Raw genomic sequence first — 115343 nt, 5'->3', positions numbered from 1 at the left:
CCGGAAGCGCAGCCCCTCCCCGGTGTCGTGCAGCAGCCCCGCCCGGTGAGCCGCGGTCAGCGCCGTGCGGACCGCCGCCCGGTCCTGGCCGAGCGCGGCGGCGAGGACGCGCTGGTCCGGCACCAGGCCCAGCACGGACGCCGCGCCGAGCACCTCCCGGGTGGCCTCGTCGAGCGGGCGCAGCCGCCAGAGCAGCACGTCACGCAGCACGAACGGGACGCTCTCGTCGGCCAGTGGGTCACCGCCCCGCTCGGCGAGCGTGCGCAGCACCTCCTCCACCACGAACGGGATGCCGGCTGTCCGCTCGAGCAGGGTGGCGGTCAGTTCCGGCGGCGGATCGTCCAGCCGCAGCGTCCGCGCGGCCAGCCGACGGACGTCCTCGGCGGCGAGCGCGCCCAGCGGCACGCGGGTGACCGCCCACGGCGGGGTACGCGCCAGCGCCTCGTGGATCGGCGTGCTGCCACCGGGCGCCGGGGTACGGGCGGTCAGCACCACGGCCAAGCCGTCCACCGGGTGGCTGCCCAGGTATGCGAGGAGGTCGCAGGTCGCCGGGTCGGCCCAGTGCAGGTCCTCCAGCACCAGCACGGCGGGGGCCAGCGCGGCGAGCACCGCGGCGACGGCCCGCAGCAGCCGGTGTCGTTCGGCCGCCGGGTCGGTCAGCGGGGCGGGCGCGGGGGGCAGTGCCTCGGCCAGCTCGGGCAGCAGCGGCGCGAGGGCGCCGGCCACCGGGTTGAGCGGGCCGAGGTGATCCGCGCCGGCCCGGACGGCGTCCAGCAGCACGCCGAGCGGGAAGGGCTCCGGCACGTCGTCGCACTCGCCGACCAGGTGGCGCCCGGGCAGACCGGCGAGCAGTTCGGCGACCAGCCGGCTCTTGCCGATGCCGGGCTCGCCCTCCAGCAGCACCAGGCACGGTGGGGCCTCGACGAGCCGGCGCAGCAGCGCCAGCTCCGCCGCCCGTCCGACGAACTCGACGGGTCCGCGCAGGCGTGCGGGGCGGATCGGGGTTGGAACCCCGCCGCCCCGCACGTTGTCCTCGCCGCTGTCGATCACCGTGGGGCGAGCAGATCACCCCGACGGCGTCCGATGGCCGGCCGGCGGACCGCCGGTGACCTGGGTCACACGGCCGGTCCGGCTCGGCGGCACCGTCAGGACTGGACGGTGATCGGCACGGTCTTCAGTGGACCGTTGCCGTTGCCGAACTCCACGTACCCGATGTAGCGGCGCCCCGGGGTGAGCCCGGACCAGCGCAACGTCAGGTTCGCCGTCGCACCCGCCTGCACGCTGCGTTGCTTCGGGTCGATGGTGAGTTTGCCGCTGGCGGTGCCCGGCGCGCCCGGCAGGTAGGTGGTGATGGTGTACGTGTCGCCGTCCTGCCCCGCCGGCAGGTTCTCGACGAACTCCTGCTCGACGACGAGGATGTAGTCCCCGGCGCCTTCGGGCAGCGTCACGGTGGCACCGGCGCGGCCGCTGACCGTGGCGGTCACGAACTTACCGGCCGGGTCGTAGACGTTCACGCTGAACTCCGTGCACGCCATCACCCCCTCCTCGTCCTCCCAGTCGATGTGGGAGCAGACGGGCAGCTGCGAGGTCACCCGCACCTGCGGGGTGCGGGTGCCCGCCGGCACGTGCACCGTGCTCTTGTGGATCGACGCGGGCAGCGGCACCGGCAGGTTGTTCGACGAACTCCAGTCCCAGGAGGGCCCGTCGCCGTGCAGGGCGACGGTGCTGCTGGCGCCCGCGGTCAGGCCGATGAGCCCGGAGACCAACCGGCCCCGGTAGCCGACCTCGGCGGCGATCCGGACGCTGCCGGAGGTGCCGGCACCGGTGATCGCGTCGGGAACGATCAGCCCGGCGTTGCGTACGACCAGCGGGATCCGCACCCGGTGCTGGAACTGGTCGCGCCAGGTCAGCGCGCCGTCGACCCAGGTGTCGAACGCGCCACCGGTGTTGGTGACCTGCACCGAGAAGCGGGCGGTCTGGCCGGGGCGGATCTTTAGCTTGGCCGGGGTGACCTTCACGGTGTAACCCGGCGGGGCCTGCACCGAGGAGGTGTAGGTGCTGGTCTTGTCGCTGACGTTGGTGACGGTCCGGCTGACCGTCTGCTTGCCCACCATCCGACCCAGCGAGATGGACGGGTAGTTCAACTGGGCGGTGTCGAGCACGCCGATCTGGTCGCAGCCGTCGAGCTCCACGTTGTACTCGGTGCCGCGCTCGGCGACTCCGCACAGGTAGCGCAGCCAGTCCTGCGGACCGGAGTCGTAGACCAGGCCCGGGTCGAACGCGCTGCCCGGGCGGACCTGGCCGGCGCCGTAGTTGAGCGGGGTGGCGTCGTAGCTGCCGATCTTGATCGGATTGCCCTTGTCGGTGGTGTCGACCGCGCTGGTCATCAGCGCCGAGCGCACCGTCGCGGGGGACCAGTCGGGGTGCTTGGCCAGCAGCAGGGCGGCGATGCCGGCGATGTGCGGAGCCGCCATCGAGGTGCCCGACTCCAGGGCGAAGTCGTTACCGCCGGCGGACGGCGAGTACGCCGCGGCGATGTCCTGTCCGGGGGCGCTGATGTCCGGCTTGAGCAGGTCACCGGCGTTCAGATTGGACGGACCCGCCGAGGAGAAGGCAGCGACCCCGGGTGCCTCCACCGTCTCCAACGTGGCGGCCGAGATGCTCGCCGTGGCGTTGCCGGTGGCGACGTACGCGCTGACCGTGGCCAGGTCGACCTCGTTGATGTGCACCGTCGGCACGGTGTGCACGTCGGCGTTGAGCGAGTTCAGCGAGTCGTTGTACAGCACCATTCCGACCCCGCCGGCCCGGGCGACCTCGGCGCTCTTGTCCGTACGCGGGAACTCGCCGCGCAGACACAGCACGATGGCGCCCTTGACCTTGGCCGGGTCCAGCGAGTCGTCGGCGCAGAGTTCGGCGGCGTAGGTGTCGCTCGGGTTGGGGCCGTTCTCCTTGGAGAAGACCAGCGGCGCCGGTCCGACGCCGCTGGCACCCATGCCCGACCCGGTGATGGTGGTGCCGTTGCCGAGCTTCAGCGTCCGGGTGTGCTGCCGGTCGGTGGTGCTCGCCGCCACCGTGGTCACCCACGGGGTCGAGTTGTCGACGGTGCTGGCCGTCGGGCCGGCGTTGCCGGCGGCGGCGGCGACGAAGACCCCGGCGGCGGCGGCGTTGAAGAACGTCGCGTCGATCGCGCCGAACCGCTCGCTGTCGTCGCCGATCGAGTAGTTGATCACGTCGACACCGTCGGCGACCGCGTCGTCGATGGCGTGCACGATGTCGATCTCCGACCCGCTCGCCGAGCCGGCGCCGGTGTCGTAGAGCGCCTTGTAGACCGCGAGCCGGGCGGCCGGCGCCATGCCGGAGATCATGCCGAGGTCCTGGGTGCCCGACTTCGCCGGTACGCCGTGGTTGCCGGCGGCGGTGCTGGCGGTGTGGGTGCCGTGGCCGTTGCGGTCGCGGGGGGAGGAGAACTCGTCGGGGAACGCCTCGGCGATCCCGCTGTCGTTGTACCAACGTGCCCCGATCACCTTGTTGTTGCAGGTGACCGGCGCCTCGGTGCCGACGTCGCAGGTGCCCTTCCACTTGGCGTCGATGACCGCCTGGTCCGGCCGCGGGCTGGGCAGTGGGGCGAAGCTCGCGCTCTCCGGCCAGAAGCCGCTGTCGATGACCCCGACGATCATGCCCTCGCCCGCGTGGGCGACGTCGCCGAACTGCTGCCGCCAGGCTCCGCGCGGGCCGGTCAGGCCGAGGAAGTCCGGGGTGTGCGAGGTGGCGGCGTGCACAGTGCGGTTCTCGTACACCGCCCGCACGCCCCGGGTGGCCCGCAGCCGGGCCGCCTGCGGCCCGGTGAGGTCCACCGCGAAGCCGTTGAACGCGGTCTCCAGGGTGACCCGGGGTTGACCGGCCGGCACGCCCACGGACTTCAGCACGTCGGCGCGCTGCTGGCGCAGGTGCTCCCGGTACGCCTGGGCGCTACCGGAGTTGCGGTTCAGCTTGGCGCCGCGGGTCGGCCTGGTCGCCGCGATCCCGGCGACGCCGCCGGTGTAGGTGGCCAGCGGCTCGTCGTCGAGCTGGACGAGGTAGCGAACGGTCGGCCCGCTTCCGGCCGGCGTGGCGGCGACGGCGGCGCCCCCGCCCAGGCTGGTCAGGCCGGCCGCGACCAGGGTTGCGGCGGCCAGCATGCTGACCCCGCGCCTGGTCCGTCCGGGGCGTTGCGTATTCGGTATTGGCACGTGTAGCCCTCCACGTTCGGTGCCGGCCGCCCCGACTGGTGACGGTGGCCGAAAACGTAGGATCGGCATCGATCATCGAGAAGCGCTCGTAACCCAACCGTCATCTCGGAAACAAGCTCGTAACGTCAGCGGTACTTTGCGCGTCATTTCGCCGGCCTACCGGGGCGGGCGTACGCCGGCGTCGGGGCGCCCCGGCACGCGGCGGAGGCGTCCCGCCACCCATCCGGTCGCGGCGCGGCTCCGAATCCCTGCCAAGGCTCAGGATCATGGAGGGGACGCAGTGGGAGATGCTGACGGCGGGCGGGCCCGCCGGTGGGATCCGGTCGTCGTCGGCAGCCGCCCGTTGGACGTCGACGACCTGCTCGGCCGGGTGGCCAGGGGCGACGACGCCGCCTTCGCCGCCCTCTATGACGCGGTGGTCGGCAAGGTGCTCGGTCTGGCCCGGCGGGTGCTGCGCGATCCCGGCATGGCCGAGGAAGTGACCCAGGAGGTCCTCGTGGAGGTGTGGCGGACGGCCGCCCGGTTCGACCCGACGCGCGGCACCGCGACGGCCTGGGTCCTGACGATGGCGCACCGCCGGGCGGTGGACCGGGTCCGGTCGGAGCAGGCGCGTACCGAGCGGACGCAGCGGGCCGCGGCGCGCGACGGCAGTGTGCCCTACGACGAGGTGGCGGAGGGGGTGGCGGCCCGGCTGGACCGGGAACAGGTCCGCCGCTGCCTGGACGGGCTGACCCCGCTGCAACGGGAGGCGGTGACCCTCGCCTACTACGGCGGGTACACCTACCGGGAGGTGGCGGAGCAGTTGGCCGCGCCGTTACCGACGATCAAGACGCGGCTGCGCGACGGGCTGATCCGGCTGCGCGACTGCCTCGGCGTTCAGGTGGGGGAGCGGGCATGAGCGCCGACATCCACACCCTCGCCGGCGCGTACGCCCTCGACGCGGTCGACGACCTCGAACGGGCGGCGTTCGAACGGCACCTCGCCGGCTGCGGCACCTGCCGTCAGGAGGTGGCCGAGCTGCGGGAGACCGCCGCCCGCCTCGCCGACGACACGATTGCCGAGCCCGTCCCGGTCGCCCTGCGCGACCGTACCCTGGCCGCCGCCCGACGTACCCCGCAGGAACGCGTCGTCTCAGAACCCGGCCGCCCGTCACCGGCCGACCGGCGCTGGCCGCGCTGGCTGACCAGCGTCGCCGCCGCCATCGTCGCGGCCGCCGGCGCGAGCGCGGTGACCTGGACCGTCGCCGACAACGGGACCGAACAGCAGCAGGTCGTCGACGAGAACGCCCGCCGGGTCGCCGAGGTCCTCACCGCACGTGACGCCCGGGTCCACCAGATCGCGGTCGAGGGCGGCGGTCGCACGGTGCTGGTGGTGTCCCAGGAACGCGACCGCGGCGTCGCGGTGCTCCACGATCTGCCGGCGCCCGGTGCGGGCCGGGCCTATCAGCTGTGGCTCATCCGCGGTGACGAGGATCCTCGGTCGGTCGGGGTGCTTTCCGCCGACGCGACGACCGCCACCAGCGTCGTCGGCCCGATCGACGGCGCGTCGACGTTCGGGCTGTCGAACGAACCCGTCGGCGGGTCGGCCACGCCCACGCGGGTCGTCGCGCTCCTGCCGCTGCGCTGACCGGGTGCGGCGTCCGGGCGTCCGACGCTGCACCCGCTCAGGCTCGTCGCCGGGCCCCGCCCGCGCCGGGCCGTTTGCGCCGGGACGGACGCCGCCCGCGCTGGGCCGGGCCGTCGCCGCCACTCGACGGTCCACACGCTCCGTCCGGAAATTCGGCATTCGCACCCATCCGGCAACCGGGTCGCTCCGAATCCTCGGTGAAAGCACCAACCCCCGATCTGAGGAGCACCTATGTACCGGCGAATGTTCGCCGCCGTTGGCGCGACCGCCATCCTGGCCCTGTCCGCCTGCGGCGCCGACACCGACAGTGCCGCCGACGACGCCACCACCGCGCCGAGCACGTCGGCCGGCGCACCGATGGCCTCGGCGTCGCCGTCGATGATGTCCGCGCAGTTCGGCCCGGGCTGCTCCGCGGTCCCGGTCGACGCCGCGAACCCGGGCAGCTTCGAGGCGATGGCGAAGGTCCCGGTCGCGACCGCCGCGTCCGGCAACCCGGTGCTGTCCACCCTGGTCACCGCGGTCAAGAAGGCCAACCTGGTCGACTCGCTCAACACCGCGCAGGGCGTGACGGTGTTCGCGCCGACCAACGACGCGTTCGGCAAGATCCCGAAGGCGGACCTCGACAAGGTGCTCGCCGACGACGCCATGCTGAAGAAGGTGCTGACCTACCACGTCGTACCGGGTCAGCTCTCCCCGGAGACCCTCGCCGGCACGCACGAGACCCTGCAGGGTGCCGACCTGACCGTGACCGGCAGCGGCTCGTCGTTCACCGTCAACGGCACGTCCATGGTGGTCTGCGGCAATGTCTCGACCGCCAACGCCACGGTGTACCTCGTCGACACCGTGCTGATGCCCAAGAGCTGATCATGACCACCGAGATCGGACCCCGGCCGGCCCACGGCCGGCCGGGGCCGCCCCCCTCCATCGGTCCGCGGGCGGTCGTCGTCGGCCTGCTCACCGCCGGCGCCGCGGTCGCGGTCGCCCACCTGGTCGCCGGGGTGCTCAACCCCGCCGCCGATCCGGTGCTCGCCGTCGGCGCCGCTGCCATCGACCTCGCCCCGCAACCGGTCAAGGCGTTCGCCATCCGCACGTTCGGCACCGCCGACAAGCTCGTCCTGGTGGCGGCCGTCCACGCTGTTCTCGCCGCCGCCAGCGTCATCATCGGCACGGCGGCGCTGCGCCGTCGCCGCTACGGCGTCATCGGACTCGCCGCGTTCACCGTCATCGGCATCGTCGCCGTCCTGACCCGTCCCACCGCCGTCGCCGTGGACGCCACCCCGACGATCGCCGGCGCGGTCGCCGGCGCGCTCGCCATGCTGGCGCTGGTCCGCTCCGCCGGCACCGTCGCCGTCTCCTCGACGGGCCGGCCGCGGCTGCTCAACCGACGGCAGTTCCTGACCACCTCCGCCGCGACCGCGCTGAGCGCGGCCGCGGCCGCCACCGCCGGGCGGGCCCTCGGCGTCAACCGCGGCGTCGGCACCAGGTCCCGCGCCACGGTACGTATCCCCGCACCCGCCAGCCCCGCCCCGCCACTACCGGCGAGCGTCCGGACGGACGTCGACGGTGTCTCCCCGTTCCACACGACCAACCGGGACTTCTACCGGGTGGACACCGCCCTCACCGTCCCGCAGGTGGACGTCGACCGGTGGCGGCTGACCCTGGGCGGCGCGGTGCGGCGGCCCCGCAGCTGGCGGTTCGAGGAACTCCTCGCCCGCGAGCTGATCGAGCGCGACATCACCCTGAACTGCGTCTCCAACGAGGTCGGCGGGCCCTACATCGGGACCGCGCGCTGGACCGGCGTACCGCTCGCCCCGCTGCTGCGCGAGGCCGGCCTCGAGGTCGGACCGGACCAGCTGGTCAGCCGATCCGTCGACGGGATGACCATCGGTACCCCACTGCGGGCCGTGCTCGACGGCCGTGACGCCATGCTCGTGGTCGCCATGAACGGCGAACCCCTTCCCCTCGAACACGGCTTTCCCGTCCGCATGCTGGTGCCCGGTCTCTACGGCTACGTGGGCGCGTGCAAGTGGCTCACCGAGCTGGAGATCACCACCTTCGCCGCCTACGACGCGTACTGGGTGCGCCGAGGCTGGGCGGCGGATGCGCCCGTCAAGACCGCGTCCCGCGTCGACACCCCAAGACCCTTTGCCCGCCGGCTGGCCGGCCCGGTCATGATCGCCGGTGTCGCCTGGGCCCAGCGGCGCGGCATCAGCGCCGTCGAGATCCAGGTCGACGATGAGCCGTGGCGTCAGGCGCGGCTCGCCGGCGGCCCCTCACCGGACCTGTGGCGGCAGTGGTCCTACCGGTGGGACGCCACGCCCGGCAGCCACACCATCCGGGTTCGGGCCACCGACGCCGCCGGAGCCACCCAGACCGAGGAGCGCGCGGCACCCTTTCCGAGCGGCGCGACCGGCTGGCACAACGTGACCGTGACGATCACCTGACCCGTACGTGCATCCCACTGCGCGAGTCGGGCAATTCATCTAGTGTCAGACTGTTCATGTTTTCCGCGTTTTCGTCGGAAAGGCGGAGCGATGGGGGTGCGCACCTGGATCGAGGGCTGGCCGGTCTACCGCCAGCTCACCGGCACCGACCCGCTGGGTCGGGGCGCCGCGGCCAAGTCCGCCCAGTCCACGTCGCTCACCGCGCGCACCGAAACCGCCGACAGCATGGCCCGGTCGATCTGCCCCTACTGCGCCGTGGGTTGCGGCCAGCGGGTGTACGCCGAGGACGGGCAGGTCACTCAGATCGAGGGGGATCCGGACAGTCCGATCTCCCGTGGTCGGCTCTGTCCGAAGGGCGCCGCGAGCAAGAGTCTGGTGACCAGCCCGTTGCGTCAGACGACGGTGCGCTACCGGCGGCCGTACGCGACCGAGTGGGAAGACCTGGACCTCGACACGGCGATGAACATGATCGCCGATCGGGTCCTGGCGGCCCGGGACGAGACGTGGGAGGACGTCGACGGCGAGGGTCGTCCGCTGAACCGGACGCTGGGGATCTCCAGTCTGGGCGGCGCGACGTTGGACAACGAGGAGAACTACCTCATCAAGAAGCTGTTCACGGCGATGGGGGCGTTGCAGATCGAGAATCAGGCGCGTATTTGACACTCCGCCACCGTTCCCGGTCTGGGAACCAGCTTCGGTCGTGGCGGCGCGACGCAGTTCCAGCAGGACCTCGCCAATTCCGACGTCATCGTGATTCAGGGTTCGAACATGGCCGAGGCGCATCCGGTCGGGTTCCAGTGGGTGATGGAGGCCAAGCGGCGCGGCGCGAAGGTGTTCCATGTCGATCCCCGGTTCACCCGGACCAGCGCGCTGGCCGACAGCTACCTGCCGATCCGGGCCGGCACCGACATCGCGCTTCTCGGTGGGGTGGTGCGCTACATCCTGGAGAACGAACTCGACTTCCGCGAGTATGTGGTCTCCTACACCAACGCCGCGACCATCGTCAATGACGACTACCGCGACGCCGAGGACCTGCATGGGCTCTTCTCCGGGTTCAAGGAGAAGAACGCCAGCTACGACCAGACCAGCTGGCAGTACCACGGGCACGAGCAGAACGGCGCGACCCGCGACACCGAGACCCAACGGGAAACCGCGGCGGGGTTGGAGCACGAGTCGCACGGGGCGCCGGTCAACGGTCAGACCGAGCGGGACGAGACATTGCAGCATCCGCGCTGCGTCTACCAGATCCTCAAGCGGCACTTCGCCCGCTACACCCCGCAGATGGTGGAGCGGATCTGCGGCATTCCGCAGGAGAAGTTCCTCGAACTGGCCCAGGCCTGGACGGAGAACTCCGGCCGGAACCGGACCGGCATGCTCGTCTACTCGGTGGGTTGGACCCAGCACACCGTCGGCGTGCAGTACATCCGCACCGGGGCGATCATCCAACTGCTGTTGGGCAACATGGGGCGCCCGGGCGGCGGGGTCATGGCCCTGCGGGGACACGCCAGCATCCAGGGCTCCACCGACATCCCGACACTGTTCAACCTGCTGCCGGGCTACCTGCCGATGCCGCACCACGCCGACCACCCGACCTTCGACCAGTGGGTCGACAGCATCCGGCACCCGGGCCAGAAGGGCTTCTGGGGCAACGCCCGCGCCTACGGGGTGAACCTGCTCAAGGCGTACTGGGGGGACGCGGCGACCGCCGAGAACGACTACTGCTACGGCTACATGCCCCGCATGACCGGTGATCACGGCACCTACCAGCAGGTGCTCGACATGATCGACGGAAAGATCAAGGGCTACTTCCTGCTCGGTCAGAACCCGGCCGTCGGTTCGGCGCACGGCCGTGCGCAGCGGCTGGGCATGGCGAACCTGGACTGGTTGGTGGTCCGCGACCTGTTCATGATCGAGAGCGCGACGTTCTGGCAGAACGGCCCCGAGGTGGCCACCGGTGAGATCGTGCCCGAGCAGTGCCGCACCGAGGTGTTCTTCCTGCCCGCGGCCTCGCACGTGGAGAAGGAGGGCACCTTCACGCAGACCCAGCGGCTGCTGCAGTGGCGGGAGAAGGCCGTCGAGCCACCGGGTGACGCCCGCTCCGAGCTGTGGTTCTTCTACCACCTCGGCCGCATCATCCGGGACCGGCTGGCCACGTCGACCCTGCCCCGCGACCGGGCGCTGCTGGAGCTGAACTGGAACTACCCGACGCACGGCCCGCTCGCCGAGCCGAGCGCCGAGTCGGTGCTCTACGAGATCAACGGGTACGACGTGGCCAGCGGTCGACCGCTCGCCTCCTTCACCGAGATGAAGGACGACGGCACCACCGCCGGCGGATGCTGGATCTACACCGGGGTCTACGCCGACGGCGTCAACCAGGCCGCCCGCCGCAAGCCCGGCTCGGAGCAGGACTGGGTGGCCGCCGAGTGGGGTTGGGCCTGGCCGGCGAACCGGCGGATCCTCTACAACCGTGCCTCCGCCGACCCGGACGGCAGGCCGTGGAGCGAGCGCAAGAAGTACGTCTGGTGGGATCCGGAGAAGGGCGAGTGGACCGGCTACGACGTGCCGGACTTCGAGAAGACGAAGGCGCCCTCGTTCCGGCCTCCCGCGGGGGCGGCGGGCGTGGCAGCGATCGCCGGGGACGATCCGTTCGTTCTCCAGGGCGACGGCAAGGGTTGGTTGTACGCCCCCACCGGCGTCCTCGACGGGCCACTGCCGACGCACTACGAGCCGGCCGAGTCGCCGGTGCGCAACCCGCTCTACCGGCAGCAGGCCAACCCGACCCGCAAGGTCTACACCCATCCCATCAACACGCTCAATCCGAGCCCGCCCGAGGCGCACAGCGACGTCTTCCCGTACGTCTTCACGGTCAGCCGGCTCACCGAGCACCACACGGCCGGCGGGATGAGCCGCACGGTCCGGCCGCTGGCGGAGTTGCAGCCGGAGATGTTCGTGGAGGTGTCGCCGGAGCTGGCGGTCGAACGGGGACTGAATCATCTGTGCTGGGCGCACCTCATCACCACCCGGGCGGCGATCGAGGCCAAGGTGCTGGTCACCGACCGGCTCACCCCGCTGCGGGTGGAGGGCCGGATCATCCACCAGATCTGGCTGCCCTACCACTTCGGCTACCAGGGCCTGGTCACCGGCGACTCCGCCAACGACCTGTTCGGCATCACCCTGGACCCGAACGTGCTGATCCAGGAGAGCAAGGTCGGCACCTGCGACATCCGGCCGGGCCGACGGCCCAGGGGACGGGAGTTGCTGGACGTCGTCGTGGACTACCGGCGGCGGTCGGGGAACCTCAACCCGCACTACCCGCCGATGGTCACGACCGACGACCCGGCCAGCGACAGCGACCCGGAGGCCTGACCGATGGTCCACGCGAACAGCCTGTACGGGCCACTGGACCCGGCACCGGATGCCGGCTACGAGGATCCCCCGGCGCGCATGGGGTTCTTCACCGACACGAGTGTCTGCATCGGTTGCAAGGCCTGTGAGGTGGCCTGCAAGGAGTGGAACGACGTGCCGGAGAGCGGGCTGGATCTGCTGGGGATGTCGTATGACAACACGGGGGCGTTGACCGCGAACTCGTGGCGGCACGTCGCCTTTGTCGAACAGCCCCGCCCGTCCGGCTGGGCCACTCCCGCGTTCGAGGACACCCCGGCCGGTCCGCCGGTCAGCGCGGCCACCGCGACCTTCGGCGCCGAGACCGCCACCCATACCGGTACCGATCCCGGTATCCCATCGGGTTCGCCGGGGGCCGCGGCGCGGATGGTGGGTGGCTCGGAGTTCCTGGGGATGCCGGGGGCGCAGCCGCCGGGTCGGGGTACCGGTATGGAGGGGCGTAGCGATTTTCGCTGGTTGATGATGTCGGATGTGTGTAAGCACTGCACGCATGCGGCTTGTTTGGATGTGTGTCCGACGGGTTCGTTGTTCCGGACGGAGTTCGGGACGGTGGTGGTGCAGGAGGACATCTGTAATGGGTGTGGTTACTGCATTTCGGCTTGTCCGTACGGGGTGATTGATCAGCGTAAGGATGATGGTCGGGCGTGGAAGTGCACGCTGTGCTACGACCGGCTCGGCGCGGGCATGACGCCGGCGTGTGCGCAGGCGTGTCCGACGGAGTCGATTCAGTACGGGCCGTTGGAGGAGTTGCGGGGGCGGGCGGCGGCGCGGGTGGCGACGTTGCATGGGCGGGGGGTGTCGCAGGCGCGCCTGTATGGTCATGATCCGAATGATGGTGTGGGTGGTGACGGGGCGTTCTTCCTGTTGTTGGATGAGCCGGAGGTGTACGGCCTGCCCCCGGATCCGGTTGTGACCACCCGTGATCTGCCGAAAATGTGGAAACGCGCCGGCCTGGCAGCGGTGACGATGGCCGCCGCCGCAGCCGTCGCGTTCATCGGCGGTCGGCCATGACGGGCCCGACCCCAGCCGACCCGAACAACCCGTCCGGCGCCCGGCTCCCCGAGTTCCGGATCGACCGGCCCGCCGACGGGCAGCGCCGGCGCGGAACCGGTCGCGGCTGGCGAGGGCGCGGTGCGGGCGACGAACAGGTCACCGTCCCGCCGGTCGACTTCACCTCCTACTACGGCCGGCCGGTCCTCAAACCACCGGTGTGGAGGAAACGCGACATCGCCGGCTACCTGTTCACCGGCGGCCTCGCCGCCGGAAGCGCGTTGATCGCCGCCGGGGCCCAGCTGACCGCGCGGCCCGGGCTGCGCCAGGTGAGCCGGGGGACCGCCCTCGGCGGCATCGCCGCCAGCACGTACCTGCTGATCCACGACCTCGGGCGGCCGGACCGGTTCCACCACATGCTCCGGGTGGCCAAACTGACCTCGCCGATGTCGGTCGGCACCTGGGTCCTCACCGCCTTCGGGCCGCTGGCCGGCGTCGCGGCAGTCGCCGAACTGGCGCCGCTGCTCCCGCGGCACGGCGCGCTCGGGCTGGCGCGCCGGCTGGCCCCGCCGATCGGCGACGTCGCCGGCCTGGCCACCGCGGCCACCGCACCGGCGCTGGCCACCTACACCGGGGTGCTCCTGGCCGACACCGCCGTACCGTCCTGGCACGACGCCTACCCGGCGTTGCCGTTCGTCTTCGCCGGCAGCGCGCTCGCCGCCGCCTGCGGGGTCGCGCTGATCGCGGCGCCCGCCGCGGAGACCGCCCCGGTGCGCCGGCTCGCCCTGGCGGCCGCGGCCATCGAGCTGGCCGGTGGCCACCGGCTGGAGCGGATGGGGCTGACCAGCGAGCCCTACCGACAGGGGCGCAGCGGCCGCCTGATGCGGGCGGGACGGGCGCTGCTCGCCGTCGGCGCCACCGCGGCGTTGCTGAGCGGGCGCAGCCGTGTCCTCTCCGCGATCTCCGGCGCCGCCCTGCTGGCCTCGTCGCTCGCCACCCGGGTCGGCGTCTTCGAGGCGGGCGTGGCGTCGGCGCGCGATCCGAAGTACACGGTCGTGCCGCAACGGGAACGGCGCGACCAGGAAGGGGACCGGTCGCCGGCCGAGAAACGGACGTAGCTCATCCGCAGGCGCCAGCCCGTGAGCCGACGAACGGGGGACTCAGCTCATGGCCCACACCGCAAGCGATCAGGGAAGTTCCACACCGACGCGAGGCCGATGGGGTCTCGTCGTCGCCGCCGTGCTCGTCCAGCTCGCGCTCGGCGCCGTCTACGCCTGGAGCGTGTTCAACATGCCGCTGCAGCAGGAGTTCGGCTGGAGCAAGGCGCAGGCGGTGCTGCCCTTCGAGGTGGCGATCGGCACCATCTTCATCGGCAGCCTGATCGGTGGCCGGATCCAGGACCGACGTGGACCACGACCGGTCGCCCTGGGCGGTGGGGTGCTCTACGCGGTCGGCAACATGCTGGCGTCGCTCACGTCGTCGAGCGACGACCTCTGGCTGCTGGTGCTGACCTACGGCGTGCTGGGCGGGATCGGCCTGGGAGCCGTCTACATCACCCCGATCGCGATGCTCGCCAAGTGGTTTCCCGACCGGCGCGGCCTGATCACCGGGATCGCGGTCGCCGGGTTCGGCTTCGGCGCGGTGATCGTCGCACCGGTCGCGAAGTCCCTGCTCAACCGGACCAGTGACCCCACCAGCGTGTTCCTGCCGCTGGGCATCGCCTACCTGATCGCGATCCTGCTCGGGGCGTCCTTCTTCCGTAACCCGCCGCCGGCGTACCAGGTGCCCGGCTTCACCCCGAAGGCCGAGGGTCGCGCCGTCGCCGGCACCCGTGTCTACACGTTGCGCGAGGCGCTGCGGACCCGGCAGTGGTACCTGCTCACCGGGATCCTCACCATCAACGTCGCCTGCGGGATCGCGCTGATCTCCCAGGCGTCCGACGCCACCCAGGACATCACCGGGGCGACCGCGGCGACCGCCGCCACCCTGGTCGGTGTCCTCGGCCTGTTCAACGGCGCCGGCCGGGTGGCCTGGGCATGGCTCTCCGACCGCACCGGTCGGATGCCCGCGTTTCTCGGGATGCTCCTGTTGCAGGCGATCTGCTTCTTCATCCTGCCGCACGCGGCGGCCTTCGCGGTCTTCGCGGTCCTCGCCGCGCTGGTCTACCTCGCGTACGGGGGCGGCTTCGGCACGATGCCCGCCACCGCCGCCGACTACTTCGGCACGCCCAACGCCGGCGCGGTCTACGGCGCGATGATCGTGGCCTGGAGCATCGGCGGCGTGGTCGGCCCGCTGGTCACCTCGCTGCTCTTCGAGGCGAGCGGCGAGAGCTACACGTTGCCGTTCACCGTCATCGCGATCGTCGCCCTCGTCGGCCTGATCCTGCCGCCGATCACCCGGCTGCCGACCGCGCCGGGCCGACCGCGACCACACAACGAGGTCACCGGCCCCTGAGCCGACCGGACCGGACGATCTCCGGACCGCGCTCTTACCCGCCTCGAACGTTGATGCCCTAGCGTCGAGCGACATGACAGAGCGCGAAGCGGTGGCGCACCTGCTGCGTCGGGCGACGTTCGGGCCGACCGCCGACGAGGTCGACGCGGCCGAGCGCGCGGGGCTCGCCCGTACCCTCGACCGGCTGCTCACGCCCGACGGCCCGGACGCCGGTGCCGGGACGACTCCCACCCCGTCGCTCGGCCCGGATCCGGCCGCGCAGCTCGGCAAGGAGTCCAGCCGCGAAGATCGCCAACGGGCCAACCAACAGCGCCGCGAACAGCTCACCAGGCTGACCGACTGGTGGTTCACCCGGATGGTCGCCGCCGACCACCAGCTGACCGAGAAGCTGCTCTTCTTCTGGCACGGCCACTGGGCGACCAGCGCGCAGAAGGTCCGCTCCGCGCCGCTCATGCTGCGCCAGCTCGAGACGATGCGCCGGCTCGGGCGGGGGCCGCTCGCACCGTTGGTCGACGCGATGGTCCGGGATCCGGCCCTGATCCTCTGGCTGGACGGGCAGAAGAACACCCGCAAGGCACCCAACGAGAATCTGGCCCGCGAGCTGATGGAGCTCTTCACCCTCGGCATCGAGGGCGGCTACACCGAGGCGGACGTCAAGGAGGGCGCCCGCGCCCTCACCGGCTGGGTGGTCGACCGCCGCGCCGGGGCGGCCCGGTTCGAGCGGCGCCGACACGACGTTGGGATCAAGACGATCCTCGGTCAGCGGGCCGCCTTCGACGCCGCCGCGTACGCCCGTCTGCTGGCCGGCCGGCCCGAGGCGGCACGCTACGTCGCGGGCCGGCTCTGGTTCCGCTTCGCCGGCCCGCAGGTGCCCACGCCCGCGGAGCTCGCCGGGCCGGACACGGTCACCACGCTGCGCCGGATCTTCACCGCGCCGGCCTTCGCGCAGACCCGGGACACCCTGGTCAAACAGCCCGTCGAGTGGCTGGTGGGCGCGGCGCGTCAGCTCGGCGTCCGGCCGTCGGCCCTACCGGAGCAGCGCCGACGACGGCTGCTCGCCGGCCTGACGGCGATGGACCAGGTTCCCTTGCGGCCGCCGAGTGTCAGCGGCTGGCCGGCCGGCACCGCCTGGCTGACCACCTCGTCGCTGCAGGCTCAGCTGCGCACGGCCGACGCCCTGGCGAGCGTCGCGGCGCCCGCCGCGCTGGCCCGGCTCAGCGCCGCGCCACCCGAGGGTCGCCCCGAGGCTCTGGCCCGGTTGCTCGTGGTCGACCGCTGGAGCGAGCGCACCCGGGCGGCGCTGACGCCGTTGGCCGGCGAACCGCGCCGGCTGATCGTGGCCGGCCTGGTCAGTCCCGAGTACGCGGTCAGCTGAGGAGGAGCGATGGACGCCCTGACCCGACGGCGGTTCCTGGTGGCGAGCGGAGTGGTCGGCGCGACCGCCCTGGCGGCGGGCGCGGCCGCCTACCGGTGGGAGGACCTGCTCGCCACCGCGGGTGACCGCGACCCGGAGGCCCGCACGCTGGTGCTGGTCACGTTGTACGGCGGCAACGACGGCCTGAACACCGTCATCCCGTACGCCGACCCGGCCTACCACGACGCGCGCCCCGAGCTGGCCTACCCGGCGGAGCAGGTGAAACGGCTGGACGACGAGGTCGGCCTCAACCCGGCGCTGGCCGGGCTGCACCGGCTGCACGGCCAGGGACAGCTGGCGGTGGTCCGCGGCGTCGGCTACCCGAAGCCGGACCGCAGCCATTTCCGGTCGATGGACATCTGGCACAGCGCCGAGCCGGAACGCCCCGGCACGACCGGGTGGCTCGGCAGGTGGCTCGACCAGGCCGGCGGCGACCCCCGGCTGGCGGTCTCCTTCGAGCCGGCGCTTCCGCCGCTGCTGGCCGGTGCGAGTGGCGCGGGAGCCTCGGTGCCGCTGACCGAGCGGAAGGCCTCGCTGGGGCTCTCCGACGCCACACTGGCCGCGTTCGCCGCCCCCGCGTCGGGTGAGTCGCCGGCCCGGGCCCGCGCCGCCACGTGCTTCGCCGACCTGCGGTCCGTCGACGCGATGATCCGCGCGGTACGGGACGCCGACGGCTCCGACGGCGAGGAGCAGGAGGGCGGGGCCGAGCCGGCCACCGCGACCGGCGGCGCCCGTACCCCGCTCGACGGGCAGTTGGACCTGGTCGCCCAGTGCGTCGAGGCGGGGGTCTCGACCCGGGTCTTCTCGGTGTCGCTGGGCGGCTTCGACACCCACGCGGACGAGCGGCAGCTCCAGGAGGTGCTGCTCGGGCAGGTGGACCGGGCGCTCAGCGGGTTCGTCGACCGGATGGCGCGTACCGAGGCGGGTCGCAAGGTCGTGGTCGCGGTCTACTCGGAGTTCGGCCGCCGGGTACGCGCGAACGCCTCCGACGGCACCGATCACGGCACCGCCTCCAACGTTCTGCTGCTCGGGTCCGGCGTGCGCGGCGGCGTGTACGGCGAGCCACCGAGCCTCACCGACCTCGACGACGGTGACCTGAAGTTCACCACCGACTTCCGGGACGTCTATGCGACCCTGCTGGAGCAGGTGCTGCAGACCGACCCCGGCCGGGTCCTCGCCGGCTGGCGGGGCCGCCTCACCGGCATCCTGTGAGGCCGTCGCGGCTGCCGTCACCGGAGCCGGTCGCGGGCCGGCCGGTCGGGCAGCCGTGCCGCAGGTGCGGGCCGCTGCGGCGACCGGTCGCGCGGCCGCCGCAGCGCCTCGTTCAGGTGTTGCGGGCGAAGCCACCCTTGGGGGCTATCAGCTCGAGGTTCGTCCCGTCCGGGTCGTTGAAGTAGGCGACCTCCGTACCGAGCGCGTCCGCGGGATAGACCTCGCCCTCGGCGAACGTGTAGGGCTCCCCGAGGAAGTCGAAGCCGGCCTCGCGCATCCGGTCGAAGACCGATCGCAGGTCGTCCACCTGGAAGCACAGGTGCATCGACCCGGGCCGGTTGGCGGCCACCTGCGCCGGTTCGCCGACCGGCTGCTGGAACTGGATCAGGTCGATCCCGAGATTGTCGAGGTTGAAGGTGGCGTACCGCAGCTCCGTCGTCGGCAGCCCCTGCGACTGCGCGAACCCGGGCCCGCCCATCGTCTCGTCCAAGACGACCGGCTCGGTGCCGAGCAGGGTCTGATAGAACGCGACCGAACGGTCGAGATCGCTCACCGCGACCCCGACGTGCGCGGCCGTCCGGAGGCCGATGGACCCGTTCGAGGGGTTTGGCATGGTTGCCATCCTGTCTCTCCTCACCAGCGTGCTTGGTCGCTTCGGTGCCGCTGCTCGTCAGGTCCTACCCCGTGCGGGATCGGCTAGTGCTGCCGGGTCGGACCAGCTCCGGCCGGCGGCCGGGGCAGATTTCTGTCGGTGGCTCCACCTACCGTGGTGGCACCGTCCGGCACGAGCAGGAGGATCCATGACCACACTTCAGGACCGGCCGAACACCGCACTGCTCGTCATCGACGTGCAGCAGGGCGTCGTCGAGGGAGCCCACCAGCGCGACGCGGTCGTCACGAACGTCGGCAGCCTGGTCGAGAAGGCACGGCAGGAACAGGTTCCGGTGGTGTGGATCCAGCACTCCGACGAGGGTCTGGTGCGGGGCACCGACGCCTGGCGGATCGTGCCCGAGCTGACTCCGGGCGACGCCGAGCCGCTGGTCGAGAAGAACTACGGCGACTCCTTCGAGGACACCACCCTCGAGACGGTGTTGTCGGATCGGGGGGTCGGCCGGCTCGTTGTGGCCGGCGCCCAGACCGACGGCTGCGTCCGCGCGACCCTGCACGGCGCGCTCGTCAGGGGCTACGACGCGACGCTGGTCAGCGACGCGCACACCACGGAGGACATGACCGCGTGGGGTGCGCCCCCGCCCGAGCAGGTCATCGCGCACACCAACCTCTACTGGGCCTACCAGACGGCGCCGGGGCGCTCGGCCGGCACCGTCGAGACCACGGAGGTCGACTTCGGCGCCGCCTGATCCAGGTCCCGTGGCGCGGGGATCCGCGTCAGATGTTGACCTGCCGTCGCGTCGGCAGCCTTGGCGCAGCGGGCTGTCGGCGTGACAGCTCGGCGCGGGGCAGCGCGCCGCTGGTCTGCAGGATGAGTTCGGCCACCAGGTCCGGGTTGTCGCTCATCGGCATCCGAGGCGCGCGCACCCGCATGGTCACCCGCCCACCGAGGTCCGGCCGAAGGAGCGGCCGAGCCGGCGTACCTCGTCCTCCATCTGGCTGACCAGGGCCCGGCCGCCGAGCCGGGTGACCAGCGCGTCCGCGGGCCCGCTCAACACGACCGGCCGAAGTGCCTGCACGAGCGCGAGTGAGCGAGGCACGTAGACCTTGCGACGGCGGCGCTCGATGCCGTGCAGCAGCGCGGCGGCGCACCGCTCGACGGGCACGACGGTGGACAGCGGCCAGGGCAGCCGGCGCAGGGTCCGCCGGAACGAGGCCAGGTCGTCGCGGATGTCGCGGACCAGGTCGGTGTCGATCCAGATCGGGTGCGCGGAGCCGACGGTGACACCGTGCTGGCGGGTCTCCAGGCGCAGCACGTTGGCGAACTGCTCGACGCCCGCCTTGGACGCGCTGTAGGCCGCCATCCCGGGCATCGCCGCGAAGGCGGCGGCGGACGACACGACCAGGACGTGGCCGCGGGCCGCGGTGACGTGGGGCAGCGCGGCGCTGACCGTCCGGATCACGCCACCGAGGTTCACCTCGACGGTACGGATCAGCGCGTCGACCGGCCCGACAGCGGTGGTGCCGAGGTTGGCTATGCCGGCGTTGGCGACGACCACGTCGATGCCCCCGAATCGGTCCACCGTGGACGCGACGGCGGCGTCCAAGGCTCGCTGGTCGGTGACGTCGCACTCGTGCCAGTGCCCGTCGAGGTCGGTGCTGAGCCGGCGGAGCAGCTCCGGCTCCAGGCCGACCAGGGCGACCCGGGCGCCGCGGGCGGCCGCCTGCCGGGCCAGCTGCGCCCCGATGCCGCGCGCCGCGCCGGTGATGAGGATGGTCCGGCCGGTCAGGTCATACCGCATCTGCGTGCTCCCGTTCCGGCTCGGCCGTCGGCGGCCAGGGCGGTTCACCGACGCCGGTGATGCGTACGCCGCCCCACGGGTCGACCTCGGCCAACCGGGCCGGCCGGACCCGGTCGGCGATGCTCAGCTCGACGTCGCGCTGCCCGGATCGCAGCAACCGGGCCACCGGGGGCGCCGGCTCGATCCGTCCACCCCAGTGGTAGCGGCCGTCGACCGGCTCCCACCGTCCACTCAGCCGTACCCGGACCGGGGTGCCCGAGACGAGTGCCGGGCCGTGGTAGCTCACGGCGCCACCTCGCCTCGCCCGGCCTGCGACTCCGGCGAGCCGGGCCGGCGATTCGCCCGCTGACGCCCGTTCACGGGGTGATCCGTTCGTGGGCGCGGGTGAGCTCGGGCGGCAGGTCGGCGCTGCGCCGTACGCCCTCGATCCCGCTCCACAGCAGGGCGGTCAGGTAGTCGGTGAGCGCCGCCCGGCGAATCGGCTGGCCGTGGGTGGTCCACCAGTCACCGACCGCCTGGACGAAGCCCACCAGGCCGTACGCCCACGGTTCCGCCGGGCCGGCGTCGAGACCCAGCGCGCGCAGCCGATCGCCGATCACCCGGGCCAACCCGGCGGCGACCTGCCGACTGGTCCCGGCGACCACCTGGTGGATGCCGGGGTGGCCGGACTGGTGCATCAGGAAGCGGTAGAGCGTGGGCTGCGACTCGATCACGCCGAGGTAGGCGTCGATGGTCGCCTGGACCAGACCGCGTTCCTCGCGGACCTGCTCCACCGCGGGCGCCACGGCGTCGATGATCCGGGCCGCCACCACCTCGCTCACCGCGACCCAGAGCTGCGACTTGTCGGCGAAGTAGCGGTAGAGGACCGGCTTGCTGACGCCGGCGGTGGCGGCGACCTGGTCCATGTCGACCGCCGGTCCGTAGCGCAACAGCGCTTGCACGGCGGCCGCGACCAGCTCCCGCCGTCGTTGCTCACGATGGTCGGCCCAGCGGTCCCGTCGGCCGTTGCCCTTCGCCTTGCCAGCGCCGTCGGGCGGTGGGCCGGCCGGGTCGGATCCATTGACATCCTTGAGCGGCGATCGCATGCTACTACTCGTAACAGTTACCAGCCGTCACGTCAATATGGAGGCGTAATGGAGGCGACACCAGCCGGCACGGAGCGCGAGGCGGTCGCCGAGCGGCTGCTCACGTCCTCGCTGCGCACCAGCTACGACCCCACCGTGGAGATCGACTGGGACGCCCCGCACGTCGCGGGCGCCTACTGGCTCCCACCGCACCGGAGCAGCCTCTACGGCACGCCCCTGTGGGAACGCCTCGGCGAGGAGCAGCGCGTCGAGCTCACCAAGCACGAGGTGGCCAGCGCGGCGAGCGCCGGGCTGTGGTTCGAGACGATCCTCATGCAGATGCTGATCCGGGACTACTACGACGCCGACCCGACCAGCCGGCACGCCCAGTACGCACTGACCGAGGTGGCCGACGAGTGCCGACACTCGATCATGTTCGGCCGGCTCATCGAGGCGATGGGCTGCCCGGTCTACCGGGCGGACCCGGTGGACCAGCTGCTCGGAAGGTTCCTCAAGGCCACCGCCACCGGTCCGCGGATGTACGCTGCGATCCTCATCGCCGAGGAGATCCTCGACGCGTTCCAACGCGAGATCATGGCCGACGAGTCGCTGCAGCCGCTCATCCGGATGGTGTCGCGCATCCACGTGGTGGAGGAGGCTCGACACGTCCGGTTCGCCCGCGACGAGTTGGCCCGCCAGGTGGCGGCGGCCGGCCCGCTGGCGACGGCGTACGCCCGGCTGTTGATCGGCCGCTCCGCCGGCACGATCGCCAACCGTCTGGTCCACCCCGAGGTGTACGCGGCGGTGGGCATCCCGCCGGCGGTCGGCCGGGCCGCCGCTCGGGCGAATCCACACTGGCGCGCCACGCTGCGATGGTCGGCCGGACGGGTGCACGCCCACCTGGCCGATCTCGGCCTGGTGGCCGGTCCGGGGCGGCTGCTGTGGGCCCGTGCCGGGCTGATCTGACTGTCGTCGCCACCCGGTGCGGCGGTCCACCCGCGAGGGTGCCGGCAGCTGCGGGGATTTCCTCGCGGCCGCCGCGCCGGCCGGGCGTCAGGCCCGCCCGAGTCGCGGTTGCTGGTGATCCGCCAGCCGTAGGCCGACACCCCGCACCGCGTCGATGGTGGCGTCGGTGCCGAGCTCGTGCAGCTTGCGCCGCAGCCGTTTCACCAGGGACTGCACGTCCGCCTTGCGTTCGCGTCCCTCGTCCCGCCAGACCGACCGGTGCAGCTCGGCGTAGCTCCAGACCCGGACCGGCTCGGTGGTCAGGCAGGTCAGCAGGTCATGCTCGAGCCGGGTCAGTTCGATCTCGCGGTCCCCGCACCGGGCGGTGGACCGGGCCGAGTCGATCACCAGGGCGGTGTCCGGCGACCAGGCCGGGAGAGCGGTCGCCGGCCCGGCCGGCGCGCCGGGGACCTGCTGCGGCGCCGTGATCAGCCGACGTAGCTCGTCGAGGTCGGCCACCAACAGAAGTGGCGCGATGCCGTCGAGACGTTCCGCGAGCCGGATCCGCTCGGCCGGCGATGCCGTCACCGCGATCAGCAGGGGGAACGGCTCGTCGGCCGGATCGGGCCCGTCCGGCGTCATTTCGTCGTCGTCGACCACAGCCCCCACCCGGAATCGACGGGCATACTGCCCAGCTCTCGTCATGGTCGTGACAATGATTGGCAGGCGTGCCGCCAGCCTGGCAACCGTTAGCGACAAGTTGCTTACGGCAAGTTCTTGATCGTCCTTTCTTCTCGATCATAGTGTCCAGACGGGCAACCGGCGTGACCCGCGCGGTGCATGGGGGGGCACAAAGGGGGCTCGTCCGTTCGGCTTACCCCGTCGAGACGAACCTCCTGCACCTTCACCATGGCTCATTTCACTCTGGGTCGTTCTGAAGGAGGCAGCACCGATGTTCAGACGTCCACACTGGAGGCGCACAGCCAGATCACTGGTGAGCGCCGGCGCGGCGATGGTCCTCGCCGCAACGGCTCTGGCCAGCACCGCAACCGGCGCGCAGGCCGCGCCGACCGGAACGGGAGCGGGCGCGGCATCGCCGGCGGACAAGATCCGACCGGAGCTCGCGAAGCAGTTCCAGGCCAAGAGCGAGGGGGACTTCTGGATCCGCTTCAAGGCCCGGGCGGACCTGGGCAAGGCCAGTGCCATCAAGGACTGGGCCGAGCGCGGCACCGCCGTCGCCCAGGCCCTGCGCAAGACCGCTGACGACAGCCAGGCCGGCATCCGGGCCGAACTCGACCGCGCGGGCGCCAAGTACCAGAGCTTCTGGGCGACCAACGCCATCAAGGTCAGCAGCGGCTCGCTGGCGATGGCACAGAACTTCGCCGCCCGCGCCGAGGTCGACGCCCTCTACGCCCCGATCGCCTACAAGGTGCCCGAGGTCAGCAAGGGCACCGACGAGAAGACCGTGAACGCCCTGGAGTGGGGCATCGCGAACATCAACGCCGACGACGTCTGGTCCCAGTACGGCGTCGAGGGCGAGGGCATCACCATCGCCAACATCGACACCGGGGTCCAGTTCGACCACCCGGCGCTGGTGAACTCCTACCGCGGCAACAACGGCGACGGCACGTTCGACCACAACTACAACTGGTTCAACGCCGCCGGGACCTGCGCCACCCCCTGTGACGGCAACGGCCACGGCACGCACACGATGGGCACGATGGCCGGCGCCGACGGCGCGAACCAGATCGGTGTCGCACCGAAGGTCAAGTGGATCGCGGCGAACGGCTGCTGCCCCAGCGACGCCGCCCTGGTCACCTCGGGCCAGTGGATGCTCGAGCCGACCGACCTCAACGGTCAGAACCCGGACGCCAGCAAGCGGCCGAACATCATCAACAACTCCTGGGGCAGCCAGCTGCCCTCCAACGACCCGTTCATGGAGGACGTGACCCTGGCCTGGGCCGACTCCGGCATCTTCGGGGTCTGGTCCAACGGCAACAGCGGGCCGGGGTGCCAGAGCAGCGGCTCCCCGGGCAGCCTGGTCAGCAACTACTCGGCCGGCGCCTACGACATCAACAACAACGTCGCCGGCTTCTCGGGCCGCGGCACCGGGCAGAACGGCGGGATCAAGCCGAACATCTCCGCACCCGGCGTGAACGTGCGGTCGAGCGTTCCGGGCGGCGCGTACGCCAGCTTCAACGGCACCTCGATGGCGGCCCCGCACCTGGCCGGCGCGATCGCGCTGTTGTGGTCGGCGGCGCCGGCGCTGGTCGGTGAGGTCGACGCGACCCGTGCGCTGCTCGACGGCGCCGCGGTCGACAAGGCCGACGCCCAGTGCGGCGGCACCACGGACGACAACAACGTCTACGGAGAGGGCCGGCTGGACGCCCTCGCGCTGCTCAACTCCGCCCCGATCGGTGACACCGGCACCCTGGCCGGCACGGTCACCGACGCGGCCACCGGCTCGCCGATCGGCGGCGCCACGGTCACCGTCACCGGCCCGGCCGACCGCCAGTTGACCACCGGTGCCGACGGCAAGTTCTCCACCCTCCTGCCGGCCGGTGACTACCAGGTCGCCGTGGCGGCGTTCGGCTACGGCGGCAAGACCACGCCGGCGACGATCACCGCCGACGCGACCACGACGGTCAACGTCGCGCTCACCGCGGTGCCGAGCGTCACCGTCAGCGGATCGGTGACCGACGGCTCCGGACACGGCTGGCCGCTGTACGCGAAGGTGACCGTGGAGGGCCCGTCGGGCGTTTCCGACTACACCACGCCCGTCAACGGTCGCTACAGCCTCAAGCTGCCGGCCGGGGCGACCTACAGCCTCAAGGTCGAGTCGCAGTACCCGGGCTACCAGACCGTGACCAAGGAGGTCGTGGTCGGCTCGGGCAACAAGACCCTGAACGTCGCCGTACCGGTGGAGACCACCGCCTGCACGACGGCGCCCGGCTACACCTTCGGCTCCGACGGGGAGTACGAGACCTTCGACGGCACCACCACCCCGGCCGGCTGGTCGGTGGTGGACCACGCCGACAGCGGCCAGGTCTGGAAGTTCACCGACGACGGCAACCGGGGCAACCTGACCGGCGGCACCGGCAACTTCGCGATGATCGACAGCGACAACTACGGCCCCGGCGGGGATCAGGACACCTCGCTGGTCAGCCCGGTCGTCAACCTGACCGACGTGACGGCCCCGGTCGTGCGGTTCAACCAGGACTTCAACTGGCTGGGCGACGACCGCGCCGATGTCGACCTCAGCGTCGACGGCGGTGCCACCTGGACGAACGTGCTCCGGCAGGCGGCCGACGCCCGCGGACCGCGGGTGACCGAGATCCCGATCCCGCAGGCCGCCGGCCAGGCCCAGGTGCAGGTCCGGTTCCACTACTACGACGCCTCGTACGAGTGGTGGTGGGAGGTCGACAACGTACTGATCGGCAGCCAGGTCACCTGCGTGCCGGTCGACGGCGGCCTGGTGCTCGGGCACGTCCGCGACAAGAACGACAACGGCTACGTCAACGGCGCCACCGTCACCAGCAACGACCGGCCGGCGGAGAAGGCCACCACGAAGGCCACCCCGGACGACCCGGGACTGGCCGACGGCTTCTACTGGCTCTTCTCGTCGCTGACCGGCACCCACAAGTTCACCGCGGCGGCCGGCAACTACGTCAGCCAGAGCAAGCAGGTCGACGTCCAGGCCGACTGGGCGACCGCGGCGAACTTCCAGCTCGCGGCCGGCCGGCTGTCCGTGCAGCCGACCTCGGTGAGCGGAACGGTCCAGATGCCCACCGGCAAGGTGAACAAGACGTTCACCGTGACCAACACCGGCGGGGCGCCGGTCGACGTCGAGTTCAGTGAGCGCGACGGCGGGTTCGAGATTCTCCGGGCCGACGGGTCCCGGATCAACAAGCAGGAGGTGCTCGCGGCCAGCGGCGCACCGGTGCAGCGGCTCACCGTCGAGACGTCGGTCGCCGCCAAGGCGTCCGGCAGGGCGGTGACGGGGGCGCCCGCCACGGTAGCCCCGCAGGCCGACCCGTGGACGGACATCGCCGACTACCCGTCGAACATCATGGACAACCGGGTGGTCAGCCTGGACGGCAAGGTGTACTCGATCGCCGGCGGCGACGGTTCGGCGTCCACGACGAAGAACTACGTCTACGACCCGGCCGCGCAGACCTGGACGGCGATCGCCGACCTTCCCGGCGCGCGCAACGCCGTGACGGTGGGCGTCCTGGACGGGAAGATCATCGCCACCGGCGGCTGGGCGGCCGCCGGCCCCGACGGCACCACCTGGTCGTACGACCCGGCCGCGAACACCTGGACCGAGAAGGCCGACAACCCGGCGCCGCGCGCCGCGGCCGGACAGGCGGTCGTCGACGGCAAGCTGTACGCCATCGGTGGCTGCACCACGTCGGCCTGTACGCCGATGTCCAGCACCGTCGTCCGGTACGACCCGGGCAGCGACACCTGGGAGACGATGGCCGAGTACCCGAAGTCGGTGGCCTTCGCCTCCTGCGGCGGGATCGACGGCATCGTCTACTGCACCGGCGGCAACGACGGGTCCGCCTCGCAGAAGGCCAGCTACGCCTTCGACCCGGGTGCCAACGCCTGGACCGCCATCGCCGATGCGCCGGCCGACAACTGGGCGAGCTCGTTCGCTGTCGCGAGCGGCAAGCTCCTCGTCGTCGGCGGTTCGCAGGGTGGAGCCATCACCAACGTCGGCTTCGCCTACGACCCGGCCACCGACGCGTGGTCCAACCTGCCGAACGCCAACACCCCGCGGTACCGCGGTGGCGCGGCGTGCGGCTTCTACAAGGTCGGTGGTTCGTCCGGTAGCTTCAGCGCGATGCCGGACAGCGAGGTGCTGCCCGGGTTCGAGGGCTGCGCCGAGGCGGCTGCCGATGTCAGCTGGATGACGATCGACAAGACGGCGGCGACGCTCGCCCCGGGTGAGAAGGTCACGGTCACCGTCGGCATGACGGCGAACGTCGACCAGCCGGGCACCTACTCCGGCTCGGTCGCGATCAAGGAGAACACGCCGTACTCGGTGCCGCCGGTGGCGGTGACGATGACCGCGAATCCTCCGAAGACCTGGGGCAAGCTCATGGGCACGGTGACCGGGACCAGCTGCCAGGGTGCGAGTTCGCCGCTCCCTGGCGCGGTGGTCCAGGTCGACTCGTGGGCGATGTCGTTCACCTTCGCCACCGATGCCGAAGGTAAGTACGCCTACTGGATGGACCGTCGGAACAACCCGCTCACGATGATCGTCGCCAAGGACGGCTGGAAGCCACAGACCCGTCAGGCGAGGATCGACACCAGCGCGCCCACGGTGGAGAACTTCGCGCTGGCTCCCATCCGGTGTTGACAATTGATCGCTAGTTGACAGATCCGGCCCGCCTGGTCGCTGTGACCAGGCGGGCCGGACCGTGCCGGCCGGCGCGAGCAGAGGCGGCACGACCGGCGAGGGGGACGTCGCGGCGGCGACGTCCCCCTCGGACGGTTCGGGAGGGCGGTCAGACCGGCGCGAGGCGGAAGCCGACCCCACGGACCGCGTGGATCGTCGCGGCGGCGTCCAGCCGAGCCAGCTTGCTGCGTACCCGTCGTACCACCGAGTGCATGTCGGAGCCGCGGCCGAGGTGCTTGTTGCCCCAGACCTTCAGGTGCAGCCGTTCGTAGGTCCAGACCTGACCGGGCGCGCCGACCAGACAGAGCAGGAAGTCGTGCTCCAGGCGGGTTAGCTCGATCTCCTGGTCCCGCCAGCGCAGCACCCGCCGGTCGGAGTCGACGGTCAGGCCGGGCGGCGGCGAGGTCTCCACCATTGCCGTGGCCTCGGTGATCACGGTCTGGACGGGGACGGAGCCCGCCGTCGTGGGGTGCCTCTCGACCACCCCGAGGAACTCCCGCGCCTGGTCGACGCTGGAGACGATCAGGAACGCATTGCTACCGCCGAGTAGTTGCGCCAACTGTCGGCGTTCTGCCGGCGATGACGCGATGCCGATGACCAGGGACGCGACCGGGATACCCCGCATTCCCCAACCCCTTCCGGTTCCCCCACGCATTCCGGACGGCTATTCCGTGCTGCCGACCAAGAAACTTATCAATCTGTTCTGACCATAGTGGCGGCTCGTCTCGGACGGGTTAAAAATAGTTGCATCTAAGCATTTGAATGTCCGTTAAGCTGAGTGCCGATGGTGACATAAGCTATTCGCGGTGGCTTGGCCGGGTTGCTGGGAATTTGCGGTGGTCAACGCGTCGCTGCACCCCGGCGGACCGTCCCTACTCTAGGCTCGGCGGCGACAAGTCCGGATGAGGTGGACACGTCGATCGGAATCGGGTCGCGCCCGGCGGGCGGCAGGTTTCGCGACGTTCCGGGGGAGGGGCACGATGAAGAAGATCGCGGCTGGCATGTTCATCTCCCTCGACGGCGTCGTCGAGGCTCCCGACCAGTGGCACTTCCCGTACTACAACGACGAAATGGGCGCCGCCGTGGACGCCACCCTCGGTGCCGCCGACACCATGCTGTTCGGGCGCCGGACCTACGACAGCTTCGCCGGCGCCTGGCCCGAGCGGGAAGCCGAGGGTGGCGAGGACGCACCGTTCGCCAAGGCGCTCGGTGACGCGCGCAAGATCGTGGTGTCGAGTCAGCAGCTCCGGTTCAGCTGGCGCAACTCCGAGCAACTGCAGGGCGATCTGGTGGAGGCGGTCACCGCGCTGAAGCGGGAGTCGGGCTCAGGTCTGATCGGTATGAGCGGTTCGGTCTCCGTGGTCCGGCAGTTGCTCGCCGCCAAGCTGCTCGACGAGTTGCATCTGCTGGTGCATCCGATCGCCGTGCGTAAGGGGATGCGGTTGTTCGAGGAGGGCGAGCCCTCGATTCCGTTGCGCCTCATCTCGTCGCAGACCTTCAAGACGGGTGTGCTCAACCTCGTCTACGCCCCGGCTCCGGCACCCGCTGACGCCGGCTACGAGGACGCCAAGGTCCACCTGCCGCAGCGGGGGTAGCGCCGGTCAGGCCCGCGATCGCGGGCGCAGCTGCCCAAGCTGGGTCGCCTTGACAACCGATCATGAGCTTAGGTTAGCCTAACCTCATGTCGAGTGGAGCGCCGTCGACCGACGGTGAGCAGAGCCTGCGCGGAAGCAACCTCCGCCTGGGCTACCACGGGGTGCCCGTGGTGCACGAAGCGGCCATCACCCTGCGCGCTGGTTCCGTCACGGCTCTGGTGGGCCCCAACGGCAGCGGTAAGTCCACTCTGCTGCGGGCCCTGGCCCGGCTGCACCCGATCACCGCCGGCGCGGTGCACCTCGCCGGCGGCACCGCCGCGGCCGGCCTGCCGGCCCGGGAGTTCGCCCGCCGGGTCACCCTGCTCGCGCAGAGCCGGCCGGTGCCCAACGGCGTCACCGTCCGGGACGTCGTCGGCTACGGCCGGCACCCGTACCGGGGACGCTGGCGGGCCGACGACCCGCAGGGCCCCGCCGTCATCGCCCGTGCGATGGACGTCACCGGCGTCGCCGCGATGGCCGACCGCCCGGTGGACGAGTTGTCCGGCGGCGAGCTGCAGCGCGTGTGGCTGGCCACCTGCCTGGCCCAGGACACCCCCGTGCTGCTGCTCGACGAGCCCACCACCTTCCTCGACCTGCGCTACCAGGTGGAGATCCTCGACCTCGTCCGGGACCTCGCCGACGACCACGACGTCGCGGTCGGCGTGGTGCTGCACGACCTCAATCAGGCCGCCGCGGTCGCCGACGAGGTGGTGCTGCTGCACGGCGGCCGGGTCCGCGCCGCCGGCAGCCCCGCCGAGGTCTTCACCGAGCAGGCCCTCACCGAGACGTACGGCATCCGTATCGACGTGAGCACCGATCCGCTCAGCGGAGTGGTGAACACCCGTCCGATGGGCCGGCACGCCACCCGCATCCCGGTCTGAACGACCGCTCGCACATCTCACCAGAAAGACCGCCATGACCCGTACCCGTGTCACCGCCATCGTCGCCGCGGCGGCCGCGCTGTTGCTCAGCGCCTGCGGCACCACCGAGAACACCGCCGCTCCCGAGACCTCCGCTGCGGCGGCCGGACCGGTCACCGTCACCGACAGCCGCGGCAAGGAGATCTCCCTAAAGGCCCCGGCGACCAGGGTGGTCGGCCTGGAGTGGGGCGAGGTCGAGATGCTCGTCGGTCTCGGCGTCATGCCCGTCGGCGTCGCCGACCCCAAGGGCTACGCCACCTGGGTCAGTGCGGCCGAGCTCGACCCGAGCGTCAAGGACGTCGGCGCCCGCGGCGAGCCCAGTGTCGACTCCATCGTCGCCCTCCAACCCGATCTCGTGGTGATGGAGGACGACCGGGGCGCCAACCTGGTCACCCAACTCGAGAAGTACGTCCCCGTGCTGGTCGCCAAGGGCAGCGACGCCGCGGACAACCTCGGCCGGATGCGCGCGGACCTCAACATGATCGCCAAGGCGGTCGGCAAGACCGTCGAGGCCGACAAGCTGCTCGCCGACTTCGACGCCGCGCTCGCCGACGGCAGGAAGAAGATCGCCGACGCGGGTGCGGCCGGCCGTCCGTTCGTCATCGCCGACGGCTGGAAGGAGGGCAGCACCGTCAGCGTCCGGATGTTCGGGCAGGGCTCGCTCGTCTCCCAGATCGGCATCCAGCTCGGCCTGACCAACGCCTGGACCGGAAAGACCGACGCGGCGTGGGGTCTCGGTCAGACCGACGTCGAGGGCCTCACCGGGCTCAAGGATCCGAACCTGCACTTCTTCTACAACGCCTCGGACGGCATCGACGTCTTCGCCGACGGCCTCGCCGGCAACGCCATCTGGACGTCCCTGCCCTTCGTCAAGCAGGGCAACCTGCACCGGCTGCCGAACGGCATCTGGACCTTCGGCGGACCGCTCTCCGGCAAGCAGTACATCGACCAGCTCGTGAAGACCTACACGGTGTGACCACGCTGACCGCACCCCCGCGCCCGGGGTCGGCCGTCGGGCCGGCCCCGGCCGGGCGCCTCGTCACCCGCCGCGTCCTCGGGGTCTTCGTCGCCGCGACCCTGCTCGTGCTCGTCGTCGCGGCCGTGCACCTCACCCAGGGCACCTCCACCGTCGGCGCCCTCGACCTGGTGCGGCTCGTCACCGGCACCGACGACGAGGCGGCCCGGGTCCTGGTCGCCGCCCGGCTGCCACGCCTGCTCGCCGGGCTGACCATCGGCGTCGCGCTCGGCTTCGCCGGCGCCGCCCTCCAGTCGATCGCCCGCAACCCGCTCGCCTCCCCGGACACCCTCGCGGTCAACGCCGGCGCCCACCTCGCAATCGTCACCGTCGCCGCGTTCGGCATCTCCCTGCCCGTGCTTCCCGCCGGCGGCCTCGCCCTCGGCGGCGGCCTCGCGGCGGCGGCGCTGGTGCTGGCCATGTCCGGTGGCGGTCAGGCCAGCACCACCCGGCTCATCCTCGCCGGCTCGGCCACCGCCCTGGCGCTCGGCTCGGTCACCACCCTGCTCCTGCTGCTGTTCGAGCAGGCCACCATCGGCCTCTTCGCCTGGGGCAACGGCTCGCTCGTGCAGAGCGACCTGACCGCGCTCACCCAGCTCGCCCCGGTGATCGGCGTCGCGGTGGTGGCGTTGCTGCTGCTCGGGCAGCGGCTGGACATCCTCGCCCTCGGCGACGACACCGCGACCGTGCTCGGCCTCGACGTGCGGCGCACCCGGCTGATCGTGACCCTGCTGGCCGTGCTGCTCTCCGCCGCCGCGGTCACCCTCACCGGCCCGGTCGGCTTCGTCGGACTCTGCGCGCCGGTGATCGTACGGCTGCTCGCCCCCGTGGTCCCCGGCGTGCACCGGCACCGCATCCTGCTGCCGCTCTCCGGTATCGCCGGGGTGCTCGTCGTCCTCGGCTCCGATGTGCTGCTGCGCGCGGTCATGGGCGGGCAGGCCGGTGTCGACATCCCCACCGGCGTGGTCACCACCCTGCTCGGCGCGGCCGTCCTGATCTGGCTCGCCCGGCGGCACCGGGACGCCGGCCCCACCCGCCGCCCGCCGGGCGGACACGCGGCGGTCCGCTCCTCGACGTTCCACCGCACCGTGGTGGCCGCGGCCGCCGTGCTCACCGTCTCGGCGGTGCTCGTCGGCATGCTCGCCGGCGACACCTGGGTGCTGTTCGGCGACATCGTCAACTGGCTGAGCGGAAGTACCGGGCCGGCGTACACCTTCGTGCTGGACCAGCGGTGGCCGCGGGTCGCGGCGGCGGTGCTGGCCGGCGCGGCGCTCGCGGTCGCCGGCACCACCGTGCAGGCGGTCTGCCGCAACCCGCTCGCCGAGCCGGGCATCCTGGGCATCACCGCCGGCGCCGGCCTGGGCGCGGTCTCCCTGCTCACCTTCGTCCCGCTGGCCGGCGTGTGGGCGTCTCCGGTGTCGCCGGGCTCGGCGCGATCCTCGCCTTCGCGCTCGTCTACGGCGCTGCCTGGCGCGGTGGGCTCAGCTCCGACCGGCTGGTCCTGATCGGCTTCGGCACCTGGCAGGGCGGCATGGCCGTCATCACGTTCCTGATCGTCGCCTTCGACCCGTGGAACACCGGCAAGGCGCTCACCTGGCTCTCCGGCTCCACCTACGGCCGTACCGCCACCCAGGTGCTGCCGGTGGCGATCGCCCTGCTGGTGCTCACCCCCGCGGTGGTCGCGGCCCGGCGGGAGCTCGACCTGCTCGCCCTCGACGACGACACTCCACGGGTGCTCGGCGTCCGGCTGGAACGCACCCGGCTGGTCGCCCTCGGGGCCGCGGCGCTGCTCACCTCCACCGCGGTCTCCGCCGTCGGCGTGATCGGCTTCGTCGGCCTGGTCGCGCCGCACATGGCCCGGGCGCTCGTCGGCGGCCGGCACACCCGGGTGCTGCCGGTCGCCGCGCTGCTCGGCGCGGCGCTGGTCAGCATCGCCGACACGCTCGGCCGTACCGTGATCGCCCCCGCGCAGGTCCCCGCCGGACTGGTCACCGCACTGATCGGCACCCCCTACTTCGTCTGGCTGCTGTGGCGCTCCCGCGCCGCGGCGAGCCCATCTTCGGTAGCGCCGCGTCGACCAAGAGAGGCACCATGACCGAGACCCTGCCCATCGCACCCTGGCGCGTGTTCGCCGTCGAGGTCCGGGCGGTACGCCAGCTCAGCCCGTCCTTCGTCCGGGTCACCTTCACCGGGCCGGACCTGGACCGCTTCGCCGACAACGGCTACGACCAGCGGATCAAACTCGCGCTTCCGCTGCCCGGGCGGCACGGGGTGCGCCTGCCGGACGGGCCCGACTGGTACGCCCAGTGGCGGGCCCTGCCGGAGCCGGAGCGCAACCCGATCCGTACCTACACGGTTCGCGCCGTGCGACCGCACGCGGCCGAGGTCGACGTCGACCTGGTCGTGCACGGCGACAGCGGCCCGGCCACCCGCTGGGCCCGTCGGGTCCGGCCCGGCGACGAGATCGCTATCCTCGGCCCCGACGCCGGCTACGACGGCGACCACGGCGGCGTCGAGTTCCGGCCGCCCTCGACCGGGCAGCTGCTGCTGGCCGGGGACGAGACCGCGGTACCGGCGATCGCCGCCATCCTGGAACGCCTGCCGCTCGACGCGCGCGGCCGGGTGCTGCTGGAGGTGCCGGACGCGGCGGACGCGCTGCCGCTGACGGCGCCGCCCGGCGTCGCCGTGACCTGGCTGTCCCGGGGCGTCGGCGCGCACGGCAGCGAGCTCGTTCCGGCCGTCGCCGCGGCGGCGGGGGAGCTGCTGGCCGCGCCGGACCCGCTGGCCGTCGCGTCGGTCGCCGACATCGACGTGGACACCGAGATCCTCTGGGAGGTGCCCGATCCGGCGCCCGCGGCGCCGCTCTACGCGTGGCTCGCCGGGGAGGCAGGGGTGATCCGGTCGCTGCGCCGCCACCTGGTGGGGGAGCGGGGGCTGGACCGGCGTGCGGTGGCGTTCATGGGCTACTGGCGGATCGGCCGCGCCGACCCCGCGTGACCCGGGCCCCGGGCCGGTCGCACCAGGTCCGTTCCCGGGCCGCCCGCCGCAGCCGGTGCCGCGCCGGTGGGCCGTCACCGACCCGCGGGCGCTGCCGTCAGTACGCGGGCAGCGGTGTGCACTCGCCGGTCGGGGTGTCCACGTGCGACACCTCCATCGTGAAGCTGCGCCGACGGGGTCGGCGCACGGTTCAGCCACGACGGCGGCGGGATCCGCATCGCCGGCACGGTCACCCTGCCGGGCGGAGTCTCCGACTCCGCCCGGCCCGCGTCGATCGTCGGGGCGCCCGGCCGACCGCCGGCCCGATCGGTTCAGTCGACCGGCTGGGCCGCGCCGTTGAACACCGGTGGCGCGTAGCCGGCAGGCTTGTCGCCGATGCCCAGTCCCGGGCTGACGATCCAGGACTGGTAGGCCGGGGTGAACATCACGTACGGCGCGCTCAGCGCGGGCGCGCTCGCCTCCTCCAGTCGCCGGCGCGCCTGCGCCGGGATCTCGAAGTCGAGCGCGGCCATGTTGCCGTCGACCTGCTCGGCGCTGCTCGCCCCGATGATCACCGAGCCGACGCCCGGTTGGCTGGCCACCCAGTTGATCGCCACCTGCGCCATGCTGCGGCCCAGCTCGTCCGCCACGCCCTGCAGCGCGTCGATCACCTGCCAGTCGCGGTCGCTGACCGGCTGCCCGCCGCCGGAACCGAGGCGTCCCTCACCGGCCACACCGTCGCCGGTCCGCCGGTACTTGCCGCTGAGCAGCCCACCGCCGATCGGGCTCCACGCGGTCAGTCCGATTCCCAACGACTGCGCCATCGGCGCGTACTCCGCCTCGATAGCGCGGTTGATGAGCGAGTACGGCAACTGCAGGCTGATCATGGGTGCCATCGCGTGCGCCTCGGCCAGGCTCTGCGCCCGTGCCGCGTACCAGGCCGGCACGTCCGACAACCCGGCGTAGCGGATCTTCCCCGCCCGCACCAGATCGTCGAACGTGCGCACCACCTCCTCCACCGGCGTGATCCGGTCCCACGTGTGCAGCAGGTACAGATCGAGATAGTCGGTGCCGAGCCGCCGCAGCGACGCCTCCACCGCCCGGATCATGTGCTTACGGCCGTTGCCGCCGGCATTCGGATCCGTCGGGTCCACGGTGTTGGTGAACTTGCTCGTCAACACCAGCCGGTCCCGCAGCCCCGCCGAAGCGATCAACCGACCGAGGATCTGCTCGCTCTCCCCGGCGGTGTAGAAATCCGCGGTGTCGATGAAGTTCCCCCCGGCCTCCACGTAGCGGCGGAAGATCGGCTCCGCGGCGGCCTCCGTCTTGCCGTACGCGGCGTGGAAACCACCGGTGCCGAAGTTCATGGTGCCCAGGGCCAGTCGGCTGACCCGCAGCCCGGACCGGCCCAGCAGGTAGTAGTCGTTCATGACCAGACAACTCCGCATGCTCGTCAGACGGTTCCTGCGGCCCGGGACCGGACCGCCTGGTCCACCACCCTGACGCGACAAAATTGGACCGGCAAGTCCAAAGCCGCGGCCGGTCGTCGCGAGCCGCGCCGCGCTGACGAAGGAGCCGGGTCAGCGGTCCCGAGTGTCGGAGGGAGCCATCACGCGCAGCGCGTTCGCGGCCAGGCCGACCCGGATCGGCGTCCGGCCGCGCAGCTCGCCGTCGACCTCGACGCGAGCGGGTTGGTCGGTCTCCAGCCACAACTCGTCCACGGCCAGGAACGGCTCCTCGTGCAACGTGCGGCGGTGCCCGGTGGTGGCGTTGCGGAGGGTGTCGCGGAGCAGGCCGCCGCGGGTCGGACCGCCGACGGCGTACGCGACCAGCAGCCGGTCGTCCGCGTCGGCGTCGGCGGTGATCGGCCGCCCGGCGTGGAACCCGCCGTTGGCAACGTAGAGCTGGTGGGTGACGAAGGCGTGCTCCGACCCGGCGGCGCGGATCGTGACGCGCAGCGGGCGTTGCCGGGCCAGCAGGGCCAGCGCGGTGAGCGGATACGCCACCCGCCCGGTGAGGCGCTTCAGCCGCGGCGGAGTCCGGAGCATGATGGTGGCGGAGAGGCCGACGCCGACGTGGTTGGTGAACGGGATGTCGCCGGCGAGGCCGAGATCGACGTCGACCACCTTGCCGTCGGTGAGGACCTCGACGGCCTGGTCGAGATGCAGCGGGATGCCGACCGTGCGGGCGAAGTTGTTGGTGGTGCCCAACGGCAGCAGGCCCAGCGCGATGTCGCGGTGGGCGAGCAGGCGCGCCGCCGCGCTGAGCGTGCCGTCGCCGCCGCCGGCGATCAGCAGGTCCGGTGCGAGGTCGGCCGCCGCATCGAGGGTGCGCTCGAGCTGACCGGGCTGCTCGACCGGATACCGGGCGAGCAGGTCGAAGCCCGCCGCCGCCAGCAGCTCACAGGCCCGCTCGTAGAGGTGGCGTCCCCAGCGGGAGTGGGCATTGACGACCAGGACCGCACGACGGTCCTGGCGGATGGCCGCGCTCAGCTCCTGCTTCGTCCGCATGAGCCCCGACTTTATCCTCAGTGGAGGGCTCATCCACGCGATCTGTGCATGCCGGTCAGCGCGGCCCGGCCGACCGGCTCAGCGCCGCCATCCCCAGCGACGCCGTTCACCGGCGCCGGCGGTCGAGGCCTGTTCCCGCTCCAGCATCCCGGCCGCCGCCCGCAGCTTGGCCACGATCTCCGCGCCGGCCGGCCCCAGGAAGCCGGCCAGCCCGTTGCCCAGCTGCAGCACCATCCGGGCCCGGTCGAAATCGTGGATCAGCGCGAGGCACTGCGCGTAGACCGCGTAGGTGTTCGCCAGCTCCCAGAGGCTGAGCGGCCGGCCGGGATCGGCGAGGTTCTGGCGCAGCTCGCTCGCCCGGGAGGCCGCCATGGCCGCCTCCCGTGCGTCGGCGGCCGGTGAGGGGGCGGTGAGCGCGCGGTGCAGCAGCGCGGTCGCCTGGTTGTGGTAGGCCGTGCCCATGGCCTCCCGGGTCTTCGGTCCGGCACCCGGCGGTGGCCCGGCCGTCCGCAGCCCGGTCGCGAGCGCCTGCTCCAACAACTCGACGCGGGTGGCCGGCTCGCCGGCAGCGAAGGCGGCCTCCGCCAGGTCCACCATGGCCGTGATCAGCTCGGCCAGGGCGCCGTCCCGGCGCGGACCGGTCGCGTTCCGGTCCTCCGCCACCGCCGTGTCGTTGACCTGCTCGAAGATGCCAACCGCTTCGCGACCGAGCGCCACACCCTCGGCGGGACGGCCCCGCGCCGACGACAGCATCCCGCGGCGCCACAGCGCCCGGGCCAACTGCTGCTGGTCGCGGCGGTCGACCGGCCCGGAGGCGTGCACGGCCCGCCGATAGGCGTCGATCACCTCGGCCCACAGCCGGTCGGCCTCCGCCCAGGACTGCTGCCGCATCGATCGCTCGCGTGCCTGCTCGAACAACGCCTCCCGCTGCTCCGGCCTCATGTCCGCACCGCCCTTCGCGGTAGCCACCCGGGCCCCGCAGCCGCGAGCGATCCGCGTCGATTCTAGGGGGGCCCGGCAACTGTCCGAGGGCGGCGCGGCGGCGTTCTCCAGCCGGGGTCCGGGATGGGCGCAACTCCCCGACCGGTCGGTCGGCGGTCACGACTGCCTGAGCCGGGCCAGAGCGTCGCCGGTGGGGAGGACGCGTCACTGGGCTTCCCTGTGGTCCGCCGCCGGGTGCCCGACCCCTACCGGCGGGCGCGCCCCGCCGTGGGGCTCGCCGACAGCACCGCGACCGGCAGCGTCCCCGCGACCTGGAACAGCCGGAATGAGCGACGGCGGCGAGCGGGGGTGGCGGCCATGCCGCGGAGGCTGGGACGGGACGACCATTCGGCGCATGAGCGCGGGTACGAAGGCGTACCACCTGGTCGTTCCCGCCACCGGCGGCCGGTGCGCACCTTACGCTGCCGGAGACGAGGGGTGGTACGGATGGCGGGAACGCAGCGGGTGGCGGTGCTCGGGCTCGGCGGGATGGGGCAGCCGATGGCGGCAAACATCCTGCGGGCCGGTCTGCCCACGACCGTCTGGAACCGCCGACCGGAGCCGGCCCGTCGCCTTGGCGAGCAGGGCGCGGAGGTGGCCGACAGCCCGGCCGATGCGGTCCGCCGCGCGGACGTGGTGATCACGATGGTGACCGACGCGGACGCCGTGCTGGCGATCGCCGACGGGCAGGGCATGCTGTCCGCGTTGCCGGACGGCGCGATCTGGGCCCAGATGAGCACCATCGGGGTCACCGGCACCGAACACCTCGCCCGGCTCGTCGCCGAGCAGCGACCCGGCGTCGTCCTGGTGGACGCCCCGGTGGCGGGCAGCCGGGGCCCGGCGGAGCAGGGGAAACTGGTCGTCCTCGCGTCCGGCCCGGCGGAGGTCCGGGAGCGCGTCGCGCCGGTCTTCGACGCGGTCGGCCAGCGCACCGTGTGGGTCGGGCCGACCGGCGCCGGCTCCCGGGTCAAACTGGCCAACAACCTGCTGCTCGCGTTCCTCGCCGAGGGGCTCGCCGAATCGATCGCGCTCGGTCAGGCGCTCGGGCTGGACCACGCGGCGGTACTCGGCGCCTTCCAGGGCAGCCCCCTGGTCGGCGCGTGGGCGGCGGAGAAGCTGGAGCGCATCGGCCGGGACGACTACTCGGCGCAGTACCCGCTCAGCCTTGCCCTCAAGGACGTGAACCTCGCCTTGCGCGAGGTCGAAGCCGACCGGTTCGCCGTGGCCCACAGCCTGGCCGCGCAGTGGCAGCGGGCGATGGAGCGCGGCCTCGGCGGCGAGGACGTCACCGTGGTCACCCGAGCCCTCGAACACTGACCGGGCCGAGCCCCCGCCGGCCCTTCGCTCCGCCCCTGTTCGGTCTGCTCTCGCCGCGGTCCTGGTCGAGGTATTCGAACCGATTTCAGGCGGTAGGAGTGATCAGTAGGGTTAAGGTGATTTTGCGCAGGTTCCAAGCGGCCCGTTGTCCCCGGCCCTACCCGTAGCACTCGCGGCGCGGGCCACCGCACCCGCAGCGTGCGGTGGACGAGCGTCGCAGCACGACCCACGCCGGCGGCCGCCCCGCCGGTCGGCGATCCACCCGGTTGTCGCCGTGGAGTTGCGTGTGCCCGGACGGAGAGATGATGTCCCTGCTTGACGATGTCAACCAGCCCGCAGACCTCAACCGGCTCACCGGCGACCAGCTCCGGCTGCTCGCGAACGAGATCCGGGCGTTCCTGGTGGAGACGGTCTGCCGGCGGGGCGGACACCTCGGGCCCAACCTCGGCGTGGTCGAACTGACCCTGGCGCTGCACCGGGTGTTCCGCTCTCCGGACGACCGGATCATCTTCGACACCGGCCACCAGGCGTACGTGCACAAGCTGCTCACCGGCCGTCAGCAGGGCTTCGCCGCGCTGCGCGGGCGCAGCGGCCTCTCCGGATACCCGCGGCGGGCCGAGTCGGCACACGACCTGGTGGAGAACTCGCACGCCTCGACCGCGCTCTCCTACGCCGACGGGCTGTCCCGGGCGTACGCGCTCGACGGGGTGCGCCGGGCGGTGGTGGCGGTCATCGGCGACGGCGCGCTCACCGGCGGGCTCGCCTGGGAGGCGCTGAACAACCTGGCGACCTCACCGGGGCGGGTGGTGATCGTGCTCAACGACAACGGGCGCTCGTACGCCCCGACCGTCGGTGGCCTGGCCACGCACCTCACCGGCCTGCGGGCCGGAGCCGGAACAGCGGCGGAGCCGGCCTGCCGGACGAGCATCTTCGAGGCGCTGGGCCTCACCTACCTGGGCCCGGTCGACGGCCACGACGTCGACCAGGTCGAGGCGGCGCTGCGCACCGCCCACGCCGCCGACCGGTCGGTCGTGGTGCACTGCGTCACCCGCAAGGGGTACGGGCACGCGCCCAGCGAGGCCGACGAGGCCGATCGGCTGCACGCCGTCGGCGTGGTCGACCCGGGCACCGGGCTGCCGGCCACCGCGCCGGGGCGGACCTGGACCGACGCCTTCTCCGACGAACTGGTCGCCATCGGGGAGGACCGGCCCGACCTGGTCGCGGTCTCCGCGGCGATGCTCGGCCCGACCGGTCTCACCGGCTTCGGCGCGCGTTACCCCCACCGGACCGTCGACGTGGGCATCGCCGAGCAGCACGCCGTCACCTCGGCGGCGGGGCTCGCCTTCGGCGGGAAGCACCCGGTGGTCGCGGTCTACGCCACCTTCCTCAACCGGGCGGTGGACCAGGTGCTGCTCGACGTGGCCCTGCACCGGCTCCCGGTCACCCTGGTGCTCGACCGCGCGGGCATCACCGGCCCCGACGGGCCCAGCCACCACGGCATGTGGGACCTGTCGCTGCTCGGTGCGGTGCCGGGCCTGCGGGTGGCCGCGCCACGCGACGAGGCGACGCTGCGCGAGGAGCTGCGCGAGGCGGTCGCCGAGCAGGGCGGCCCCACCGCGCTGCGGTTCCCGAAGGCCCGGGTGGGCGAGGAGATCCCGGCGCTCTACCGGACCGGCGGGGTGGACGTGCTGCGTACCGCGACGGCCGCGCCGGTGCTGCTGGTCGCCGTGGGCGCGATGGCGGCACCCGCGCTGCGCGCGGCCGACCTGCTGGCCGAGGCCGGTGTGGAGTGCACCGTCGTGGACCCCCGCTGGGTCCGGCCGATCAACCCGGCGCTGGCCGGTCTGGCCGCCGAGCACGCCCTGGTGGTCACCGTCGAGGACGGCATCCGCGACGGGGGGATCGGCTCCGCCCTCGCCCAGGCGCTCGCCGACGAGAGCGTCGGCACCCCGGTGCGGGTGCTGGGCCTGCCGACGTCGTTCATCACCCACGGCGAGCGGGCCGGTCTGCTCGCCGAGCACGGGCTGGACCCGCCCGGCATCTGCGCCGCGGTCCTGCACCAGGTGTCCACCCTCCCCGCCGACCTGGACGCGCGGGTGCGGAACCGGAACCGGGCGCAGAAGCCGTTGAGTCCGCTGCCCGGATGAACCACGACCGTCGACCCCGCGCCCGAGAGGAAGGGAACCTGGGATGAGTCAACAGACCGTTGTCCCCGCGGTGCACCGGCTCGCCCAGGCCCGGGCGGAGGAGAACTTCCCCGTCGCGCTGCGGGTGCTGCCCGGCCGGTACCGCCGCCACCTCATCGCCGTCTACGGGTACGCGCGGTACGTCGACGACGTCGGCGACGAACCCCTGGCTCCCGGCGTCGACCGGATCGCCGAGCTGGACCGGGTCGAGGCCGACCTGCGCGCGCTGTACGCCGGCCGGACGGCGAGCCACCCGGTGGTACGCGCGCTCGCGCCCACCGTCGCCGAGTGTGGGCTGCCGCTCGACGCGCTGGTCCGCCTCGTCGAGGCCAACCGGGTCGACCAGCGGGTCACCCGCTACCCGACCTTCGCGCAGCTGGTCGAGTACTGCACCCTCTCCGCCAACCCCGTCGGTGAGCTGGTGCTGCACGTCTTCGGGCAGGCCGGACCGACGCAGGGGAAACTCTCCGACCGGGTCTGCACCGCGTTGCAACTCATCGAGCATCTCCAGGACGTGGCCGAGGACCACCGGCGCGGGCGGATCTACCTGCCGGCGGAGGACCTGGACCGGTTCGGGGTCGACGAGGGCGACCTGAGCCGTCCCGCCGCGACCCGGCCGCTGCGGGAGCTGATCGCCTTCGAGGCGGAACGGGCCGGCGCCTGGCTCGACGCCGGCGCTCCGCTGGTCTCGGCGCTGCGCGGCTGGGCCCGGGTCGCGGTCAGCGGCTACCTGGCCGGCGGCCGGGCGACCCTGGACGCGCTGGCGGCGGCCGACCACGACCCGCTGCGGACCGCCGTGCGCCCCCGGCGCCGGCGGGTACTGCGCCGCTGGGCCAGCGCCACCGTGCGGAGCGCCGGATGACCGCGACCGTCGGCGTCGAGGCGGCCTACCGACGCTGCGAGGACATCACCCGCAGCCAGGCCGCCAACTTCGCGTACGGCATCCGGCTGCTGCCGGGGGCCAAGCGCCGCGCCCTCTCGGCCATCTACGCCACCGCCCGGCGCATCGACGACATCGGCGACGGCCAGCTGCCGTCGGAGGAGAAGCTGGACCGGCTGGCGCAGACCCGGGCGGCACTGCACCGGCTGCCGGCCGACGGCGGCGACGACCCGGTGCTCACCGCGCTCGGCCACGCCGCGACCCGGATGCCGATCCCGCTGGCCGCCTTCGACGAACTCATCGACGGCTGCGCCGCCGACGTCACCGGCCGCCGCTACGACACCTTCGACGACCTGCACTGGTACTGCCGCTGCGTGGCCGGGTCCATCGGCCGGCTCTCCCTCGGCGTGTTCGGCACCGCCGAGCCGGGACCGGCGGCCCCGCTGGCCGACGCGCTCGGCGTGGCGCTGCAACTGACCAACATCCTGCGCGACCTGGTCGAGGACCGCGCCGACGGGCGGATCTACCTGCCGGCCGAGGACCTGGCGCGGTTCGGTTGCACGCTGGAGTTGGGCGCCGCCGGGTTCACCGATCCGCCCCGGCGACTGATCGACCTGGTCCGCTTCGAGGCCGCCCGGGCGGCCCGCTGGTACGACACCGGGCTGCGGCTGCTGCCGCTGCTCGACCGGCGCAGCGCCGCCTGCACCGCCGCGATGGCCGGCATCTACCGCCGGCTGCTCGCCCGTATCGCGGCCGACCCGCTGGCTGTCACCCACGGCCGGGTGTCGCTGCCCGGGCGGGAGAAGGCCTGGGTTGCCGCCCGGGCGCTCGTCGGGCGTACCCGATGAGCGCGTCGACTCAGACGCCGCCGGACGGTGGGGTGGTCGTCATCGGCGGCGGTCTCGCCGGCATCGCCGCGGCGATCCGCCTCGCCGAGTTCGGCCTGCCGGTGACGCTGCTGGAGAGCCGCCCCGAGCTGGGCGGGGCCACCTACTCGTTCCGCCGCGACGGGCTCACCGTGGACACCGGTCAGCACGTCTTCCTGCGCTGCTACCGCGCCTACCGCGGTCTGCTGGACCGGCTCGGCACCACCGCGGGCGCCGTCGTGCAACCGCGCTTCGCGGTGCCGGTGCTGCTTCCCGGCCGGGCGCCGCAGTGGTTGACCCGCCGCCGGCTGCCCGCCCCGGCTCACCTGTTGCCGGCGCTGGCCGGCTACCGGCTGCTCAGCCCGGCGCAGCGGCTCGCCGCCGTACGCGCCTGCGCGGCGCTGCGCCAGGTCGACCCGGACCTGCCGGACACCGACCGGCACAGCTTCGGCGACTGGCTCGCCGCGCACGGCCAGAGCGACCGCGCCGTGCGTCGGCTCTGGGATCTGATCACCGTGGCGGCGTTGAACGTGCCCTGCGGGCAGGCATCGCTGGCGCTGGCCGCCCGGGTGTTCCGCACCGGGTTGCTCGAGGCCGCCGACGCCGGCGACATCGGGCGCCCGGTGGTTCCCCTGGTCGACCTGCACGCGGTGGCCGCCCGGCGGGTGCTGGACCAGCTCGGCGCCCGGGTGCGCACCCGGGCCCGGGTCCGGTGGATCCACCCGGAACCGGCCGGCTTCCGGATCGGGGTGGACGGTGCTGAACTCGCCGCCGAGGGTGTCGTGCTGGCGGTGCCGCACCAGGTGGCCGCCGCGCTGGTCCCGCCGGCCGCCGCCCCCGACGCCGGCGAGTGGCACCGGCTGGGCGCGTCCCCGATCGTCAACGTGCACCTGCGCTACGCCCACCGGGTCACCCGGTTGGTGATGGCCGCCGCGGTCGAGTCCCCGGCACAGTGGATCTTCGACCGGTCGGCCCCGGACGCCGGCGACGAGCAGCACCTGGTGGTGTCGCTGTCCGCGGCCGATGCCGAGATCGACCGGCCGGCCGCCGAGCTGGTCCAGACGCAGCGCCAGGCGCTGGCCGAGCTCTTCCCCGCCGCCCGGACCACCCCGGTACGGGAAGCGTTCGTCAGCCGGGAGCCGCGGGCCACCTTCCGGCAGAACCCCGGCACCCGGGCGTACCGGCCGGCTGCGACCACCGGGCTGCCCGGGCTGGTACTGGCCGGCGCATGGACCGACACCGGATGGCCGGACACGATGGAGGGCGCGGTGCGCAGCGGCCAGGAGGCCGCCGACATCCTCGCCCGGCAGCTCGTGTCCCGGCCTCGACACCACACGGAGGCCGCACGATGACCGTTGTACGCAGCCGCGGTAGCGACCAGATCCAGACCTATGTCGAGCCGGCCATCCGGGCCCTGCTGGACCGTCTCGACCCGGGCAATCGGCTGGTCGCCGCCTACCAGCTCGGCTACTGCGACGCCGACGGTTCGCCGGCCGCCAGCCAGGGCAAGGGCCTTCGGCCGGCGCTGGCGCTGCTGTCGGCCCGGGCCACGGGCGCCGAGCCCGACGCGGGCGTGCCGGCGGCCGTCGCGGTGGAGCTCGCGCACACCTTCTCGCTGCTGCACGACGACGTGATGGACGGCGACACCGAACGCCGGCACCGGCCGACCGCGTGGACGGTCTTCGGTGTCGGCCCGGCGATCCTCGCCGGCGACGCCCTCATCGGACTCGCCTACGAGGCGCTCGTCGAGGTGCCCGGCGGCAACCCGGCGGCGTTGCGGCTTGCCCAGGACGTGCGGGCCCTGATCGCCGGGCAGATGGCCGACCTCAGCTTCGAGAAGCGCGACGACGTGACCCTCGAAGAGTGCCTGACCATGGTCGGCAACAAGACCGCGGCCCTGCTCTCCGGCTCGTGCGCGCTCGGGGCGCTGGTCTGCGGCGGCCCACCCGGGCTGGTCGACGGGCTGTCCCGGTTCGGCCACCACCTGGGGCTGGCCTTCCAGCTCGTCGACGACGTGCTCGGCATCTGGGGCGACCCGCGGCGCACCGGCAAGCCCGTCGGGTCGGACCTGCGCGCGCGCAAGCGCAGCATCCCGGTCGTCCGGGCGCTCACCGGCGGCGACGCCGCCGGCGAGGCCCTGGCCGAGCTGTACCGCTCGCCGGCGGCGCTGACGGACGAGGACGTGGCCCGGGCGAGCGGACTCGTCGAGGCGAGCGGGGCCCGCGAGTGGACGCAGCAGCGGGCGTGGCAGGAGACCGAGCTGGCCCGGGCCGAGCTGGAGGCGCTGGACCTGCCGGACGACGTGCGCGCCGGACTCGCCGACGTGGCCGACTTCATTCCCGGGCGGGATCACTGATGACCGAGCTGCTCTCCCCGAAGACCACGACGTCCGTCGGCGTGGACCGGGCCGCCGACCCGCCGGACCCGGGCGCGGCGCGGGACGCGCTGCGCCGGGCCCGTGACCACCTGCTCGGCCTGCAGGAGGACGCGGGCTGGTGGAAGGGTGAGCTGGCCACCAACGTCACCATGGACGCCGAGGACCTGCTGCTGCGGCAGTTCCTCGGCATCCGGACGGCCGAGCAGACCGCCGAGACGGCCCGCTGGATCCGTTCCCAGCAGCGTCCGGACGGATCCTGGGCGACGTTCCACGGTGGCCCCGGTGACCTCTCCACCACCATCGAGGCGTACCTCGCGCTGCGGCTGGCCGGCGACGAGTTGGAGACGCCGCACATGGCGAGGGCCGCGGCCTTCGTCCGCGCGCGCGGCGGGCTGGCGGCCAGCCGGGTGTTCACCCGCTTCTGGTTGGCCCTCTTCGGCCACTGGCCGTGGTCCCAACTGCCCGCCGTGCCGCCCGAACTGGTGCTGCTGCCCTCCTGGGTGCCGTTCAACGTCTACGACTTCGCCTGCTGGGCCCGGCAGACCATCGTGCCGCTCTCCATCGTCCGGGCGCTGCGTCCGGTGCGTCCGCTCGGCTTCACCGTCGACGAGCTGCGTACCGCCACGCCGCCGTCGCGGCGGCCCCGGTTGCGCACCCGCTCCGGCGTGCTGTACCGCTTCGACCGGCTGGCCAGCTCCTACGAGCGGGTCGCCCGCGGGCCGGTACGCCGGCACGCCCTGCGCCGGGCCGCCGAGTGGATCGTGGCCCGCCAGGAGGCCGACGGGTCCTGGGGCGGGATCCAGCCGCCCTGGGTCTACTCGCTGATGGCGTTGCACCTGCTCGGCTACCCGCTGGATCATCCGGTGCTGCGCGCCGGCCTGGCCGGGCTGGAGCGGTTCACCGTGCGGGAGGAGACTCCGGACGGCCCGGTCCGCCGGCTGGAGGCGTGCCAGTCCCCGGTCTGGGACACCGCGCTCGCCGTCATCGCGCTCTCCGACGCCGGGCTGCCGGCCGGGCATCCCGCGCTGGACCGGGCCGGCCGATGGCTGCTCGACGAGGAGATCCGGGTCCGCGGCGACTGGGCGGTACGCCGGCCGAAGACCCCGGTGGGCGGCTGGGCCTTCGAGTTCGACAACGACGGGTACGCCGACACCGACGACACCGCCGAGGTGATCATGGCGTTGCGGCGGACCGGCGTACCGGCCGAGGGGGCGGTGCTGCGCGCCAGCCGCTGGCTGCTCGGCATGCAGTGCCGCGACGGCGGCTGGGCCGCGTTCGACGCCGACAACACCCGGGCGATCCTCGGCGACCTGCCGTTCTGCGACTTCGGTGAGGTCATCGACCCGCCCAGCGCCGACGTGACCGCGCACATCGTCGAGGCGTTGGCGGCGGAGAACTTCACCGGAACCGTGCCGGTGCGCCGCGGCGTGCACTGGCTGCTGCGCGCCCAGGAACCGGACGGCTCCTGGTTCGGCCGGTGGGGCGCCAACCACGTCTACGGCACCGGCGCCGCGGTCCCGGCCCTGGTGGCGGCCGGCGTCCGGCGCGACCACCCGGCGATCAGCCGGGCCGTGGACTGGCTGCTGGCGCACCAGAACGACGACGGCGGTTGGGGCGAGGACCTGCGCTCCTACCGCGACCCGGCCTGGATCGGCCGGGGTGAGTCCACGGCGTCGCAGACCGCCTGGGCGCTGCTCGCCCTGCACGCGGCCGGGCACGGCACGGGCGAGCCGGCCGGCCGGGCGGTGCGCTGGCTGGTCGGCACCCAGCGGCCGGACGGCGGGTGGGACGAGCCGCAGTTCACCGGTACCGGCTTCCCCGGCGACTTCTACATCAACTACGGGCTGTACCGGCTGGTCTTCCCGATCAGCGCGCTCGGCCGGATCCTCGACGCGCGGGCCGGCGGCCTGGAGGCCACGACCGGCGGCCTGGCGGCGACCGCCGGTGGCCTAGAGGCCACGGTGACCGCGTGATCCGGCCCGCCTTCCCGGACGCTCCCGCCTGGACGCTGTACGCGCCCATGCGGCCGGAGGCAGCGGCGCTGCGCCGTGGGCTGGGCGACCTCGACCCGTACGGCCGGCTGACGCTGTGCCGTACCGGCGTCGGGCCGCGCCGCGCCCGCTCGACCGCCGCCCGCCGCCCGGGCGGCACCGCCCCGGTCGCCGTCGCCGGCGTCGGCGGTGGACTCGCTCCCGGCCTGGCCACCGGCGACGTGGTGGTGGCCAGCACGGTACGCGCCGACCCGCTGGCCACCGACGCCCCGGCGGGCGAGCTGACGATGCCCGACGCCGACCTGCTCGCCGCCGCGCTGCGCCGCCGCGGACTGCGGGTGCACGTCGGCCCGGTGGTCAGCACCGACCGGCTGGTCGACGGCGCGGCCCGGGCCCGGCTGGCCGGGGCCGGCGCGCTCGTCGCCGACCAGGAGTCGGCCTGGTTGCTGGCCGGCTGCGCGGACCGGCCGACCGCCTGCGTCCGGGTGGTCGCCGACACCGCGACCGGGTCGCTGTACCGACCGGCCACCCTCAGCCGGGTTCGCAGCGCGCTGCGGGTGCTGCCGGTGGTGGCGGAGGCGCTCACCGAGTGGGCCGCGGCGACCGGCAGCCTGCGGCAGGTGCTGCTGGCCTCGCCCCGCTCCTTCTGCGCCGGGGTGGAACGGGCGATCGCGGTGGTGGAGCAGGCGTTGCGCCGGCACGGCCCACCGGTCTACGTCCGCAAACAGATCGTGCACAACGCCCGGGTGGTGGCCGACCTGCGCGCCCAGGGCGCGGTCTTCGTGGAGGAACTCGACGAGGTGCCGGACGGAGCGCTGACCGTCTTCTCCGCCCACGGCGTGGCGCCCGCGGTACGCGCGGAGGCGGCCGAGCGGCGACTGCCGGTCATCGACGCCACCTGCCCGCTGGTGACCAAGGTGCACGCCGAGGCGCGCCGGTTCGCCGGCCGGGGTGACACGGTGCTGCTGATCGGGCATCCGGGTCACGAGGAGACCGACGGCACGCTGGGGGAGGCGCCCGAGCGGATCCGGCTGGTGCCCGACCCGGCCGCTGCCGAGACGGTGCAGGTGGACGACCCGGCCCGGGTGTCGTACCTGGTCCAGACCACCCTCGCCGCAGACGAGGCGGACGGCATCCTGGACACCCTGCGCCGGCGCTTCCCGGCGCTGGCCGGGCCCGGGTCGGACGACATCTGTTACGCCACCACGAACCGGCAACGCGCCATCACCACCGTGGCCGCACAGTCCGACCTGGTCCTGGTCGTCGGCTCGGCCAACTCCTCGAACTCGCGCCGGTTGGTGGAGGTCGCCGAACGGGCCGGGGCGCGGGCCCACCTGGTGGACGGCGTCAGCGACATAGACCTGCGCTGGCTGGTCGGCGCGGCGACGGTCGGAATCACGGCCGGCGCCTCGGCGCCGCCCGGCCTGGTCGACGAGGTCGTCGCCGCGCTCACCGCGCTGGGGGCGAAGGAGGTGAGCGAGCACACCGCTGCCGTGGAGGACGTGGTTTTCACCCTGCCGAAGGAGGTACGCCAGCCGTGAGTATGCCGTTGCGCCAGAGCCTGCGGGTCGCCAGGTACCTGGCCGAACAGAAGATACGTCGGCGGAAGCGGTTCCCGCTGTTGCTGGAGCTGGAGCCGCTGTTCGCGTGCAACCTGAAGTGCGCGGGTTGCGGCAAGATCCAACAGCCGGCCGACCTGCTCAAGCGGCGGATGCCGGTGGAGCAGGCGCTCGCCGCGGTGGAGGAGTGCGGCGCGCCGATGATCTCGATCGCCGGTGGCGAACCGCTCATGCACCCGGACATCGACAAGCTGGTCGCGGAGCTGGTGCGGCGCAAGAAGTTCGTCTTTCTCTGCACCAACGCGGTGCTGCTGCCCAAGAAGATCGAGAAGTTCCGGCCATCGCCGTACTTCGCCTTCACGGTGCACATCGACGGGCTGCGGGAGCGGCACGACGCCTCGGTGTGCAAGGACGGCGTCTTCGACGCCGCCGTCGAGGCGGTACGCGACGCCCAGCGGCGCGGCTTCCGGGTCACCACCAACACCACGTTCTTCAACACCGACACCCCGCAGACGATCATCGAGGTGCTCGACTACCTCAACGACGACCTGGGCGTGGACGAGATGATGCTCTCCCCGGCGTACGCCTACGAGAAGGCGCCGGACCAGGAGCACTTCCTCGGTGTCACGGAGACCCGCGAGCTGTTCCGCAAGGCGTTCGGCGGTGGCCGGCGCAAACGCTGGCGACTCAACCACTCGCCGCTGTTCCTGGACTTCCTCGAGGGGAAGGTGGACTTCCCGTGCACCGCGTGGGCCATCCCGTCGTACTCGCTGCTGGGCTGGCAGAAGCCCTGCTACCTGATGTCCGACGGCTACGCCGGCAGCTACCGGGAGCTGGTGGAGGAGACCGACTGGGACAGCTACGGCCGGGGTCGGGACGCGCGCTGCGCCAACTGCATGGCGCACTGCGGCTACGAGCCGACCGCGGTGCTGGCCACCATGTCCTCGCTGCGCGAGTCGCTGCGGGCGGCGCGGGCCACCACCTGAGCCGACGGTCCACCGGGCCGGGCACCGCCGGCCGGGACACGGCGGGTCAGCCGCCTGGCCGTCGCCGCGGTGACCGGGTGCGGGCTCAGCCGAACCGGTTGGCCATCCGGCGGTACATCCCCGGCAGCAGCCCGCGTACCGCCACCGGCAGGCGCAGCCAGCCGGGCACGTAGACCTCGGCGCGGTCGCGGGCGATCGCGTCGACCAACGCGTCGGCAACCCGGTCCGGCGCCAGCGGCCTGGGCCGGCGTCGCCGGTACGGCTGGCCCCGGCGGGTGAAGAACTCGGTGTCCACCACGCCGGGCACCACCGTGCTCACCCCCACCCGGCGGCCGGCGAGTTCCAGCCGCAGGCTCTGCGCGAAGGCGTCCAGGCCGGCCTTGCTGGCCGAGTAGACGGACTCGTTGCCCACGCCCAAGCGGCCGGCGATCGAACCGACGAAGGCCACGTGGCCGCCGCGGTGACACATGCCGGGCAGCAACGCCCGGGTCAGCTCGATCGGCGCCCGCAGGTTGACCGCGAGCAGTTCGTCGGTGAGCGCGTCCGCCATCCCGACGAACGGGCCGGCCCAGCCGACGCCGGCGTTGTTGACCAGTACGTCGACCCGGGCGTGCCGGGCCAGCGCGCACTCGGCCAGCTCACGTCCGGCCCCCGGCCGGCTCAGGTCGCTCACCAGCGCGGTGGCGCCGGTCTGCGCCGCGACCCGGGCCAGCCGGTCGGCATCCCGGCCGGCCGCGACGACATGGCTGCCGGCCTCGACGAGGCGTCGCACCACCGCCGCCCCGATTCCCGACGACGCGCCGGTCACCAGCGCCACCGCGCCGGTCAGGCGCATCGGGGCACTCCGGGTGGCACGGCACCCGGCACCAGCCGCTCGGACCGGCCGCCACTGAGGTCCGCACGGTCGAGGCCGACGCCTGCCGGCTCGACGCGTGCGTCGGCCGTCGCGCCGTCGCCCCGGGTGCCGTCGCCGGGACCACGTTCGGCCCGTTCGCCGTCGATCTCGGCGAGCAGCTCGGCCAGGCCGGCGCCCATGGCGGTGACGACGGCGTCACCGGTGTCGGCCAACCCCTCGTTGAGCAGTACGCCGACCTCGAAGGCGCGTTCGTTGCGCAGCACCCCGACGCCGAGGTGCACGCCCTGGGCGAGGGCGACCACCGGGGTGGCCGACCGGATCGGCGCGTCGCTGAGCAGCCGCGGATGGAACAGCGCCGGCATGTAGGAGACGACCACGTTGAGGCGGCGGCTGGTGTAGACGCGTCGGGCCAGCGCGGCGTGCACCGGCGTGGGCAGCGCGCCCATCGCCCGCATCACCAGGCCGGCCGCCTCGGCCTCGCCGCTGCTCAGCGCGGCCCGCAAAGCCCGGCGTACGGCGGTGATCCGTTCCTGCGGCGGAATCCGGCCCACCGGAAGGTCGAGGGTGACCGCCCCGGTCCAGTTGCCCTGGGTGGGCGCCCGCCGGCGCGGGTCGCGGGAGACCGCGAACATCACCCGCAGCCGGTCCGGCGTTGGGGCAGGGTGGGCCGCGCCCAGCGCGCCGGCGGCGAGCGCGAGCATCAGCTCGCTGGAGTGGGCCCGGCAGCCGCGCGCGGCGCGTAGCACGTCGGCGGCCGGCAGCGACGCGGTCACCAGACGCCGGCGCGGCGAGTCGAGCGGCCGGTTGAGCGGCGTACGCGGGGTCGGTCCCTGCGTGGCCAGCCGGGCCAGACCGCGTACCGTCCGCCCGAGCAGTCGGGCGGCCTCCCGGGTCCGGGCCCGTCCGCTGCGGTCGTCGCCGGTGCCCAACCGGACGGGCGCGGGCGTCCGCCCGGCGCCGGCCGGCGCCGGGCGCCCCGCCCGAGTCGCCGGCTCGTCCGAATCGAGCAGTCGCTGTAGCACGGCGATCGCGGACAACCCGTCGCCGAGGCTGTGATGCAGCTTGATCGCCACTCGGGTCCGCCCCTCCGGTAGGTCGCCGACCAGCAGTATCCGCCAGGGTGGACGGTCCAGCGGCAGCGGCTCCGACCAGAACCGGTCGACCTCGGCGCTCCCGTCGCCCCCGGCGGGGACGCGGACCTCCTCGACGTGGGCTTCCGGATCGACGGACCGTTCGACCACCCAGCCGGGCCGGCGCCAACGACCCCGGTCGACCAGGCGACGGCGCAACGTGGTGATCGCCGGCAGCCGCCGGGCCAGCAGCGCGGTCAGCTCCGCGCGGGTGAGTTGCCGGCCGTCCGGCCGGGGGTCCAGCTCCAGGACGGTGCCGATCTGCTGGGCCTCGTGGGGTGTCTGGACGTGCAGGAAGAAGGCGTCCTGTGCGCGCAGTGGCCAGCTGCCCCGCCGGCCGGCCGCCGAGGTCCGTCCGGGCGGACCGGCGCCCGGGTCGGTGCCCGTCGACTGCCGGGCCTGCGCGACCGCCGGCAGCCCGAGGTCGGGCAGCCACGCCTCGGACGGGGCCTCGACCGGCCGGGCCGGCTGGCCGAGCCGGGTGCGCACCCCGGCGACCAGTGTCTGCGGGGTGTGCGCCGTCTCGGCGAGCCCTGCGGCGGCCATCAGCGCCGCGTTCGCCGCGCCGTGCGCGGCGATCGGGCGGTACATCACGATCGGTGTGCCGGTGGCCAGCGCCTCCAGCGCGGTGGCCCCGCCGGCGTTGGTCACCAGCAGTCGGGCGGCCTGGAGCAGGGTGGGCATGTCGTCGACCCATCCCCGCACCAGCAGCCGCCCCGGCGGGGCGTCCAGCGCCGCGAGCCGGGCGGCCAGCGGCTCGTTGCGACCGCAGACGGCCACCACCTGCACCGCGTCGCCGATGCCGACCAGCGCCTGGATCGCCTCCTCCACGGCGCCGAAGCCGTAGGAGCCGCAGGCGACCACCACGGCCGCCCGGTCCGGGTCGAGATCGCAGCGCCGGGCGGCGTCCGCCCGGTCGCCGGGACGGAACATGTCGAGCACCGGCGGCGCGCAGACACCCAGCGGGGCACCCGGCGCGGCGGCAGCCGCCACCGGTACCGCCGCCCGGTGCACCACCACGTTCAGGTCCAGGTCGGGGTAGACCCAGAACGGGTGCGGGGCGAAGTCCGACACCCAGGCGCCGATCGGCACGCCGAGGCCACGACGGCGGCGCAGCCAGGCCAGGCCGGCGCTGCCCAGGGGGTAGGTCGAGACGATCAGGTCCGGGTCGAACTCCTCGACCACGGGGGCGAGCCGGTGGCCGGCCCAGGCGCCGGTGAACCACTTCGCGGCGGTGGCGAACCACCGGTGCCGCCACAGCGAGGCCCAGAAGAATTCGTACAACCACGGCGTCATCGCGACATTGGTCACGTAGGTGCGACGGAACCCGCGGCCGACCCCGGGGCCCATCACCTCGAGGGTGTCCACCCAGCCCACCCGGCTGCCCGGCCAGATCGCGTGGATCCGCTCCTCGAGCGCGCGGCCGGTGGCGTCGTGCCCACCGCCGATGTCGGCGGAGACGACCAGCACCCGCCGGGCGATCGGTTCGACGGGCCCTGGGACGCCCGGACGATGGGGCGCGTTCATGGTCCGCCTGCCGGAGTTGGCCGATCGGTGCGATACCTGGGCGAAGACGGGTATGCGCAGGTGCCTTCGCCGGCCGCGTCCGGCGCCGTCGACTCCGGGATCCTGACATGGCTGTGGGCTTCGTGCTGGCGATCATCGCCGCGCTGTGCAGTGCGACCGCTGCGATCCTGCAGTCGATCGGCGCGCGCCGGCTGTCCGCCACCGCGCACCTCGACCCGCGGCTGCTGTTGCGGTTGGTGCGCAACGGGCCGTACGCCGTGGGACTGATGTTGGACGGCGCGTCCTCGCTGCTGACCTTCACCGCGCTGCGGACCTTGCCGATCTTCGCGGTGCAGGCGGTGGGGGCGGCCAACCTCGGCATGGTGGCGCTCATCGCCATGCTCGTGCTGCGGGTCCGGCTGACCGTGCTGGACTGGACGGCGATCGCCGGGGTGATCGCCGGGCTGGTGCTGCTGGTGCTCTCCGCGAGATCGGGACCGCCGGGCGAGGTCTCCGCGGCGGCCGGTTGGGGGCTGCTCGCGGCGGTGGTCTCGGTGGCCGTCGGCGCGTACTTCGGCAGTCCCCGGATGTGTGGCCCTGCGCTGCCCGGCGTGCTGGCCGGGCTGTCGTTCGGCTCGGCGGCGCTCGGCGCCCGGCTGCTCGGCCGGGTCGACAGCGTCGGCTCGGTGCTCGCCAGCCCGGCCACGTACGCGGTGGTGCTCGCCGGTCTGACCGGGGTGCTGCTCTACGCCGCCGCGCTGCAGCGCGGCTCGGTCACGGTGGCCTCGGCGTCGGCCATCGTCGGGCAGACCGTGGCGCCGGCGCTCACCGGCTGGCTGCTGCTGGGTGACCGGGTCCGGCCGGGATTCACCCCGATCGCGGTGCTGGGTTTCGCGTTCGCGGTCACCGGTGCGGTCGCTCTCGCCCGGCACGCCCAGCCGCATGCGCCGCGACGCACTGCCGACGAGCGGCGCTGACGCCGGGCGCGCGGGGGCGATCGCTGACATGTCGGGTGCTCCCAGGCGGTGACGCGGCGGAGGGGCCCGCTTAGCTGCCCCTTCGGAACAATCATCAGCCTAATGACCAATTTGCGTATTCTTGGGGAGATTGCCGGCACTGCCGGCGCTGCGGACCGCCTCTAGGGCGACCGCGGGCGGGAGGCTGGGCCGTTTAGCCCCCGCCGGATCGGGAAGCCGCGGCCGGGCGACCTGCCTCGTCCACCGCGCGGGCAGCGCCCGCGGCGGCGGAGCCCGCGGGTCGATGAGCGAACGGCAACGGAGGGGGAACCAGGGTGACCGGTCCGGCTGGCATGCGGTGAACTCGGCGGGAGAGCTGTTCGCCGGCGTACCGATCGCGCTGGCCGCCGCGGCGGCATTCGGTGCCTCTGGCGTGCTGCAGTTCCGCGCCGGCCGTCTGGTGCCCGAGGAGCAGCCCGGCCGGCCGAGCCTCCTGGCCCGGCTGGTCCGCATTCCGATCTGGCGCTGGTCGGTGGTGCTCGCGATCGCGGCGTTCGCCCTGCAGGTGGCCGCGCTGAGCCTGATCCCGCTGATCCTGGTGCAGCCGCTGCTGGTCACCGGGCTGGTCTGGTACGTCCTGCTCTTCGCCGCGGCCGAGCACGACCGCCCGGACCGCAAGATCCTGCTCGAGTCGACGCTCTGCCTGTTCGGGCTCGCCGCCTTCCTGATCATCGCCGAGCCGGGGCGCGGTCAGGGGCGGGGGCTCGAGTCCTTCTGGTCGGCCCTCCTGCTCGGCGTGGCGGTGGTCGTCTCGGTGGGGCTCTGCGTGCTCTCGACGGTGAAGCTCGACCGGCGCTGGCGGCCGATGCCGCTCGCCATCGCGGCCGGCATCTGCTACGGCGTCACCGCCGGCCTGATCAGCAGTTTGGCCTTCCACCTCACCGAGAGCCCGCTCGAGGTGTTCCTGCACTGGCAGGCGTACGCCATCCTGGTGCTCGGCCCGTTCGGGGTGCTGCTCAGCCAGAACGCGTACCAGGCCGGCCCGCTGGGCGCTCCGGCGCTGGCCGCCATCACCGTCACCGACCCGTTGGTGGCCATCTCCGTCGGTCTGGTCTGGCTGGACGAGTCGATCCGGACCGGCCCGCTGCCGGTCCTCGGCCAGTTGGCATCCCTCCTCGTGGTGGTGCTGGCGGTCTTCCTGCTCGCCCGGCGCGCACCCCATGTGAAGGGCGGCTGACGGCGGCCCGCCGGTCGACGGCCCGGCGGGGAACCGCCGACCGGCGTGATCGGGTGCTCAGCCCACCAGGGCGACCCGACCGTCGTCGAGGTCGTAGCGGGCGCCCACCACCCTCAGCGCGCCCTCGTGCACCTTCTCGGCGATGATCGGGCTGCGCTCGAGCAGGGTGTGTACCTGCGCCTGGACGTTCGCCCGGACCGCCTTCTCGACCGGGTCGCCGGGCCCGGCGAGCAGCGGCTCCACGATCGGGCGCAGGCTGTCGACGATGACCCCGATGTGGCCCGCAGCGGTGCCGCCCGAGTGGATGGCGTCGATGGTGGCCGTGATCGCGCCGCAGCGCTCGTGCCCGAGGACGACGATCAGCGGGCTGCCGAACTCCTCGACGGCGAACTCGACGCTGCCGAGCAGCAGGTCGTCGACGATGTTGCCGGCCACCCGGTTGTCGAACAGGTCGCCCAGCCCCTGGTCGAAGAGGAGTTCGGGGGCCACCCGGGAGTCCGCGCAGCCGATGGTGACCGCGAACGGGTGCTGGCCGGCGGCCAGTTCGTGCAGGTCGTCGAGGCTCTGGTGGGGGTGCCGGCTGTGCCCGGTCACGAAGCGGTGGTTGCCGCGCAGCAGCCGGCGCAGCGCCTCGGCCGGCGTGACCGGGGCGGGCTCGGCCGGTGTGGCGGCGGCCGCCGGGGCGGCGGCGGTCGCGCCGAGGGCGACGACGGCTGCGCCGCCGGTGGCCAGCAGCGAGCGGCGGGAGAGGGACGGACGAGTCACGATGATCTCCTGAGGTGAGGATTCGGGTTCTTCCTACCATCGATCGCCATCTGTCCAGTGTGGTGTGGCCCACGTCCGCCGCCGTTCGGTCGGGGTTCCGACCCGGCGGACCCGGCGGGCGACTACCGTCGGGCGGGTGACCGGGGTACCCGTACCGGACGGCCAGCCGGCGCCGCGGATCGTGCAGCTGCTGGCCTCGCCCGTGCACCGCTACGTCGGCCGGCCCGCCGACGGTCCGTCACCCGCCCCGCCCGGCGAGCTGGTCGAGGAGATCCGAATCCGGGCCGGCCTCGGCATCGTCGGTGACCGCTACTTCGGCCGGCCGGCGCACCGCGAGGCGAGCGTGACGGTGATCGCGCAGGAGTCGCTGCCCCCCGGTGGCGAGCTGGTGCAGGTGCGGCGCAACGTGCTCACCAGCGGCATCCTGGTCGACGACCTGGTCGGGTCGGTGCTGGTCCTGGACTCCGGCGACGGCCCGGTGCGGCTGCGGGTGAATCGTCCGGCGAATCCGTGCGCCTGGATGGACGTGGCGGTCGGCCCCGGCGCGTGGCGGGCGATGCGCCGCCGGGGCGGGGTACGCTGTACGCCGCTCACCGACGGCATCCTGCGGGTCGGCCCGGTGGACGTGCTGATCGACGACGGGCCGTCCGGTCAGCCCTGAGGCGTCAGCCGCCGGGTGGGCCGTCGACCAGCGCGGCCAGCCGCTTCGGCGCCAGCACCAGGTAGCTCTCGGTGAGCAGCTCGCCGACCTCGGCCCAGTCGGTCTCGTCGTCGAGCATCAGGCCCAGCACGTCGGCGCCCCAGTCCGGCTTGTAGAACGGATGCCCGGCGGCGACCAGGCCGGCGATCTCGTCGCCGGGCGCGCGGAACGTGAGCACGCAGACCGGGCGGTCGCTCGCCGCGGCCCGCGCGTGGGCCACCTGGTGGTCGGGGCCGACGGTGAGCACGTGGGCGAAGGTCCGCTTGCGGATCCGCCAGCGGATGCCCACCCACGCCGGCTCCTCGTAGGTCTCGGGCAGGCCGAGGCAGACCGGTCGGAGCCGGTCGAGGAGTGTGGTCGGAACGTCTGCGGGGCCGGTCACGCGGGCGACGCTACCCGGGGCCTGCGACACTTTCCGGATGCAGTTCACCGTGACAGACGTGCCCGAGCGGGAGCGCTTCGAGGCCCGCGACGAGGCGGGCACGCTCGCCGGCATCGTCACCTACCAGCTGACCGGCAGCATCATCGCCTACACCCACACCGAGGTCGATCCGGAGTTCGAGGGGCGGGGCGTGGGATCGACCCTGGCCCGAGCGGTGATGGACGACGCGCGGGCCAAGCGCCGGACGGTGGTGCCGATCTGCCCGTTCCTCGCCGAGTGGCTGGGCAAGCACCCCGACTACGAGGACATCGTCGTCCGGTCCACCCGCAAGGTGAAGTAGCCGACCACCGCGCCCGGGTCAGCCGGCTACCAGGCGCAGGCCCTGGGGGCGCGGATCGGCGAGGCGGTCGAGGGCGGCGGCAGTGGCGGGGTCGGCGGGCAGGTGCACGATCATTCGCTGACCGTCGTCGGCCGTTCCGCGCCGGCCCGGCCTGGCCCCGGCAGCCGAAACCGCTGCCGGCCGACTTGGTGAGCCGGTGCAGGTGTACGCGCTCGCTGGGGCTCATCCGCAGGTGCTGGCCAACGTCAGAGCTTGTACTCGTTGCGGGTGCGCGGCAGCCACTGCGGATGGTGCTCGCGCAGGTAGCGGACAAGGCCCTCGCGGAGGTCGCAGCGCAGGTCCCAGGCGCTCGGCCCGTCCGCCGCGGAGGCCTGCACCTGGATCACCACGGTCTGCGGGGTCACGTCGATCATCTGCAGCACCCACTGGCGCCGATCCCAGAGCGGGGACGCCTCGACCAGCCGTTTCGCCTCGGCGCGGAGGTCGTCCAGGTCGGCGGTGTGGTCCAAGTGGATCTGGACGGCACCGACCACCCGGGTCTCGTTCCGGGTCCAGTTCTGGAAGGGGCGCTCGGTGAAGTAGGTGGTGGGCAGGATGAGCATCCGGTCGTCCCAGAGCCGGACCACGATGTTGGTCAGCTTGACCTCTTCGATCCGCCCCCACTGGTCCTCGATGACCACCACGTCGCCGACGTGCAGGCCGTCGGCGAACGCTACCTGGATGCCGGCGAAGGCGTTGCCCAACGCGGTCCGGGCGGAGAGGCCGAGCAGCGCGCCGATCACGCCGGCCGAGGTCAACACCGAGATCCCGAAGGCCCGTACCGGTCGGAAGGTGATCAGAACCAGACCGATGGCCACGATGACGACCACCACCGAGGTGAATCGTCGTACCGGGCGGATCTGGGTGCGGGCCCGCCGGACCCGTCGACTACGGACCTCCTGCACGGGCAGCCGACTGAATACGACGCCCTCGGCCACGTGTAGTGCCTTTATCACCAGCCAGGCGACGGCGCCGACCAGGAGCAGCACGACGAGGTGCCGGGCGGCCCGCAGCGCCGGGTCCGGCCAGTCGGTCATGGCCAGGTAGAGGGCGGTGAAGAGCAGGACCGCGGCGGCCGGGCGGCGGCAGGCCCGACGCAGCGGTGCCATCAGCCACTCGTAGCTACCCCGGCCCAGCCGGCGGGCCAGCACCCCGGTCGTCAGGTCCAGCACCACGGCCACCGCCGCCGCGGCCAACAGGATCAGCGCTGCTCTCATCGGCCTCCGCTCACCGCCTCACGGCTCACTCTCGTCGTCTCCCGCGTCACCGGCACCGGTCAGGACTGCCCGAGGTTGGTCACCAGGTTGATGGCCACCGCCAGGACGCCGGTGCCGAAGGTGTACGAGAGCAGCGCGTGCCCGAGCGCGACCCGTCGGATCGAGGTGCTGCTGGGTTCGCTCTCGGACACCGCGTAGGACATGCCGATGGTGAAGGCGAGGTAGGCGAAGTCGCTGTACGCCGGCGGCTGCGGCTGCCTGAAGTCGATCCCGCCGTCGGACTCGAAGTAGTACAGCCGGGCGTACTTGAAGGCGAAGACCGTGTTGACCAGCGCCCAGGACAGCACCACGGCGACCACACTTAGGATGACGGCGGCGACGGCCACCGGGTCCTGCTGGTTGGACGATCGGACCAGCGCCTGGACGACGGCGGCCAGGCTGATCGCCGCGGCGATCAGGATTGCCGAGTCCGTCGACCGGGACCGGGCCTCCGCCTCGGCCAGCCGCTCGGTGCCGTCCGCCTCGATCGGCCAGCAGACCCACCACACCCAGGCCATGATCATGCCGGCGGCCACGGTCCAGGTGACCAGCGGTGCCAGCTCCGGCGCTCCGGCTGCCGCGACGCCGAGCCCGGCGACGATCCCCACGCCGAGGGAGCACAACGCCCGCCGGACCGAGAGCAGCCGCGCGGGCGCCGGTAGGTCTGGTCGCCGCCCCATCGGCCCAGCCTGGCAACGAATCCGCTCGGTCAGCCCGGCAACGATCCGAGACCACCGGATCGTGCGGTGACCGTACCCCGCCCGGATCACGTCGATGCCGGCCGATCGGGTCAGATTGCGGGCATGGACACCGACGTTCGACGTTATCTCGGGGATCTGGTGGCGGTGGCCCGCGCGGTGCTGGGCGACAACCTGGTCGGCACGTACGCCGCCGGCTCGGTCGGCCTCGGCGCCTACCAGGCCGGGCGCAGCGACGTCGACGTCGCCCTGGTCTGTGCGCAGGCGCTGCCGGAGCGAGCCAAACGCGACCTGGTCGCGGGCCTGCGGCACGAGGCCCTGCCCTGCCCGGCCCGGGGGTTGGAGCTGGTCGCGTACCGCCGGTCGGTCGCCGGGGCGGGCATCGCGGAGCCCGGGTTCGAGGTCGAGCTGAACACCGGCGCCCGGATGCCGTTCCGGGCCACGTACGACCCGGGGGACCGGCCGGCCGCGGACGGGCACTTCTGGTACGCCCTGGACCGCAGCATCCTGCACCAGTGCGGCGCGGCGCTGCTCGGCCCACCGGCCGCCGAGGTGTTCGCCGACGTCACCCCCGCTGACCTGCGCCGACTCCTGGTCGACGCGTTGAGCTGGTGGCTCGCCCTGCCGACCCCGCCCGGCGACCAACCGGCGGCCGGCGCCGAGGACGCGGTGCTCGGCGCCTGCCGGTCCCTGGTCCGCGTCCGGCACGGCCGGTGGCTCTCCAAGACGGCCGCCGGCCAGCTGCTGTTGGACGAGGGTCACCCTGGAGCCCCGGTCATCGAACGCTCCATCGCGGCCCGCACCGGCGGCGTGCCGCCGAGCGGCCCGCAGGCGCGGGCCGTCCAGCGGCAGGTCCTCGACGAGATCAGCCGGGCCGGCTGAGCCGGTCAGCCCATGCTGATCCGGACCGGCCCCTCGTCGGGCCCGCCGGGCAGCCGGACGGTCACCCGACCGTCGCCGACGTGCACCGTGCCGCGGCTCGCGCTGACCGGGCGGTCGGTGGCCAGCACCACCTCGTCGTCGCCCTGGGTCGGGCGCAGCAGCACCGTGGCGCCGTCGAGGGCGACCAGCTCGCAGGTCGTCTCGACCAGCGTGGCGGCGCCGACCCGGATCCCGTACGGCAGGATCAGCCCGGTGCGGGCGGGCACCCGCAGCCGGCGGCCGGCGAGTACCGGCGTGCCGTGCCAGCCCAGCGCCACCGTGACCGGCGACGGCGCGACGTTGATCAGGTGCAGCAGCCGCTGCCCGGCCCGGTCCACGGTGGAGGTGAGCACCAGACCCGGCCCGTCGGCGTCCGGGGCGAGCCGGGGGTGTACCCCGAGCCGGGCCGCCGCCGCCCGCCAGAAGTCCAGGTCGCACGGCACGTCGGCGGCGACCACCAGGGCGCGGCCGGCGCCGACGGTGACCTCGACAGCGCACGGCTCCCCGGAGGCGACCTCGGTGAGCACCGGCTCGGCCGTCGCGCCGGCCAACCGCTGTGCGTAGCCGACCCGGGCCTCCGCCCGACCGGCCGCCCAGCCGTGCCCGACCACGGAGGGGAAGTGGTGCGGCCCGCCCTCGGACCGTCCGGTGACGCTGAGCCCGAGCGCGTCGGCGAGCACCGTGCAGGGGCTGCCGTCGTGGTCCCGCTCCGGCAGCACCCCGTGCAGCAGCAGGCCGCCGCCGCGGCGCAGGTGCTCGACCAGTCGCCGCTGCACGTCCCGGCCCAGCGTCGCGGCGCTGGCCAGGGCGATCACCGGCGGCGCGCCGGCCGCCCCGGCTGCGGAGAGGTCACCCCCGGCCGCAGGGTGGTCGACGCCGGCGGCGGAGAGGTCGACGGCCGGGAAGGAGAAGCCGGCGAGCAGCAGCGCCCGGGCCAGCACGTCGCGGGGGCCCATGCCGCGGAACCGTTCCAGATCGGCGATCTGCTCGGCCCGCGATGCCGACGCCGGGTGGTGGTACTCGGTGAGGTAGTGGTCCGGCACGAAGCCGAGCGCCAATCCGTCGTCCTCCTCGTCGGAGTCGGCGAGCAGGTCGGCGACCCCACGGAACGCGTGCAACGCGCGCCGGGCCGCGTCGAAGGTCGGGTTGAGCCGCCCCTCCGGGTCGATCGGCGCGGCGAAGCCGTGCCGCTCACCGGTGAAGGCGATCCGGTCGTTGCCGTCGCCCACCGGTTCGGCCAACGGCGGGTTGTAGCCGCCGGCGAAGAGGTAGAGGTTGAGCAGCCGGTTGCCCTGTGCCACGCAGAGCCGTGCCTTGAGCTCGACCGCCTCCGGCGGGTAGAGCATGGAGAGGTCCTGGCCGTAGTCGCCGTTGCCGGCCTCGAACTCCAGCGATGTCAGCGGCTGGTCGGCGTCGTGCACGGCGGCCAGGAAAGCGTTGCCGACGTACAGGTCGGCGACGTTGGTGACGGTCAGGTCCCCGAGGTAGTAGTCGGAGCCGGAGGTGACCTGCGGCTGCCCGCGGTAGGCCTCGAAGAGCTGGCTGATGCCGATCGGGAAGGTGCGGCCCCGCCCGCCCCCGGTGCCGTGCACGTTGATCAGGAACGGCACCCCGGTCACGCCGTGCCGCTCGGCGGCGTCGCGCAGTTCGGCCACGTACCGCCGGTAGCGGTCGCGCATGTAGCGGCCGAGGTCGTCGTGCACGGGCAGGGAGCGTGGCTCGGCGGGCGTGCGCAGGGCCGCCGCCCAGGCCACCGGGTCGCCCGGGTCCGCGCCGATCCGCTGCGCCGCGCCGTCCTTGCCGTACCTGTCGACGGCCCAGCGTCGCAGGTCCTCGCAGAGCCCGTCGGTCAGGTCGGGGGAGTTGGTCACCCAGGAGAGCATGCCGATCTCGTTGTCCAACTGGACCGCGATCACCGGCCCGCCCCGGTCGGCCAGCCGCTCGGCGATCACCGGCATCACCTCGGCGTACCAGCCGTCGGTGGCGGCCAGGAACTCCGGGGCCAGGTAGTCGATGGTCCGGGTCTCGACGGTTCGGTTGTCCCAGGTGGTCGGCAGCAGGTGCGGGTGCTCGTCGTACACCCGGTAGGGGATGCCCTCGTTCTTGACCTCGGCCATGATGAACGGGCCGGGCCGCACCACCGCGTAGAGGCCGCGCTCGTGGGCCAGGTCCAGGAAGCCGGCCAGGTCCCGCTGTTCGTGGGTGCGCCCGGTGAGGTCCACGTCGCCGTCCGGCAGCTCGTGCCAGAGCCAGGGCACGTAGGTGGCCACCGTGTCGCCGCCGCACTCGCGGAGCCGGTCGAGCCGGTCGGCCCAGGCCGAGCGGGGCAGCCGGAAGTAGTGCACCTCCCCGGCGAGCAGCAGCCGGGGCCGGCCGTCGACGACGATCCTGCGGTCGTGGAGAAGCACTCGCGACATGCGGTTCGACTCTTCCTCTCGGCGGATCTTCAGGCGGTCCTCTTGTGATCTGGCGGACGCCTGCTTATGGTGCCTGAAACCGGTTTCTGTTAACCGCACGTTACGGATCGAGGGAGCCATGGGCAACAGTCGGGTCACGGTTCGGGAGATCGCCCGGCTGGCCGGCGTCTCCGTCGCCACGGTGTCCCGGGTCTCCAACGGCACCGGTCAGGTGTCGGAGGAGATGCGCCGCCGCGTCCTGGAAGCCATCGAGCAGCACGGCTACCGGCCGGACCACCTCGGCCGGGCGCTCGCGGCCCGCCGGCACGGCGCGCTCGGACTGGTCTTCCCGGGTCTGTCCGGCCCCTACTTCACCGAGCTGATCCAGGGCTTCGAGTCGGAGGCCGTGCCGGCCAGAGCCAGCGTGCACATTCTCTGCACCCATCTGCGCGAGGACTCCGACGACCAGGTGCTGGAGATGGCCCGCCGGGTCGACGGCGTCGCCGTCATCGGCGGCACCATCTCCGACCCGGCGCTGCTGCGCCTCGCCGAGATGGTGCCGGTCGTCGTGCTCGCCGGCCGGGGCCCCGAGACGGTGCCCTCGGTCAGCGTCGACAACGAGCCGGCGATGACCCGGCTGACCCGGCACCTGCTGGTCGACCACGGCCTGCGCCGCCTGAGCTTCGTCGGCAACCCGGACGGATCCCCCGACATCAGCGACCGGTGGGCCGGCTTCCGGGCCGCGCACCGGGAGCTGGACCTCACCCCGCCCGCCGAACCACTGCGGGTCGCCATGCAGCAGCCGGACGGCGTGCTCGCCGCCGAGCAGCTGTTCCGCGACCCGGCGACCGTCCCGCAGGCGGTGGTCTGCGCCAACGACGAGATCGCCCTCGGCGCCCTGGTCGGCGCGCTCGGCCGTGGCCTGCGCGTACCGGAGGACGTCGTCATCACCGGCTTCGACGACGCGCCCATGGCCGCGCTCGTCTCACCCCCGCTCACCACCGTGCGGCAGCCGGTGCGCGACCTGGCCGCGGAGGCCGCCCGGCTCATCCTCGCCGCCGTCGACGCCCCCGGCGCCCCGGCACCCGACAGCATCGTCCTCCCCACCGATTTCGTCGTGCGCCGCAGCTGCGGCTGCCCGGCGGAAGCCCCCACTGGAGGTACCGGCAAGTGAAACGATCGAAGCTCGCCCGGATCGCCGCGGTCGCGGCGGTCGTCGCCCTCGTCGCCAGCGGCTGCACCGGAACCGAACAGGCCTCCGGCCCCGGCACCGCGGGCCGGATCGCCTATCTCGACTACGGTGACTTCGGCGGCGGCAGCAACCCCCAGGCCAACTACAACCCCTACCTGGACGCCAGCCGGCTCGGCGCCACCGAGTACCTCTTCGAGCAGTTGGTCGCCTACGACAACTACGGCTGCCAGGCAAAGCCCTGGCTGGCCACCGAGTGGACGTGGTCCGACCCGCAGACGCTGGTCTGGAAGCTGCGCGACGGGGTGAAGTGGAACGACGGCAAGCCGTTCACCGCCGACGACGTCACCTTCACCTTCGACATGCTCAAGCAGCACAAGGCGTTGGACGTCAAGGGCATCTGGCGTTACCTGAGCGCCGTCGAGGCGAGCGACCCGCAGACCGTCACCATGCGGTTCGCCCAGCCCGGTGCGGCGGCGTTCACCCTGTTCAGCGAGATCAAGATCGTGCCGAAGCACGTCTGGTCCACCCAGAGCGACCCGGTGACCTTCACCAACGCAGAGAAGCCGGTCGGCACCGGACCGTTCACCGTCAAGGCGTTCAACCCGCAGCAGCTGACGCTGGGCCGCAACGCCGACTACTGGCAGGCCGACAAGGTCAAGGTCGACGAGCTCCGGTTCCACAAGGCCGACGGTGGCGGGCAGATCGACCAGCTGAAGCTCAGCCGCGGCGAGTACGACACCAACGCGATGTTCGTGCCGGACATCAAGAAGGCGTACGTCGACCGCGACCCGGCGCACAACAAGTACTGGTACCCCTCCGGCGGCTCGATCAGCGTCTACATGAACCTCACCAAGGCGCCGTTCGACGACACCGCCTTCCGCAAGGCCCTGGTGCCCGCCTTCAACCGCCAGGAGATCGTCGACAAGGCGCAGCTCGGCTACGTCAAGCCGGCGAGCCAGAGCGGGCTGGTGGTGCCCGGGCAGGCGAAGTGGTTGCCCACGGACATCCCCAACCAGGGCGTGGTCGGCTATGACGCGGCCAAGGCCGACGCCGACCTGACCGCTGCCGGCTACCCGCGCAACGGTGACGGCAAGCGGGTCGGCAAGGACGGCAAGCCGATCGGGTTCAGCTTCCGGGTGCCCGGCTCGTGGACCGACTGGGTGCAGGCGCAGCGGATCATCGTGGCGAACCTGACCGCGCTCGGCTTCACCGTCCGGGCCGAGACGCCCACCCCCGAGGCGTACGAGAACGACCGGGCGATCGGCAACTACGACATGCTGCTCGGCGTGCACGGCGGCAGCTGCAACATGTTCCGCAACTTCCAGGAGCCGCTGGCCAGCGACCAGTCGGCGCCGATCGGCAAGAAGGCGGTCAGCAACTTCGTGCGCTGGGAGGACCCGCGCAGCGACCAGCTGATCGACACCCTGCGCACCGCGACCGACGAGGCGGCCCAGAAGGCCGCCGTCGCCGACCTGACCAAGGTCATGATCGACCAGGCGCCGGTGATCCCGCTCTGGTACGGCGCAAAGTGGTTCCAGTACCGGACCGCGAAGGCGATCGGCTGGCCGAACGAGGAGAACCCGTACGCCGCGCCCAGCGACAACCTGCTGATCATCACCAACCTGCAGCCCGCCGGGGCCGACGCCAAGTAGCCGATGGCCGGCCGGCGCCCCGCGCGCCGGCCGGCCCGTCCCGGAGAGGGGATGGCTCGCCGTGGCCTACTTCGCCCGACGCCTCCTGTTCTTCCTCGGCACCCTGTGGGCCGCCGTGACGCTCAACTTCCTGATCCCCCGGTTGCAGCCCGGCGACCCCGCCGAGGCCATCGTGTCCCGGCTGGCCGGGCAGAGCGAGAGCATCGATCCGGCCCAGCTCCAGGCGATCCGGGTCATGCTGGGCACCCCCGACGGCAACCTCTTCGAGCAGTACGTGCAGTACCTCGGCGCGGTGGCGCACGGCGACTTCGGGGTGTCCTACACCTACTTCCCGTACAGCGTGACCCACATGATCGGACAGGCGCTGCCGTGGACGGTGATCCTGGTCGGGGTCACCCAGATCATCTCGTTCATCGTCGGCACGCTGCTCGGCACCTGGGCCGCGTACCGCCGCAACAGCCGGGTGGACTCGGTCATCACGCTCGGCTCGACGTTCCTCGGCACCCTGCCGTTCTTCTGGCTCGCTCTGCTGCTCATCTACGTCTTCGCGATCACCCTGCGCTGGTTCCCCGAACGCGGCGGCTACGGCGGCGGAAGCTCACCCGGTTGGAGCTGGATCTTCATCTCCGACGCCTTCCAGCACAGCGTCCTGCCCGCGGTCGCGCTGCTGATCACGGGCCCGATCGGCTGGATCATCGGCATGCGCAACAACATGGTGCAGAGTCTGGGCGAGGACCACACCCGGCTCGCCGTCGCCCGCGGCCTGCCCCGCCGCCGGGTCGCCATCACCTACGGCGCGCGCATTGCGATCCTGCCCAACGTCACCGGCTTCGCCATCGCGCTGGGCAGCATCCTCGGCGGCACGGTGCTGGTCGAGACGGTCTTCAACTACCCGGGCATGGGGCGGCTGCTGCTGGAGTCGGTGTCCAGCCGGGACTATCCGCTGATGCAGGCGATCTTCCTGTTCACCACGATCGGCGTGCTGGTGGCGAACTTCCTCGCCGACCTCCTGTACGGCTTCCTCGACCCCCGGGTGCGAAAGGCGGAGTCGGTATGAGCAACGACCACGACGAGCGGGGTGGGGTCGCGTGAGCACCCCCGCTCCCGCCGTACCGGCGCCCGGCCGGGACAGCGAAGGTGTCCAGGCCACCGCCCGTGAGCTGTCCCGCGGCAGTCGGCTGCCCGGCTGGTTCGTCATCCTCTGGCGCAACCGCAAGTGCCGCATCGGCCTGCTGATGCTCGCCGCGTTCATCCTGGTCGCCGCCCTCGCGCCGGTCATCGCGCCGTACGACCCGCGCGAGGACGCCTTCCCCACCTCGCTCGGCCCGACCGGCAGCCACTGGCTGGGCACCACCGCCCAGGGCGAGGACGTCTTCTCCCAACTGGTCGTCGGCGCCCGCACCTCGCTGGTCGTCGGCCTCGCAGCCGGCCTGCTCTGCACCCTGATCGGGCTGGTGATCGGGCTGACCGCGGGCTACCTGGGCGGCTGGGTCGACGAGGTGCTGTCGTTCCTGATCAACCTCGGTCTGGTCGTGCCGGCGCTGCCGCTGATGGTGACCCTCGCCGCGTACGCCCCGGTCCGCGGCCTCTGGCTGATCATCTTCGTGATCAGCGTGACCGGCTGGGCGTACGGCGCCCGGATCAAGCGATCGCAGATCATCACCCTGCGCACCCGCGACTACATCACCGCGGCCCGGTTCGCCGGCGACGGCACCTTCCGGATCATCGCCCGGGAGATCGTGCCCAACATGACCTCGCTGATCGTGGTCGGCTTCATGGGCGCGGCGCTCGGCGCGATCGGCGGCGAGGCGGGGTTGGCCTTCCTCGGGCTCGGCGACCCGCAGACCGTCAGCTGGGGGACCATGCTCAACCAGGCCAGCCTGGGCGGCGCGCTGCTCACCGGCCAGTGGGCCTGGCTGATCGCCCCGGGCCTGGCGCTCTCCCTCCTGATCACCTCGTTCACGTTGATCAACTTCGGCATCGACGCGCTGAGCAACCCCCACCTGCGGGAGGACTGAGAGATGACCCTGCTCGAGGTGGACCACCTCTCCGTCACCTACACCCCGCACGACCAGCCGCCGAACCGGGCCGTGCACGACGTCTCGTTCCGCATCGCCGAGGGCGAGTTCGTCGGCCTGCTCGGCGAGTCCGGCTGCGGCAAGTCCACCCTGGGCAACGCGGTGCTGCGACTGCTCTCCCCACCGGCCCGGATCACCGGCGGCCGGGTCACCTTCGACGGCGTCGACCTGACCGCCGCCGATGAGGAGCAGCTGCGCCGGCTGCGCTGGGTCGACCTCTCCACCGTCTTCCAGAGCAGCATGAACTCGCTCAACCCGGTGATCCGGGTACAGGCCCAGTTCGCCGACACCTTCGCCGCGCACAAGGTGCCCGGCGACGTCACCGAGCGGGCGACCGAGCTGCTCGAGCTGGTCTCACTGGACCGGCGGGTGCTGCGCGCGTACCCGCACGAGCTCTCCGGGGGGATGAAGCAGCGGGTGGCGCTGGCCCTCGCCCTCGCCCTGCGCCCCAAGCTGGTGCTGCTGGACGAGCCGACCACCGGCCTCGACGTGGTGGTGCAGCGCGGCATCCTCACCCGCCTGGCCGAGCTGCGCCGCGAGCTGGGCTTCGCCGTGCTGTTCATCAGCCACGACCTCGGCACCGTGCTCGACATGGCCGACCGGGTGATGGTGATGTACGGCGGCGAGATCGTCGAGGACCGCGCCGCCGCCGACATGCTGCGCGAGCCCCGGCACCCGTACACCCGCGGCCTGCTCGGCTCGTACGCCGACCCGCGACTGCCCGACGTGCGGGTCACCTACATCCCGGGCCGGCCGCCGGATCTGTCCCGTACGCACTCCGGCTGCCTCTTCACCCCGCGCTGCCCGCACGCCGAGGACGCCTGCCACACGGCCCACCCGGAGCTGCTTCCCGACCACGGCGGGCTGGTCCGCTGCCTGGTCGCCCAGGACGACCGACTGCCGGTGGTCACCCTCGGCACCCCCGACGCGGCGGCCACCCTCGGCAGCCACTTCCCGGCCACCGGCACGCCGACCCCGCGCACCGACGCGCCCGACGACGCCGTCCTCCGGGTCGAGCGGGTGTCCAAGCGCTACACCAGCCGACACGGGCTGCGCGGCAGCACCGTCGAGGCGGTCCGGGACGTGTCCCTCGCGCTGCGCCCCGGCGCGGTGACCGCCCTGGTCGGGCAGAGCGGCAGCGGCAAGTCGACGCTCGCCCGGATCGTCACCGGGGTGGAACGCCCGAGCAGCGGCGAGGTCCGGTTCACCGGCGACGGCGGCGGCGAGCTCCGGGTCGACCGGCTGCGCGGCCGGGCCCTGCGCGACTACCGCCGGCACGTGCAGATGGTCTTCCAGGACCCGTTCAGCGCCCTGAACCCCACCCGCACCGTCGGGTACGCCTTGTCCCGGCCGCTGGCCAACTTCGCCGGGCTGCGCGGTGACGCGGCCCGCGAACGGGCCGCCCAACTGCTGGAGAGCGTGGGCCTCGCCCCTGCCGGGCAGTTCCTCGACAAGCTGCCGCACCAGCTCTCCGGCGGCCAACGGCAGCGGGTGGTCACCGCCCGGGCGCTGGCGCCCGAGCCGCGGGTGCTGATCGCCGACGAGCCGATCTCCATGCTGGACGTGTCGATCCGCGCCGAGATCCTGGAGCTGCTCGGCGCGCTGGTCCAGGACCGCCGGCTGGCGATGCTCTACATCACCCACGACCTGCTCAGCGCCCGGCTGCTCGCCGACGAGGTGCTGGTGCTCAACCAGGGCGTGCTGGTGGAGCGCGGTCCGACCCGGGAGGTGATCGGGTCGGCCCGCGACCCCTACACCCGGCTGCTGCTCGACTCGATCCCCAACCCGTTCGCCGACACCGCCGGCCGGGAGACCACCCCGTCGGCGTGAGCCTGCACGCCCCGTCGGCGTGACCGGGCACCCCGGCCGGCCCTCACGCGCGACGGGGGAGGTCCGGCCGGGGGCCCGGCCGGGCCGGCCGAGGCCGGTCAAACCAGCCAGGCGGTCGCCTCAAACCAGCCAGGCGGTCGCCCGGACGGGCAGCGTCTCCTCGGCGGCGGCGCTGGCCAGCAGCACCCGGTCCCCGTACGGACGCCAGTCCACCGGCGCCTCACCCAGGTTCACCAGGCAGGTCGGCCCGTCCGGCCCGCGCCGGAAGGCGAGACATCCGGCCGGGGCGTCCCGCCAGGTCAACGCCGCCGGCCGGCCGTGCCACCAGGTCCCGCGCAGCGACAACGCCGCGCGGGTCAGGGCCAGCGCGGAGGTCCGGTCGTGGCGCTGGCCGGCCACCGAACGGGCGCCCCAGCCGGCCGGCTGGGGCAGCCAGGGCGTCGAACCGGCCGGGCCGAAACCGTACGGCGGCGGTCCCTCGGTCCACGGCAGGGGCACCCGGGCGCCGTCGCGGCCCCGGTCGGCGCCGCCGGAGCGCCGGTACACCGGATCCCGGATCGCCTCGTCGGCCAGCGTCACCTCGGGCAGGCCCAGCTCGTCGCCCGCGTAGAGGTAGACCGCGCCGGGCAGCGCCAGCATCAGCAGCAGCACCGCACGGGCACCGTCCGGCCCCCACCGCTCGGCTGCCCGCCGCACGTCGTGGCTGCCGTGCACCCAGGTCGGTAGCCGGCCGTGCCGGGTGGTGGCGGCCAGCAGCGCCCGCACCCCGTCCCGCCACGACTGTGCCCGCAGCGGCCAGTAGAGCGGGTCCATCGCGAACGCCTGCCCCAGCTCGTCCGGGCGCAGGTAGGGCGCGAGCACCTCCGGGCCGCCCCAGGTCTCGGCCACCCCGAGCCGTTCGCCCGGGTACGACGCCAGCTCGCGCGCCCACCGGCGGTAGATCTCGTGCACCTCGTCGCGATCGCTGTATGGGGCGGCATCGCCGGGTCGCCAGCCGGCCGGCAGCGCCGGGTAGTCGGGGTCCTTCGACAGCGAGCCCGCCGCGTCGAAGCGGATCCCGTCCACCCCGCGGTCCAGCCAGAACCGCAGCGTGGCCAGCGCGTCGGCGGCCACCTCCGGGTGCTCGTGGCGCAGGTCGGGCTGCTCGATGTCGAAGAGGTGCAGGTACCACTCGCCGTCGCCGAACGGCGCCCACGCCGGGCCGCCGAAGATCGACGGCCAGTTGTTCGGCGGCTGGTCGCCGCCCGGCCCGCGTCCGGGCCGGACGTGGAACCGGCCGCGCTCCGGCGACCCCGGGCCGGCGGTCCGCGCGGCGACGAACCACGGATGGGCGGTGGAGACGTGGTTGAGCACCAGGTCGACCAGCACCCGCAGGCCGAGTCGGTGCGCGTCGGCGACCACCCGGTCCAGGTCGGCGAGGGTACCCAGCCGGGGGTCGACGTCCCGGTGGTCGACCACGTCGTAGCCCGCGTCGTGGTCGGCGCTGGGATAGAACGGGGTCACCCACACCGCGTCCACGCCGAGGGCGGCCAGGTAGGGCAGCCGGGCGCGCAGGCCGGGCAGGTCGCCGAGCCCGTCGCCGTCGGCGTCGGCGAAGGAGCGCAGGTACACCTCGTAGGTGACGGCCTCGCGCCACCATGGTCCGGTCATCGGGGGGTCAGCTCCACCAGGGACAGCGCCGGCATGGGCAGGATCATCGGCAGCACCAGGTGACCCTCGTCCGGCGTCAGGGTCGTCGGCGGTGCCGCGTCGGCGAGCTGGTCGGCGGCGCGCAGCCCGGCCCACTGCTCGGCGGTGGGCCAGCCGTCGACGCCGAGCCGGCGCGCCGTGGCGGCCAGGTTGGAGGTGCGCTCGTCCAGCCGTCGGTGCCGCAGCTGATACGCCCCGGCGGTCAGCCCGTCGATCCGCAGTCGGACGGTGCGGGTCAGCCGGCGGCGCTGTTCGGGCCGGTCCAGCACGCCCTGGTCCAGCGTGCCGTTCCAGAGCAGCACCGCGACCCGCCCGGTCTGTGGGTCGACCGACGGCCAGGCCCGCACGAGCGAGCCGGCGCCGTCGCCGTCGAGCCGCGCGGCCAACCGCACCGGCCCGAGCCGCTCCAGCATCCACAGCGCCCAGTACCGGGGCTTGGCCAGGTTGCCGACCGAGAGCAGCCCGAACCCGCCGTGCAGCAGCGCGGGTGGGCGGCCCAGCTCCTCGAAGTGGTCGCTCGCCACCCAGCAGGCCAGCGCCGCCACCCGTCCGGCCGCCTCGTACATCCCGGTGGCCACGAACGCCGCCGACAGCACCGAGTCGTTCACCGGTGCGAAGTGGGTGGGGGAGGGGCCCCACTCGGTCCAGTGCAGCGGGGTGTCGGCCCGGCCGTGCCGGGCCAGGGCCGGGCGCAGGTCCAGCGGCGGGCTGCCGTAGACGTGCGTGGAGAGGAAATCCAACGGCGCGCCGGAGGCGTCGACGTGGTCGAGGAACGGCTCGATCCACTTCGTCGCGGCGGTCGCCGGCCCGCCGACCGGCAGGCCGGGGCAGGCCTCGCGGACCGCCCGGGCGGTCACGTCGTACATCCGCAGGTAGTCCTCGCGGCTGCCGGACCAGAAGCAGTCCAGGTCCGGCTCGTTCCACACCTCGACCGCCCACCGCCGCAGCTCGTCGTCGCCGACCCGGGCCCGCAGGTGCCGCACCAGGTCGCCGACGAGCGCGGCCCACCGATCCCAGTCGCGGGGCGGGCTGGACACACCGGCCGCGGTCACCTCCCGGGACGGGTCGCGGGCCAGCGCCCGGGGCATGAACGACAGCTCCAACAGCGGCCGCAGACCGGTCGGCGCCAGCGCGTCCAGCACCGCGTCGATGCCGCTGAAATCGTGCACCGGGCGGCCGTCGACCTCCCGGTAGACGCCCAGGTCGTCACCGAGGATGCCGTGCGCGCGGACCCGCCGCACACCCAGCTCACGGTGCACCCGGCCGAGCGCGGCGGCCAGCCCGTCGCCCATCGGCTCACCACCCACCCGGTCCCGGCAGAGCAGCAGGCTCAGGTGCTCGGAGCCGACCAGATCCCGCCACGGTCGGTGCACCGGACCGACCGGGCGGCCCGCGTCGACGTCCACCTCGACCAGGGCGTCGCCGTCGGCCCGCGCCGCGACCGGCGCCGACGCCGGCCCGAGCGGGCCGTCGTCGGGCCGGTCCGGGTCGTGCACCGGCCGCACCGCGTACCGCACCGTCCGTCCGGGTTCGACGGTGGTGTCGGCGTACGGCGGGCCGGGAACCGCGAGCAGGTCGCCGCCGCGATGGTCGACCACCCGGTACGGGCCGTCGCCGTCGGCCCGGTGCACCAGGTAGCCGGCGGTGCCGGGCACCGGATCCCAGTCGACGTCGACCTGTCCCCGGCCGGCCCGTACCCGGACGCCGCCGCCGGCGGTCGGCCCCGACCCCGCCGGGGGCGTGGCCGGCCCGGTGGGGCCGGTGGCGGAGGTCGCCGCCGACGGCGGGGTGGCCGCCACGTCAGACCCCGGCCACCTCGACGAGGACCGCGCCCGGCTGCGGCAGGTGCAGCTCCAGCACCGCGGCCGTGCCGTCCGCGACGACGTCCACCTTCTCCACCGTCAGCGAGTCGGCGGCGCGCAGCGCGTCCCACTGCTCCCCGACCGGCCACTCGGCGACGCCGAGCCGCTCGGCGAGCGTGGTGATGTCGCCGTGCTCGCGGTCGAGCCGGGTCACGGTCACCGTGCGGCCGGCGGCGCCGTCGACGGCGAGGCGGATCTGTCGGGCCAGTGCCGGGTCGCCGTCGCGCTTGGACTGGTCGAGCGTGGCGGCCCAGAGCAGGATGGCCAGGCTGCCGTCCGCCCGCCGGCTGGCCCAGGTCTGCACCAGCCCGTCGGCGCCGTCGCCGGTGGCCCGCACCGGCAGCTCGGTCTCGCCGAGCTGGCTGAGCATCCGCAGCGCGTGGTAGCGGGGCTTGGCGAGACCACCGACGGTGATCAGGCCGAAGCCGCCGTGCAGCAGCCGCGGCGGCCGGCCCAGCTCCTCGAAGTGGTCGCTGGCCACCCAGTAGGAGAGAGCGTCGACCCGGCCGGCGGCCGAGCGCATGCCGGTGAGCAGGAAGGTGGCCGCCGAGGTGCCGTCGTTGACCGGGTGGAAGTGGGTGGGGGTGACGCCCCACTCGGTCCAGAGGATCCGCGCGTCCGGGAAACCGAACCGGCGCAGGGTCGGGCGCAGGTCCAGCGGCGGGCTGCCGTAGGTGTGCGTGGAGACGAAGTCGACCGGCGCGCCGGAGCGGCGGGCGTGGGCGAGCAGCGCGTCGACCCACCCGGCGGCCGCGGAGGACGGCCCACCGACCGGGATCCGCGGGTCGACGTCCTTGACCGCCCGGGCGGTCACGTCGTACAGCCGCATCCACTCGTCGCGGGTGCCGGACCAGAACACCTCGAGGTTGGCCTCGTTCCACACCTCGAAGTCCCAGCCGAGCACCTCCTCGCCGTAGCGGTCGAGCAGGTGGCTGACCAGGGCGCGGACCAGCTCCGCCCAGCGGTCCCAGTCCTTCGGCGGGGAGATCACGCCCCGGTACTGGAAGACCGTCCGTTCCGGATCGCTGGCCAGGTCGCGCGGCATGAAGCCGATCTCGACGACCGGCCGCAGCCCGGTGGCGAGCAGCAGGTCGTAGACCCGGTCGACGCCGGAGAAGTCGATCATCGGCGCGCCGTCGACCTCGCGGTAGACGCCGAGGTCGTCGTGCAGGATCGCGTGCGCCCGGACCGTCTCGACCCCGATCTCGTCGCGTACCCGGCGCAGCGCGGCGAGCAGCTCGCCGCCGATCTCCCTGCCGCCGGAGAGGTCCGTGCAGAGCAGCTGGGAGAGCCGCTCACTACCGATCATCGGCTGCCACGGCCGGGGCAGCGGGGCACCGGCCGCGGCCGCGTCCACCGTCAGCTCGACGGTCGGCGTCACGCCGGTGGCGGGTCGGGACGCGCAGGTCACCGGCGCGGTGAGCGGGCCGGTGACGGTGACCTCGGGGACGGCGGCCACCGCGTACGCGTACGGCTGCCCCGGTTCGCCGGTGGTGTCGACGTACCAGGTGCCGGGGACGGAGAGAACGTCACCGCCGAGGTGGTCGACCGGGGTCAGCTCGGACGCCGGGGCGCCGTCGCGCAGCGGCGCGCGGTGCACCAGGTAGCCCACCGCGCCGGGCGCCGGGGACCAGGAGAGGCGCACGTGACCGACCCCGGCGAGCGCGGTCAGTCCGTCGGGCGGCGCGAGGTCGGGAGCGCCGTCCGTCGTGCCCTCCTCGTCGCTGCGCAGGGCGATCCGCGCCTCCCAGTCGGTGCGGGCGTCGGCCGGCTGGTGGTCGCTGGTGCTCGTCACCGGGGGTACCTCCTGGGGTGTCACGGGGTCCGGTCCGAGCACTGTAACCGGTTTCTGCGCCCATCGCGCCCCCGCGAACCGCACTTTTTCGGCTGCCCTGATCCGGTTCGGACCATCGGCTTCGCCCATCCCGCGGCCGGCCTCGACACCGAACTGATCGCTTCCGGACGTCGTTTGGAGCGCCCGGTCAGTCCGGCAGGCGGGGCATGTCCGGGCCGGCGTCCCGGCCGAGCAGCACCGCCCGGGTGAGCGCCGCCGTGCCGAAGCGGTCCCGGACCGCGTCGACGGCCGCGTCCAGGTCGGCGCCGGGGTCGCGGTCGAACGGCAGCGGCGGCTGGACCGGGGCGTCGTCCAGGTTGCCCACCGAGACGCCGAGCAACGTGACGCCCCGCCGCTCGATCTCCGGACCCGCCGTCCGCAGCAGGGCCCGGGCCGCGCCGAGCACCACGCCGGTGTCGTCCGTCGCCTTGCCGAGGGTGTGCGACCGGGTCGCCCGGGTGTAGTCGGCGAAGCGCAGCCGCAGCATCACCGTCCGGCCGCTGCGGTCCGCCGCCCGTAGCCGCCGGGTCACCCGGTCCACCAGCCCGGCGAGGATGGCGTCGAGCTCGGCCGGCGGGTGCGGGCCGCGGCCGAGCGCGTGCTGCGCGCCCATCGAGCCGCGCCGCCGACCCACCTGCACCGGCCGCGGATCGCGGTTGTGCGCCAGCGCGTGCAGGTGCCGACCCGCGCCCTTGCCGAGCATCGAGACCAGCGCCGCCTCGCCGAGCCGGGCCACCTCGCCGACGGTGCGGATCCGCCGCTCGCGCAGCTTCGCCGCCGTCACCGGGCCGACGCCCCAGAGCCGCTCCACCGGCAGTGGATGCAGGAAGGCCAGCTCGCCGTCGGGCGGGACGAGCAGCAGACCGTCCGGCTTGGCCACCCCGCTGGCGACCTTGGCCAGGAACTTCGTCCGGGCCACCCCTACCGTGATGGGCAGCCCGACCTGCTCGCGGACGGCACGGCGCAGCCGGGCGGCGATGTCGGCCGGTGGCCCGACCAGCCGGCGCAGGCCGCCCACGTCGAGGAACGCCTCGTCGACCGAGAGCCCCTCGACCAGTGGGGTGGTCTGCCGGAAGATCTCGAAGACCGCCCGGCTGGCCGCGGTGTAGGCCGACATCCGGGGCGGCACCACGATCGCCTCGGGGCAGAGTCGGCGCGCCTGGTGACCGCCCATCGCGCTGCGTACGCCGTGGGCCTTCGCCTCGTAGCTGGCGGCGAGCACCACTCCGCCGCCGACGATCACCGGGCGGCCACGCAGCCGTGGAAAGTCCCGCTGCTCGACCGAGGCGTAGAACGCGTCCAGGTCGGCGTGCAGGATGGTGGCCCCGGTCGACACGAACATATGTTCGCACGGCCGCGACGAAGTCGGCACTGACCTGCCCGAACGCGCCCACGCCGCAGTCGGTCAGCGCCCCGGCGGCCCGCCGGGCCCGGTGGCCCCTGGGTGAACGGGCCCGGTGGCCGACGTACTGCCGGTCAGGCGACCCGGGGTGCGGGCACGATCGGCAACACGGTGCGGTGCGCGGGCCCGGCGGTCTCACCGGGCGCGTCGGCGGCCCGGGTCGGCGGGATCGCGGCGCGGCGCACCACCGTCACCCGTGGGTCGGTCCGGTCCGGCGGCGTGGCGCCGGGCGGTGTGCCCGCCGCGCCGCCCCCGGCGATCTCGGTGAGCAGCGACAGCAGCCGCGGCAGGTCGCCGGTGGCCATCCGGAAGGATCCCCGGCACACGGTGCCGCTCCAGAGCGACAGCACCACGGCATCCCGGTCCGGGTGGTAGCTGACACGCATCGTCCGGTCCTCGCCCCGGCTGTCGGCGAACAGGTCACCGAAGCTGGGCATCGGTAGCACCTCTCCCATGGCAACCAGAATGCAACACTCCGGTCACTGGGCGGAAGGTCAGAGGTCGTTGAACGGCGACGCGTACGCGAACTCGCCCCGGATCGTCGGATCCCAGGCGCTGAGCGGGCGGGCCATGAAGTAGCGCGGCCCCCACTGCGGCACCGGCGGGGCGACGCCGTGCTCGACGGCGGGCCGGAACCCGAAGCGCGGGTAGTAGTCGGGGTGCCCGAGCAGCACCACCAGCGGCTCGTCCCGGGCGTCCGCCGCGGCGAGCACGGCGTGCATCAGCGCCGAGCCGACCCCACGGCGCTGCCACTGCGGCAGCACGCCCAGCGGCCCGAGACCCAGCGCGACCGGCCGTCCGGCCACCAGCCCCCGGGTGCAGACCACGTGCCCGACGACCTGACCGTCGGGGTCGACCGCCACCAGCGACAGCGCCGGCACCCAGCCGTCGTCGGCGCGGAGCGCGTCGACCAGCGGGGCCTCGACGGGGACGGCGTCCGGCGCGTCGGGGCTGGCGAAGGCGGCGGTGTGTACCGCCCGGATGGCGTCGGCGTCGGCGGCGGTCTCGCGTCTGATCAGCACCGGCTCACGATAGGGACGCCGCCGCACCGGCGCCTCCCCATTTTCTGCGGCGCGGACGCGGCTCAGCCGACCGCCGTCGGCGACGGTGGGGCGCTGCCGCCCTGGGGTGCCTCCCCGGCCATCAGTCGGACGATCTCCGCGCGGTCCGCCGGCGAGGGCAGTCCCCATTCGGGGCGGTAGCCGTACATCTCGTGCAGCGGGATCGTGCCGCCGCGGCCGTCCAGAATCTCCACCGCTGTCGTGTCGACCAGCCCGGGGTGCTCGACCCCGCACGCCTCGGCGACCCGCATCAGGTCGCGGCGCAGGGTCCGGACGTAGTGCGCCGCCCGCACCGACTTCAGCGCCGGGTCCAGGCCTCGGGCCAGCCAGGCGTTCTGGGTGGCGACGCCGGTGGGGCAGGTGTCGGTGTGGCACTTCTGCGCCTGGATGCAGCCGATCGAGAGCATCGCCTCCCGGCCCACGTTGACCATGTCGCAACCCAGCGCGAACGCCACCATCGCGTTGTCGGGCAGGCCGAGCTTGCCCGAGCCGACGAAGACCACCTGCTCGTGCAGGCCGTGCTCGGCGAAGACCCGGTAGATCCGGGGGAAGCCCTGCTGGAAGGGGAGCGAGACGGAGTCGGTGAAGATCAGTGGCGCGGCGCCCGTACCGCCTTCCCCGCCGTCGACGGTGACGAAGTCGACGCCGCGGCCGGTGTCCCGCATCAACCCGGCCAGATCCTGCCAGAACCCGAGGTCGCCGACCGCCGACTTGATGCCGACCGGCAGTCCGGTCTCGGCGGCGAGCAGCTCGGTCCAGTCCAGCAGGCTGTCGCAGTCGGTGAACTCCGCGTGCCGGGACGGGCTGACGCAGTCGCGCCCCGCCGGGATGCCCCGCGTCGCGGCGATCTCGGCGGAGACCTTCGCGGCGGGCAGCAGCCCGCCGAGGCTCGGCTTGGCCCCCTGGCTCAGCTTGATCTCCAACGCCCGCACCGGCGCGCCGGCAGTCAGCTCCTTGAGCCGGTCCAGGCTGAAGCGCCCCCGCTCGTCCCGGCAGCCGAAGTACGCCGTGCCGATCTGGAACACCAGCTCACCGCCGTTACGGTGGTACGGCGACAGCCCGCCCTCGCCGGTGTTCTGCATACAGCCGGCGAGCGCCGCGCCCCGGTTGAGCGCCTCGATGGCGTTGCCCGAGAGGGAGCCGAAGCTCATCCCGGAGATGTTCACCACCGACTGCGGGCGGAAGGCGCGGGCCCGGCCACGGGCCTCACCGAGCACCTTGGCGCTGGGCAGCCGCACCTCCTGCCCGGCGCCCGGCGCGGACGGCGGTACGGCCCGGCCGAAGGTGCGGTGCTTGATGATCGGATAGCCGGGGGTGTGCTCGATGTCGTTGTCGGTGCCGAAGCCGAAGTAGTTGTTCTGCTGCTTCGCCGAGGCGTACACCCAGCGGCGCTGGTCCCGAGTGAACGGTCGCTCCTCGTTGTTGCCGGCCACGATGTACTGCCGCAGCTCCGGCCCGATCGCCTCCAGCAGGTAGCGCGCCCGGCCGAGGACCGGGAAGTTGCGCAGCAGCGCGTGATCGCGCTGCACCAGGTCCCGCGCGGCGAGCGCCGCGACGGCGGCCGCGGCCAGGGGTACCGCTCGAAGTGCCCATTTCATCCCCGCACTCTTTCCGGGATCGGCGTGGGGCAAACAGGCACCGACCGGCGACCGCGGCGCCGGCGGCGTCCAGGTCGTCGCCGAGGGCGGGGCGTGGGTCAGCCCTGCGGCTGAGAGATGTTGACCATCCACGCGATGCCGAACGGGTCGGTGCACATCCCGAACTCATCGCCCCACATCTGCTTCTCCAGCGGCATCACCACCGCGCCGCTCTCGCTGAGCTGCGTCCAGTAGCCGCGCAGCTCGTCGGCGTCGTCGCCGCTGAGGCTGATGCTGATGTTGTTGCCCGGGCTGTGCTCCATCCCGGGCGGGAGGTCCGAGGCCATCAGCGTGAAGCCGCGTTCGGTCTCCAACTGGGCGTGCATGATCTGGTCGGCCAGCGCCGGGTCCTGCTCGCCGATCTCACCGAATGTGTTCAGTCGCAGGTCGCCACCGAAGACCCGGTGGTAGAACTCCATCGCCGCGCGGGCCTTGCCGGGGAAGTTGAGATACGGGTTGAGTCGAGAAGCCACAGCACCCTCCTTGGTCGTGACCTGCGTCATCGTCGCAGAGCAGCGGGGGTGGGGCAACGAACCGGGGGCGCGTTTCGGCGGGGGAGTCGTCGGGCGTCGACGCTTCCCCCGCCGGCTACGCCCACGGGTCAGCGGCGCTTGAAGGACTGCCGGACCACACCGCCGACGATCGCGCACCAGGTGCTGGTGGTGACCTTGCCGTTGCGGGGCAGGCCGTGCAGGGCCTGCAGGTCCTTGACGGCCTTCATGGTGACGTAGTCGTACTCGCCGGTGACGGTGACCTCGGCGTAGCCCTTGATGTTGAGGATGAACTGCACCGCGCTGACCGGGAGCCCGGTGGCGTCCTTGTCCAGCTCCGGCGCCAGGGTCTCCCAGGTCTGCGGGGTGAGCGTGGCGTCGACGTCCACCGGGAGGCCGTTGCGGTACTGCCAGTCCTGCACGGCGGCCACCGTCGCGGCGTCGAAGACGCTGTTGACCGGCACGGTGTAGCCGCGGTGCGCGAGCAGATACTGCACCACCTGCACGGCCGGGGAGCTGACGAAGCGCCACAGGTCCGGCCAGCGCCGGGCCGGCACGTCGGAGAGGTCGGTGTCGAGGGCCTGGAACACCCGGCGGCGCAGGGTCGGGAACTGCCGGTAGAAGGCGGCGCCCGGGCACTGCGTGTTGCGGAAGTCCCAGTGGCCGAAGATGTCGTGCGCGTGCAGACCGTACTGCTGGCAGATTGTGACGCAGAGCTTGACCAGCGAGTCCAGCAGCGCCTGCGGCGGGGTCTCGGTGACGTAGGTACCCTCGTTCTCGATCCCGATGGCCCGCCCGTTCTCACCGGGGCAGTGCGCCGAGATCATCTGGCGGTCGCCGGCCTGCAGCCGTTCCAGACTGCCTCGCCGGCCCTCCATGACGTAGCCGCCGCGGCTGACGGTGAAGTGCTGCCCGGTATCGGACCAGCCGTTGCCGTCCATGTGCAGGTCCTGGCAGTCGCGGGCCAGCTTGATGGCCTGCGCCTCGGAGTAGTCGGTGACGTTCGGGAAGGCCATGTGGTGCACGATGATCTTGTTGGTGGCGATGGCGCTGACCGACAGCGGGTCGGCCGGCGGGCGCGCCCCCCACTCGTCGCAGCTGTAGATCCAGTCCAGGTCCGCGCCCGGGTCCGCCTGAGCGGCGGCCGGGAAGGCGAGTTCGCTCCCGACGACCGCGACCGTCGCGGCGCCGAGGCCGGCCCGCAGCAGGGTACGGCGGTCCAGTTCGGAATGGTCGAGGTGCATGACATCTCCTCTGCGGCCAGGACGGCAGGGTGAAAAGTAGCTCCAGAGGCCGCGCGTGAGATGGAGGATATTGCCAAGACTCGTCACCGCGCTAGATGCCGGCCGGGTCACTCCTCGATCGCGCCACCAACGCGCCGCAGATGCCGGCGGAAGGTGTACGCCGGATCCCCGGCCCGCCGGAGCAGGTAGTCGTCGAAGGCCGTCTGCCGACGCAGCGTCTCGCCGGAGCGGATGCGGTCGGCCTGCTCCCGCTCGACCTGGCGGATGCCGACCGCGACCGTCAGCACCTCCTCGACGCGCTCGGCGGGCACGAAGAGCACCCCGTCGTCGTCACCGAACACCACGTCGTCGCGGCCCACCAGATGCCCACCCACCCGGGCGGTGGTCAACGCCTCCGGTTCCCGGTCGTCCACCCGCACCGGCCCGAGTGGACACCTGCCGTAGCTGAACACCGGCAGCCCGATCTCGGCCAGCTCCGCGCTGTCCCGGTGCAGCCCCCACACCACCAACCCGGCCACCCCGGCCGCGCCGGCCTCCAGCACCGCCAGGTCGCCCACGCAGGCCTCGTCCGAGCGACCGTCGTTGTCGACCACCAGCACGTCGCCCGGCGTGGCGTGGCCGAACGCCTCCAGGAACACGTCCACGCTGCCGTAGTGCCGCGCCGGCAGCACCCGCCCGGCGATCCGCTGACCCGGCACGACCGAGCCCACGCCGGGCGGCGCGGCGCGCAACGGCACCCCCAGGCGTACGCAGGCGTCCGCCACCAGCGGGGTGGTCAGATCGGCGAAACGCTCCAGCATGACGTCCTCCAGACCTCGACGCTCGAACGAGCGGGCCGCCATCGTAGGGACGCCGGGCGTGCGGACGGCCAGATCCAATCCCGCCGACCTGGACTGCCGGCCGGACAACCGGGTATGCCCGGCCCCGGGAATGCAGGATCGTCGGGGATCGGGGGGTGCCATGGGAGCCGTGGTGATCGGCGTGGTCATCGTGATCGCCGTCGTGGTGCTCGTGCTGGCGCTCAGCGTCCGGATGGTCCAGCAGTACCAGCGCGGCATCGTCTTCCGGTTCGGCCGGGTGCTCGAGCACGTCCGTCAGCCGGGCCTGCAGCTCATCGTCCCCGTCGCCGACCGGCTGGTGCGGGTCAGCATGCAGACCACGGTGATCGGGGTGCCCGCGCAGGGCGCCATCACCCGCGACAACGTGACGCTCACCGTCGACGCCGTCGTCTACTACCGGGTGGTCGACCCGGTCAAGGCACTGGTCAACGTGCACGACTACCCGTCGGCCGTGCTCCAGGTGGCACAGACCGCGCTGCGCTCGGTGATCGGCAAGGCCGACCTGGACACGTTGCTCGGCGACCGGGACCGGATCAACGCCGAGCTGAAGTCCGTCATCGACGCGCCGACGGAGAAGCCGTGGGGGCTGCTGATCGAGCGGGTCGAGGTCAAGGACGTCTCGCTGCCCGAGGGGATGAAGCGGTCCATGTCCCGGCAGGCCGAGGCCGAGCGGGAGCGGCGGGCCCGGGTCATCGCCGCGGACGGTGAGTTCCAGGCGTCGCGCCGGCTCGCGGACGCGTCTCGGGCGATGGCGGCGACCCCCGGGGCGTACCAGCTGCGGCTGCTCCAGACGGTGGTGGACGTGGCGGCCGAGAAGAACAGCACCCTGGTGATGCCGTTCCCGGTGGAGCTGCTGCGCTTCTTCGACCAGTTCGCGCGGCTGCCGGACGGCAGGCCGTCCGCCGGGATGGGCGCCGGGCCGGGCGACGAGCCGGGCGACGGGCAGTCCGCCGGGCCGGACCTCGGGCCACTCACCGAGGGTGTGGCGAGCGCCGCGGAGACCGACGGGCCGCGGCCGGCCGCGGCGTAGGCGACGCCTTCTATCGGGGCGCGACCGTCGGTGTCGCGTTTGAGATCCGGTGCGCGCCGGGTAGGTCGGGGCCGAAGACCCCGCTGCCCCGTGTGGAGGACCCCGAATGAGTGACAACGTCAGCGACGCGGTGGGCGACGCCCTCCGCTCGGTGATGCTCTTCCTGCCCAAGGCCGTCGCGTTCGTGGCGATCCTGGTGGTCGGATGGCTGATCGCCAAGGCCGCGCTGAAGCTGGTTGACAAGATCCTGGAGCGGGTGGGCTTCGACCGCGCCGTCGAGCGTGGCGGGATCCGCCGGGCGTTGAGCCGCTCCCGGTACGACGCCAGCGACATCGTCGCCAAACTCGTCTACTACGGGTTGCTGCTGGTCACCCTTCAGCTGGCCTTCGGCATCTGGGGGCCGAACCCGGTCTCGGACCTGATCGCCGGCGTGATCGCCTGGCTGCCCCGTGCCTTCGTCGCGATCGTCATCGTGGTGGTCGCCGCCGCGATCGCCAACGCCGTGCGGGACATCATCGCCGGCGCGCTCGGCGGCCTCTCGTACGGCCGGGTGCTGGCCACCATCGCGTACGTCTTCCTTCTCGGCCTGGGCGTCATCGCCGCGCTCAACCAGATCGGCGTGGCCACCGCGGTGACCACTCCGGTGCTGATCGCCGTGCTGGCCACCGTCGGCGGGATCCTGGTGGTCGGCGTCGGCGGCGGGCTGGTTCGGCCGATGCAGCGCCGGTGGGAGTCCTGGCTGACCCGGGCCGAGCAGGAGTCGCAGCTGATCGCGACGCACGCCCGCGCCTACCAGGCCAGCCGCCGCGACCGGGAGACCCCGCCCGCCCAGCCGGCCGCCGCGGACCCGGACGCCACCCAGGTGGTCGCCCAGGGCTCCGACCCGGAGAGCACCCAGGTGGTGACCCGGCCCGCCGAGGCGGACGCGACGCAGGTGGTCGCCCAGGGCTCCGACCCGGAGAGCACGCAGGTGGTCACCCGGCCCGCCGACGCGGACGCCACCCAGGTGGTCGCCCGGCCCGTCGAGCCGGCGGGCCCGCAGGTGAGCACGTCGGGCCTGCCCATCCAGCGCAGCGCCGAGGAGAGCGAGGCCACGATGGTCATCCCGCCCGTCGAGCCGGGGCCGGAGCGCCGCTGACACCCGCTGACGCAGCACCGCCGCGACGGGGTGGGACCACCGGTCCCACCCCGTCGCGCGTCTGTCCGGCGCGGGCCGCGACAATCCCTGGCCCGCCTGGGCCGTCGGCGACTAGCATCGCCGACATGACCTGGCGATGTTGATGCACCACTAGAGGCCGCCCCCGTGGGCCGCCGCGGACGCCGTACGTCCGGCGTCCGATTCGCTTCCACGGGAAGGCCTCATGACTCTCACCCGCACCCGCGCGCCCGAGCGCGGCGTCCGCCGGCTGGCGGCGACCCTCTACGGGTACTCGTTCCTCAGCGACCTCGTCCTGCTCTACCCGGTGTACGCGCTGCTCTTCGCCGACACCGGACTGTCGGTCTGGCAGATCTCGTCGCTCTTCGTGATCTGGTCGGCCAGCACCATCCTGCTGGAGGTGCCCTCCGGCGCCTGGGCGGACGCGGTCTCCCGGCGGCTGCTGCTCTGCCTCGCTCCCCTGGTCACCGCCGTCGGCTACGCCATCTGGGTGCTGCTGCCGTCGTACCCGGCGTTCGCCGTCGGCTTCCTGCTCTGGGGCGCCGGCGGGGCGCTCAGCTCCGGCGCGCTGGAGGCGTTGGTCTTCACCGAGCTCGACCGTCGGGGCGCGGCCGGCCGGTACGCCCGGGTCATGGGCCGGGCGACGACCGCCGGCGTGCTCGGTGCGCTCGCCTCGATCGTGCTGGCCGGCCCGGTGCTGGCGGCCGGCGACTATCCGGCGGTCGGCGCGGCCAGCGTGCTCGCCTGCCTGCTCGCCGCCGCCGTCGCGACCCGCTTCCCGGAACACCGCTCGCCCGGGCGGGCTGACGCGATTGACGACGACGGCGACGACGACCTCGGCTGGTGGGCGAGCCTGCGCGCCGGGGTGGCCGAGGCCCGCGCCGTTCCCCGGGTACGCGCGGCCGTGCTGCTGGTCGCGGCGGTGACCGCGGTCTGGGGCGCTCTCGACGAGTACGCCCCGCTGCTGGCCCGGGACACCGGCGTCGCCGCGCGGACGGTGCCGCTGCTGCTCCTGGTGGTCTGGGTCGGGGTGACCGTCGGTGGGCTGCTCGCCCCGCTGGGCGAGCGGCTCACCACCCGCGGGTACGCGGCGCTGCTCGGCCTCGCCGCGGTGACCCTGGCCGGCGGCGCGCTGGCCGACCACCCGGCCGGGTTCGCGCTGATCGGCGTGGCGTTCTGCGCCTTCCAGCTCGCCACCGTGCTCGCCGACGCCCGGTTGCAGGCGCGGATCGTCGGTCCGAGCCGGGCCACCGTGACGTCGCTGGCGGGGATGGCCACCGACGTCACCCTCATCGCCGTGTACGCCGGCTACGCCATCGTCGCGGCGGCCGCCGACAACGCGGTGGCCTTCGCGGTGGCCGCGGTGCCGTACCTGCTGGTGGCCGTGGGGCTGCTGGCCGTCCGCGTTCGGCGCGCCGGTGATGTCGGGGGAACTGGCTAGGGTGGCCGGATGATCGGGATGACCTTTGCCCAGTGGTGCGACGAGGTCGCCATCCAGGCCGAGCTGATGGCCGCGCATCTCGCCGGGGCCGATCTGCGCGCGTCGGTGCCGTCCTGCCCCGGCTGGACGGTCGGCCAGTTGGTGCGGCACGTCGGCGCCGGGCACCGCTGGGCCGAGGAAACGGTCCGCACCCGGGCGAGCGCCCCGCTGCCCGACACCGCGCTGCGCGATCTCAGTGGGCGGGAGGATGGGGATCCGGCGGTGCTCGGGCCGTGGCTCGCCGAGGGCGGCGTGCGGCTGGCCGACACGCTGCGTGCGGCCGGGCCGCAGGCCCAGGTCTGGACGCCGCTTCCGGGCCGGGCCGACGCGGCCTTCTACGCCCGCCGGTTCACCCACGAGACGCTGATGCACCGGGCCGACGCGGCCTTGGCGTTGGGGGTGCCGTTCACCGCCGGGGAGACGGTGGCGGTCGACGCGCTCGACGAGTGGATGGAGCTTGACAGCCTGCCCGTCATGCTCGATCTGAAGCCGGAGCGGCGGGCCCTGTTCGGGCCCGGGCGCACGGTGCACCTGCACGCCACCGACGTCGCGCCCGAGGTCGACGCCGAGTGGGTGGTCGACCTCACCGGCGAGGTCGGCACCTGGCGACGGGCGCACGCGAAGGCCGCGGTCGCCGTACGCGGCCCGCTCACCGAGCTGCTGCTCACCGTCTACGGCCGCCGCAGCCCGCACGACGGCACGGTGCAGGTGCTCGGCGACGGTGAGCTGCTCGACTTCTGGCTGGCGCGGGTCAGCTTCGGCTGACCCGCGCCGCACCGTCAACCGGCGGCCGGGCGCTGCCCGCAGCGCTGGTGCGAGCCCGGCCGGAAGGTCATCGGCGTCATCCGGCCAGGTGCAGGAACGACCACTGGTGGCCGTCGAGGTCGCGGAAGCCGCGCATGTAGAGCTGGCCGGTGTCCTGCCCCGGGCCGAGCGCTGTGCCGCCGGCCGCGGCGGCCCGGTCGACCAGCTCGTCGACCTGCTCCCGGCTCTCGGCGGCGAGGCCGACGATCACCTCGCGGCTCGTCGAGGTGTCGGTGACCGCGACCCCGGTGTAGCCGGCGAAGGACGAGGCGATGTGCAGCATCAGCTGGGTCGTCTCGTTCAGGTTCAGCAGCATGCTGCTGCCGTCCGGTGCCGGCTGCTCACCGGTGAATCCGATGGATCGGAAGAACTCGGCGGCCGTGCTCAGGTCGCGTACCGGCAGGTTGATGAAGGTCGTGGTGCTCATCGCGGGTCTCCGTCCGCCTCGAGAAGCTGCTTCAGCGTGGCGAGCCGGTCCCGCCAGTACGCCTTCAGCTGTGCCGCCTGCTCCGCTCCTGTCAGCTTCTCGTGCTGCACCGCCACCTTGCTCCTGGTTTCGCCTACGGCGGTGAAACCGACCACGATCCGGGTCGGCCCGCCGTCCCAGTCCGCCCGGAACGTCTTCGGTGCGGTCGCCGTCCGCACCCGTACCTCGACGTCGGGCAGCCAGCGGACGCGCAACGCGCCGTCGGCGAACGCCGCGAAGAGCCGGTGCACCGGTACCGCGACGGTGCGGCTGCCGCCGGCCGTGAACCCGCCACCGCGGCGCTGCCCGGGTGCCCGCAGCCCTCGGCTCTGCTCATAGCCGACCGTGACGGTCTGCGCCCACCAACCCGGCACCTCGTGCTCGGTGACCAGCCACCGGGCGATCTCGGTGTGCGTACGGTCGGTGCCGTGCCACGCGTCGAGCAGGCCGAACCACTCGTCCCAGCCACGGCCGGTGCGCTCGCGCAGCAGGGCGTCGGCGACCCGATCGGTCTGCACCGCTGCCGCCGCGGGCGGCGGGGACTGCACGGTCACGGGCGCCGACGCGGCGGCGGGCGCCCCGGCGGTGTCCTCGGGGGTGGTGGCCCGGGTGCGGGCGAGTAGTTGCCGACGGGCGGTGGTGTAGCTCTCGCCGGTCTTCGCCATCCGGGCGCGTACCCGGGTCTTGAGTGACTTCTGGCTGGTCATCACATGCTCCCTGTCAACGGCACGGTCGCAGGGACTCACGCTCCCGTCGACCCCGCCGGAGTGGGGCATGTGGCACCGCATCCCGAGGGCTCGAAGCCCCCTTTGCCTCCGCGAGGCCGGCGGCGTGAGCACCGGGAGGGAGGTGAGGCGCAGGACCACGCCGCCGTCAGCATAGCGTCCGGCCGGGCCGTGCGCAGGCCGGACGCGCGGTCAGCGCTGCTCCGCGTCCAGGTAGACCCAGCGGCCGTCGGCCCGGACGAACCGGCTCCGCTCGGTCTGGGTGCCGGGCCGCCCGCCCTCCCGGTAGTGGGCGCGAAACTCGACCGTGCCGGTGCCGTCGAAGAGGCCTCCGCGCGCGGTGTCGACGATCTCCAGACGGGTCCACCGCCGGGCGGGGTCGAGGTCGAGTCGCGCCGGGCGGGTGCTCTCGTGCCAGCTGCGGAGCAGATATCCGGCGTCGCCGACGGCGAAGGCGCTGAATCGGGAACGCATCAGCGCCTCGGCGGTCGGCGCGTCGGCCTCGCCCCGGTGCAGCGGGCCGCAGCACTCGCCGTACGGCCGGCCGGTACCGCACGGGCAGGCCCGCTCCGCTCCGCCGGCCGCGCCTCGGCGGCCTCCACGCTTCGCCACCCGTCCATCCTGCCGTACCGCCCGTCGGCCGCGACCCGGCACCGGTCCGCGCCGCCTCGACGCCCGCGTCGAGGTGTCTGTCGAACCGGACCAGAGCCGGTCGGACCCGGCGGACCCGGGCTGGTTCACGCGACCCGGCAGGGCGTCTCGGCGGCGGACCGGCCGCAGGTGGCCAGGCTGCACCAGCGGCGCATGCCGGTCTCGTCGAGGAAGAGCCAGCCGCACCTGGAGTCCGGGCAGGCCCGGATGGTGACGCGGCGCGGGTCGGCCAGCAGTTCGGCGGCGCTCCAGGCCGCGGCGTGCACCGGTAGCCGGAGCCCGGCTGCCAGGTCCGGCCACCACCGCCCGCGGCCGTCCGCGTCGCGGCGGAACACCAGCGTCTTCGCGGCGGCCTCCGCGTACCGGGCCACCGCGTCGAACGCTCGCCGGTCGTCCGGGCCGGTCAGGCAGGCGTAGAGCTGAGCGCGCAGGTCGCGGGCCGCGTCGAGCTGCGTGGCGGCCTCGTCGGGGTCGCGCCGGGCCAGTTCGATCAGGCGACTCACCGCGGCGTCGCCGACCAGCCCCACATGGCCACTCCACACCACCAGCGTGCGGTACGCGCGGAGCCACTCGGAGCCGGGCAGCGGCGGTTCGTGCCCCCAGCCGGCGAAGGTGTTGCAGAACTCCAGCGCCGGATGCCCGCCAACGGTCCACGGCAGGCTCTCGTCGTGGACCCGCACCTCGTACACCGGGAGGCCGGGCCGGTCGAGGCGGTGGTCGTCGCGGAGGATCCGGCGGTGCACCTCGCGCAGGCGCATCCCGGGTTCCACGCCGAGCCCCTCGACCAGCTCCTGCCGGGTCGTCCGATAGAGCGCCAGCGCGTCCGCCTGCCGCCCGCCCCGGTACAGCGCGGTCATCAGCGTGCCGACCAGCTGCTCGCGGGTGGGGTGTTCAGCAACCAGCGCGGTCAGCTCGTTGATCACCTGGCTGTGCCGGCCGAGCGCCAGCTGCGCCTCGGCCCGCAGTTCGAGGCTGGCCAGCCGCAGCTCCTCGATCGGGCCGTCGAGCCGTTCCCGTAGCTCCCCGTCGGCGGCGTCGGCCAGCAACGGACCCCGCCAGAGGGCCAGCGCCCGGTCGAGCAGGCGCACCCGCTCCGCCGGGTCGAGGGTGCCGCTCGCCTGGTTCGCGAGCCGGCTGAACTCGTCGACGTCGACGTGGTGCTCGCCCCGCTCCACCAGGTAGCCGTCGCCGCTGGTGCGGATCCGCGCCCCGTACGGCGCCAGCGAGGCGCGGAGCCGGCCGATGTAGGTGTGCACCGCGCCGCGCGCCGAGGCGGGCGGGTGGCCGTTCCAGAGCAGGTCGATGAGGCGATCGGTGGTGACCAGGTGACCCATGTCGAGCAGCAGGACGGCGAGGACGCTGCGCTCCTGCCGCCGGCTGCCCAACTGGACCCGGCGGCCGTCCTGGCACGCCTCGAACGGGCCGAGTAGTCGGAACTCCATGTCAGCTCTGACCGTCCGGCATCCGCCGAAGGTTGTCAAACCGTCCCGGATGGTCGGTGCGCGCGTCGGGCCCGGTCAGCCGGTGGTGAGACCGGCACCGTGGACGCCCCGGTGCAACCGGCGGCCGGGCGCTCGGACCGCCGTCGCGTGGTGAGGCCGTGGTGAGCGGGGGTGGTGATCCTGGTGCTTCCGATCATCGGAAACAGATGGAGAGACCATGCGTTGGAGAACGAGTGTCGGGACGCTCCTGGCGGCGGCGCTGCTCGCCGTGGCCGTGCCCACCGCCGCGTCCGCAACGACGGGCGGTCGGGGAGGCGGGCCCGGCGCCTGGGAGCCCGCCCCGCAGGAGCCCTTCGAGCAGCCCGCCGGGGCGCGGTGCGACTTCGCCGTCCGCGTCCAGCCGGTGGTGGACGAGGTGCGCAAGCTGGTGATCTCGGAGTACCCGGACGGCTCCCCGCGTCGGGAGCTCTACACGGGTGCGTTGATCAACGACGTGACCAACCTGGAGACCGGGGCGAGCACCAAGGTGGACGCCAGCGGCACCTCACTCGTCGAGTACGGCACGGACGGCTCGATGACCTGGTACGTCACCGGGCCGGTGCTGTTCGGCTTCCGGGAGAACGGCGGCACGCTGCCGCGCGGGATCTGGGTCATCGACGGGGTGTACGTGGTCGAGTTCTCCCCGACCCTGGAGAAGACGGTCACCATGGTGCACGGCACGACGCACGACGTCTGCACCGACCTGGACTGAGCCGGCCGGCCGTTGCCGGTCGGCCGGCTCAGTCCAGGTCGACCGGCAGCGGCACCGGGCGCTTCGCCACCCGGTCGTCGCCGGACGAGTGGCCGTTCAGGTGCCGGGCCAGCCAGGGGAGCAGGTGCCGGCGGGTCCACGCCAGCTCGGCGCGGATCGCCTCCGGTCGGCGGCGGCGCGGTGCGCTGGCCAGCGGGCGGGACCAGGAGTCGTCCGTGCCCGGCAGCCCGGCGGTGTACGCGAGCGCCGCGGCGATCCGCTCGTGCCCGGCGGTGTTGGCGTGCAGCCGGTCGTCGCTCCACAGCCGCGGGTCGGAGGCGACCGGGTGGGCGCCGAGGTCCAGCAGGGTGGCCCCGGTCCGGGCGGTGACCGCGCGCAGCGCGTCGTTCAGCGCGAGCATCCGGCCACGCAGCGGGCGGGCGATCGGCATCACCGGCACCGGGTCGGGCAGGGTGAAGGTGAGCACCGTCGCGCCCTGGTCGACCAGCGCCTGCTGCATCGCGCCGACGTCCGCGGCGATTCGCTCGACGTCGAACGACGGGCGGAGCACGTCGTTCATCCCGGCCACCACGGTCGCCAGGTCCGGGGCGAGGTCGAGCGCGGCCGGCAACTGCTCGGCCCGGATCCGGGCCGTGGTCCGTCCCCGGATCGCCAGGTTGGCGTACTCCAGCCCGCCCTGCGCCCGCGCCACGGCGAGGGCGAACCGGTCGGCCCAGCCCCGGTAGCCGCCGGCACCGTCCGGGTCGTCCAGCCCTTCGGTGGTGCTGTCGCCGATCGCCACGTACCGCTCCCACATCACGACGGCGAGGGTAGCGGCGGGCGGCCCGGCGGCTCGCACGGCCCAGCCTCGAAGCGATCGTTGACGATGACTCCTAGGCTCGGGGTCATGTCGCGATCACCCGCCGTCGCGCTCGCCCCGGGCGTCTGGCGCATCCCCACCGCCGGCCGCGCGCTGGTCAACTCGTACGCCCTGGTCGACGACGACGGCAGCGTCACGCTGGTCGACTGCGGTCTGAAGCGCGCCCCGGCCCGGATCGTGCGCGGGCTCGCCGCGATCGGCAAGACCCCGGCCGACGTCATCCGGATCGTGCTCACCCACGCCCACCCGGACCACGCCGGTGGCGCGGCCGAGCTGGCCCGCCGCACCGGCGCACCGGTCTCCGCGCACTCCGCCGACGCCGAGTACGCGCGGGCGGGTCAGGCGCCGCCGCGGGATCCCACGGTCAGCGGGGCGCGGCTCTTCGCCCGGCTCGACGGCGGCCGGTTCCCGGCCGTCGACGTGGCCCAACCCCTCTCCGACGGGGACGTGCTGCCGGTCGCCGGCGGCCTGCGGGTGGTGCACACCCCCGGGCACTCCCCGGGCCACGTCTCGCTGCTGCACGAGCCGACCCGGCTGCTGATCACCGGGGACGCGCTGTTCAACGTGGCCGGGATCCGCTGGTCGGTGAAGCTGCTCTGCACCGACTTCCGGATGACCCAGCGGACCGCGCACGTCCTCGGCGAGCTGGATTACGACATCGCCGCCTTCACCCACGGCCCCGAGCTCACCGAGAACGCCCGCGAGCAGGTGCGCGGCTTCCTGCGGCGGCAGCTGTGACCCGCACCGGGCCGGTCAGAGCCAGCCGGAGCGGCGGAAGAGCCGGTGCAGGGTGAACGCGACGAGGGCCATCAGGCCGAGCGCGAGCCAGTAGCCGTAGCGCCAGCCCAGCCCGGGCAGGTTCGGGAAGTTCATGCCGTAGATGCCGGCGATGACGGTCTGGGTGGCCGCGATGGCCGCCCACGCGGCGATCTTGCGCAGGTCGTTGTTCTGCTCCACGGCCAGCTGGGCCAGCCGGGACTGCACGATCGAGGTGAGCAGGTCGTCGTACGCGCCGACCCGGTCCACCGCTCGGGCCAGCCGCGCGTCCACGTCGACGAACCAGCGGTGCAGGCCGCGGGGCGGGTTGGCCGGGTGCTGCTCCAGCAGCGTGCGCAGCGGCGCCTGCAGCGGCAGCACCGCCCGCTTGAACTCCACCACCTCCCGCTTGAGCTGGTAGAGGTGCTGGATGTCCGCGGCGCGCTCCCGCGCGAAGACGCTCTCCTCGACCCGCTCCAGGTCGCGCTCGACGTGCCCGGCGACCTCCAGGTACAGGTCCACCATCCGTTCGCAGACCGCGTACCCCACCGCCCACGGGCCCTCGGCCAGCAGCCTGGGCCGGCGCTCGATCTCGGCGCGTACCGTGCTCAGCGCCCCGGCCGCCCCGTGCCGGACGGTGAGAACGAACCGGTCGCCGAGGAACACCATCACGTCGCCGGTGTCGATCACCTCGGAGCTGTCGGTGAGTTCGACGTGCTCGACGTAGCCGGCGGTGCGCAGCACCAGCAGGGTCACCTCGCCGTGCCGCTGCACGGTCGGCCGGTGCCCGTCGGCGAGCGCCTGCTCGACGACGAGTTCGTCGAGCCCGAAGACCCGACCGACCGCGGCCATCACCGCCGGGCCCGGCTCGTGCAGACCGAGCCAGACGAAGGAGTTGCGGCCGCGCCGGCTGCGGGCGTACGCGTCGGCGTAGTGCGGGCGACCGGGCTCGCGACGGCCGTTGACGTAGAGCGCGCAGTCGACCACGGCGTCCGGATTGGACCGTTGCCGGTCGGTGGTGGATTCGGCGCCCCGCCGGCCGAGCAGCCGGGTGACGAGGTCGGGCAGCCGCAGGGCCGAACCTGACCGCACCAGTCGCTGATCCACCGCTCACCTCCGCGTCGCCGGGACTGCCGGCATACCGTACGCGGAGTCGGCGGGCGGACGTGATCGCGGCGTCGGTCGGGTCGCGGTCAGCCGGTCCGGGTGGCGAAGACGACGACGTTGTCGACGTAGTTGCCGGTGCGTTCGTCGAATCGGCCGCCGCAGGTGATCAGGCGCAGCGCTGATCCGGTCGCCGGGCCGTAGACCAGGTCGGTGGGGAAGTGGTCCTTCGGGTACGAGCCGACACCGTCCACCGTGAACGTCGCCACGCTCGCGTCGAGGCGGGTGACCCGGACGATGTGACCGGGGCGCAGCCGGCCGAGGTCGAAGAAGACGGCGGGACCGGCCGGTGAGTCGACGTGCCCGACCAGGACGGCGTTGCCGCTCTCGCCCGGGGTGACCCCGTGGCGGTACCAGCCGGCGAGGCCGGGTCGGTCCAGGGACGGCACCTCCAGCACCCCCGCGGCGTCCGCGCCGACCGGCACGACCTCCGCCCGGACGTCGATGGCGGGGATCTGCACCAGCGTGGGTACGGCGTGGGGGAGGGGCGGCAGGTCCGGTGCGGGACGGCTGGCGGGGGGCGCGGCCGTGCTGGGCTGCGGAGGGCGGGGCGGGTCGGCGGTCAGCCCGACGGTGACCAGCCCGAGGCCGGTGACCCCGAGCAGCGCGACGGCCGCGACGCCGGGCGCCGCCCGGCGTCCGTTCCCGCGACGCCACCACATCTGCCCACCTCCGTACGCCGATCGTGGGGGTGCCCGCCCCGGTGTGTCGCCGGTGCGGGCACCCTTCCCAGGGATGGTGCGAGCCGCTGGTCAGGCGACGGTGGACGCGGGGCGCCGGCGGCGCAGCAGCAGGACCGTGCCGGCCGCGGCCGCGCCGAGCAGGGTGCCGCCTGCAGCGAGCGCTCCGGTGCCGTCGGCGTGGCTGCCGGCGCCGGCCGGGGCGCCGCCGATCGGGGTGACGGTGAACGTCGCGCTGCCGGCGGCGCTGCCGTCGCCACAGGTCGCGGTGACCGTATAGGTGCCCAGGGTGAACCCGGCGGTGAAGAGCTCGGCGCTCAACCCGCCGCCGGCCGCGGCGGTGGTCGAGCGGACGTTCTGGTCCCGGTTCGGACCGGTGACGCGGAAGATCGCGTCACCCGACTTCGGGTTGCAGGTCGTGGCGGTGAGCACGACCGTGCCGCCGACCGGCGTGCTGGCCGGCGACACGATGGTCTCGGCCAGTGCGGCGCCCGGCAGCAGGAGCGTGCCGAGGCCCACGCCGACCGCCGCCGACACGAGCATTGTCTTCGCCTTCATACGCGTCTTCCCTCACTTTTCGTCCGCTGACAACGTGGGACGTCGTTCGGGTGGCCAACTCCGCGACTAGCACCGGTGTGCCCAACACTAGGGCGGTTGGGACCTCGATCCGGTGAAAATGAGAAATCCTCGTTGCCGTCACGTGTCACCCCGACAGGCGAAGGGAGCTGCGAATATGCCCGGCGGGCCCGGCCGGCACCGGTGCTCCGGTCGATGTCGGGTGCGGCCGGGGAGTCGCGCCTGGGTCGATGGCGAGGTATCGCCGGCACCGGCGGGTATGCCGGGGGTGGTGCGCTCAGCCCGCCTGGCCGGCGGGGGTCGGCTCGGGAAGCGGCTCGCCGGTCTCGAGCAGCGTCTTCAGGCTGGCCAGCAGCTCGGGCCAGCCGCCGCTGCCGTCGAGTTGACCGCTGATCGCCCGGTACATCTCGCTGCCGGGGGAGAAGTCGGCGTGGATCACGGTCAACCGGACGGCGTCGCCGTACGGGGCGATCTCGAAGGTCACCGTGGACCGGTGTTCGCCGAGTCGAGCGGCCAGCTCGTCGTCGGACCAGCCGAAGTGCGCGGCGTGCTCCGGCTGGAAGCCGTGCCAGCTGTAACTGAGCCGCCGGTACGGCTCGGCGACGAGCACCCGCTGGCCGAGGTCGCGAAACTCCGCGCCCGGCGCGTCCTGCCAGAGCACCGGTGAGCGGACCTGCCAGTCGGACTTCAGGGCGACGCCGCCCCAGTAGCGGCGGGTGAAGGCGGGCTCGGTCAGCGCCGCCCAGAGCCGCTGCGGGCTGGTGTTGATGTAGGTGGTGTAGACGAAAGTCGGACTGTCCACGGGCTCGCCCTCCAGTGCTGCGCGCAGGTCGGCGAGCGCCTCGGCCCGCTGACGGTCGTATCGGCTGATCCACCGGTCGGCGATGGCGGTGATCGGCGCGGCGTTGAGGAAGTGCAGCTTCTCCCGGCCGCGCCGCACGGTGGTGACCAGGTCGGCCGCCTCGAGCGCCGCCAGGTGCTTGCTGACCGACTGCCGGGTCATGTCGAGCCCCGCGCAGAGGTCGCGCAGGCTCTGCCCGTTGCGGGCGTTGAGGCTGTCGAGCAACCGGCGTCGGCTGGCGTCGGCCAGCGCCCGGAAGACCTCGTCCACCCGCACCCCCTCATGCAGCCGATCGGCTGCATGTGACCATAGGCAACCGTTTGGCTGCGTGTCAACCGGCCGGCCGGCGGGCCCGGAAACCGGACCACGACCGCCCTGCCCCCGGGGCGGGGTGGGCAGGCCGGTCGGTGTCCCGCTGGTCGAGCCCGGGTGGCGGCCGGCCCAGGCTCGGCGGCCACGGTGGTGAGCCGCCGATCGCCTCCAGGACCGCGGAGACCGTGGCGGCTAGTGCTGCGGCCACTAACGTTCGCCGGGTTGCCGGCGGTCGGGAAACTGTCGTACGGGGGGTGTTGGGTGTGGTTCGTGCCTCGCCGTCGGGATCCTGCCGCGCCGCGGGTCGTGCATCGCACGGCTCGGATCGGGTTGCGGGTGACGCCAGGGCAGCGACGGCGGTGTTTCGGCCTGCTGCGTTCGGCTGGTGATGTGTGGGCGTGTGTGTTGGAGATCAACGCGTGGCGGCGCCGCCGCCGCGACGCACCGCTGGCCGGCTACCAGGAGTTGTGCCGGGAGCTGGCCGCGTCGGGGCCGGGCACGTTCGGCGAGTTGGACAGCACAGGCGCCCGGTCGGTGTTGCGCCGGTTCTCCGACGCGTGGTTCGCGGCGGCGAAACGCCGTAAGGCCGGCGACGAGTCGGCCCGGTTTCCGCGTCGCCGCCGGGGGTTGGTGCCGGTGCGCTGGTATCACGGCACCTTCACCCTCGACGGGCGGCGGGTACGCATCGCGGCCGCGCGAGGCACTGCCCCGTTGTGGGTTCGCCTGGCCCGTGATGTGCCGTATCCGGTGGAGCAGGTCCGGTCGATCACTTTGCTGTGTGAGGGCGGGCGGCTGTTCCTCGATGTGAGCGCCGAAGTGCCGGTAACCGTCTACCCGCCCGGCGAGGAGCCGGACCCCGGACAGGTGGCCGGGGTGGACCTGGGCATCATCCACCCCTACGCGGTGGCCGGGCCGGACGGCGCCGGACTGTTGGTGTCCGGGCGGGCGGTCCGCGCCGAGCACCGCATGCACCTCGCCGACAGCAAAGCCCGCCGCCGCGCGGTGACCCGCCGGGCACCGAAACCGGGCCAGCGGGGGTCACGGCGGTGGCGCCAATACCGCCGCAGGGAACGCGCGGTCGAAGGACGGCACCGGCGGCGCATCCGCCAGGCCCAGCATGAGGCGGCTCGCACGGTCGTGTCCTGGGCCCAGCAGCAGCGGGTGGGGGTGCTGCACGTCGGCGACCCCCGTGGTGTGCTCGACCTGCTGGCGGGGCGGCGGCACAACCTGCGGCTGCGGCAGTGGCAGATCGGCCGGCTGATTCAGGTCCTCACCGACAAGGCCACCCTCGCCGGCATCACCGTCCACCTGGTGGACGAACGCGGCACCTCGTCCACCTGCCCCGCCTGCCAGCGGCGGGTACCGAAACCGCGTGGGCGCGCCTTGTCCTGCCCACACTGCACCTTCTCCGGCCACCGTGATCTTGTCGCGGCCGCCATGATCGCCACCCGCACCCCGGGCGGCGGACCCACCACCCCCACGACAGCCGTTCCTGTGCTGCCCGGGGTGGTTACGCACCGTCGAGCCGGCCGGCACCTCCCCGGCGCCGGCCGGTCCCGGCGTGACCCCCGCCGCCCAGCTAGGGCGGCGAGAGGATCAGTTGGCCCGCGGAGGCCCGCCCCACCACCTGGTGGGGAGTCGCTCGCCCGCAACGGCGAGGATCCACAACACCACACCGGAACACCCGGTGAACGTTGGTGGACACCACACTAGCCAGGCTCCACGGGTAGGCGAGAGGTTCAAGTGGTGCCGTCCCTTGTCTCGTCTGCTCGCCAGCCGCGGCGACGGGTGCCGGCAGCGTCCTCGGACGCCGGCCCGGAAGGTGGGACCGTGGATCAACGCGTGTCTGTCGGAGGACCAGACGAGACGCTACGCCTGGAAGATCATTCCGAATAGGAAAACCTCGCTGGAGGTCATCGAGGCGTCGGGGGTCGACTGGGGCTACGGCCCGCCCGGCTACCTGACTCCGGAGCAGGTGGCCGAGGCCGCCGCGGCGCTCGCCGACCTCACCGAGGAGGACCTGATCGGCGGGGTCGACCAGGCGGAGCTGCAGCGGGCTGAGGTCTATCCGGCGGTGTGGGACCGGCCCGGGGATCTGGCCTGGGTGGCGCACTTCCTGCCAGGCGTGCGCGACTACTTCACCGCCGCGGCCAAGAACGGCGACGCGGTCATCTGCTGGATCTCCTGACCGCGTCCGGCGGCGAGGTGGCCGGCGCGGCGGCGGCCGGCCGGGTGTGACAGCGTGGACGGATGTCCAGCTCCGTACCGGTCGACGTGGACCTCGCCCTGGTCGGTGGCGGTGGCGCGGCCTCCCTCGTGCTGGCTGCGCTCGACCGGCACGGCGTGCGTGGTCTGCGGGTCGCCGTCGTCGACCCGGTCCACCGGCGCGGTCAGGACCGCACCTGGGCGTTCTGGGGCCACCCCGGCAGCGACCTCGACCCGCTGCTCAGCGCGAGCTGGCGGCAGGTCGAGGTGGTCACTCCCGCCGCGCGCCGGGTGCTCGAGCTCGCCCCGCTGCGCTACGCGATGCTCCGCTCCGGACCGGTCTACGACCAGGCGGCCGAGGCCGAGAAGCGTCTCGACGTGGCCCGGGTTCTCGCCGCCGTGGACGCCGTGCACGACGACGGCGACCGGGTGCTGATCCGCACCGCCGGCGGCCCGGGCGTGCGGGCCGGCTGGGTGCTCGACTCCCGGCCGCGCCCGCCGGCGCGCCCCGGCCGCACCAACTGGCTGCAACACTTCCGTGGCTGGTGGCTCGCGGCGGACACCGCCGTCTTCGATCCCGACCGGGCGGTGCTGATGGACTTCCGCACCCCGCAGCCGGCCCGAGGCGTCTCCTTCGGCTACCTGCTGCCGGTCAGCGACCGGTACGCCCTGGTCGAGTACACCGAGTTCTCACCCGCCCTGCTCACCGGCGCCGGCTACGACGCCGCGCTGGCCGGCTACCGGGACCGGCTCGGGCTCGACCCGGCCCGGCTGGCGGTGCGGGAGGTGGAGAACGGGGTGATCCCGATGACCGACGGCCCGTTCGTCGCCCGCCCGTCGCCGCGGGTGGTGCGTCTGGGCACCGCCGGCGGCGCGACCCGGCCCTCCACCGGGTTCACCTTCTCCGCCATGTACCGCCAGGCCGACCAGGTGGCCCGCGCCCTGGCCGCCGGCCGCCCGCCGGTGCCCGCCCCCGCGTACCCCAGCCGGCACCGCTGGATGGACGCGGTCGCCCTGCGCGCGCTGGACCGCGGCTCGGTCGGCGGGCCGGAGTTCTTCGACCGGCTCTTCGACCGCAATCCGCCCGAGCGGGTGCTGCGATTCCTCGACGGCACCACCACGCCGGCCGAGGAGTTCGCGGTGATGAGTTCCACCCGGCTGCTGCCGATGGTGGCGGCCACCGCCGGGGATGCGGCGCACCGCCTCCGCGACCGGCTCCGTCCGCGCCGCCCGGTGCCCCCGGTGCCGGCCGCGGTGCGCGACGGCCTGCCCCCGGCCGCGCAGGACGTCGAGCCCTGAACGTGCCGGCCGGGTCAGCACCGGCCGGCGGCGCCGCGCTCCTCGTCGATCACCCGGTCGTCCGGTCCGCCGCGACCGCGTCGCGGATCAGCACGCGCAGCTCCTCCATCGGGTCGCCATCACCGGCCGAGAGCAGCGTCTTCGTCGCGGCCACGGTCAGCCCGAGATCCGGATAGGCGTACGCGACGCTGCCGCCACTGCCCGCCGCCCCGAACGCGCCGTCGGGCTCGACCGCGTACCCCAGCCCCCAGATCACCTCCTGGCCGAAGACCCACTCCGGGCCGCTCGTCGCCGGCCTGACCACCTCTTGCAGCCGCCGAGGTGAGATCAGCCGTACGCCGTCCACCTCGCCGATCAGCGCCGCGAACATCCGGGCGACGGCGCGGGCCGTCATCGTGCCGGTGGCCGGCACGTCGGCGGCGAGGAAGTCGCGGCGGCGGCCGATCTCGGTGCCGGGCCGCACAGCCGGCGGCGCCACCCGGTCGAAGTTCGGCAGGTTGGCGCTGGCGACGTCGAACAGGGCGGAGAGGTTGCGGTCCGCCACCGGCGCGATCCGGTCCAACTCGTCGGCCGGCACGCCGAACAGCAGCTCACCGGGGACGCCGAGCGGTTCGGCCACCTCCTCGGCCAGCACCTGCGAGATGCGTCGGCCGGTGACCCGGCGGACCACCTCCCCGACGAGCCAGCCGAACGTCCAGGCGTGGTACGCCGTCAACTCGCCCGGCGCGGCGATCGGCTCGGCGTCCGCGACGATCGCGCACATCCGGTCCCAGTCGGTGAAGTCCTCGGGCGTGATGTCCGCCGGCAGCGTCGGTACGCCGGCGGTGTGGGTGAGCACGTGCCGCAGGGTGATCCGGTCCTTGCCGCGCCGGGCGAACTCCGGCCACACCTCGGCCAGCCGCAGGTCGTAGTCGAGCCGGCCCTGTTCGGCCAGCACGTGCACCACGGTCGAGGTCAGGCCCTTGCCGGTGGAGACGCTCCAGATGGGCACCTCCGCGGTGAGCGGCCGGCCGGTGGCCGGGTCGGCGACTCCCGCCTGGACGTCGAGGATCGCGCGTCCGTCGAGGTACGCGGCGACCTGCACGCCGGACTCCCGCCCGGAGGCGACCAACTCGTCGATCGTCTTCTGCACCTCGGCCCGCAGGCCGTCCCCGTCAGCGCCCATGGCGACCGACTCTGCCAGAGCCGTCACGACCTCGGCACGGCAATTTCCGTCCGCCGGCTACCGGGTCAGCAGCCGGTCGCGCAGCCGCCCGACGAGGTCGTCGTCCACTCCGAGCCGGTCGACCGCGTAGCCGCGAACGGAGCCGTGCGCGGCGACCAGGTCGGCCAGGAAGAGCCGGATGATCTCCTCCGGCGCCCGGCCGTAGCCGGGCCAGGTCAACGTCCGGTCCGGGTGCAGGGCGTGCCAGTGCGCGATCAGCTGTTCGGTGGCCAGTTCGGTCAGCGCGAAGTCGGCAGCGATCTGGTCGTCGTCGACGCCGAGCAGGGCGAGCAGCAGCGCGGCCAGCAGGCCGGTGCGGTCCTTGCCCGACGCGCAGTGGAACACCAGCGGGCCGTCCGCCGCCGCGATCACCTCCAACGCCCGGAGCAGCTCCGGCGCGCCGTCCGCGGCCACCTCGGCGTAGCGGTCGGCGAGGTAGCGCCACGGGTCGACCCGGGGGTCGATGGTGGCCTGGTCGTAGGGGCGGTGCTCGACGCTCAGGTTGTGCCAGGCCAACCCGTCCAGCTCCGGCGCCCGGCCGCGGGCCGCGATCTCCCACGGGTAGCGCAGGTCGATCACCGTACGCACGCCCAGCGCGCGGAAGCGTGCCAGGTCCGCGCCGGCGAGCTTGCCCAGCGAGTCCGACCGGTAGATCAGTCCCCAGTGGACTTCGCGACCGTCTCCGGTGCGGTAGCCGCCCAGGTCCCGGAAGTTGTACAGGTGTTCGAAGGCGATGTGCCGCTCCACCGGCCGACCCTAACCGACCCGCTTTCGCGGGTATCCTCGGCCGGGTGGACCTTGATGATCTCCCGTTGGCCGAGTTCGGGTTTCCCGGGCCGCTGCGCGACCGGCTGGTCACCGCGATCCTCGCCGGGACGAAGACCTCGACCAGCGCGTTGCTGATCGGCTACGAGGTCCTGGGCGAGCCGCGGCCGCACGTGGGCAGACGGTCGGTGGTGGTGGATTCGGCGGGCCGGCCGGTCGCGGTGATCGAGTCGACCGAGGTGCGGGTGCTCCGGCTCGTCGAGGTCGACCTGCGGCACGTCCTCGACGAGGGCGAGGGCGACGAGTCGGTGGCCCAGTGGCGGGCCGGGCACGAGGAGTTCTGGCACAGTCCGGAGGTCCGCGACGAGCTCGGCGACCCCGACTTCACCGTGGACGACGACACCCTGGTGCTGACCCACCGCTTCCGGCTGGTGGAGGTGGTCGCACCGGCGCGCCGGGCGGCCGGGTAGGTTGCCGGCATGGTGGACGCCGGCAGGGTGGTGCGGATCTGGACCGACGGCGCGTGCAGCGGCAACCCGGGCCCGGGTGGCTGGGGCGCGCTGCTGCGCTATGGCGATCACGAGCGAGAGCTCTGCGGCGGTGAGGCGACCCCGACCACCAACAACCGGATGGAGCTGATGGCCGCCATCCAGGCCTTGGAGAGCCTCACCCGGCCGGTCGGGGTCGAGCTGACCACCGACAGCACCTACGTGCGCAACGGCATCACGAGTTGGTTGGCGTCGTGGAAGCGCAACGGCTGGCGGACGGCGGCGAAGCAGCCGGTGAAGAACGCGGACCTGTGGCAGCGGCTGGAGGCCGCGTGCGCCCGGCACGAGGTCACCTGGCTCTGGGTCAAGGGGCACAACGGGCATCCGGAGAACGAGCGCGCCGACGCGCTGGCCAACCGCGGCATGACCGAGGCCCGCACCGCGGCTGTCGCCGCCCGGTGACCGGCCGGTAACCGTACTCAGCGGGTCGCGTCGGGGTGTCCCGGCATGCTGGAGCCGCCGCCGCTGCTGCCGGACGAACCGCCCGCGACCCCCGAGCCGTTGTCCTCGGTGACCAGATCCGGCCGGACGTCGGTGTCGTCCGGGGCGGGGACCTCGGTGTCCGCCTCGACCTGGACCAGCCTGGCCTGGCCGGCTTCGTCCTCGGCATGCTCCGGGTCGACCGGCTGCTTACCTTGCCGCGCTCTGTACCCCACGGTCGTCTCCCGTCCGTGCCGTGTCCCGGTCGGCGCTGGCTACCCGGCGGGCAAACCGGCGAAACGTCAGCCCACCGGTCCACTCCGGGCAACCGGACCCGGCGTACGGCTGGGGGCGGGTGTCGGGTCCGCCGGGCGGGGTGCCGCAGCGCTCACCCGCAGGGTGCGGCGTCGGAGGAGCGCCGTGGCCAGGGCGAGTACCAGCGCCGCGCCTACCACCAGGAACGCGGCGGCGTTACCGAGCCGTTCGTTGACCGCGCCGCTGGTCGCCGCGCCGAGGGCGATGCCGAGCTGCCCGGCGGTCAGCAGCCAGCCGTACGCCTCGGCCAGGCGCGGCGCGGGGATGGCCCGGGCCAGGATCTCGTCGGTGACCGCCAGCCAGGGCGCGAGCCCGAGCCCGAAGACAGCCAGGGCGACGGCCATCTGCGGCACCGTGCGCGGCAGTGGCAGCGCGAGCGACGTGACGGTCAGTGTGCCGAGAAAGGCCAGATAGGCCCCGCCGGGGCTGCCCGGCCGACCCCGGCGGGCGAGGAGCAGACCTCCGACCAGGCTGCCGGCGGACCAGACGGCGACCAGCAGCCCGGCCTGGTCGGGCTGCCCGACGGCGGTGGCGAAAGCCGGCACGAGCACCCACATCGCGCCGATGCAGGCGGTGTAGCCGAGGTGGGTGCCGAGCAGCGTCGCGACGGTGGCGCGACCCGACCGGAACGCCGGCTCCGCTGCGGGGCGGCCGTCCGGGACCGGACGGGGCATCACCAGCGCGGTGCCGACCAGCGCGGCGGTGCCGAGCGCGGCGAAGGCCAGCAGCGCCCCGCTGGGGCCGGTCAGCATCAGGCTCAGGGTCACCGTCAGCGGACCGCCCACGTAGATCAGCTCCTGCCCGACCGCGTTGACCGCGTAGGCGCGGGCCAGGGCGGGTGCGGGGACGAGCATGGCGAGCCGGGCCCGTCCGCTGCCCAACACGGGCGGGGTGCTGAGCCCGGCCGCGGCGGCCAAGGCCACGAAGGCGGCCGGCTCGGTCACGACCGCGAGGCCGAGCAGGCAGAGCAGGTGACCGAGGCCGGTGACGAGCAGAACCGGCCGGTCGCCGAGCCGGGACAGCAGGCGACCGGTGAGCGGCGCGGTGCTGGCGAGGCCGATCCCGCAGGCCGCGCTGGCCACCCCGGCGGTGGCGAAGCTTCCGGTGTTGTGGTGGCCGAGCAGCACGATGAGCAGTTGCCGCATCGCGATCGGCAGGTAGGCGAGGTTCATCAGGGTGATGAGGCCGACCGCCCGGCCAGGTACATTCATGGCTTATGTATCTACCCGAAGGTGGCGCCACGAACCTGGTCGGCGCGCTGGCCCTGCTGGTCGGGTCCCGGATGCGGGCGGCGGTCACCGAGCCGGCCGGGGCCGGTGGAGTCCTCGCCGAGTCGCTCGTCGTGCTGAAGGACCAGCCCGGGGTGACCGCCGAGTGGCTTCGCCAGGTCCTCGGTCTGACCCAGCCGGGGGCCGCCCACCTGGTCCGCCGTCTGCGCGATCAGGGCTGGGTGGAGCGCCGCCCGGGCGCGGACGCGCGCAGTCGGGCGCTGCACCTGACCCCCCAGGGCGCCGACGTGGCCGCGCGCGTCCTGCAAGCCCGCGAGGAGGCGCTGACCGCGCTGCTGGCACCACTCACCGCCGAGCAGCGCGGTCAACTGGCCGAGATCGCCCGGACCCTGCTTCGCGACGAGGTGTCCGACGACCGCACCCTGGCGTACCTGTGCCGGCTCTGCGACCGCGCGCGCTGCCCGGCCTGCCCGGTGTACGCCGGACTGCAGGAGACCGGCGGCTGACCGGTGTCGTACCGCCCTCACCGGCGGCGGCCGCGCCTCGCCACCGGGGCCGGCCCGGACGGTCGGCGCACCGGGGTCAGCGGAAGCGACGACCAGTGCGTCGGCCGGTGGAGCCGGGCCGGCAGACCGGTGCGAGCGTCACCACGGGCGGCGTCGAGCTGGGACTGGTGCAGGAAAAGGCTGCCGGTGAGATCCGCCCCGCGCAGGTCGGCGCCGCGCAGGTCGGCCCCGGTGAGGTCGGCCAGGTGCAGGTCGACTCCGCGCAGGTCGGCCCCGATCAGCAGCGCCCCGCGCAGATTGGCCCGGCGCAGGTCGGCGCCGCGGAGGTCCGCGCCGAAGAGCTGGGCGCCGCGGCGGTCGGCGCCACCTTGCCCCCGGGCCGCCGCGCCGGCGCGGGAGAGCAGCACGTTGACGCGCTCCCGGTGGGCGGGCACGTCGACGGCCCGCAACTCCTCGGCGCTGCCCGCGGCCAACCGCGCGGTCTCGTCGCGGGCCCGGTCGAGCTCGCCGCGGAGCGCGGCCGGTGGGTGCAGCGCCAGCGCCTCGGTCAGATACCAGAGCAGCTCGTGCAGCGGACGCATCACCGTGAACGCGTCGAACATGTCGGCTGCGGTCTCCGGCGCCGTCCGCCAGTCCCGCCCGCCGAAGGTCACCTGCGCGACCTGCTGCCCGGCGCCGAAGCAGTCGAAGACCGTGCAGCCGGGAAAGCCCCGGTCGCGCAGCTCGGTGTGGATCCCGCAGCGGTGGTCCGGACGCAGGTTGGGGCAGGGCTGCCGGGCGGGTTTGTCGATGGCGAAGTCGGCGGAGGCGGCGAAGGCCGGTGCCACGCAGCAGAGCGCGAAGCAGCGGGCGCAGTCGGCGCGCAGGTCGTCGCGGCGCGGTGACGTCGGCGTCGCCGATCGTGGGCTGTGCGACACGCCTACCGTTCTCCCGCCGATTCCGAGGTGTGCCCGGGCCGGGCCCCCACCATTGTCCGCCGGTCGGCGCCCGACGGCCCGGCGGGGTCACCGTCCGTGCGGGTCGGCGCCGGTGTGGGAGCGTGGGTTCGGCGTACGGCCGTCGACGGAGTCCTGCGGCACCAGTCGCACGATGGTCCGCTGGCCGCCGCCCGGTCCGTACTTCTGGTCGAACAGCCGGGCCACCGACGTCGCCGCGGTGCGGTCGCCGTCGGCCGGTTCGGCCAGCGCGAACACCCCCGCCGGGGACCCGGTGGTACGCGGCGGCAGCTGGGCCCGGACGGTCAGCAGCGGGTTCAACCGGAACTGCCGGCAGTCGATGTAGTGCTGCCCGTCCACCGAGACGTAGGGCACCTGCACCTCGACCGCGTCGAAGCCGTCGTGGCTCAGTGTCACGGCGGCCGACCAGTACCGCTCCAGCGAGAGGGTGGCCTGCTCGTGCTCCCACAGCTCCTCGAAGCGGGCGTGCACGAAGCCACCCCACGGGCTGTCCATGTCCACCTCGAGCTGGGGGACGTTGAACGAGAGCTTGCCGATCGGGAAGAACGAGATGAGCGCCTGCCCGTCCCACTGGTACAGCTGGATCGAGGGCGAGGCGTCGTAGATGCGGACCTGCAACCGGGGCCGCAGCCCCTTGTCCTCCCGGTCCAGCTTCTCCTGCAGGGCGGCGAGGTGCCGCAGATTGGCCCGGATCTGCTTGGGCACGTTCACCCGCTGCCGCTCCAGCTCCTCGGAGCGCTGCTGGGCGGCGGTGCAGTCCGGGTCGAGCAGGAGCAGCTGCACCTGCGCGCCGCTGCGCAGCGCCGCCTCCACCGCCGCCAGGGTCGCCGCCCGGTGCTGCTGCTCCAGCAGGATCGTCCAGGTGTCGAGGATGCGCACCCGCCGGCCGCTGCGGTGCAGCCGGGCCACGAACGCCTGCTGGTCGAAGCTCAGGTGCTCCTGCACCCGGGCCTTGCGGGCCTCTTCGAAGAGCGGGTCGAAGATGACGTACGAGATCGCCGCGAGCACCACGCTGGCGCCCAGGTTGAGCAGCAGGTCGCTGAGGAACCCGGAGCTGCGCCAGGCGGCCAGCAGCATGGCGCTGGCCACGCCGAGCAGCGCCCCGCCGACCGCGAACGCCCGGCGCTGCCGAGCCGTACGACCCCGTCGCCAGCTGCCCGACCGCCGCATCCCGGTCCCCTCCCGGCCTCGACCGGCCCGCCCGGTGGCCAATGATCATCCCGGCAGACGAGGATACGTGCCCGCTTTGCCGTCCGCTGTCCCGATCGCGACCCCCGCGTTCACCGATCCGCGCACCCCCGCCCCTCGTATGGTGACGGTGACCGTGCCGGTCGACCACGGAGGGTGAGGTGCATGGACGACGGCGAACGCGAGCAGGCGCTGCTCACCGCGCTGACCACCGAGCACTTCGTGCTGCAGACCTCGCGCAGCGCGACGGTCGCCGAGTCGGTGGGTCGGGCGACCGTCTTCCTGTCCCTGCTGTCCGCCGGTCTGATCGGCCTCGGTTTCGTGTCCAGCACCGCCGCCCTGGTCAAGCCGTATCTCGCCGCGGTGCTGCCGACGCTGGTGATCACTGGAACGCTCACCTTCCTGCGACTGGTGCAGAACATGGTGGAGAACGAGCTGGATCTCGAGCGGATCCAGCGGATCCGGGCGTACTACCACCGTCGGCTGGCCGCAGAGCACGATTTCTTCGCCGACGCGGTGCTGGGCGAGGGCACCAAGCGGTCGACCTGGTCGGCCGTCGGTAACACCCCCGGCCGGGTGCAGCTGCTGCTCACCGCGGCCGCGTTGGTGGGCGCGGTGAACGCGCTGCTGGTGGGGCTCGGGGTGACGCTGCTGATCGGGCTCGCCGGGCTGTCGCCCGGGCTCGCGATCGGCCTCGGCGCCGTGGTGGCGTTGCTCGCCTTCGCCGTCGAGGTCGTCTACATCAACCGCCAGTCGATCGCCGACCCCGGGCAGTAGCCGGTCGTCAGGCCGTGAGCCCGGCACCCGGGCACGGCGCCCGCGGCTGCGCGGGCGCCGTGCGGGCGGGGTCAGAAGGCGAACAGGTCGCCGGTCTCGCGCAGCAGCGCGCAGCGGTTGTCGAACGTCCTGGTGTGCGTCACCGGGCGGTCGCCCCAGAAGCCGAAGGCGCGGACGGTGACCGGCGCGTACTCCAGGGTGCAGAGGGTGTCGGGGTCGATTGTGAGCGTGGCGAGGTCACCGTCGACGCCGGCGACGGTGCGGCAGGCGGTCGCCGCCGCCGGGTGGTCGCCGCCGCTCGGGCCGCAGAGCAGCACCCGGGACCGCGGCGTGGCGCTGTGCGGCTGCACGATCAGCAGCAGCACCGAGGCCGGCTGGTCGAGGTCGGCGGCGTGCGCGGCGCGGGGGTGCGCCGCCGCTTCGGCGGTCAGCCCGCCGGCGGCGAGGAGGGTGGCCGCGACGAGCGCGACGATCCGCTGGGCGAAGGGCATGGTGTGTCCTTCCGTCGGGGCCCCGGGTGTGGGGCCGGTCGGCGGCCCGGCCGTCGTGCGGCCGGGCCATCGACCACCCTAAGTAGACACTGTGAACGCGCAGCGTCACCGACTGTTACGTCGGGTCGACCCGTCGCCAGTCGTTCGAGGTCAGCGCCACCGCCTGCGGGCCCATCATCAGCATGCCGCCGTCGACCGGCCAGGAGGCCCCGGTGACGTAGCTGGCGGCGGGGGAGGCGAGCAGCGCGACCACCGCCGCCACCTCCCGCGCGTCGCCCGGCCGCCCCACCGGTATGCCCGGCCGCTCCTGGTCGAACGGGTCGACGTCCTCCTGCCCGGTCATCGGGGTGGAGATCTCGCCGGGGGCGACCGCGTTGACGGTGATCCCGTCCGGCGCCAACTCCTGCGCCATCACCTTGGTCAGCAGCCCGAGCCCGCCCTTCGCCGCGCAGTACGCGGCCGACCCCACCCGCGGGGCGTGCTCGTGCACGCTGGTGATGTTGATGATCCGCCCGCCGGCCCCGGCGGCCCGCATCCGTCGGGCGGCGCGCTGCCCGCAGAGGAACGGCCCGTCCAGGTCGACCGCGAGCACCTCCCGCCACTGCCCCCAGTCGGTGTCGACGAAGGGCACCGCCGCCCCGATCCCGGCGTTGTTGACCAGGACCCCGAGACCACCCAGCCGGTCCGCCAGCTCGTCGATCACGTCGGCGGCCGCCGGCAGCCCGGTCAGGTCCATCTCGGCCAGCTCGCAGCGCCGCCCGGCGGCGCGCACCTCGCCCGCGGTACGTTGCGCGCCCGGGGCGTCGCCGTACCAGGTGATGCCGATGTCGAAGCCGGCCTGGGCGAGCGCCACCGCGCAGGCCTTGCCGATACCGGAGTCCGCGCCGGTGACGATCGCGATCCGCGGATAGTGCTCAAAGCGTTCGGGCATGCGGGCGCGATACCCGTTCCATGCGAATGCAACCATACGTTGACATCCGTCCATGCGGGGGATTGTCGGCACCGGTTCGCTCTGCGATGGTCCTGCTGGACGCTGCCAGCGACGGTCGCCAATCCGTGGGTGCCGCGCTGCGGCGACGCCTTCATTCCGGGAGGGACCCTCGTGAAGCGCAGACGTCGCCATCTCCTCGTAGGACTAGCGGTCGGCGCCCTGGTGGCGACGACGGGTGCCGCAGGCATCCATCTCACCGGCGCCGAGGTGCCGGCCACAGCAGCGGTGGGCGACGGCGAGATGCCGGGCGCCACCGGCGCGCACCTCGAACGGCTCTGGCAGACGGTGCCGGGCAGCGACGGCATGTCGCCCGAGGGCCCGGGCGGCGCGGCCCAGCAGGAGTTCCTGGAACGGGCCTACCCGGCCAACGCCATCACGATCGCGCAGACCGACCGGTCCAAGGCCGCCTACGCCGCCGCGGACAAGCGCTTCCGGGGCAGCCAGCGGTGGACCAACGTCGGACCGAGCGAGGCGCTCTACCCGTTCACCCAGTTCCGCGACGCCTACAACTACGTGCCCAACGAGTACGTGGCCGGCGGCCGGGTCACCTCGATCGACATCAGCCCGGACTGCAACCCGCTGCTCTGCCGGGCGTACGCCACCCCGGCCGGCGGCGGCGTCTGGGGCACCCTCAACGCGCTCGCGGCCCAGCCGAAGTGGTTCTACCTGGGCGGCCCACTCGGTATCAACGCCGCCGGCTCGGTGCGCATCGACCGCAACGACCGGACCGGCCTGACCATCTACGTCGGCACCGGCGAGGCGAACACCTGCGCCTCCGGCTGCGTGGCCGGCGTCGGCCTCTACAAGTCCACCAACGGTGGCCTGACCTGGCAGGGCCCGCTCGGCAAGGACGTGCTCGCCGGCAAGGGGATCGGCGAGATCACCGTCAAACCCGGCGACCCGAAGACGCTCTACGTCGCCACCACCACTGCGCTGCGCGGCATGTCCAGCTCGTGCTGCACCGGCGTCACCCGCCCGGTGCCGGACGCCGCGAAGTGGGGCCTCTACAAGTCCACCGACGCCGGTAGGAGCTGGAAGTTCATCCACAACGGCTCGGCCGACGCCACCGAGTGCACCGGCAGCGCCGCCGAGTACAACAACACCGCGGCCTGCTCGCCGCGCGGCGTCCGCTACGTCAAGATCGATCCGAGGAACACGAGCGTCCTCTACGCCTCCTCGTACGCCCGGGGGGTGTGGCGCTCCGCCGACGCGGGCGCGACCTGGACGCAGATCAAGGCGTCGCTGAACGCGACGATGCCGCAGACCCGCGCGGCGATCGACGTCACCGCCCTGCCGGGCGGCAAGACCCGGATGTACGTCTACGAGGGCAACACCGGCACCCCCTACTCACGGCTGTTCCGCAGCGACGACGTGGCCGCCGGCGCTCCCACCTTCGCCGACCTGACCAGCGCGAACCCGGCCGACCCGGGCTTCGCCACCTACAACCAGTGCACCGGCCAGTGCTGGTACGACGTGTTCGTGTACACGCCCGCCGGGCACCCGGACATCGTCTACACCGGCGGCTCCTACGTCTACGGCGAGACGATCGCGCACAAGCGCGCGGTGGTCCTCTCCACCGACGCGGGGGTCAGCGGCACCGACATGACCTACGACGGCACCGACGAGCTGCACCCCAACGGCCTGCACCCCGACCAGCATGCGCTGGTCACCAACCCGCGCAACCCGTTCCAGTTCTTCGAGGCCAGCGACGGCGGCCTGATGCGCTCCAGCGGCCAGTTCGTGGACCGATCCGCCTGGTGCGACAACCCGGACCGCAACCTGACCACCGCCGCTCAGAGGGAGCGTTGCAGGCAGATGCTGTCGAAGATCCCGTCCAAGTTGGAGGGGATCAACAAGGGCATGAACACCCTGCAGTTCATCAGCCTGTCGGTGAGCCCGCACGACCACAACCTGCTCCAGGGCGGCACCCAGGACAACGGCACCTGGGAGAACAAGGGCCAGCGCTCGCGCTGGGTCAACACGATGATCGGTGACGGCGGCGCCTCCGGCTTCGACGTCGGCAAGCCGGAGTTCCGATTCCACACCTTCTACGACGTGACCCCGGAGGTGAACTTCTCGGGCGGCGACATCGGCAGCTGGATCTCCGTCTACGACGGGGTGTTCGGCCAGGCCGGCAACCTCTTCTACGCCCCGGTGATCACCGATCCCAAGGTCAGCGGCACGATGTTCGCCGGCACCGGCCGATCCGTCTACCGCACCAAGACCTTCGGCCTGGGTGATCGGACGCTGGCCGAGGCCAACCGGATCTGCAACAGCTGGACCGGCACCTTCGAGGCCCAGTGCGGCGACTGGGCGCAGCTCGGTGCGGTCCCGCTGACCGACGCCGCCTGGGGTGACCGGGCCGGCGGCGCCGTTTCGGTGGTCCAGCGGGTAGGCAGCGACTCGTCCACCGCCTGGGCGGCGACCAGCACCGGCCGGGTCTTCGTCACCCGCAACGTCGACGCCGAGCCGGCCGCCGCGGTGACCTGGACCCGGATCGACAACGCCAGCACCCCGAACCGCTTCGTCACCAGCATCCACGTCGACCCGGCCGACCCGGCCCGGGCGTGGGTCTCCTACAGCGGGTTCAACTCGAACACCCCGACCACGTTGGGGCACGCGTTCGAGGTGCGGCTGGCCGGCGCCGGCGCGACCTGGGCCGGCCGGTCGTACGACTTCGGCGACCAACCGATCACCGACCTGGTCCGCGACGACGTCACCGGTGACCTCTACGCGGCCACCGATTTCGGCGTCCTGCGGCTGGCCAAGGGCACCACGAGCTGGGTCAAGGCGGGTGGCGGGATGCCGAACGTGGAGGTCGCCGGGCTCACCATCGTCCCGGGCAAGCGGATCCTCTACGCCGCCTCGCACGGCCTCAGCGCCTGGCAGCTCACCCTGAAATAGGTAGGCGAGCATCGACACCACCCGGGTGAGGGGCCGCTCCCGCGGCCCCTCACCGCTGCCCGAGGCGGCCGGACGAGTCTGGCGGACCCTCGGCGCGGTCTTCGTCATCGTGGTCTTCGTGCCACCGCTGCTGCTGCTGGTCTCCGGCTCGCTCACCGAGCCGGGGCTGCCGCCGCCACCGACGCCGCAGCTGGTGCCCGACCCGGTCTCCACCACCGGCTACCACCAGGCCGTCGAGATCGGTGGGTTGCTGCGTGCCAGCCTCAACTCGGTGCTGGTCGCGGTCGTCGCGGTGCCGCTGAGCGTGCTCGTCGCCTCGCTCGCCGGCTTCGCGCTGGCCCGGCTCGCGCCGCGCACCACCGGGGTCGTCGCGGCGGCGTCGTTGCTCGCGCTGATGGTGCCGGCGACCGCGCTGCTGGTGCCCCGGTTCGCGATCTTCCGGGCCCTCGGGCTCACCGACACCCTGGTGCCGTTGATCGCACCGGCGCTGCTGGGCACCTCGCCGCTCTACGTCCTGGTCTACTACCTGGCCTTCCGGGCGCTGCCGGCCGATCTCTACGACGCCTGTCTGGTGGCCGACCTCTCGCCGATGGGCACCTGGTGGCGGATGGCCCTGCCGCTGGTCCGCCCGGTCACCGCCGCGCTCACCGCGCTCACCTTCGTGCTCACCTGGTCGAACTTCCTCGACCCGCTGATCTACGTCTACGACCGCGACCTGTTCACCCTGCCGCTGGCGCTGCGCTCGCTGTCCGTGCTGGACCCGACGAACTTCCCGGTGTTCCTGGCCGGGGCGGTGCTGGCCACGGTCCCGGCGCTGCTGGTGTTCGTGCTGGCCCAGCGCCGCTTCCTTCACCACGACGACCCGACGGGACGGGAACGATGAAGCCCAAGGCGCTGCTCGCCCTGCTGTTGACCGCCGTGCTGCTGCCCGCCGGGTGCGGCTCCGGGTCCGGCTCGTCACCCGGGGGTCCGGTCCGGCTGCTGGTCTTCGGCGCCCCCGAGGAACTGGCCGCCTACCGCACCCTCATCGACGCGTACGAGAAGGCGCGACCCGGCACCGACGTGCAGCTGATCGAAGCCAGCGACCGCAAGGACCTGCTCGCCCGACTGGCCACCTCGGTGGCCGGGGGCGCGCCACCGGACCTGTTCCTGATGAACTACCGCTTCTACGGCCAGTTCGCCGCCAAGGACGTGGTCGAGCCGCTGGACGACCGGATCGGGGCCTCCGACGCCATCGAACCGGCCGACTACTACCCCGTGGCGATGGATGCCTTCAAGTGGGGCGACAAGCAGCTCTGCCTGCCGCAGAACGTCTCCAGCCTGGCCGTCTACTACAACCGCACGCTCTTCCAGAAGTACGGCGTGGCCGAACCGAAGGCCGGCTGGACCTGGAACGACCTGGTCGGCACCGCCACCGTGATGACCCGCGACTCCCGCGGCCAGGTGGTCAAGGCCACCGAGAGCGAGGGTGCGGCGCTGCGTCCCGCCGTGCACGGCCTCGGCGTCGAGCCGTCGATCATCCGGCTCGCCCCGTTCGTCTGGTCAGCCGGCGGCGAGATCGTCGACGACCCGGCTCGGCCGACCCGGTTCACCCTGGACAACCCGGCCGCCCGGGAGGCGCTGAAGAATCTGGTCGACCTGCGGCTGGCCTACGGGGTGGTGCCGACCGACGAGGAGGTGGAGGCCGAGGACGACGAGTCGCGGTTCGCCAACGGTCGCCTCGCCATGCTGATGAGCTCCCGGCGCTCCACCACCACCTTCCGGTCGATCACCGGCTTCGAGTGGGACGTCGCCCCGCTGCCGGTCTACCGGCAGCAGGTCGGGGTGCTGCACTCCGACGCGTACTGCATGACGCGGGGTGCGCGGAACAAGGACGCGGCCTGGCGGTTCCTGGAGTTCGCCGTGGCCCGCGAGGGGCAGGAGATCATCGCCGCCACCGGGCGTACCGTGCCCTCGCACATCGCGGTGTCGCAGTCCCCGGCGTTCCTCGGCCCGGCCCAGCCGCCGCGCAGCGCGAAGGTCTTCCTCGACGCGATCCCCACGGTCCGGGCGCTGCCCACCGTCTCCACCTGGCCGGAGATCGAGGACGTCACGTACGGGATCCTGGAGAACGCCATGCACCGGGGCGACCGCCTCGACGACGTGATCCGGGACCTCGACCAGCAGACGCGGCCCCTCTTCGCCCGCGGCGAGCACGGGTGAGCGGGCCCGGACTCCTCCTGGACGGGGTGAGCGCGGCCTACCGGGGCGCGACGGTGCTGCACGAGGTCGACCTGAGCGTGGCCCGTGGTGAGCTGCTGGTGGTGCTCGGCCCGTCCGGGGCCGGCAAGTCGACCGTGCTGCGGGTGGTTGCCGGCCTGGAGCCGGTCACCGCCGGGCGGGTCCACATCGCCGGTCGGGACGTCACCGCCGCCCGGCCTGGCCTGCGCAACGTGTCGATGGTGTTCCAGTCCTACGCGCTCTTTCCGCACCTGACGGTCGCCGAGAACATCGCCTTCGGCCTGGAGGTACGGGACACCCCCCGGGCGGTCGCCGGGGAGCGGTCCCGGGCGGCCGCCGAGACGGTCGGCTGTGCCACCCTGCTCGGCCGTCGGCCCGGGCAGCTCTCCGGCGGCGAGCGGCAGCGGGTCGCCCTGGCCCGGGCGCTGGTCCGCGAACCGGACGTCTTCCTGCTCGACGAACCGCTCTCCAACCTGGACCTCGGGCTGCGGGTGGAGATGCGCGCCGAGCTGCGCGCCCTGCACGACCGGCTGGGCGCCACGATGGTGCACGTCACGCACGACCAGACCGAGGCGCTGGTGCTGGCCGACCGGATCGCGGTGCTGCGCGCCGGGCGGATCGAGCAGGTCGGCACGCCGGAGGAGATCTGGCACGCCCCTGCGAGCACCTTCGTGGCCCGGTTCGTCGGCTCTCCGGCGATGAACCTGCTGCCCGCCGGGTCGGTGCGGCCCAGCGGCGACGCGCCTCCGCTGCACGCCGACGAGGATCTGCAACTCGGGTTCCGGCCGGAGGCGACCCGGCTCGACGACGTCGAGGGGGCGGCGGCCACCGTGGACCGGGTCGAGGTGGTCGGCGAGGACGCCTACGCGTACCTCACCCTCGCCGACGGCGGCGCGGTGGTCGCGCGGGTGCCGGCCGCCCGCCGGCCGGCCCGGGGCGCTCCGGTACGCGTCGGCGTGCGCTGGGCCGACGTGCACCTCTTCCACGCCGGCTCGGGACGCCGGTACCGGCCCGCATGAGGCCGGACACCCGCTCCCGCCGACAGTTGGCGTTGATGCTGGCGCCGTACCTGCTCGGCCTGGTCGGGCTGGTCCTGCTGCCCGCCCTGATCACTCTGGCGCTCGCCTTCACCGAGTACGACCTGCTGCGCGCGCCGACCTGGGTGGGCCTGGCCAACGTGACGGCCCTGCTCGACGACCCGGTGTTCCGGGTCGCGGCGATCAACTCGCTGGTCTTCGCGGTGGTCGCCGTACCGCTGCGACTGCTCATCGCGCTCGGCCTGGCGCTGCTGCTGTACCGCCGGGCACCCGGCATCGGCACCGCCCGCACCGCGGCGGTGCTGCCCACCGCGGTACCGGAGATCGCCTACGGGCTGCTCTGGCTCTGGCTGCTCAATCCGCTCTACGGCCCGATCAACCAACTGCTGCGCACCGGCGGGCAGAACGGGCTGACCGCGCTGGGCCGGACCCCGCCGCAGTGGCTGACCGATCCCACCGACGCCCGGGCGGCGATCATCGGGATGAGCCTGTTCACCGTGGGGGAGACCTTCGTCGTGCTGCTGGCGGCCCGGCGGGCGCTGCCCCGGGACGTATACGAGATGGCCGCCCTGGAGGACGCCACCGGCTGGGACGTGTTCCGCCGGGTCACCCTTCCGCTGATGGCGCCGGTGCTCGGGCTGCTGGCGGTACGCGACGCCATCCAGAGCCTGCACTTCACCTTCGTGCCGGCGTTCGTGGTGACCGACGGGGGACCACCCCCGTACGCCACCACCTACCTGTCGCTCTTCGTCTACCGCAACGCGTTCGAATACCTGCGCTACGGCTACGCGGCGGCGGCGACCCTGCTG

102 protein-coding genes and 1 pseudogene (2 of these 103 cut by a window edge) are annotated in these 115343 nt (G+C 73.3%); 57 read left to right on the top strand and 46 right to left on the bottom strand.

Translation table 11 applies throughout. The features are described from left to right. Positions 1-1050, bottom strand: the start of a protein-coding gene (locus AB0C04_RS15825) for an AAA family ATPase (protein WP_357054236.1). 1413 nt of this gene lie to the left of the window's left edge; the window shows 1050 of its 2463 coding nt (coding positions 1-1050); it begins with the start codon at positions 1048-1050; its stop codon lies beyond the left edge, outside the window. Positions 1051-1145: 95 nt separating this feature from the next. Then, positions 1146-4178 (bottom strand): S8 family peptidase, encoded by a 3033-nt coding sequence (locus AB0C04_RS15820; protein ID WP_357054233.1) that lies wholly within the window; start codon positions 4176-4178, stop codon positions 1146-1148. A gap of 394 nt (positions 4179-4572) precedes the next feature. On the opposite strand from AB0C04_RS15820, the gene sigK reads away from it, so the two are divergent. From sigK to AB0C04_RS15770, 10 genes are all read left to right on the top strand, one after another. After that, positions 4573-5127, top strand: coding sequence for an ECF RNA polymerase sigma factor SigK (gene sigK, locus AB0C04_RS15815; RefSeq protein ID WP_357055254.1), 555 nt, complete (start codon positions 4573-4575; stop codon positions 5125-5127). Next, complete coding sequence (locus AB0C04_RS15810; protein WP_357054230.1) at positions 5124-5855, top strand: anti-sigma factor; 732 nt, start codon at positions 5124-5126, stop codon at positions 5853-5855. The genes sigK and AB0C04_RS15810 overlap by 4 nt, the downstream gene beginning before the upstream one ends. Positions 5856-6086: 231 nt before the next feature. Next, the gene (locus tag AB0C04_RS15805; protein WP_357054227.1) at positions 6087-6719 is read left to right on the top strand and encodes a fasciclin domain-containing protein; all 633 of its coding nucleotides are present in this window, start codon (positions 6087-6089) and stop codon (positions 6717-6719) included. Positions 6720-6721: 2 nt separating this feature from the next. Next, positions 6722-8299 carry a molybdopterin-dependent oxidoreductase gene (locus tag AB0C04_RS15800; protein ID WP_357054224.1) on the top strand — a complete coding sequence of 526 codons (1578 nt, stop codon included), beginning with the start codon at positions 6722-6724 and terminating at the stop codon, positions 8297-8299. 90 nt (positions 8300-8389) lie between these two features. Beyond that, on the top strand, positions 8390-11665 hold the full coding sequence (gene fdh / locus AB0C04_RS15795; protein WP_357054221.1) for a formate dehydrogenase: 3276 nt from the start codon (positions 8390-8392) through the stop codon (positions 11663-11665). A 3-nt stretch (positions 11666-11668) separates the two neighbouring features. After that, the gene (locus AB0C04_RS15790) at positions 11669-12712 is read left to right on the top strand and encodes a 4Fe-4S dicluster domain-containing protein (RefSeq protein ID WP_357054218.1); all 1044 of its coding nucleotides are present in this window, start codon (positions 11669-11671) and stop codon (positions 12710-12712) included. Then, positions 12709-13809 (top strand): NrfD/PsrC family molybdoenzyme membrane anchor subunit, encoded by a 1101-nt coding sequence (nrfD, locus tag AB0C04_RS15785; RefSeq protein WP_357054215.1) that lies wholly within the window; start codon positions 12709-12711, stop codon positions 13807-13809. The genes AB0C04_RS15790 and nrfD overlap by 4 nt, the downstream gene beginning before the upstream one ends. A 121-nt stretch (positions 13810-13930) precedes the next feature. Then, positions 13931-15145 carry an OFA family MFS transporter gene (locus AB0C04_RS15780; protein ID WP_357054211.1) on the top strand — a complete coding sequence of 405 codons (1215 nt, stop codon included), beginning with the start codon at positions 13931-13933 and terminating at the stop codon, positions 15143-15145. Positions 15146-15218: 73 nt separating this feature from the next. After that, positions 15219-16520 (top strand): DUF1800 domain-containing protein, encoded by a 1302-nt coding sequence (locus AB0C04_RS15775; protein WP_357054207.1) that lies wholly within the window; start codon positions 15219-15221, stop codon positions 16518-16520. Between the two features lie 9 nt (positions 16521-16529). Further along, a complete protein-coding gene (locus AB0C04_RS15770; protein WP_357054204.1) occupies positions 16530-17771 on the top strand; it encodes a DUF1501 domain-containing protein in 1242 nt (413 codons plus the stop codon). A gap of 112 nt (positions 17772-17883) precedes the next feature. Here AB0C04_RS15770 and AB0C04_RS15765 read toward each other — a convergent pair whose 3' ends face one another. Continuing rightward, the gene (locus tag AB0C04_RS15765) at positions 17884-18393 is read right to left on the bottom strand and encodes a VOC family protein (RefSeq protein WP_357054201.1); all 510 of its coding nucleotides are present in this window, start codon (positions 18391-18393) and stop codon (positions 17884-17886) included. Between the two features lie 178 nt (positions 18394-18571). Here AB0C04_RS15765 and AB0C04_RS15760 point away from each other — a divergent pair, with 178 nt between their 5' ends. Beyond that, positions 18572-19129: an isochorismatase family protein gene (locus tag AB0C04_RS15760; protein ID WP_357054199.1), complete on the top strand. Its 558-nt coding sequence runs from the start codon at positions 18572-18574 to the stop codon at positions 19127-19129. Between the two features lie 28 nt (positions 19130-19157). On the opposite strand, the gene AB0C04_RS15755 is transcribed toward AB0C04_RS15760, so the two are convergent. The 4 genes from AB0C04_RS15755 to AB0C04_RS15740 form a co-directional block, all read right to left on the bottom strand. Beyond that, complete coding sequence (locus AB0C04_RS15755; RefSeq protein WP_357054196.1) at positions 19158-19319, bottom strand: hypothetical protein; 162 nt, start codon at positions 19317-19319, stop codon at positions 19158-19160. After that, positions 19316-20182: an SDR family oxidoreductase gene (locus tag AB0C04_RS15750; RefSeq protein WP_357054193.1), complete on the bottom strand. Its 867-nt coding sequence runs from the start codon at positions 20180-20182 to the stop codon at positions 19316-19318. The genes AB0C04_RS15755 and AB0C04_RS15750 overlap by 4 nt, the downstream gene beginning before the upstream one ends. After that, positions 20172-20468 carry a DUF4873 domain-containing protein gene (locus AB0C04_RS15745; RefSeq protein ID WP_357054190.1) on the bottom strand — a complete coding sequence of 99 codons (297 nt, stop codon included), beginning with the start codon at positions 20466-20468 and terminating at the stop codon, positions 20172-20174. The genes AB0C04_RS15750 and AB0C04_RS15745 overlap by 11 nt, the downstream gene beginning before the upstream one ends. 70 nt (positions 20469-20538) lie before the next feature. Beyond that, on the bottom strand, positions 20539-21267 hold the full coding sequence (locus AB0C04_RS15740; RefSeq protein ID WP_357054187.1) for a TetR/AcrR family transcriptional regulator: 729 nt from the start codon (positions 21265-21267) through the stop codon (positions 20539-20541). 48 nt (positions 21268-21315) lie between these two features. On the opposite strand from AB0C04_RS15740, the gene AB0C04_RS15735 reads away from it, so the two are divergent. Further along, complete coding sequence (locus AB0C04_RS15735) at positions 21316-22212, top strand: diiron oxygenase (protein ID WP_357054184.1); 897 nt, start codon at positions 21316-21318, stop codon at positions 22210-22212. A gap of 87 nt (positions 22213-22299) precedes the next feature. Here the strand turns inward: AB0C04_RS15735 and AB0C04_RS15730 are convergent, their stop codons facing one another. Then, a complete protein-coding gene (locus AB0C04_RS15730; protein WP_357054181.1) occupies positions 22300-22851 on the bottom strand; it encodes a winged helix-turn-helix domain-containing protein in 552 nt (183 codons plus the stop codon). A gap of 334 nt (positions 22852-23185) precedes the next feature. On the opposite strand from AB0C04_RS15730, the gene AB0C04_RS15725 reads away from it, so the two are divergent. Further along, positions 23186-27556, top strand: a complete 4371-nt coding sequence (locus AB0C04_RS15725) for a S8 family serine peptidase (RefSeq protein ID WP_357054178.1) — start codon at positions 23186-23188, stop codon at positions 27554-27556. Between the two features lie 148 nt (positions 27557-27704). Here the strand turns inward: AB0C04_RS15725 and AB0C04_RS15720 are convergent, their stop codons facing one another. Beyond that, positions 27705-28220, bottom strand: a complete 516-nt coding sequence (locus AB0C04_RS15720) for a winged helix-turn-helix domain-containing protein (RefSeq protein ID WP_357054175.1) — start codon at positions 28218-28220, stop codon at positions 27705-27707. A 355-nt stretch (positions 28221-28575) separates the two neighbouring features. Between AB0C04_RS15720 and AB0C04_RS15715 the strand changes: the two genes are divergently transcribed. The 6 genes from AB0C04_RS15715 to AB0C04_RS15690 all read left to right on the top strand — a co-directional run bounded on the left by AB0C04_RS15715 (position 28576) and on the right by AB0C04_RS15690 (position 34161). Continuing rightward, entirely contained in the window at positions 28576-29190 is a 615-nt protein-coding gene (locus AB0C04_RS15715; RefSeq protein WP_357054172.1) for a dihydrofolate reductase family protein, read from the top strand. Between the two features lie 86 nt (positions 29191-29276). Continuing rightward, positions 29277-30110, top strand: a complete 834-nt coding sequence (locus AB0C04_RS15710) for an ABC transporter ATP-binding protein (RefSeq protein ID WP_357054169.1) — start codon at positions 29277-29279, stop codon at positions 30108-30110. A 34-nt stretch (positions 30111-30144) separates the two neighbouring features. Beyond that, a complete protein-coding gene (locus tag AB0C04_RS15705; protein ID WP_357054166.1) occupies positions 30145-31125 on the top strand; it encodes an iron-siderophore ABC transporter substrate-binding protein in 981 nt (326 codons plus the stop codon). Then, positions 31122-32669, top strand: a complete 1548-nt coding sequence (locus AB0C04_RS15700; RefSeq protein ID WP_357054163.1) for an iron ABC transporter permease — start codon at positions 31122-31124, stop codon at positions 32667-32669. The genes AB0C04_RS15705 and AB0C04_RS15700 overlap by 4 nt, the downstream gene beginning before the upstream one ends. Beyond that, positions 32567-33259 (top strand): iron chelate uptake ABC transporter family permease subunit, encoded by a 693-nt coding sequence (locus AB0C04_RS15695; RefSeq protein ID WP_357054160.1) that lies wholly within the window; start codon positions 32567-32569, stop codon positions 33257-33259. Before AB0C04_RS15700 ends, AB0C04_RS15695 begins: the two co-directional genes overlap by 103 nt. Further along, positions 33256-34161, top strand: coding sequence for a siderophore-interacting protein (locus AB0C04_RS15690; protein ID WP_357054157.1), 906 nt, complete (start codon positions 33256-33258; stop codon positions 34159-34161). The genes AB0C04_RS15695 and AB0C04_RS15690 overlap by 4 nt, the downstream gene beginning before the upstream one ends. A 311-nt stretch (positions 34162-34472) precedes the next feature. Here the strand turns inward: AB0C04_RS15690 and AB0C04_RS15685 are convergent, their stop codons facing one another. The 3 genes from AB0C04_RS15685 to AB0C04_RS15675 form a co-directional block, all read right to left on the bottom strand. Continuing rightward, positions 34473-35570, bottom strand: a complete 1098-nt coding sequence (locus AB0C04_RS15685; protein ID WP_357054154.1) for an aldo/keto reductase — start codon at positions 35568-35570, stop codon at positions 34473-34475. Positions 35571-35720: 150 nt separating this feature from the next. Beyond that, positions 35721-36650: a diacylglycerol kinase family protein gene (locus AB0C04_RS15680; RefSeq protein WP_357054151.1), complete on the bottom strand. Its 930-nt coding sequence runs from the start codon at positions 36648-36650 to the stop codon at positions 35721-35723. A gap of 78 nt (positions 36651-36728) precedes the next feature. Continuing rightward, on the bottom strand, positions 36729-37592 hold the full coding sequence (locus AB0C04_RS15675; protein WP_357054148.1) for a hypothetical protein: 864 nt from the start codon (positions 37590-37592) through the stop codon (positions 36729-36731). Between the two features lie 486 nt (positions 37593-38078). Here AB0C04_RS15675 and AB0C04_RS15670 point away from each other — a divergent pair, with 486 nt between their 5' ends. From AB0C04_RS15670 to hpnH, 10 genes and pseudogenes are all read left to right on the top strand, one after another. Further along, positions 38079-38948, top strand: coding sequence for an NAD(P)-dependent oxidoreductase (locus AB0C04_RS15670; protein WP_357054145.1), 870 nt, complete (start codon positions 38079-38081; stop codon positions 38946-38948). A gap of 305 nt (positions 38949-39253) precedes the next feature. After that, on the top strand, positions 39254-41095 hold the full coding sequence (locus AB0C04_RS15665) for a 1-deoxy-D-xylulose-5-phosphate synthase (RefSeq protein WP_357054142.1): 1842 nt from the start codon (positions 39254-39256) through the stop codon (positions 41093-41095). 43 nt (positions 41096-41138) lie between these two features. Beyond that, a complete protein-coding gene (gene hpnC / locus AB0C04_RS15660; protein ID WP_357054139.1) occupies positions 41139-41996 on the top strand; it encodes a squalene synthase HpnC in 858 nt (285 codons plus the stop codon). Beyond that, positions 41993-42862 (top strand): presqualene diphosphate synthase HpnD, encoded by an 870-nt coding sequence (gene hpnD, locus AB0C04_RS15655; RefSeq protein ID WP_357054136.1) that lies wholly within the window; start codon positions 41993-41995, stop codon positions 42860-42862. Before hpnC ends, hpnD begins: the two co-directional genes overlap by 4 nt. Then, positions 42859-44232, top strand: coding sequence for a hydroxysqualene dehydroxylase HpnE (gene hpnE / locus AB0C04_RS15650; RefSeq protein WP_357054133.1), 1374 nt, complete (start codon positions 42859-42861; stop codon positions 44230-44232). The genes hpnD and hpnE overlap by 4 nt, the downstream gene beginning before the upstream one ends. Next, the gene (locus tag AB0C04_RS15645) at positions 44229-45236 is read left to right on the top strand and encodes a polyprenyl synthetase family protein (RefSeq protein ID WP_357054130.1); all 1008 of its coding nucleotides are present in this window, start codon (positions 44229-44231) and stop codon (positions 45234-45236) included. The genes hpnE and AB0C04_RS15645 overlap by 4 nt, the downstream gene beginning before the upstream one ends. Further along, complete coding sequence (shc, locus tag AB0C04_RS15640) at positions 45236-47230, top strand: squalene--hopene cyclase (protein ID WP_357054127.1); 1995 nt, start codon at positions 45236-45238, stop codon at positions 47228-47230. The genes AB0C04_RS15645 and shc overlap by 1 nt, the downstream gene beginning before the upstream one ends. Positions 47231-47277: 47 nt before the next feature. Then, positions 47278-47769: pseudogene (locus tag AB0C04_RS15635) on the top strand (hypothetical protein); the annotation flags it as partial. A gap of 48 nt (positions 47770-47817) precedes the next feature. Further along, positions 47818-48789: a 4-hydroxy-3-methylbut-2-enyl diphosphate reductase gene (gene ispH / locus AB0C04_RS15630; protein WP_357055251.1), complete on the top strand. Its 972-nt coding sequence runs from the start codon at positions 47818-47820 to the stop codon at positions 48787-48789. Positions 48790-48791: 2 nt separating this feature from the next. Continuing rightward, positions 48792-49793 (top strand): adenosyl-hopene transferase HpnH, encoded by a 1002-nt coding sequence (gene hpnH / locus AB0C04_RS15625; RefSeq protein ID WP_350875076.1) that lies wholly within the window; start codon positions 48792-48794, stop codon positions 49791-49793. 85 nt (positions 49794-49878) lie between these two features. Here the strand turns inward: hpnH and AB0C04_RS15620 are convergent, their stop codons facing one another. Together AB0C04_RS15620 and AB0C04_RS15615 are read right to left on the bottom strand one after the other, a co-directional pair. Continuing rightward, positions 49879-50628, bottom strand: coding sequence for an SDR family NAD(P)-dependent oxidoreductase (locus AB0C04_RS15620; protein ID WP_357054124.1), 750 nt, complete (start codon positions 50626-50628; stop codon positions 49879-49881). Further along, complete coding sequence (locus AB0C04_RS15615; protein ID WP_357054121.1) at positions 50619-53306, bottom strand: wax ester/triacylglycerol synthase domain-containing protein; 2688 nt, start codon at positions 53304-53306, stop codon at positions 50619-50621. Before AB0C04_RS15615 ends, AB0C04_RS15620 begins: the two co-directional genes overlap by 10 nt. A 107-nt stretch (positions 53307-53413) precedes the next feature. Here AB0C04_RS15615 and AB0C04_RS15610 point away from each other — a divergent pair, with 107 nt between their 5' ends. Next, positions 53414-54262 carry a hypothetical protein gene (locus AB0C04_RS15610; RefSeq protein WP_357054118.1) on the top strand — a complete coding sequence of 283 codons (849 nt, stop codon included), beginning with the start codon at positions 53414-53416 and terminating at the stop codon, positions 54260-54262. A gap of 283 nt (positions 54263-54545) precedes the next feature. Continuing rightward, positions 54546-55478 carry a DMT family transporter gene (locus AB0C04_RS15605; RefSeq protein WP_357054115.1) on the top strand — a complete coding sequence of 311 codons (933 nt, stop codon included), beginning with the start codon at positions 54546-54548 and terminating at the stop codon, positions 55476-55478. A 57-nt stretch (positions 55479-55535) separates the two neighbouring features. Here the strand turns inward: AB0C04_RS15605 and AB0C04_RS15600 are convergent, their stop codons facing one another. Next, a complete protein-coding gene (locus tag AB0C04_RS15600; protein ID WP_357054112.1) occupies positions 55536-56243 on the bottom strand; it encodes a carbonic anhydrase in 708 nt (235 codons plus the stop codon). Between the two features lie 136 nt (positions 56244-56379). Here AB0C04_RS15600 and AB0C04_RS15595 point away from each other — a divergent pair, with 136 nt between their 5' ends. Beyond that, positions 56380-56904 carry a molybdenum cofactor biosysynthesis protein gene (locus tag AB0C04_RS15595; RefSeq protein ID WP_357054109.1) on the top strand — a complete coding sequence of 175 codons (525 nt, stop codon included), beginning with the start codon at positions 56380-56382 and terminating at the stop codon, positions 56902-56904. 4 nt (positions 56905-56908) lie between these two features. Here AB0C04_RS15595 and AB0C04_RS15590 read toward each other — a convergent pair whose 3' ends face one another. After that, the gene (locus AB0C04_RS15590) at positions 56909-57325 is read right to left on the bottom strand and encodes an MmcQ/YjbR family DNA-binding protein (protein WP_350874904.1); all 417 of its coding nucleotides are present in this window, start codon (positions 57323-57325) and stop codon (positions 56909-56911) included. A gap of 37 nt (positions 57326-57362) precedes the next feature. Between AB0C04_RS15590 and AB0C04_RS15585 the strand changes: the two genes are divergently transcribed. Then, the gene (locus tag AB0C04_RS15585) at positions 57363-57665 is read left to right on the top strand and encodes a GNAT family N-acetyltransferase (RefSeq protein ID WP_350874903.1); all 303 of its coding nucleotides are present in this window, start codon (positions 57363-57365) and stop codon (positions 57663-57665) included. A gap of 245 nt (positions 57666-57910) precedes the next feature. On the opposite strand, the gene AB0C04_RS15580 is transcribed toward AB0C04_RS15585, so the two are convergent. Together AB0C04_RS15580 and AB0C04_RS15575 are read right to left on the bottom strand one after the other, a co-directional pair. Beyond that, on the bottom strand, positions 57911-58921 hold the full coding sequence (locus AB0C04_RS15580) for a mechanosensitive ion channel domain-containing protein (RefSeq protein WP_357054104.1): 1011 nt from the start codon (positions 58919-58921) through the stop codon (positions 57911-57913). 59 nt (positions 58922-58980) lie between these two features. Next, positions 58981-59640, bottom strand: a complete 660-nt coding sequence (locus tag AB0C04_RS15575; RefSeq protein WP_357054101.1) for a DUF1345 domain-containing protein — start codon at positions 59638-59640, stop codon at positions 58981-58983. Positions 59641-59763: 123 nt separating this feature from the next. Between AB0C04_RS15575 and AB0C04_RS15570 the strand changes: the two genes are divergently transcribed. Next, a complete protein-coding gene (locus tag AB0C04_RS15570) occupies positions 59764-60540 on the top strand; it encodes a nucleotidyltransferase domain-containing protein (protein WP_357054098.1) in 777 nt (258 codons plus the stop codon). Between the two features lie 5 nt (positions 60541-60545). Here the strand turns inward: AB0C04_RS15570 and AB0C04_RS15565 are convergent, their stop codons facing one another. Continuing rightward, the gene (locus AB0C04_RS15565) at positions 60546-62996 is read right to left on the bottom strand and encodes a beta-galactosidase (RefSeq protein ID WP_357054095.1); all 2451 of its coding nucleotides are present in this window, start codon (positions 62994-62996) and stop codon (positions 60546-60548) included. A gap of 118 nt (positions 62997-63114) precedes the next feature. On the opposite strand from AB0C04_RS15565, the gene AB0C04_RS15560 reads away from it, so the two are divergent. From AB0C04_RS15560 to AB0C04_RS15540, 5 genes are all read left to right on the top strand, one after another. Then, a complete protein-coding gene (locus AB0C04_RS15560) occupies positions 63115-64149 on the top strand; it encodes a LacI family DNA-binding transcriptional regulator (protein WP_357054092.1) in 1035 nt (344 codons plus the stop codon). Then, a complete protein-coding gene (locus tag AB0C04_RS15555) occupies positions 64146-65819 on the top strand; it encodes an ABC transporter substrate-binding protein (RefSeq protein WP_357054089.1) in 1674 nt (557 codons plus the stop codon). The genes AB0C04_RS15560 and AB0C04_RS15555 overlap by 4 nt, the downstream gene beginning before the upstream one ends. A gap of 61 nt (positions 65820-65880) precedes the next feature. Further along, on the top strand, positions 65881-66876 hold the full coding sequence (locus AB0C04_RS15550) for an ABC transporter permease (RefSeq protein ID WP_357054086.1): 996 nt from the start codon (positions 65881-65883) through the stop codon (positions 66874-66876). Between the two features lie 31 nt (positions 66877-66907). Further along, positions 66908-67837: an ABC transporter permease gene (locus AB0C04_RS15545; RefSeq protein WP_357054083.1), complete on the top strand. Its 930-nt coding sequence runs from the start codon at positions 66908-66910 to the stop codon at positions 67835-67837. A 3-nt stretch (positions 67838-67840) separates the two neighbouring features. Then, positions 67841-69727, top strand: coding sequence for an ABC transporter ATP-binding protein (locus AB0C04_RS15540; RefSeq protein ID WP_357054081.1), 1887 nt, complete (start codon positions 67841-67843; stop codon positions 69725-69727). Positions 69728-69847: 120 nt separating this feature from the next. Here the strand turns inward: AB0C04_RS15540 and AB0C04_RS15535 are convergent, their stop codons facing one another. The 10 genes from AB0C04_RS15535 to AB0C04_RS15490 all read right to left on the bottom strand — a co-directional run bounded on the left by AB0C04_RS15535 (position 69848) and on the right by AB0C04_RS15490 (position 81747). Beyond that, a complete protein-coding gene (locus AB0C04_RS15535; RefSeq protein WP_357054078.1) occupies positions 69848-71377 on the bottom strand; it encodes an alpha-amylase family glycosyl hydrolase in 1530 nt (509 codons plus the stop codon). Then, a complete protein-coding gene (locus AB0C04_RS15530; protein ID WP_357054075.1) occupies positions 71374-73215 on the bottom strand; it encodes a xylan 1,4-beta-xylosidase in 1842 nt (613 codons plus the stop codon). Before AB0C04_RS15530 ends, AB0C04_RS15535 begins: the two co-directional genes overlap by 4 nt. Before the next feature lies 1 nt (position 73216). Beyond that, positions 73217-75073, bottom strand: coding sequence for a xylan 1,4-beta-xylosidase (locus AB0C04_RS15525; RefSeq protein ID WP_357054072.1), 1857 nt, complete (start codon positions 75071-75073; stop codon positions 73217-73219). 187 nt (positions 75074-75260) lie between these two features. Beyond that, entirely contained in the window at positions 75261-76448 is a 1188-nt protein-coding gene (gene dinB / locus AB0C04_RS15520; RefSeq protein ID WP_357054069.1) for a DNA polymerase IV, read from the bottom strand. Positions 76449-76588: 140 nt separating this feature from the next. Continuing rightward, entirely contained in the window at positions 76589-76951 is a 363-nt protein-coding gene (locus AB0C04_RS15515; RefSeq protein WP_357054066.1) for a hypothetical protein, read from the bottom strand. Between the two features lie 57 nt (positions 76952-77008). Next, the gene (locus AB0C04_RS15510) at positions 77009-77536 is read right to left on the bottom strand and encodes an N-acetyltransferase (RefSeq protein WP_357054063.1); all 528 of its coding nucleotides are present in this window, start codon (positions 77534-77536) and stop codon (positions 77009-77011) included. Positions 77537-77598: 62 nt separating this feature from the next. Next, on the bottom strand, positions 77599-79173 hold the full coding sequence (locus AB0C04_RS15505) for an FMN-binding glutamate synthase family protein (RefSeq protein WP_357054060.1): 1575 nt from the start codon (positions 79171-79173) through the stop codon (positions 77599-77601). A 98-nt stretch (positions 79174-79271) separates the two neighbouring features. Next, positions 79272-79685 carry a VOC family protein gene (locus AB0C04_RS15500; RefSeq protein WP_350874886.1) on the bottom strand — a complete coding sequence of 138 codons (414 nt, stop codon included), beginning with the start codon at positions 79683-79685 and terminating at the stop codon, positions 79272-79274. 128 nt (positions 79686-79813) lie between these two features. Beyond that, positions 79814-80947 carry an N-acetylmuramoyl-L-alanine amidase gene (locus AB0C04_RS15495; RefSeq protein ID WP_357054057.1) on the bottom strand — a complete coding sequence of 378 codons (1134 nt, stop codon included), beginning with the start codon at positions 80945-80947 and terminating at the stop codon, positions 79814-79816. 107 nt (positions 80948-81054) lie between these two features. After that, positions 81055-81747, bottom strand: coding sequence for an RraA family protein (locus AB0C04_RS15490; RefSeq protein ID WP_357054054.1), 693 nt, complete (start codon positions 81745-81747; stop codon positions 81055-81057). A gap of 160 nt (positions 81748-81907) precedes the next feature. On the opposite strand from AB0C04_RS15490, the gene AB0C04_RS15485 reads away from it, so the two are divergent. The 4 genes from AB0C04_RS15485 (at position 81908) to AB0C04_RS15470 (ending at position 86217) form a co-directional block, all read left to right on the top strand. Then, positions 81908-82816, top strand: coding sequence for an SPFH domain-containing protein (locus tag AB0C04_RS15485; RefSeq protein ID WP_357054051.1), 909 nt, complete (start codon positions 81908-81910; stop codon positions 82814-82816). Positions 82817-82922: 106 nt separating this feature from the next. Then, positions 82923-83954 carry a hypothetical protein gene (locus tag AB0C04_RS15480; protein WP_357054048.1) on the top strand — a complete coding sequence of 344 codons (1032 nt, stop codon included), beginning with the start codon at positions 82923-82925 and terminating at the stop codon, positions 83952-83954. A 223-nt stretch (positions 83955-84177) separates the two neighbouring features. Then, the gene (locus AB0C04_RS15475; RefSeq protein ID WP_357054045.1) at positions 84178-85413 is read left to right on the top strand and encodes an MFS transporter; all 1236 of its coding nucleotides are present in this window, start codon (positions 84178-84180) and stop codon (positions 85411-85413) included. A gap of 9 nt (positions 85414-85422) precedes the next feature. Then, positions 85423-86217 (top strand): maleylpyruvate isomerase family mycothiol-dependent enzyme, encoded by a 795-nt coding sequence (locus tag AB0C04_RS15470; RefSeq protein ID WP_357054042.1) that lies wholly within the window; start codon positions 85423-85425, stop codon positions 86215-86217. A 76-nt stretch (positions 86218-86293) separates the two neighbouring features. Here the strand turns inward: AB0C04_RS15470 and AB0C04_RS15465 are convergent, their stop codons facing one another. The 4 genes from AB0C04_RS15465 to AB0C04_RS15450 all read right to left on the bottom strand — a co-directional run bounded on the left by AB0C04_RS15465 (position 86294) and on the right by AB0C04_RS15450 (position 89540). Continuing rightward, positions 86294-86683, bottom strand: a complete 390-nt coding sequence (locus AB0C04_RS15465) for a VOC family protein (protein ID WP_357054039.1) — start codon at positions 86681-86683, stop codon at positions 86294-86296. Next, complete coding sequence (locus AB0C04_RS15460) at positions 86680-87429, bottom strand: hypothetical protein (protein WP_357054036.1); 750 nt, start codon at positions 87427-87429, stop codon at positions 86680-86682. Before AB0C04_RS15460 ends, AB0C04_RS15465 begins: the two co-directional genes overlap by 4 nt. 210 nt (positions 87430-87639) lie before the next feature. Next, positions 87640-88059 carry a YchJ family protein gene (locus tag AB0C04_RS15455; protein ID WP_357054033.1) on the bottom strand — a complete coding sequence of 140 codons (420 nt, stop codon included), beginning with the start codon at positions 88057-88059 and terminating at the stop codon, positions 87640-87642. A 125-nt stretch (positions 88060-88184) separates the two neighbouring features. Next, positions 88185-89540 (bottom strand): BTAD domain-containing putative transcriptional regulator, encoded by a 1356-nt coding sequence (locus AB0C04_RS15450; protein ID WP_357054030.1) that lies wholly within the window; start codon positions 89538-89540, stop codon positions 88185-88187. A 217-nt stretch (positions 89541-89757) separates the two neighbouring features. On the opposite strand from AB0C04_RS15450, the gene AB0C04_RS15445 reads away from it, so the two are divergent. After that, positions 89758-90291, top strand: a complete 534-nt coding sequence (locus AB0C04_RS15445) for a hypothetical protein (protein WP_357054027.1) — start codon at positions 89758-89760, stop codon at positions 90289-90291. A 28-nt stretch (positions 90292-90319) separates the two neighbouring features. Here AB0C04_RS15445 and AB0C04_RS15440 read toward each other — a convergent pair whose 3' ends face one another. Next, complete coding sequence (locus AB0C04_RS15440; RefSeq protein WP_357055247.1) at positions 90320-91087, bottom strand: SGNH/GDSL hydrolase family protein; 768 nt, start codon at positions 91085-91087, stop codon at positions 90320-90322. Between the two features lie 90 nt (positions 91088-91177). Between AB0C04_RS15440 and AB0C04_RS15435 the strand changes: the two genes are divergently transcribed. Beyond that, positions 91178-91888 carry an MBL fold metallo-hydrolase gene (locus AB0C04_RS15435; RefSeq protein WP_357054024.1) on the top strand — a complete coding sequence of 237 codons (711 nt, stop codon included), beginning with the start codon at positions 91178-91180 and terminating at the stop codon, positions 91886-91888. 15 nt (positions 91889-91903) lie between these two features. Here AB0C04_RS15435 and AB0C04_RS15430 read toward each other — a convergent pair whose 3' ends face one another. The 4 genes from AB0C04_RS15430 to AB0C04_RS15415 form a co-directional block, all read right to left on the bottom strand. Next, positions 91904-93013: a magnesium and cobalt transport protein CorA gene (locus AB0C04_RS15430; RefSeq protein ID WP_357054021.1), complete on the bottom strand. Its 1110-nt coding sequence runs from the start codon at positions 93011-93013 to the stop codon at positions 91904-91906. 86 nt (positions 93014-93099) lie between these two features. After that, a complete protein-coding gene (locus AB0C04_RS15425) occupies positions 93100-93732 on the bottom strand; it encodes a class F sortase (protein WP_357054018.1) in 633 nt (210 codons plus the stop codon). Positions 93733-93822: 90 nt separating this feature from the next. Continuing rightward, positions 93823-94308 (bottom strand): hypothetical protein, encoded by a 486-nt coding sequence (locus tag AB0C04_RS15420; RefSeq protein WP_350874871.1) that lies wholly within the window; start codon positions 94306-94308, stop codon positions 93823-93825. A 295-nt stretch (positions 94309-94603) separates the two neighbouring features. Next, positions 94604-95437 (bottom strand): metalloregulator ArsR/SmtB family transcription factor, encoded by an 834-nt coding sequence (locus tag AB0C04_RS15415; RefSeq protein ID WP_357054015.1) that lies wholly within the window; start codon positions 95435-95437, stop codon positions 94604-94606. 159 nt (positions 95438-95596) lie between these two features. Between AB0C04_RS15415 and AB0C04_RS15410 the strand changes: the two genes are divergently transcribed. The 3 genes from AB0C04_RS15410 (at position 95597) to AB0C04_RS15400 (ending at position 98983) form a co-directional block, all read left to right on the top strand. After that, the gene (locus AB0C04_RS15410; protein WP_357054013.1) at positions 95597-97192 is read left to right on the top strand and encodes a transposase; all 1596 of its coding nucleotides are present in this window, start codon (positions 95597-95599) and stop codon (positions 97190-97192) included. A gap of 43 nt (positions 97193-97235) precedes the next feature. Continuing rightward, a complete protein-coding gene (locus tag AB0C04_RS15405; protein WP_357054010.1) occupies positions 97236-97667 on the top strand; it encodes a DUF1877 family protein in 432 nt (143 codons plus the stop codon). 62 nt (positions 97668-97729) lie between these two features. Beyond that, entirely contained in the window at positions 97730-98983 is a 1254-nt protein-coding gene (locus tag AB0C04_RS15400) for a lycopene cyclase family protein (protein WP_357054007.1), read from the top strand. Between the two features lie 49 nt (positions 98984-99032). On the opposite strand, the gene AB0C04_RS15395 is transcribed toward AB0C04_RS15400, so the two are convergent. Together AB0C04_RS15395 and AB0C04_RS15390 are read right to left on the bottom strand one after the other, a co-directional pair. Continuing rightward, the gene (locus AB0C04_RS15395) at positions 99033-100148 is read right to left on the bottom strand and encodes a serine hydrolase domain-containing protein (RefSeq protein WP_357054005.1); all 1116 of its coding nucleotides are present in this window, start codon (positions 100146-100148) and stop codon (positions 99033-99035) included. 57 nt (positions 100149-100205) lie between these two features. Next, positions 100206-100934 (bottom strand): tyrosine-protein phosphatase, encoded by a 729-nt coding sequence (locus tag AB0C04_RS15390; protein WP_357054002.1) that lies wholly within the window; start codon positions 100932-100934, stop codon positions 100206-100208. Between the two features lie 44 nt (positions 100935-100978). On the opposite strand from AB0C04_RS15390, the gene AB0C04_RS15385 reads away from it, so the two are divergent. Both AB0C04_RS15385 and rnhA read left to right on the top strand, forming a co-directional pair. Beyond that, on the top strand, positions 100979-101422 hold the full coding sequence (locus AB0C04_RS15385; RefSeq protein ID WP_357053999.1) for an ASCH domain-containing protein: 444 nt from the start codon (positions 100979-100981) through the stop codon (positions 101420-101422). A gap of 9 nt (positions 101423-101431) precedes the next feature. Next, a complete protein-coding gene (gene rnhA / locus AB0C04_RS15380) occupies positions 101432-101902 on the top strand; it encodes a ribonuclease HI (RefSeq protein WP_357053996.1) in 471 nt (156 codons plus the stop codon). Between the two features lie 17 nt (positions 101903-101919). On the opposite strand, the gene AB0C04_RS15375 is transcribed toward rnhA, so the two are convergent. Continuing rightward, the gene (locus tag AB0C04_RS15375; protein WP_357053993.1) at positions 101920-102156 is read right to left on the bottom strand and encodes a preprotein translocase YidC; all 237 of its coding nucleotides are present in this window, start codon (positions 102154-102156) and stop codon (positions 101920-101922) included. Positions 102157-102222: 66 nt separating this feature from the next. Next, complete coding sequence (locus AB0C04_RS15370; RefSeq protein WP_357053990.1) at positions 102223-103446, bottom strand: MFS transporter; 1224 nt, start codon at positions 103444-103446, stop codon at positions 102223-102225. Positions 103447-103451: 5 nt separating this feature from the next. On the opposite strand from AB0C04_RS15370, the gene AB0C04_RS15365 reads away from it, so the two are divergent. Then, a complete protein-coding gene (locus AB0C04_RS15365) occupies positions 103452-103970 on the top strand; it encodes a MarR family transcriptional regulator (protein ID WP_357053987.1) in 519 nt (172 codons plus the stop codon). A 17-nt stretch (positions 103971-103987) separates the two neighbouring features. Here AB0C04_RS15365 and AB0C04_RS15360 read toward each other — a convergent pair whose 3' ends face one another. Together AB0C04_RS15360 and AB0C04_RS15355 are read right to left on the bottom strand one after the other, a co-directional pair. Continuing rightward, the gene (locus AB0C04_RS15360; RefSeq protein WP_357053984.1) at positions 103988-104887 is read right to left on the bottom strand and encodes a pentapeptide repeat-containing protein; all 900 of its coding nucleotides are present in this window, start codon (positions 104885-104887) and stop codon (positions 103988-103990) included. An 87-nt stretch (positions 104888-104974) separates the two neighbouring features. Continuing rightward, entirely contained in the window at positions 104975-106096 is a 1122-nt protein-coding gene (locus AB0C04_RS15355) for a DUF5919 domain-containing protein (protein ID WP_357053981.1), read from the bottom strand. Between the two features lie 183 nt (positions 106097-106279). On the opposite strand from AB0C04_RS15355, the gene AB0C04_RS15350 reads away from it, so the two are divergent. Further along, on the top strand, positions 106280-106891 hold the full coding sequence (locus tag AB0C04_RS15350) for a hypothetical protein (protein ID WP_357053978.1): 612 nt from the start codon (positions 106280-106282) through the stop codon (positions 106889-106891). Between the two features lie 71 nt (positions 106892-106962). Here AB0C04_RS15350 and AB0C04_RS15345 read toward each other — a convergent pair whose 3' ends face one another. After that, positions 106963-107382, bottom strand: coding sequence for an SSI family serine proteinase inhibitor (locus AB0C04_RS15345; protein ID WP_357053975.1), 420 nt, complete (start codon positions 107380-107382; stop codon positions 106963-106965). A gap of 115 nt (positions 107383-107497) precedes the next feature. Next, positions 107498-108313 carry an SDR family oxidoreductase gene (locus AB0C04_RS15340; RefSeq protein WP_357053972.1) on the bottom strand — a complete coding sequence of 272 codons (816 nt, stop codon included), beginning with the start codon at positions 108311-108313 and terminating at the stop codon, positions 107498-107500. Positions 108314-108484: 171 nt separating this feature from the next. Here AB0C04_RS15340 and AB0C04_RS15335 point away from each other — a divergent pair, with 171 nt between their 5' ends. The 5 genes in view from AB0C04_RS15335 to AB0C04_RS15315 are tightly spaced (at most 35 nt apart) and all read left to right on the top strand, a layout consistent with a single transcriptional unit that may run on beyond the window. Further along, entirely contained in the window at positions 108485-111277 is a 2793-nt protein-coding gene (locus AB0C04_RS15335; RefSeq protein WP_357053969.1) for a sialidase family protein, read from the top strand. 25 nt (positions 111278-111302) lie between these two features. Continuing rightward, the gene (locus tag AB0C04_RS15330) at positions 111303-112160 is read left to right on the top strand and encodes a carbohydrate ABC transporter permease (protein ID WP_357053966.1); all 858 of its coding nucleotides are present in this window, start codon (positions 111303-111305) and stop codon (positions 112158-112160) included. Further along, positions 112157-113479 carry a sugar ABC transporter substrate-binding protein gene (locus tag AB0C04_RS15325; protein WP_357053963.1) on the top strand — a complete coding sequence of 441 codons (1323 nt, stop codon included), beginning with the start codon at positions 112157-112159 and terminating at the stop codon, positions 113477-113479. The genes AB0C04_RS15330 and AB0C04_RS15325 overlap by 4 nt, the downstream gene beginning before the upstream one ends. Continuing rightward, the gene (locus tag AB0C04_RS15320) at positions 113476-114516 is read left to right on the top strand and encodes an ABC transporter ATP-binding protein (protein WP_357053960.1); all 1041 of its coding nucleotides are present in this window, start codon (positions 113476-113478) and stop codon (positions 114514-114516) included. The genes AB0C04_RS15325 and AB0C04_RS15320 overlap by 4 nt, the downstream gene beginning before the upstream one ends. A 35-nt stretch (positions 114517-114551) precedes the next feature. Continuing rightward, positions 114552-115343: the 5' portion of a sugar ABC transporter permease gene (locus AB0C04_RS15315; protein ID WP_357053957.1), read on the top strand. 78 nt of this gene lie beyond the right edge of the window; the window shows 792 of its 870 coding nt (coding positions 1-792); the start codon lies at positions 114552-114554; its stop codon lies beyond the right edge, outside the window.

The organism is Micromonospora sp. NPDC048909, assembly GCF_040649635.1.
Classification (GTDB): domain Bacteria; phylum Actinomycetota; class Actinomycetes; order Mycobacteriales; family Micromonosporaceae; genus Micromonospora.
This window is presented reverse-complemented; position numbering and strand designations above follow the sequence as displayed.

Coding starts and splice junctions, on each gene's coding strand:
- AB0C04_RS15820 (WP_357054233.1), bottom strand. CDS start 4,178: ATGCTGGCCGCCGCAACCCTGGTCGCGGCCGGCCTGACCAGCCTGGGC.
- AB0C04_RS15810 (WP_357054230.1), top strand. CDS start 5,124: ATGAGCGCCGACATCCACACCCTCGCCGGCGCGTACGCCCTCGACGCG.
- AB0C04_RS15805 (WP_357054227.1), top strand. CDS start 6,087: ATGTACCGGCGAATGTTCGCCGCCGTTGGCGCGACCGCCATCCTGGCC.
- AB0C04_RS15800 (WP_357054224.1), top strand. CDS start 6,722: ATGACCACCGAGATCGGACCCCGGCCGGCCCACGGCCGGCCGGGGCCG.
- AB0C04_RS15790 (WP_357054218.1), top strand. CDS start 11,669: ATGGTCCACGCGAACAGCCTGTACGGGCCACTGGACCCGGCACCGGAT.
- nrfD (WP_357054215.1), top strand. CDS start 12,709: ATGACGGGCCCGACCCCAGCCGACCCGAACAACCCGTCCGGCGCCCGG.
- AB0C04_RS15775 (WP_357054207.1), top strand. CDS start 15,219: ATGACAGAGCGCGAAGCGGTGGCGCACCTGCTGCGTCGGGCGACGTTC.
- AB0C04_RS15770 (WP_357054204.1), top strand. CDS start 16,530: ATGGACGCCCTGACCCGACGGCGGTTCCTGGTGGCGAGCGGAGTGGTC.
- AB0C04_RS15765 (WP_357054201.1), bottom strand. CDS start 18,393: ATGGCAACCATGCCAAACCCCTCGAACGGGTCCATCGGCCTCCGGACG.
- AB0C04_RS15760 (WP_357054199.1), top strand. CDS start 18,572: ATGACCACACTTCAGGACCGGCCGAACACCGCACTGCTCGTCATCGAC.
- AB0C04_RS15750 (WP_357054193.1), bottom strand. CDS start 20,182: ATGCGGTATGACCTGACCGGCCGGACCATCCTCATCACCGGCGCGGCG.
- AB0C04_RS15740 (WP_357054187.1), bottom strand. CDS start 21,267: ATGCGATCGCCGCTCAAGGATGTCAATGGATCCGACCCGGCCGGCCCA.
- AB0C04_RS15735 (WP_357054184.1), top strand. CDS start 21,316: ATGGAGGCGACACCAGCCGGCACGGAGCGCGAGGCGGTCGCCGAGCGG.
- AB0C04_RS15720 (WP_357054175.1), bottom strand. CDS start 28,220: ATGCGGGGTATCCCGGTCGCGTCCCTGGTCATCGGCATCGCGTCATCG.
- AB0C04_RS15715 (WP_357054172.1), top strand. CDS start 28,576: ATGAAGAAGATCGCGGCTGGCATGTTCATCTCCCTCGACGGCGTCGTC.
- AB0C04_RS15710 (WP_357054169.1), top strand. CDS start 29,277: ATGTCGAGTGGAGCGCCGTCGACCGACGGTGAGCAGAGCCTGCGCGGA.
- AB0C04_RS15705 (WP_357054166.1), top strand. CDS start 30,145: ATGACCCGTACCCGTGTCACCGCCATCGTCGCCGCGGCGGCCGCGCTG.
- AB0C04_RS15690 (WP_357054157.1), top strand. CDS start 33,256: ATGACCGAGACCCTGCCCATCGCACCCTGGCGCGTGTTCGCCGTCGAG.
- AB0C04_RS15685 (WP_357054154.1), bottom strand. CDS start 35,570: ATGAACGACTACTACCTGCTGGGCCGGTCCGGGCTGCGGGTCAGCCGA.
- AB0C04_RS15680 (WP_357054151.1), bottom strand. CDS start 36,650: ATGCGGACGAAGCAGGAGCTGAGCGCGGCCATCCGCCAGGACCGTCGT.
- AB0C04_RS15675 (WP_357054148.1), bottom strand. CDS start 37,592: ATGAGGCCGGAGCAGCGGGAGGCGTTGTTCGAGCAGGCACGCGAGCGA.
- AB0C04_RS15670 (WP_357054145.1), top strand. CDS start 38,079: ATGGCGGGAACGCAGCGGGTGGCGGTGCTCGGGCTCGGCGGGATGGGG.
- AB0C04_RS15665 (WP_357054142.1), top strand. CDS start 39,254: ATGTCCCTGCTTGACGATGTCAACCAGCCCGCAGACCTCAACCGGCTC.
- hpnC (WP_357054139.1), top strand. CDS start 41,139: ATGAGTCAACAGACCGTTGTCCCCGCGGTGCACCGGCTCGCCCAGGCC.
- hpnD (WP_357054136.1), top strand. CDS start 41,993: ATGACCGCGACCGTCGGCGTCGAGGCGGCCTACCGACGCTGCGAGGAC.
- hpnE (WP_357054133.1), top strand. CDS start 42,859: ATGAGCGCGTCGACTCAGACGCCGCCGGACGGTGGGGTGGTCGTCATC.
- AB0C04_RS15645 (WP_357054130.1), top strand. CDS start 44,229: ATGACCGTTGTACGCAGCCGCGGTAGCGACCAGATCCAGACCTATGTC.
- shc (WP_357054127.1), top strand. CDS start 45,236: ATGACCGAGCTGCTCTCCCCGAAGACCACGACGTCCGTCGGCGTGGAC.
- hpnH (WP_350875076.1), top strand. CDS start 48,792: ATGCCGTTGCGCCAGAGCCTGCGGGTCGCCAGGTACCTGGCCGAACAG.
- AB0C04_RS15620 (WP_357054124.1), bottom strand. CDS start 50,628: ATGCGCCTGACCGGCGCGGTGGCGCTGGTGACCGGCGCGTCGTCGGGA.
- AB0C04_RS15615 (WP_357054121.1), bottom strand. CDS start 53,306: ATGAACGCGCCCCATCGTCCGGGCGTCCCAGGGCCCGTCGAACCGATC.
- AB0C04_RS15610 (WP_357054118.1), top strand. CDS start 53,414: ATGGCTGTGGGCTTCGTGCTGGCGATCATCGCCGCGCTGTGCAGTGCG.
- AB0C04_RS15605 (WP_357054115.1), top strand. CDS start 54,546: ATGAGCGAACGGCAACGGAGGGGGAACCAGGGTGACCGGTCCGGCTGG.
- AB0C04_RS15585 (WP_350874903.1), top strand. CDS start 57,363: ATGCAGTTCACCGTGACAGACGTGCCCGAGCGGGAGCGCTTCGAGGCC.
- AB0C04_RS15580 (WP_357054104.1), bottom strand. CDS start 58,921: ATGAGAGCAGCGCTGATCCTGTTGGCCGCGGCGGCGGTGGCCGTGGTG.
- AB0C04_RS15575 (WP_357054101.1), bottom strand. CDS start 59,640: ATGGGGCGGCGACCAGACCTACCGGCGCCCGCGCGGCTGCTCTCGGTC.
- AB0C04_RS15570 (WP_357054098.1), top strand. CDS start 59,764: ATGGACACCGACGTTCGACGTTATCTCGGGGATCTGGTGGCGGTGGCC.
- AB0C04_RS15565 (WP_357054095.1), bottom strand. CDS start 62,996: ATGTCGCGAGTGCTTCTCCACGACCGCAGGATCGTCGTCGACGGCCGG.
- AB0C04_RS15560 (WP_357054092.1), top strand. CDS start 63,115: ATGGGCAACAGTCGGGTCACGGTTCGGGAGATCGCCCGGCTGGCCGGC.
- AB0C04_RS15540 (WP_357054081.1), top strand. CDS start 67,841: ATGACCCTGCTCGAGGTGGACCACCTCTCCGTCACCTACACCCCGCAC.
- AB0C04_RS15535 (WP_357054078.1), bottom strand. CDS start 71,377: ATGACCGGACCATGGTGGCGCGAGGCCGTCACCTACGAGGTGTACCTG.
- AB0C04_RS15515 (WP_357054066.1), bottom strand. CDS start 76,951: ATGCCCAGCTTCGGTGACCTGTTCGCCGACAGCCGGGGCGAGGACCGG.
- AB0C04_RS15505 (WP_357054060.1), bottom strand. CDS start 79,173: ATGAAATGGGCACTTCGAGCGGTACCCCTGGCCGCGGCCGCCGTCGCG.
- AB0C04_RS15495 (WP_357054057.1), bottom strand. CDS start 80,947: ATGCACCTCGACCATTCCGAACTGGACCGCCGTACCCTGCTGCGGGCC.
- AB0C04_RS15490 (WP_357054054.1), bottom strand. CDS start 81,747: ATGCTGGAGCGTTTCGCCGATCTGACCACCCCGCTGGTGGCGGACGCC.
- AB0C04_RS15485 (WP_357054051.1), top strand. CDS start 81,908: ATGGGAGCCGTGGTGATCGGCGTGGTCATCGTGATCGCCGTCGTGGTG.
- AB0C04_RS15480 (WP_357054048.1), top strand. CDS start 82,923: ATGAGTGACAACGTCAGCGACGCGGTGGGCGACGCCCTCCGCTCGGTG.
- AB0C04_RS15475 (WP_357054045.1), top strand. CDS start 84,178: ATGACTCTCACCCGCACCCGCGCGCCCGAGCGCGGCGTCCGCCGGCTG.
- AB0C04_RS15470 (WP_357054042.1), top strand. CDS start 85,423: ATGATCGGGATGACCTTTGCCCAGTGGTGCGACGAGGTCGCCATCCAG.
- AB0C04_RS15465 (WP_357054039.1), bottom strand. CDS start 86,683: ATGAGCACCACGACCTTCATCAACCTGCCGGTACGCGACCTGAGCACG.
- AB0C04_RS15460 (WP_357054036.1), bottom strand. CDS start 87,429: ATGACCAGCCAGAAGTCACTCAAGACCCGGGTACGCGCCCGGATGGCG.
- AB0C04_RS15450 (WP_357054030.1), bottom strand. CDS start 89,540: ATGGAGTTCCGACTACTCGGCCCGTTCGAGGCGTGCCAGGACGGCCGC.
- AB0C04_RS15445 (WP_357054027.1), top strand. CDS start 89,758: ATGCGTTGGAGAACGAGTGTCGGGACGCTCCTGGCGGCGGCGCTGCTC.
- AB0C04_RS15440 (WP_357055247.1), bottom strand. CDS start 91,087: ATGTGGGAGCGGTACGTGGCGATCGGCGACAGCACCACCGAAGGGCTG.
- AB0C04_RS15435 (WP_357054024.1), top strand. CDS start 91,178: ATGTCGCGATCACCCGCCGTCGCGCTCGCCCCGGGCGTCTGGCGCATC.
- AB0C04_RS15425 (WP_357054018.1), bottom strand. CDS start 93,732: ATGTGGTGGCGTCGCGGGAACGGACGCCGGGCGGCGCCCGGCGTCGCG.
- AB0C04_RS15420 (WP_350874871.1), bottom strand. CDS start 94,308: ATGAAGGCGAAGACAATGCTCGTGTCGGCGGCGGTCGGCGTGGGCCTC.
- AB0C04_RS15400 (WP_357054007.1), top strand. CDS start 97,730: ATGTCCAGCTCCGTACCGGTCGACGTGGACCTCGCCCTGGTCGGTGGC.
- AB0C04_RS15395 (WP_357054005.1), bottom strand. CDS start 100,148: ATGGGCGCTGACGGGGACGGCCTGCGGGCCGAGGTGCAGAAGACGATC.
- rnhA (WP_357053996.1), top strand. CDS start 101,432: ATGGTGGACGCCGGCAGGGTGGTGCGGATCTGGACCGACGGCGCGTGC.
- AB0C04_RS15370 (WP_357053990.1), bottom strand. CDS start 103,446: ATGAATGTACCTGGCCGGGCGGTCGGCCTCATCACCCTGATGAACCTC.
- AB0C04_RS15365 (WP_357053987.1), top strand. CDS start 103,452: ATGTATCTACCCGAAGGTGGCGCCACGAACCTGGTCGGCGCGCTGGCC.
- AB0C04_RS15355 (WP_357053981.1), bottom strand. CDS start 106,096: ATGCGGCGGTCGGGCAGCTGGCGACGGGGTCGTACGGCTCGGCAGCGC.
- AB0C04_RS15350 (WP_357053978.1), top strand. CDS start 106,280: ATGGACGACGGCGAACGCGAGCAGGCGCTGCTCACCGCGCTGACCACC.
- AB0C04_RS15345 (WP_357053975.1), bottom strand. CDS start 107,382: ATGCCCTTCGCCCAGCGGATCGTCGCGCTCGTCGCGGCCACCCTCCTC.
- AB0C04_RS15340 (WP_357053972.1), bottom strand. CDS start 108,313: ATGCCCGAACGCTTTGAGCACTATCCGCGGATCGCGATCGTCACCGGC.
- AB0C04_RS15325 (WP_357053963.1), top strand. CDS start 112,157: ATGAAGCCCAAGGCGCTGCTCGCCCTGCTGTTGACCGCCGTGCTGCTG.